The organism is Acrocarpospora sp. B8E8, assembly GCF_039871605.1.
Lineage (GTDB): Bacteria > Actinomycetota > Actinomycetes > Streptosporangiales > Streptosporangiaceae > Acrocarpospora > Acrocarpospora macrocephala.
Window position 1 is genome coordinate 229062 of record NZ_JBDPLV010000001.1, and the last position, 111490, is coordinate 340551.

At 68.1% G+C, this 111490-nt stretch carries 117 protein-coding genes and 2 pseudogenes (2 of these 119 only partly in view); 82 read left to right on the plus strand and 37 right to left on the minus strand.

Annotated features, from left to right (window positions below; genetic code table 11):
- Positions 1-344 carry the start of an S-adenosylmethionine:tRNA ribosyltransferase-isomerase gene (locus ABGB08_RS00995; RefSeq protein ID WP_347584774.1) on the minus strand. The gene continues 655 nt to the left of window position 1, outside the view, so only the first 344 of its 999 coding nucleotides appear in the window; the start codon lies at positions 342-344; its stop codon lies beyond the left edge, outside the window.
- Complete coding sequence (locus tag ABGB08_RS01000) at positions 341-1003, minus strand: SDR family NAD(P)-dependent oxidoreductase (protein ID WP_347584781.1); 663 nt, start codon at positions 1001-1003, stop codon at positions 341-343. The genes ABGB08_RS00995 and ABGB08_RS01000 overlap by 4 nt, the downstream gene beginning before the upstream one ends.
- A gap of 144 nt (positions 1004-1147) precedes the next feature.
- Here ABGB08_RS01000 and ABGB08_RS01005 point away from each other — a divergent pair, with 144 nt between their 5' ends.
- From ABGB08_RS01005 to ABGB08_RS01015, 3 genes are all read left to right on the plus strand, one after another.
- Positions 1148-2287, plus strand: coding sequence for a GAF domain-containing sensor histidine kinase (locus ABGB08_RS01005; protein ID WP_347584789.1), 1140 nt, complete (start codon positions 1148-1150; stop codon positions 2285-2287).
- Positions 2284-2919 (plus strand): response regulator transcription factor, encoded by a 636-nt coding sequence (locus ABGB08_RS01010; RefSeq protein WP_347584796.1) that lies wholly within the window; start codon positions 2284-2286, stop codon positions 2917-2919. Before ABGB08_RS01005 ends, ABGB08_RS01010 begins: the two co-directional genes overlap by 4 nt.
- 124 nt (positions 2920-3043) lie before the next feature.
- The gene (locus ABGB08_RS01015; protein WP_347584803.1) at positions 3044-3409 is read left to right on the plus strand and encodes an HEXXH motif-containing putative peptide modification protein; all 366 of its coding nucleotides are present in this window, start codon (positions 3044-3046) and stop codon (positions 3407-3409) included.
- A gap of 166 nt (positions 3410-3575) precedes the next feature.
- Here the strand turns inward: ABGB08_RS01015 and ABGB08_RS01020 are convergent, their stop codons facing one another.
- Complete coding sequence (locus ABGB08_RS01020; RefSeq protein WP_347584810.1) at positions 3576-4253, minus strand: hypothetical protein; 678 nt, start codon at positions 4251-4253, stop codon at positions 3576-3578.
- Positions 4254-4387: 134 nt separating this feature from the next.
- Between ABGB08_RS01020 and ABGB08_RS01025 the strand changes: the two genes are divergently transcribed.
- Positions 4388-6772: a protein kinase gene (locus ABGB08_RS01025; RefSeq protein WP_347584817.1), complete on the plus strand. Its 2385-nt coding sequence runs from the start codon at positions 4388-4390 to the stop codon at positions 6770-6772.
- Positions 6773-7052: 280 nt separating this feature from the next.
- Here ABGB08_RS01025 and ABGB08_RS01030 read toward each other — a convergent pair whose 3' ends face one another.
- Positions 7053-7850 carry a hypothetical protein gene (locus tag ABGB08_RS01030; RefSeq protein WP_347584820.1) on the minus strand — a complete coding sequence of 266 codons (798 nt, stop codon included), beginning with the start codon at positions 7848-7850 and terminating at the stop codon, positions 7053-7055.
- 70 nt (positions 7851-7920) lie between these two features.
- Here ABGB08_RS01030 and ABGB08_RS01035 point away from each other — a divergent pair, with 70 nt between their 5' ends.
- Together ABGB08_RS01035 and ABGB08_RS01040 are read left to right on the plus strand one after the other, a co-directional pair.
- Positions 7921-8709, plus strand: a complete 789-nt coding sequence (locus ABGB08_RS01035; protein WP_155353860.1) for an ABC transporter ATP-binding protein — start codon at positions 7921-7923, stop codon at positions 8707-8709.
- Between the two features lie 74 nt (positions 8710-8783).
- The gene (locus ABGB08_RS01040) at positions 8784-9755 is read left to right on the plus strand and encodes an SPFH domain-containing protein (RefSeq protein ID WP_347584823.1); all 972 of its coding nucleotides are present in this window, start codon (positions 8784-8786) and stop codon (positions 9753-9755) included.
- On the opposite strand, the gene ABGB08_RS01045 is transcribed toward ABGB08_RS01040, so the two are convergent.
- The 6 genes from ABGB08_RS01045 to ABGB08_RS01070 form a co-directional block, all read right to left on the minus strand.
- Positions 9752-9988 (minus strand): hypothetical protein, encoded by a 237-nt coding sequence (locus ABGB08_RS01045; protein ID WP_155353858.1) that lies wholly within the window; start codon positions 9986-9988, stop codon positions 9752-9754. The genes ABGB08_RS01040 and ABGB08_RS01045 overlap by 4 nt on opposite strands.
- 40 nt (positions 9989-10028) lie before the next feature.
- The gene (locus ABGB08_RS01050; protein WP_347584826.1) at positions 10029-10784 is read right to left on the minus strand and encodes a sulfite exporter TauE/SafE family protein; all 756 of its coding nucleotides are present in this window, start codon (positions 10782-10784) and stop codon (positions 10029-10031) included.
- A gap of 69 nt (positions 10785-10853) precedes the next feature.
- Positions 10854-11684, minus strand: coding sequence for a DUF2231 domain-containing protein (locus ABGB08_RS01055; protein ID WP_347584828.1), 831 nt, complete (start codon positions 11682-11684; stop codon positions 10854-10856).
- A gap of 116 nt (positions 11685-11800) precedes the next feature.
- The gene (locus ABGB08_RS01060) at positions 11801-12403 is read right to left on the minus strand and encodes an HD domain-containing protein (protein WP_347584830.1); all 603 of its coding nucleotides are present in this window, start codon (positions 12401-12403) and stop codon (positions 11801-11803) included.
- A gap of 51 nt (positions 12404-12454) precedes the next feature.
- Positions 12455-14587, minus strand: coding sequence for a molybdopterin-dependent oxidoreductase (locus tag ABGB08_RS01065; protein WP_347584832.1), 2133 nt, complete (start codon positions 14585-14587; stop codon positions 12455-12457).
- Between the two features lie 137 nt (positions 14588-14724).
- Positions 14725-14946, minus strand: coding sequence for a hypothetical protein (locus ABGB08_RS01070; protein WP_155353853.1), 222 nt, complete (start codon positions 14944-14946; stop codon positions 14725-14727).
- A gap of 349 nt (positions 14947-15295) precedes the next feature.
- Between ABGB08_RS01070 and ABGB08_RS01075 the strand changes: the two genes are divergently transcribed.
- The 7 genes from ABGB08_RS01075 to ABGB08_RS01105 all read left to right on the plus strand — a co-directional run bounded on the left by ABGB08_RS01075 (position 15296) and on the right by ABGB08_RS01105 (position 21124).
- Positions 15296-16159, plus strand: a complete 864-nt coding sequence (locus ABGB08_RS01075) for a helix-turn-helix transcriptional regulator (protein WP_347584837.1) — start codon at positions 15296-15298, stop codon at positions 16157-16159.
- A 35-nt stretch (positions 16160-16194) separates the two neighbouring features.
- Entirely contained in the window at positions 16195-16389 is a 195-nt protein-coding gene (locus tag ABGB08_RS01080; RefSeq protein ID WP_347584843.1) for a DUF397 domain-containing protein, read from the plus strand.
- A gap of 264 nt (positions 16390-16653) precedes the next feature.
- Positions 16654-16857: a DUF397 domain-containing protein gene (locus tag ABGB08_RS01085; protein WP_347584850.1), complete on the plus strand. Its 204-nt coding sequence runs from the start codon at positions 16654-16656 to the stop codon at positions 16855-16857.
- Positions 16858-17020: 163 nt separating this feature from the next.
- On the plus strand, positions 17021-18088 hold the full coding sequence (locus tag ABGB08_RS01090; protein WP_347584870.1) for a CapA family protein: 1068 nt from the start codon (positions 17021-17023) through the stop codon (positions 18086-18088).
- 67 nt (positions 18089-18155) lie between these two features.
- Positions 18156-19451, plus strand: a complete 1296-nt coding sequence (locus ABGB08_RS01095) for a DUF2252 domain-containing protein (protein WP_347584877.1) — start codon at positions 18156-18158, stop codon at positions 19449-19451.
- Positions 19452-19521: 70 nt separating this feature from the next.
- Entirely contained in the window at positions 19522-20175 is a 654-nt protein-coding gene (locus tag ABGB08_RS01100) for a TetR family transcriptional regulator (RefSeq protein WP_347584885.1), read from the plus strand.
- Between the two features lie 415 nt (positions 20176-20590).
- Entirely contained in the window at positions 20591-21124 is a 534-nt protein-coding gene (locus ABGB08_RS01105; protein WP_246268176.1) for a tetratricopeptide repeat protein, read from the plus strand.
- 57 nt (positions 21125-21181) lie between these two features.
- Here ABGB08_RS01105 and ABGB08_RS01110 read toward each other — a convergent pair whose 3' ends face one another.
- The 7 genes and pseudogenes from ABGB08_RS01110 to ABGB08_RS01140 all read right to left on the minus strand — a co-directional run bounded on the left by ABGB08_RS01110 (position 21182) and on the right by ABGB08_RS01140 (position 29658).
- Positions 21182-21937: a hypothetical protein gene (locus tag ABGB08_RS01110; protein WP_347584898.1), complete on the minus strand. Its 756-nt coding sequence runs from the start codon at positions 21935-21937 to the stop codon at positions 21182-21184.
- A gap of 165 nt (positions 21938-22102) precedes the next feature.
- The gene (clpB, locus tag ABGB08_RS01115; RefSeq protein WP_347584905.1) at positions 22103-24787 is read right to left on the minus strand and encodes an ATP-dependent chaperone ClpB; all 2685 of its coding nucleotides are present in this window, start codon (positions 24785-24787) and stop codon (positions 22103-22105) included.
- Positions 24788-24915: 128 nt separating this feature from the next.
- Positions 24916-25167 (minus strand): annotated as a pseudogene (locus tag ABGB08_RS01120) (helix-turn-helix transcriptional regulator); the annotation flags it as partial.
- A gap of 3 nt (positions 25168-25170) precedes the next feature.
- Entirely contained in the window at positions 25171-26340 is a 1170-nt protein-coding gene (gene dnaJ, locus ABGB08_RS01125) for a molecular chaperone DnaJ (RefSeq protein ID WP_347584912.1), read from the minus strand.
- A gap of 80 nt (positions 26341-26420) precedes the next feature.
- On the minus strand, positions 26421-27074 hold the full coding sequence (grpE, locus tag ABGB08_RS01130) for a nucleotide exchange factor GrpE (RefSeq protein WP_155353845.1): 654 nt from the start codon (positions 27072-27074) through the stop codon (positions 26421-26423).
- On the minus strand, positions 27071-28951 hold the full coding sequence (gene dnaK / locus ABGB08_RS01135; RefSeq protein ID WP_155353844.1) for a molecular chaperone DnaK: 1881 nt from the start codon (positions 28949-28951) through the stop codon (positions 27071-27073). Before dnaK ends, grpE begins: the two co-directional genes overlap by 4 nt.
- A gap of 362 nt (positions 28952-29313) precedes the next feature.
- Entirely contained in the window at positions 29314-29658 is a 345-nt protein-coding gene (locus ABGB08_RS01140) for a hypothetical protein (protein WP_347584940.1), read from the minus strand.
- A 209-nt stretch (positions 29659-29867) separates the two neighbouring features.
- Between ABGB08_RS01140 and ABGB08_RS01145 the strand changes: the two genes are divergently transcribed.
- A complete protein-coding gene (locus ABGB08_RS01145; RefSeq protein ID WP_347584947.1) occupies positions 29868-30389 on the plus strand; it encodes a zinc ribbon domain-containing protein in 522 nt (173 codons plus the stop codon).
- A gap of 34 nt (positions 30390-30423) precedes the next feature.
- Here ABGB08_RS01145 and ABGB08_RS01150 read toward each other — a convergent pair whose 3' ends face one another.
- Together ABGB08_RS01150 and ABGB08_RS01155 are read right to left on the minus strand one after the other, a co-directional pair.
- Positions 30424-30810, minus strand: coding sequence for a hypothetical protein (locus ABGB08_RS01150; RefSeq protein ID WP_347584955.1), 387 nt, complete (start codon positions 30808-30810; stop codon positions 30424-30426).
- Entirely contained in the window at positions 30807-31172 is a 366-nt protein-coding gene (locus ABGB08_RS01155) for a hypothetical protein (protein WP_347584962.1), read from the minus strand. Before ABGB08_RS01155 ends, ABGB08_RS01150 begins: the two co-directional genes overlap by 4 nt.
- Before the next feature lie 140 nt (positions 31173-31312).
- On the opposite strand from ABGB08_RS01155, the gene ABGB08_RS01160 reads away from it, so the two are divergent.
- The 13 genes from ABGB08_RS01160 (at position 31313) to ABGB08_RS01220 (ending at position 42790) form a co-directional block, all read left to right on the plus strand.
- On the plus strand, positions 31313-32041 hold the full coding sequence (locus ABGB08_RS01160; protein ID WP_347584969.1) for an ABC transporter ATP-binding protein: 729 nt from the start codon (positions 31313-31315) through the stop codon (positions 32039-32041).
- On the plus strand, positions 32038-32772 hold the full coding sequence (locus ABGB08_RS01165) for an ABC transporter permease (RefSeq protein WP_347584976.1): 735 nt from the start codon (positions 32038-32040) through the stop codon (positions 32770-32772). Before ABGB08_RS01160 ends, ABGB08_RS01165 begins: the two co-directional genes overlap by 4 nt.
- 126 nt (positions 32773-32898) lie before the next feature.
- The gene (gene proC, locus ABGB08_RS01170) at positions 32899-33642 is read left to right on the plus strand and encodes a pyrroline-5-carboxylate reductase (protein ID WP_347584996.1); all 744 of its coding nucleotides are present in this window, start codon (positions 32899-32901) and stop codon (positions 33640-33642) included.
- A 77-nt stretch (positions 33643-33719) separates the two neighbouring features.
- Positions 33720-34928, plus strand: coding sequence for an MFS transporter (locus ABGB08_RS01175; RefSeq protein WP_347585015.1), 1209 nt, complete (start codon positions 33720-33722; stop codon positions 34926-34928).
- Between the two features lie 22 nt (positions 34929-34950).
- The gene (locus ABGB08_RS01180; protein WP_347585022.1) at positions 34951-36309 is read left to right on the plus strand and encodes an efflux RND transporter periplasmic adaptor subunit; all 1359 of its coding nucleotides are present in this window, start codon (positions 34951-34953) and stop codon (positions 36307-36309) included.
- A complete protein-coding gene (locus ABGB08_RS01185) occupies positions 36306-36995 on the plus strand; it encodes an ABC transporter ATP-binding protein (RefSeq protein WP_347585040.1) in 690 nt (229 codons plus the stop codon). The genes ABGB08_RS01180 and ABGB08_RS01185 overlap by 4 nt, the downstream gene beginning before the upstream one ends.
- Complete coding sequence (locus tag ABGB08_RS01190) at positions 36992-38176, plus strand: ABC transporter permease (RefSeq protein ID WP_347585047.1); 1185 nt, start codon at positions 36992-36994, stop codon at positions 38174-38176. The genes ABGB08_RS01185 and ABGB08_RS01190 overlap by 4 nt, the downstream gene beginning before the upstream one ends.
- Positions 38177-38198: 22 nt before the next feature.
- Complete coding sequence (locus ABGB08_RS01195; RefSeq protein WP_347585053.1) at positions 38199-39362, plus strand: acetoin utilization protein AcuC; 1164 nt, start codon at positions 38199-38201, stop codon at positions 39360-39362.
- Complete coding sequence (locus ABGB08_RS01200; protein ID WP_347585059.1) at positions 39359-40141, plus strand: phosphatase; 783 nt, start codon at positions 39359-39361, stop codon at positions 40139-40141. Before ABGB08_RS01195 ends, ABGB08_RS01200 begins: the two co-directional genes overlap by 4 nt.
- 302 nt (positions 40142-40443) lie before the next feature.
- Positions 40444-40647 (plus strand): helix-turn-helix domain-containing protein, encoded by a 204-nt coding sequence (locus ABGB08_RS01205; protein ID WP_030456159.1) that lies wholly within the window; start codon positions 40444-40446, stop codon positions 40645-40647.
- A 155-nt stretch (positions 40648-40802) separates the two neighbouring features.
- Positions 40803-40901 carry an AURKAIP1/COX24 domain-containing protein gene (locus ABGB08_RS01210; protein WP_018654693.1) on the plus strand — a complete coding sequence of 33 codons (99 nt, stop codon included), beginning with the start codon at positions 40803-40805 and terminating at the stop codon, positions 40899-40901.
- A 66-nt stretch (positions 40902-40967) separates the two neighbouring features.
- On the plus strand, positions 40968-41993 hold the full coding sequence (locus tag ABGB08_RS01215; protein WP_347585068.1) for an NAD-dependent epimerase/dehydratase family protein: 1026 nt from the start codon (positions 40968-40970) through the stop codon (positions 41991-41993).
- The gene (locus ABGB08_RS01220) at positions 41990-42790 is read left to right on the plus strand and encodes a lysophospholipid acyltransferase family protein (protein ID WP_347585070.1); all 801 of its coding nucleotides are present in this window, start codon (positions 41990-41992) and stop codon (positions 42788-42790) included. The genes ABGB08_RS01215 and ABGB08_RS01220 overlap by 4 nt, the downstream gene beginning before the upstream one ends.
- Here ABGB08_RS01220 and ABGB08_RS01225 read toward each other — a convergent pair.
- The 3 genes from ABGB08_RS01225 to ABGB08_RS01235 all read right to left on the minus strand — a co-directional run bounded on the left by ABGB08_RS01225 (position 42787) and on the right by ABGB08_RS01235 (position 45197).
- The gene (locus tag ABGB08_RS01225) at positions 42787-43596 is read right to left on the minus strand and encodes an HAD-IB family hydrolase (RefSeq protein ID WP_347585816.1); all 810 of its coding nucleotides are present in this window, start codon (positions 43594-43596) and stop codon (positions 42787-42789) included. The genes ABGB08_RS01220 and ABGB08_RS01225 overlap by 4 nt on opposite strands.
- 168 nt (positions 43597-43764) lie before the next feature.
- Positions 43765-44448, minus strand: coding sequence for a DUF5667 domain-containing protein (locus ABGB08_RS01230; protein WP_347585076.1), 684 nt, complete (start codon positions 44446-44448; stop codon positions 43765-43767).
- 98 nt (positions 44449-44546) lie between these two features.
- Positions 44547-45197 (minus strand): sigma-70 family RNA polymerase sigma factor, encoded by a 651-nt coding sequence (locus tag ABGB08_RS01235; RefSeq protein ID WP_155350371.1) that lies wholly within the window; start codon positions 45195-45197, stop codon positions 44547-44549.
- A gap of 272 nt (positions 45198-45469) precedes the next feature.
- On the opposite strand from ABGB08_RS01235, the gene ABGB08_RS01240 reads away from it, so the two are divergent.
- Positions 45470-46867: an antibiotic biosynthesis monooxygenase gene (locus ABGB08_RS01240; protein ID WP_347585087.1), complete on the plus strand. Its 1398-nt coding sequence runs from the start codon at positions 45470-45472 to the stop codon at positions 46865-46867.
- Here ABGB08_RS01240 and ABGB08_RS01245 read toward each other — a convergent pair.
- Positions 46864-47100: a glutaredoxin family protein gene (locus tag ABGB08_RS01245; RefSeq protein ID WP_347585093.1), complete on the minus strand. Its 237-nt coding sequence runs from the start codon at positions 47098-47100 to the stop codon at positions 46864-46866. The genes ABGB08_RS01240 and ABGB08_RS01245 overlap by 4 nt on opposite strands.
- Before the next feature lie 161 nt (positions 47101-47261).
- Between ABGB08_RS01245 and ABGB08_RS01250 the strand changes: the two genes are divergently transcribed.
- The 12 genes from ABGB08_RS01250 (at position 47262) to ABGB08_RS01305 (ending at position 59760) form a co-directional block, all read left to right on the plus strand.
- Entirely contained in the window at positions 47262-47957 is a 696-nt protein-coding gene (locus ABGB08_RS01250) for a redox-sensing transcriptional repressor Rex (protein WP_155350368.1), read from the plus strand.
- On the plus strand, positions 47954-49255 hold the full coding sequence (locus ABGB08_RS01255) for a glutamyl-tRNA reductase (RefSeq protein WP_347585103.1): 1302 nt from the start codon (positions 47954-47956) through the stop codon (positions 49253-49255). Before ABGB08_RS01250 ends, ABGB08_RS01255 begins: the two co-directional genes overlap by 4 nt.
- Positions 49252-50151 carry a hydroxymethylbilane synthase gene (hemC, locus tag ABGB08_RS01260; protein WP_347585109.1) on the plus strand — a complete coding sequence of 300 codons (900 nt, stop codon included), beginning with the start codon at positions 49252-49254 and terminating at the stop codon, positions 50149-50151. The genes ABGB08_RS01255 and hemC overlap by 4 nt, the downstream gene beginning before the upstream one ends.
- 20 nt (positions 50152-50171) lie before the next feature.
- Positions 50172-51686, plus strand: coding sequence for a uroporphyrinogen-III synthase (locus ABGB08_RS01265; RefSeq protein WP_347585114.1), 1515 nt, complete (start codon positions 50172-50174; stop codon positions 51684-51686).
- A 16-nt stretch (positions 51687-51702) separates the two neighbouring features.
- A complete protein-coding gene (gene hemB / locus ABGB08_RS01270) occupies positions 51703-52692 on the plus strand; it encodes a porphobilinogen synthase (protein ID WP_347585119.1) in 990 nt (329 codons plus the stop codon).
- Positions 52693-52894: 202 nt separating this feature from the next.
- Positions 52895-53530, plus strand: a complete 636-nt coding sequence (locus tag ABGB08_RS01275) for a bifunctional DNA primase/polymerase (protein WP_347585125.1) — start codon at positions 52895-52897, stop codon at positions 53528-53530.
- A 4-nt stretch (positions 53531-53534) separates the two neighbouring features.
- Complete coding sequence (hemL, locus tag ABGB08_RS01280) at positions 53535-54857, plus strand: glutamate-1-semialdehyde 2,1-aminomutase (RefSeq protein WP_347585131.1); 1323 nt, start codon at positions 53535-53537, stop codon at positions 54855-54857.
- Between the two features lie 281 nt (positions 54858-55138).
- Positions 55139-56077 (plus strand): LysR family transcriptional regulator, encoded by a 939-nt coding sequence (locus ABGB08_RS01285; RefSeq protein ID WP_155353823.1) that lies wholly within the window; start codon positions 55139-55141, stop codon positions 56075-56077.
- Between the two features lie 20 nt (positions 56078-56097).
- Positions 56098-56733, plus strand: coding sequence for a histidine phosphatase family protein (locus ABGB08_RS01290; RefSeq protein WP_347585142.1), 636 nt, complete (start codon positions 56098-56100; stop codon positions 56731-56733).
- Between the two features lie 219 nt (positions 56734-56952).
- Positions 56953-57522, plus strand: a complete 570-nt coding sequence (locus ABGB08_RS01295) for a TlpA disulfide reductase family protein (RefSeq protein ID WP_155353822.1) — start codon at positions 56953-56955, stop codon at positions 57520-57522.
- On the plus strand, positions 57509-58237 hold the full coding sequence (locus tag ABGB08_RS01300; protein ID WP_347585151.1) for a cytochrome c biogenesis protein CcdA: 729 nt from the start codon (positions 57509-57511) through the stop codon (positions 58235-58237). Before ABGB08_RS01295 ends, ABGB08_RS01300 begins: the two co-directional genes overlap by 14 nt.
- Positions 58237-59760, plus strand: a complete 1524-nt coding sequence (locus tag ABGB08_RS01305) for a cytochrome c biogenesis protein ResB (protein ID WP_347585157.1) — start codon at positions 58237-58239, stop codon at positions 59758-59760. The genes ABGB08_RS01300 and ABGB08_RS01305 overlap by 1 nt, the downstream gene beginning before the upstream one ends.
- 27 nt (positions 59761-59787) lie before the next feature.
- On the opposite strand, the pseudogene ABGB08_RS01310 reads toward ABGB08_RS01305, so the two are convergent.
- Positions 59788-60982: pseudogene (locus tag ABGB08_RS01310) on the minus strand (RNA-guided endonuclease TnpB family protein); the annotation flags it as partial.
- Positions 60983-61136: 154 nt separating this feature from the next.
- On the opposite strand from ABGB08_RS01310, the gene ccsB reads away from it, so the two are divergent.
- Positions 61137-62099, plus strand: coding sequence for a c-type cytochrome biogenesis protein CcsB (gene ccsB / locus ABGB08_RS01315; protein WP_347585162.1), 963 nt, complete (start codon positions 61137-61139; stop codon positions 62097-62099).
- A gap of 99 nt (positions 62100-62198) precedes the next feature.
- Here the strand turns inward: ccsB and ABGB08_RS01320 are convergent, their stop codons facing one another.
- Positions 62199-62486: a PLDc N-terminal domain-containing protein gene (locus ABGB08_RS01320; RefSeq protein ID WP_347585167.1), complete on the minus strand. Its 288-nt coding sequence runs from the start codon at positions 62484-62486 to the stop codon at positions 62199-62201.
- 288 nt (positions 62487-62774) lie between these two features.
- Between ABGB08_RS01320 and ABGB08_RS01325 the strand changes: the two genes are divergently transcribed.
- Positions 62775-63485, plus strand: coding sequence for a hypothetical protein (locus ABGB08_RS01325; protein WP_246268168.1), 711 nt, complete (start codon positions 62775-62777; stop codon positions 63483-63485).
- Positions 63486-63496: 11 nt separating this feature from the next.
- Positions 63497-63733 carry a hypothetical protein gene (locus tag ABGB08_RS01330; RefSeq protein ID WP_155353817.1) on the plus strand — a complete coding sequence of 79 codons (237 nt, stop codon included), beginning with the start codon at positions 63497-63499 and terminating at the stop codon, positions 63731-63733.
- Between the two features lie 421 nt (positions 63734-64154).
- On the opposite strand, the gene ABGB08_RS01335 is transcribed toward ABGB08_RS01330, so the two are convergent.
- Complete coding sequence (locus ABGB08_RS01335; protein WP_347585179.1) at positions 64155-64376, minus strand: BldC family transcriptional regulator; 222 nt, start codon at positions 64374-64376, stop codon at positions 64155-64157.
- A 258-nt stretch (positions 64377-64634) separates the two neighbouring features.
- Between ABGB08_RS01335 and ABGB08_RS01340 the strand changes: the two genes are divergently transcribed.
- Positions 64635-64841, plus strand: coding sequence for a DUF4229 domain-containing protein (locus tag ABGB08_RS01340; protein WP_155353811.1), 207 nt, complete (start codon positions 64635-64637; stop codon positions 64839-64841).
- Here ABGB08_RS01340 and ABGB08_RS01345 read toward each other — a convergent pair.
- Both ABGB08_RS01345 and ABGB08_RS01350 read right to left on the minus strand, forming a co-directional pair.
- Entirely contained in the window at positions 64838-66028 is a 1191-nt protein-coding gene (locus tag ABGB08_RS01345) for a hypothetical protein (RefSeq protein ID WP_347585189.1), read from the minus strand. The two genes, ABGB08_RS01340 and ABGB08_RS01345, sit on opposite strands and share 4 nt — an antisense overlap.
- Before the next feature lie 758 nt (positions 66029-66786).
- Positions 66787-67785 carry a helix-turn-helix transcriptional regulator gene (locus tag ABGB08_RS01350; RefSeq protein WP_347585194.1) on the minus strand — a complete coding sequence of 333 codons (999 nt, stop codon included), beginning with the start codon at positions 67783-67785 and terminating at the stop codon, positions 66787-66789.
- Positions 67786-67875: 90 nt separating this feature from the next.
- Between ABGB08_RS01350 and ABGB08_RS01355 the strand changes: the two genes are divergently transcribed.
- The 9 genes from ABGB08_RS01355 (at position 67876) to ABGB08_RS01395 (ending at position 74107) form a co-directional block, all read left to right on the plus strand.
- Entirely contained in the window at positions 67876-68814 is a 939-nt protein-coding gene (locus tag ABGB08_RS01355; protein WP_347585200.1) for an SAM-dependent methyltransferase, read from the plus strand.
- On the plus strand, positions 68811-69236 hold the full coding sequence (locus tag ABGB08_RS01360) for a hypothetical protein (RefSeq protein WP_347585205.1): 426 nt from the start codon (positions 68811-68813) through the stop codon (positions 69234-69236). Before ABGB08_RS01355 ends, ABGB08_RS01360 begins: the two co-directional genes overlap by 4 nt.
- Before the next feature lie 59 nt (positions 69237-69295).
- Positions 69296-69907 carry a hypothetical protein gene (locus ABGB08_RS01365; RefSeq protein ID WP_347585209.1) on the plus strand — a complete coding sequence of 204 codons (612 nt, stop codon included), beginning with the start codon at positions 69296-69298 and terminating at the stop codon, positions 69905-69907.
- Positions 69904-70287, plus strand: coding sequence for a hypothetical protein (locus tag ABGB08_RS01370; protein ID WP_347585214.1), 384 nt, complete (start codon positions 69904-69906; stop codon positions 70285-70287). Before ABGB08_RS01365 ends, ABGB08_RS01370 begins: the two co-directional genes overlap by 4 nt.
- A gap of 276 nt (positions 70288-70563) precedes the next feature.
- The gene (locus tag ABGB08_RS01375) at positions 70564-71097 is read left to right on the plus strand and encodes a hypothetical protein (RefSeq protein WP_347585218.1); all 534 of its coding nucleotides are present in this window, start codon (positions 70564-70566) and stop codon (positions 71095-71097) included.
- Positions 71098-71394: 297 nt separating this feature from the next.
- Positions 71395-71577, plus strand: a complete 183-nt coding sequence (locus tag ABGB08_RS01380; protein WP_347585222.1) for a helix-turn-helix domain-containing protein — start codon at positions 71395-71397, stop codon at positions 71575-71577.
- Positions 71577-72173 carry a GntR family transcriptional regulator gene (locus tag ABGB08_RS01385; RefSeq protein ID WP_347585226.1) on the plus strand — a complete coding sequence of 199 codons (597 nt, stop codon included), beginning with the start codon at positions 71577-71579 and terminating at the stop codon, positions 72171-72173. The genes ABGB08_RS01380 and ABGB08_RS01385 overlap by 1 nt, the downstream gene beginning before the upstream one ends.
- 91 nt (positions 72174-72264) lie before the next feature.
- The gene (locus ABGB08_RS01390) at positions 72265-73209 is read left to right on the plus strand and encodes a hypothetical protein (protein ID WP_347585231.1); all 945 of its coding nucleotides are present in this window, start codon (positions 72265-72267) and stop codon (positions 73207-73209) included.
- Between the two features lies 1 nt (position 73210).
- Positions 73211-74107 carry a GntR family transcriptional regulator gene (locus ABGB08_RS01395; protein WP_347585235.1) on the plus strand — a complete coding sequence of 299 codons (897 nt, stop codon included), beginning with the start codon at positions 73211-73213 and terminating at the stop codon, positions 74105-74107.
- Positions 74108-74236: 129 nt separating this feature from the next.
- Here ABGB08_RS01395 and ABGB08_RS01400 read toward each other — a convergent pair whose 3' ends face one another.
- From ABGB08_RS01400 to ABGB08_RS01410, 3 genes are all read right to left on the minus strand, one after another.
- On the minus strand, positions 74237-74842 hold the full coding sequence (locus tag ABGB08_RS01400) for a hypothetical protein (protein WP_347585240.1): 606 nt from the start codon (positions 74840-74842) through the stop codon (positions 74237-74239).
- Positions 74843-75112: 270 nt separating this feature from the next.
- Positions 75113-75748 carry a hypothetical protein gene (locus tag ABGB08_RS01405; protein ID WP_347585244.1) on the minus strand — a complete coding sequence of 212 codons (636 nt, stop codon included), beginning with the start codon at positions 75746-75748 and terminating at the stop codon, positions 75113-75115.
- A gap of 71 nt (positions 75749-75819) precedes the next feature.
- The gene (locus ABGB08_RS01410; RefSeq protein ID WP_347585248.1) at positions 75820-76368 is read right to left on the minus strand and encodes a hypothetical protein; all 549 of its coding nucleotides are present in this window, start codon (positions 76366-76368) and stop codon (positions 75820-75822) included.
- Between the two features lie 708 nt (positions 76369-77076).
- On the opposite strand from ABGB08_RS01410, the gene ABGB08_RS01415 reads away from it, so the two are divergent.
- The 5 genes from ABGB08_RS01415 to ABGB08_RS01435 all read left to right on the plus strand — a co-directional run bounded on the left by ABGB08_RS01415 (position 77077) and on the right by ABGB08_RS01435 (position 81847).
- Complete coding sequence (locus tag ABGB08_RS01415) at positions 77077-77496, plus strand: plasmid replication, integration and excision activator (protein ID WP_347585252.1); 420 nt, start codon at positions 77077-77079, stop codon at positions 77494-77496.
- Positions 77497-77872: 376 nt separating this feature from the next.
- Positions 77873-79258 (plus strand): FtsK/SpoIIIE domain-containing protein, encoded by a 1386-nt coding sequence (locus ABGB08_RS01420; RefSeq protein WP_347585255.1) that lies wholly within the window; start codon positions 77873-77875, stop codon positions 79256-79258.
- Complete coding sequence (locus ABGB08_RS01425; RefSeq protein WP_347585258.1) at positions 79255-79560, plus strand: hypothetical protein; 306 nt, start codon at positions 79255-79257, stop codon at positions 79558-79560. Before ABGB08_RS01420 ends, ABGB08_RS01425 begins: the two co-directional genes overlap by 4 nt.
- Positions 79557-81464, plus strand: coding sequence for a replication initiator (locus ABGB08_RS01430; RefSeq protein WP_347585262.1), 1908 nt, complete (start codon positions 79557-79559; stop codon positions 81462-81464). The genes ABGB08_RS01425 and ABGB08_RS01430 overlap by 4 nt, the downstream gene beginning before the upstream one ends.
- A 122-nt stretch (positions 81465-81586) precedes the next feature.
- On the plus strand, positions 81587-81847 hold the full coding sequence (locus tag ABGB08_RS01435; RefSeq protein WP_347585265.1) for a hypothetical protein: 261 nt from the start codon (positions 81587-81589) through the stop codon (positions 81845-81847).
- A gap of 73 nt (positions 81848-81920) precedes the next feature.
- On the opposite strand, the gene ABGB08_RS01440 is transcribed toward ABGB08_RS01435, so the two are convergent.
- Positions 81921-83441 (minus strand): recombinase family protein, encoded by a 1521-nt coding sequence (locus tag ABGB08_RS01440; protein ID WP_347585269.1) that lies wholly within the window; start codon positions 83439-83441, stop codon positions 81921-81923.
- A gap of 132 nt (positions 83442-83573) precedes the next feature.
- Here ABGB08_RS01440 and ABGB08_RS01445 point away from each other — a divergent pair, with 132 nt between their 5' ends.
- The 20 genes from ABGB08_RS01445 (at position 83574) to ABGB08_RS01540 (ending at position 103749) form a co-directional block, all read left to right on the plus strand.
- On the plus strand, positions 83574-84290 hold the full coding sequence (locus tag ABGB08_RS01445; protein WP_347585272.1) for a demethylmenaquinone methyltransferase: 717 nt from the start codon (positions 83574-83576) through the stop codon (positions 84288-84290).
- 314 nt (positions 84291-84604) lie between these two features.
- Positions 84605-85468 carry a helix-turn-helix transcriptional regulator gene (locus tag ABGB08_RS01450; protein WP_347585275.1) on the plus strand — a complete coding sequence of 288 codons (864 nt, stop codon included), beginning with the start codon at positions 84605-84607 and terminating at the stop codon, positions 85466-85468.
- 109 nt (positions 85469-85577) lie between these two features.
- Positions 85578-85817, plus strand: coding sequence for a DUF397 domain-containing protein (locus ABGB08_RS01455; protein WP_155353807.1), 240 nt, complete (start codon positions 85578-85580; stop codon positions 85815-85817).
- A 101-nt stretch (positions 85818-85918) separates the two neighbouring features.
- On the plus strand, positions 85919-86140 hold the full coding sequence (locus ABGB08_RS01460; protein WP_347585280.1) for a DUF397 domain-containing protein: 222 nt from the start codon (positions 85919-85921) through the stop codon (positions 86138-86140).
- 219 nt (positions 86141-86359) lie between these two features.
- On the plus strand, positions 86360-87628 hold the full coding sequence (locus ABGB08_RS01465) for a geranylgeranyl reductase family protein (RefSeq protein ID WP_347585283.1): 1269 nt from the start codon (positions 86360-86362) through the stop codon (positions 87626-87628).
- A 52-nt stretch (positions 87629-87680) separates the two neighbouring features.
- On the plus strand, positions 87681-88040 hold the full coding sequence (locus ABGB08_RS01470) for an NADH-quinone oxidoreductase subunit A (RefSeq protein ID WP_155350670.1): 360 nt from the start codon (positions 87681-87683) through the stop codon (positions 88038-88040).
- Between the two features lie 6 nt (positions 88041-88046).
- Positions 88047-88592 (plus strand): NADH-quinone oxidoreductase subunit B family protein, encoded by a 546-nt coding sequence (locus ABGB08_RS01475; protein ID WP_347585289.1) that lies wholly within the window; start codon positions 88047-88049, stop codon positions 88590-88592.
- A gap of 1 nt (position 88593) precedes the next feature.
- The gene (locus ABGB08_RS01480; RefSeq protein WP_347585292.1) at positions 88594-89247 is read left to right on the plus strand and encodes an NADH-quinone oxidoreductase subunit C; all 654 of its coding nucleotides are present in this window, start codon (positions 88594-88596) and stop codon (positions 89245-89247) included.
- Positions 89244-90569, plus strand: a complete 1326-nt coding sequence (locus ABGB08_RS01485; protein WP_155353803.1) for an NADH-quinone oxidoreductase subunit D — start codon at positions 89244-89246, stop codon at positions 90567-90569. The genes ABGB08_RS01480 and ABGB08_RS01485 overlap by 4 nt, the downstream gene beginning before the upstream one ends.
- A complete protein-coding gene (nuoE, locus tag ABGB08_RS01490; RefSeq protein ID WP_155353802.1) occupies positions 90566-91219 on the plus strand; it encodes an NADH-quinone oxidoreductase subunit NuoE in 654 nt (217 codons plus the stop codon). The genes ABGB08_RS01485 and nuoE overlap by 4 nt, the downstream gene beginning before the upstream one ends.
- A complete protein-coding gene (nuoF, locus tag ABGB08_RS01495; protein WP_347585298.1) occupies positions 91216-92502 on the plus strand; it encodes an NADH-quinone oxidoreductase subunit NuoF in 1287 nt (428 codons plus the stop codon). Before nuoE ends, nuoF begins: the two co-directional genes overlap by 4 nt.
- Before the next feature lie 38 nt (positions 92503-92540).
- Positions 92541-94907, plus strand: coding sequence for an NADH-quinone oxidoreductase subunit G (locus ABGB08_RS01500; protein WP_347585818.1), 2367 nt, complete (start codon positions 92541-92543; stop codon positions 94905-94907).
- On the plus strand, positions 94904-96250 hold the full coding sequence (gene nuoH, locus ABGB08_RS01505) for an NADH-quinone oxidoreductase subunit NuoH (RefSeq protein ID WP_347585301.1): 1347 nt from the start codon (positions 94904-94906) through the stop codon (positions 96248-96250). The genes ABGB08_RS01500 and nuoH overlap by 4 nt, the downstream gene beginning before the upstream one ends.
- Positions 96243-96761: an NADH-quinone oxidoreductase subunit NuoI gene (gene nuoI / locus ABGB08_RS01510; RefSeq protein WP_155353798.1), complete on the plus strand. Its 519-nt coding sequence runs from the start codon at positions 96243-96245 to the stop codon at positions 96759-96761. The genes nuoH and nuoI overlap by 8 nt, the downstream gene beginning before the upstream one ends.
- Positions 96754-97500, plus strand: coding sequence for an NADH-quinone oxidoreductase subunit J (locus tag ABGB08_RS01515; RefSeq protein WP_347585306.1), 747 nt, complete (start codon positions 96754-96756; stop codon positions 97498-97500). The genes nuoI and ABGB08_RS01515 overlap by 8 nt, the downstream gene beginning before the upstream one ends.
- On the plus strand, positions 97497-97793 hold the full coding sequence (nuoK, locus tag ABGB08_RS01520) for an NADH-quinone oxidoreductase subunit NuoK (RefSeq protein WP_155350660.1): 297 nt from the start codon (positions 97497-97499) through the stop codon (positions 97791-97793). Before ABGB08_RS01515 ends, nuoK begins: the two co-directional genes overlap by 4 nt.
- A gap of 66 nt (positions 97794-97859) precedes the next feature.
- Entirely contained in the window at positions 97860-99704 is a 1845-nt protein-coding gene (gene nuoL / locus ABGB08_RS01525) for an NADH-quinone oxidoreductase subunit L (protein ID WP_347585820.1), read from the plus strand.
- Entirely contained in the window at positions 99704-101203 is a 1500-nt protein-coding gene (locus tag ABGB08_RS01530) for an NADH-quinone oxidoreductase subunit M (RefSeq protein WP_347585310.1), read from the plus strand. Before nuoL ends, ABGB08_RS01530 begins: the two co-directional genes overlap by 1 nt.
- Positions 101200-102741, plus strand: coding sequence for an NADH-quinone oxidoreductase subunit NuoN (nuoN, locus tag ABGB08_RS01535; RefSeq protein WP_347585313.1), 1542 nt, complete (start codon positions 101200-101202; stop codon positions 102739-102741). Before ABGB08_RS01530 ends, nuoN begins: the two co-directional genes overlap by 4 nt.
- Positions 102742-102753: 12 nt before the next feature.
- Positions 102754-103749: a polyprenyl synthetase family protein gene (locus ABGB08_RS01540; RefSeq protein WP_347585316.1), complete on the plus strand. Its 996-nt coding sequence runs from the start codon at positions 102754-102756 to the stop codon at positions 103747-103749.
- Positions 103750-103851: 102 nt separating this feature from the next.
- Here ABGB08_RS01540 and rarD read toward each other — a convergent pair whose 3' ends face one another.
- Entirely contained in the window at positions 103852-104787 is a 936-nt protein-coding gene (gene rarD / locus ABGB08_RS01545; protein ID WP_347585320.1) for an EamA family transporter RarD, read from the minus strand.
- Between the two features lie 131 nt (positions 104788-104918).
- Between rarD and msrA the strand changes: the two genes are divergently transcribed.
- Positions 104919-105581 carry a peptide-methionine (S)-S-oxide reductase MsrA gene (gene msrA, locus ABGB08_RS01550; RefSeq protein ID WP_347585324.1) on the plus strand — a complete coding sequence of 221 codons (663 nt, stop codon included), beginning with the start codon at positions 104919-104921 and terminating at the stop codon, positions 105579-105581.
- A gap of 220 nt (positions 105582-105801) precedes the next feature.
- Here msrA and ABGB08_RS01555 read toward each other — a convergent pair whose 3' ends face one another.
- On the minus strand, positions 105802-106110 hold the full coding sequence (locus tag ABGB08_RS01555; protein WP_347585327.1) for a hypothetical protein: 309 nt from the start codon (positions 106108-106110) through the stop codon (positions 105802-105804).
- 1215 nt (positions 106111-107325) lie between these two features.
- Here ABGB08_RS01555 and ABGB08_RS01560 point away from each other — a divergent pair.
- Positions 107326-107679 carry a type II toxin-antitoxin system RelE/ParE family toxin gene (locus ABGB08_RS01560; protein WP_347585331.1) on the plus strand — a complete coding sequence of 118 codons (354 nt, stop codon included), beginning with the start codon at positions 107326-107328 and terminating at the stop codon, positions 107677-107679.
- The gene (locus ABGB08_RS01565) at positions 107676-107975 is read left to right on the plus strand and encodes a helix-turn-helix transcriptional regulator (protein WP_347585334.1); all 300 of its coding nucleotides are present in this window, start codon (positions 107676-107678) and stop codon (positions 107973-107975) included. Before ABGB08_RS01560 ends, ABGB08_RS01565 begins: the two co-directional genes overlap by 4 nt.
- A 187-nt stretch (positions 107976-108162) precedes the next feature.
- On the opposite strand, the gene ABGB08_RS01570 is transcribed toward ABGB08_RS01565, so the two are convergent.
- Complete coding sequence (locus tag ABGB08_RS01570) at positions 108163-109245, minus strand: hypothetical protein (protein ID WP_347585337.1); 1083 nt, start codon at positions 109243-109245, stop codon at positions 108163-108165.
- 153 nt (positions 109246-109398) lie between these two features.
- On the opposite strand from ABGB08_RS01570, the gene ABGB08_RS01575 reads away from it, so the two are divergent.
- Complete coding sequence (locus ABGB08_RS01575) at positions 109399-110037, plus strand: maleylpyruvate isomerase N-terminal domain-containing protein (protein WP_347585341.1); 639 nt, start codon at positions 109399-109401, stop codon at positions 110035-110037.
- Positions 110038-110217: 180 nt separating this feature from the next.
- Here ABGB08_RS01575 and ABGB08_RS01580 read toward each other — a convergent pair whose 3' ends face one another.
- Both ABGB08_RS01580 and ABGB08_RS01585 read right to left on the minus strand, forming a co-directional pair.
- Positions 110218-111096, minus strand: coding sequence for an SDR family NAD(P)-dependent oxidoreductase (locus ABGB08_RS01580; RefSeq protein WP_347585344.1), 879 nt, complete (start codon positions 111094-111096; stop codon positions 110218-110220).
- 73 nt (positions 111097-111169) lie between these two features.
- Positions 111170-111490: the 3' portion of a helix-turn-helix domain-containing protein gene (locus tag ABGB08_RS01585; protein WP_347585348.1), read on the minus strand. The gene runs 258 nt beyond the window's last position; the window shows 321 of its 579 coding nt (coding positions 259-579); its start codon lies off the right edge, out of view; its stop codon occupies positions 111170-111172.

A 111490-nucleotide genomic window follows, 5' to 3' on the forward strand; every position in this document is an offset into this window, starting at 1 on the left:
CCGGGCAGGGGCAGCCACTCGCCGGGTGCGCCGCCCGCGTAGGGTTCGGTGGCGGTAGGCGTACGGCGGCGCAGTTCCACCAGCCACTCGCCGGACGGGAGTTCGGTCGAGAAGTGCACGGCCAGCCGGTCCAGCCGGACCGCGGCCGGGAGCGTCGCGGAGTTGTTGACCACCAGCAGGTCGCCCGGGCCGAGGACCGACGGCAGGTCGGTGAACTTGTGGTGGGTGATCTCGCCGGTGTTCCGGCGGGAGACCATCAGGCGGACCGCGTCCCTCGCCAGGCCGCGCGCCTCCGGCGGTTCGTGCGCCTCCCGGATCGGCGGGAGCGCGAAATCGAGGCTCATGCCAGCTCTCCCCGGGTGAACCGGCCGCTGGCCGGACGCCGGGCGAGCAGGCTGAGCAGCGCCGGCGCGACCATGTCCGGCGGGTCCGCCTGCGCCGCCTCGTCCGCGCCGATCGCGTCGGCGAGCATCCGGGTCCGCATCTCGCCCGGATCCACCCACCAGACCGCGACCTCCGGCTCCTCGGCGGCCAGCACGTGCGACAGCTGCTCCAGCGCCGCCTTCGTCGCGCCGTAACCGCCCCAGCCCTCATACGCCTCGACGGCCGCGTCCGAGGAGATGTTGATGATCGCGCCCTGCCGTTTCCGCAGCGCGGGCAGCGTGGCCTGGATCAACCCCAGCGGCGCCAGCACGTTCGACTCCAGCAGCGCGCGCAGCCCGTCCACCGGAAGCTCGGCGAGCGCTGGCAACGGCACAGGCCCGAGCCCGCTGGCGTTGTTCACCAGCAGATCCAGTTCTGGTACGGCTTGCGCCAACCGCTCCCGATGCTCCGGATCCGTGACATCGCCGGGGATGGCGGTCGCGCCCAGTTCGGTGGCGGCGGCGTGTAGATCGGCCGTGCCGCGGGCGGTCAGCGTGAGCGACCAGCCGTCGGCGGCCAGCGCCCGGGCGAGTGCGAGGCCGAGCCCGCGGGACGCGCCGGTGATCAGTGCGTGCTTCATGTGCAGACCTCTCCGTTGGTGGGCTTCTCACGCTAGGAATGCGGGGGCTTGCCCACATCGGGCGGAAGGCCCGCCGGGGGCGGGCTCATCGGCCTAGGCCATCGGGCCGAACGGAATGTCGGTGGGGCGGCCTAGGGTGAAGTCGTGGCGGTTGTGGATTCGGGTGAGCGGGACGCGGTGTTGCATGCCGTGAGTTCGGCCGTGCTCGCGGTGACCCGGCATCTGTCGGCCCGGGAGGTGCTTCAGGTGATCGTCCGGTCGGCCAGCCGGCTGCTGGACGCGCGATACGCGGCGCTCGGGGTGCCCGACGATCAGGGGGCGTTCGCGCAGTTCGTCGCCGAGGGCATCTCCGATGAGCAGTGGGAGGCCATCGGGCCGACGCCCCGGCAGCATGGCATGCTCGGGGCAATGCTCCGCGAGGGATCTCCGGTGCGGTTGCCCGATCTGCGGCGAGATCCGCGATTCGAGTGGTGGCCGAAGGCGCATCCGGTGCTGAAGGACTTTCTCGGGGTGCCGATCCTGGACGGGGATCAGGTGCTCGGCATCATCTTTCTCGCCAACAAGCGCAGCCCTGGCGGTTTTACCGCAGCCGACGAGGAGCTGCTCACGCTGTTCGCCGCGCACGCCGCGATCGCTCTGATCAACGCTCGGCTGTATGAGCGGAGTCGCGAGCTCACCGTCATCGAGGAACGCACCCGGATGGCCAGGGAGTTGCACGACGCCGTCACCCAGAAGCTGTTCTCGCTGCGGCTGACCGCGCGGGCGGCCGCCGCGCTGCTGGCCTCCGATCCGGCCAGGGCGGCGCGGGAGCTCGACCAGGTGCAGCGCCTGGCCGGGGAGGCGCTCGCCGAACTCCGGACCGTCATCGTGGAGCTGCGGCCCGCCGAACTGGATCGGCACGGCCTGGTGGAGACCCTGCGCAAACATGTCGCGTTGCTGGATCGGCTGCATCCGGTGGAGCTCTCGTTCGCCCTGGAGGGCGAACCTCCGGGCGAGCTGCCCCCGGCGGCCGAGGTCGCCGTGCTCCGGGTCGCCCAGGAGGCCCTGCACAACGCGCTCCGCCACGCCGAATCCTGCGTGATCACCGTCACGCTGACCCAAGCCGGCTCCCGGCTCACCCTGGAGATCGCCGACGACGGCAAAGGCTTCGACCTGGTCGACGCGGAATCCCGCGGCCTCGGTCTCGCCTCCATGCGGGACCGCGCCGAATCCGCGTGCGGCTCCCTCGACATCACCCCGAACCCTCAGGGCGGTACGGCGGTGCGTTTGGTGGTCCCGATATGAGCGAACCCATCCGCGTGCTGATCGCCGACGACCATCCGATCGTGCGCCAGGGACTGCGCACGTTCCTGGAAGTCCAGGGCGACATCGAGGTGGTCGGCGAAGCCGCGGACGGCGACGAGGCGGTGGCCCTAGCCGCTTCGCTCGATCCCGACGTGCTCCTGCTCGACCTGAAGATGCCCGGCCTGAGCGGTCTCGGCGCGCTGACCGAGCTGGCCGCCAGGGACCTGAAAGTCCGCGCGATCATCCTCACCTCGGTCAGCGACCGCGCCGACGTCGCCCCCGCCATGCGCGCCGGAGCCGCTGGCTTCCTCTACAAGGACGTGGACCCCGCCGCCCTGATCAGCGCCATCCGCGCCGTCCACGGCGGCCAGGTCCTCCTGGCCCCCGAAGCCGCCGACGCCATGCTCGACGGCCCCAATCCCAAACAAGCCACCACACCGATCCTGCTGACCGAACGCGAACGGGAGGTCCTCGCCCTCATCGCCGCGGGCCGCTCCAACCGCGAGATCGCCCGCGAACTCCTCGTCGCCGAGAAGACCGTCAAAACCCACGTCTCCAACGTCCTGATGAAACTCGGCGTCCAAGACAGAACCCAGGCCGCGCTCTACGCGGTACGACACGGCCTGGCCTAACGGGGTCTGCTCGGGCGCTACTCGCCGTTATCCGGCGTCGGCTATGTCCGTGCTAGCCCTCGCCGTCCCGGCGCCAAAATGGCCGAACCACTACGGCCCGGCCATTGGAGCACCTTGGTGGCTTGTGCGGCGTCTATCCGGCACCGGTGACGTCCTGAAGGACCACCATCCGTGGTACGCCGAGGAGGTGCTCGGGGGAGTGACCACTTTCGTCCCCCTGTCCCGCCCGGCAGGCAGGCCGACGAGTGCCACGTCACGCTATGCTTTCGGCGCCTTCGCGGGCTCGCTCCCGCCGAACGGCCGGATGCTGGCCTCGCTGCTGTCCCACGAGGTCCAGCACTCGAAGCTCTGGGCCCTCCTCGATCTCCTTCCGTTCACCGCGCGGGCTGCTCTCGCCGTCGGCGGTGCCAAAGATGGCCGGACCATTGCGGCCCGGCCATTGGAGCACCTTGGTGGCTTGTGCGGCGTTACGGGCATGGGGGCTTGTTAGTGCTCTCTATGCTCCAGCCGCTGGAGCGTAGGTCAGCGATCCCAGGGCTTCTGTGCGTATGAGCGGCAATCCCTGGGGCCAGAGCAGTCTGTTCTCGCGGTCAGGGCGCCATGCTCGCTGAGTCGCCGGATGCCGCGGCTCCGGGCCGGAGTGAGGGCGGTGTGGGTCAGGTGCCCTTTTTGCGGTTGCGGTCGGGGGTGCGGTTGGGGGTGGGCTTGGGGGGCGGGGGGATGTAGACGCGGGAGCCGGGGGCGATGATTTTGGTTTTGACGGTTCTGGTGGTGATCCAGCCGTCGATGCCCAGTTCTTTGAGCTGGCTCTTGTCGAGGTTCTCCGCGCCGGTGGGGACGTCGTAGGTGATGGCGCCGAGCTTGGTGGTGAGTGTGCCGCGGGTGCCCTTGAGGAGGGTGATCTGGATGGTCAGCCAGGTGGTGTCGGTCTGGCCCTCGGCGGGGTTGGGGTAGAGGATCGGCGGGGGCCAGCACCAGAATTCGCGGCCTTCCCAGAAGCATTCGGTGCCTTTGGGGCCGCCCCATTTGAGGGTGGTGACGATGCCCTTGGGGAGGATGCCGCCGATGTAGTAGTAGTCGGCGCTGTGGGGGCCGACGTTGGTGATCTGGAAGCTGTAGGTGACCTTGCCCCCGGCTTTGACCTTCTTCGGGTAGGTCACGTGGTGGATCTTGAAGTTCGCGTAGGGGGCGCGTTTGGCGGCCTTCGCCGGGAGAGCCGTGGCGGTAGTCGCGGTGGTCGGCGTGGTGATCTTCGCGGCGGCGGCGGGCGGTGCGGTCAGCGCAAGCGGAACTAAGACAGTGAGCCCTGCGAGCATGCCAGAAGTGCGGCGCATGGAGTCTCCGTTGGATGAGTCATGGTAATCCCCGTATATCCGATGATTATCACTTTGGAATGAGGATGGCGATCTTCTCTCACTAGAATCCGGGTCGTAAATTTCGTGATTCGGGATGATGGGGGATGCCCGACGTGGCGCAGAGACAACCACTCCGTCCCGATGATCCGGTGTCGCTCGGGGGCTACCGCCTGGTCGGGCGGCTGGGCGAGGGCGCGCAGGGCGTGGTGTACGCGGGCACCGGCCCCGATGGCGCCAATGTGGCGATCAAGCTGCTCCGGGCGCGGATCGGGGAGCAGGCGGTGGATGATGCCGACGGGTTCCTGCGGGAGGTGGCGGCCGCCCGGCGGGTCGCGCAGTTCTGCACTGCCCGGGTGATCGGCGCGCATATGGATGGCGATCATCCGTACATCGTGAGCGAGCTGGTCGATGGCGTGTCGTTGCAGCGGATCGTGCACGACGAGGGTCCCCGCCGGGACGGCGCGTTATATCGGCTGGCGGTGGGGACGATCACCGCGCTGGCCGCCATCCATCGGGCGGGGATCGTGCACCGTGACTTCAAGCCGAGCAACGTGCTGCTGGGTCCTGACGGGCCCCGGGTGATCGATTTTGGGATCTCGCGGGCGTTGGACTCCTCGGTGACGTTGTCCAGTGGGGTGGTGGGGACGCCGGCGTACATGTCGCCCGAGCAGATCGGCGCGCAGCGGGTCGGGCCGCCGTCCGACCTGTTCAGCTGGGCGGTCACGATGATTTTCGCGGCGACGGGGCGGCCCGCGTTCGGGTTCGACAGCCTGCCCGCCGTGATCTACCGGGTGATCAACGAGGAGCCTGACGTCTCCCAGTTGCCGGATCGGCTGCGCCCGCTTGTTCAGTCGTGCCTGGCCAAACGTCCGGAGGACCGGCCGACCGCGGCCGAGGCGCTGTTCATTCTGCTGGACCAGCAGGGCGCCGACACCGACGACCTCGAACGCTCGATGACGGCGGGCCTACAGGTCGCCGCGACACCAGCCAACCCGTTCGCCCCGCCTTCACATGACGCCGCGCCGGTTAATCCGTTCGTCTCGCCATCACATGACGCTGCACCGGTTAATCCGTTCGTCTCGCCATCACATGACGCTGCACCGGTCAATCCGTTCGTCTCGCCGTCGCATGATGCGGCGTCGATCAACCCGTCTGCTGCGGCGCCGGTCAATCCGTTCGCTTCGCCGTCGCTTGATGCGGCGCGGCCGAACGCGTTCGCCTCGCCGTCGTACGACCCGGAGTCTGAGCAGTCGGTCACGGTGAACCATCGGTTGCCGGATCCGGTGTTCTTTCCCGACACCGATGTGCCGCGCCGGGGAAGGCGGGCGGGGCTGGTTGGCGGTGGGCTCGCCGTCGTGCTGGCGCTGGCCGCCACCGCTCTGTTCGTCGTTCCCGCCACGTTCTCCGGCGAGGAGGAGGATCCCCAGGCGGTGGCTCAAGTCACCTCCTCCGCCGTTCCCCTCCCGCCGTCGAGCGTCGCGTCGCCGTTGCCGTTGCCGTCGCCGAGCCCGACGCCGGTGGTCACGCCGCCCCCGGCCCTGGGCAAGCCGATCGGCAAACCGCTGTCCGGCCATCGCGGCGCGGTCTATTCCGTGGCCGCCGCGACGGTGGGCGACACCCATGTCCTGGTCTCCACTGGCCTGGACCGTCAGGTACGCCTCTGGAACGCCGAGAAGCGCACATCCATCGGCAAACCCATGACCGGCCACTCCGACGAGGTGTACGCGGTGGCCGTCGCCAACGTCAGCGGTCGCGCGCTGGCGGTTACCGGCAGCAGGGACGGCACCGTCCGGGTCTGGGACCTGAAGAAGCGCAAGGCGCTCGGCAGTCCGATGCGCGGGCACTCCGACGCCGTGTACGCGGTGGCCGTGGGCAAGGTAGGGGATAAATGGGTCGCGGTCTCCGGCGGCGCCGACGGCCGGATCCGGATGTGGGACCTGAAGAAACGCAAATCCCTCGGCCGTGCCATCGCCGCACACCGGAACGTGATCAACTGGCTGACGCTGGGCAAGCGGGACGGCAAGACCGTCATCATCTCGGCCAGCGAGGACCGCACGCTCCGGGTCTGGAACGCCTCCACCCGCAAACGCGTCAACACCACGTTCCGGGCCCACAAGAAGCCGGTCTACTCGGTCACGACCGGCGTGCTCGACGGCCGTGACGTGGTCATATCCGGCGGCGAGGACAACAAGATCAGAATCTGGGACCCCAAGTCCGGGAAAGCCATCGGCAAGACACTCACCGGCCACAAGAACAACGTCTACTCCCTGGCCTTCGGCGAGGTGAACAACCACCCCATCCTGGTCTCCGGAAGCACCGACGGAACAATCCGCCTCTGGGACCTGGAAACCTTCAAGGCCCTCGGCAAACCAGTCAAAGCCCACAAGGGCGGCGTCCTCTCCGTCGACCTAGTCGAACTCGACGACAAACCCGCAATCGTCTCCGCAGGCAAAGACCGCCGCCTGAAACTCTGGCAAATCAAGGAATTCTCCCCCTGACGACCCACGGTCCATGCACCACTCTCCGCCTCGTCTGCGGCTTCGCCTTGGTTGCCGTGGGGCTCTCACCCGCCCACCCTTCTTTGCGGGCTCCGCCCGCCCCTGCGCTCCGCCCGCCCCTGCGCTCCGCCCGCCCCTGCGCTCCGCCCGCCCCTGCGCTCCGCGGGCCCTGCGGCTTCGCCTTGATTGCCGTGGGGCTCCTACCTCACCCGCCCTCTTGCGGGCTCCGCCCGCCCCCGGCGCTGCAACTGCTCCGGGCGTTTCAAGGTCGGCCTGCGCTTCAAGGTGTTCTGAGTTCCACGATTGCGTGATGGGCGGCGATTCTCGCTCGGCGTACGGCGCGGTCGAGGTCGCGGAGGGCCTCGTTGCGGGTGGTGAGTTGGCTGGAGGTGAGGCCGCGTTCCTCGGCGAGGCGGAGGGCGAGGGAGAGGCGGGCGGCCAGGGCGCCCAGGCGGTGGGCCCGGCCGGGGTAGCCGGGGGCGAGGGCCTCGTCGGCGGCGTCGAGGGAGGGGAAACCTTGGGCGGGGCCGTCTATGCCGATCAGGGCGTCGGTTGCGGAGCGCATGGTGAGGGTCAGGGCGCGTTCGGCTTCGGCTAGTTGTGGCACGTCGGCGTCGGTGGTCGCGGCGGGCATGGTCGCCCACCGTACGCCCGAATAGGAGGAGCCGCGGCGGTCTTCGGCGGGCACCAGGCCGAGTCGCTTGCCGTCCAGTACGGCGATCGCCGCCTGCTCGGCCGCCACCGCCGAGCGGGTGAACGCGGGCGGCCCGGTCAGCCCCAGCGGATCTCCGGGCGCGGGCAGCGCCAGCCGGAACGAGGTCAATCCTTCGCCGCGCAGCTCTGCCAGGAAGCCGCGCAGCGGCACGTCGGCCAGCTCGGCGGCGGGCGCGGAAACCTCGGCGGGCAAGGGCGAACCGGCCGCCTCGGTGGTGGGGGTGGCGTCCACGGGCACGGCCACGAGTTGCGGGCCCGCGGCGTGTTCGACCCGGTCCACGGCCTCGTCAAGACCGATGTGCCCGGTCAGCCAGGCGTTGCCCCAGGCGACAAGGGTGGCGGAGATCGGTGAATCGGTGCGCACCCAGTCCACGATATGCGCTCGTCCTGCAATAGGTTTTGTCTGAGCGTGTTGGAACGGGAGGGGGACTGTCGTGGGCGGTCAGGTGCTTCGGCTGCAGGACGTGGCCGTCCGGAGGGACGGTGCGACGCTCTTGGGCGGCATCGAATGGACCGTGCGCGAGGACGAACGTTGGGTGGTGATCGGCCCCAACGGCGCGGGCAAAACCACGTTGCTGCAGGTCGCCGCCGCGTTGTTGTTCCCCACCGAAGGCTCGGTGGAGATCCTCGGCGAGCGCCTCGGCCAGACCGACGTCTTCGAGTTGCGGCCCAGAATCGGGTTGGCCAGCTCGGCGCTGGCCGAACGGGTGCCACCCGAGGAGAAGGTCATCGACCTGGTCATCACCGCGTCGTACGCGATTCTCGGCCGCTGGAACGAGGAGTACGACTCCAACGACGTGACCCGCGCGGTCGAATTAATCGATCAACTCGGCTGCGCGCACCTGATCCGGCGGCGGTTCGGCACGTTGTCCGAGGGCGAGCGCAAACGGGTGCAGATCGCTCGAGCCCTCATGCCCGACCCGGAGTTGCTGCTGCTGGACGAGCCCGCCGCGGGGCTTGACGTGGCCGCCCGGGAGGATCTGGTGCGGCGGCTGTCCGCGCTGGCCCTGGACGCGAAGTCGCCGACCATGGTGCTGGTCACGCACCACGTCGAGGAGGTGCCGGCCGGGTTCACCCACGTGATGCTGCTGCGGCATGGATCGGTGGTCGCGCAGGGGCCGCTGGAGCAGGTGATGAACTCCGACAATCTGTCCAAGACGTTCGGCGTGCCGCTCAGCCTGGACCGTGGCGACAACGGCCGGTGGTACGCGCGCCCGTTCTGATATGTGGTCTTAATCCACGCGTATCGGCAAAACCAAATAGCATTCCAGCCGGGGTCAAAGACTGGAGTGAGAGCATGGTTGAGCTCATCGCCGCCCTGATCGTTGTTGGTGTCGCGGGATTTGCCCTGGCCAGAACGATCAGAATCGTGCCGCAGGCCACCTCCAGGATCGTGGAGCGTTTCGGTCGCTACCACCGGACCCTCAACGCGGGTCTGAACATCGTGGTGCCGTTCATCGACCGGATCAAGGTCGAGGTCGATCTCCGCGAGCAGGTGGTGACGTTCCCGCCGCAGCCGGTGATCACCTCGGACAACCTGGTCGTCTCCATCGACACGGTCATCTACTTCCAGGTCACCGACCCGAAAGCGGCCACGTACGAGATCGCGAGCTTCATTGTCGCGGTGGAGCAGCTGACCGTGACGACGCTGCGGAACGTGGTCGGCGGGATGGATCTGGAGCGCACGCTCACCTCGCGCGAGGAGATCAACACCGAGCTGCGCGGGGTGCTGGACGACGCGACCGGCAAATGGGGCATCCGCGTCAACCGGGTCGAGCTCAAGGCGATCGATCCGCCTGCCTCCATCCAGGATTCAATGGAGAAGCAGATGCGCGCCGACCGTGACAAACGCGCCGCCATCCTCACCGCGGAAGGCAACAAGCAGTCCGCCATCCTCACCGCGCAGGGCGAGCGCGAAGCCGCCGTCCTCAAGGCCCGCGGCGAAGCCGAAGCCGCCGTCCTCCGCGCCCAGGCCGAAGCCGAAGCCAAGGCCATGCGCGCCAAGGGCGAGGCCGACGCCATCGCCATGGTCTTCAAAGCCATCCACGAGGGCGCGCCCGACGACCGCCTCCTCGCCTACCAGTACCTCAAAACCCTCCCCGAAATCGCCAAGGGCGACGCCAACAAACTCTGGATCGTCCCCTCCGAAATGGGCCGCGCCCTCGAAAACCTGGGCGGCCTCTTCGGCCCTCCGCGGGATGCGGTCGAACCTCCGCGGGACGCGGTCAACCCCCGGCAGGACGGTCAGATCGACCGTCCTTCTTCCTAGGTTCCGAGGGGAGTGGGACCGCCGTCCACCGGGTGCTCGACGAGGGCGAGGATGCGGTTGGACATGAAGCGGGCGGTGCGGACGGGGGTGCCGTTTCGGGTTACTTCGCTTACTTCGACGATGCTGCGGCCGGTGGTTACCTCGACGCGGCGGCCGGCTTTGGTCGCGACGACCTCGTAGGTGCGCGGGGTGCCTCCGGCGTCGATGACGATTTCTACTCGATCCCCTTTCACACCCTTGTCATACCCACATTCGAGCATTTGTACGCATTTTTCAGGATGTCAGGAGTTTGACGATGGCCGTGACGCCGACGATGACGATCACGGCGCGCAGGAGGGGAGCAGGGAGTTTCCGGCCGACCCGGGCACCGATGAATCCGCCCAGCGCGGATCCAACCGCGATCAAGGCCACCGCCGTCCAGTCGACCTGAGCGATCACCACGAACAGCACTGCCGCCGACGTGTTGACCAGCAGTGAGAGCAGATTCTTGGCCGCGTTGACCCGCTGCAACCCTTCATCGAGGAAGACTCCCAGCAGCCCGATCAGCACAACCCCCTGCGCCGCCCCGAAATATCCCCCATACATCCCCGCTCCGAACACCCCCAGCCACAACCACGGCCCTCCATGCGGATGCGCGTGCGGCCGCCGCTCAGCCAGCCACACATTGAGTTTCGGCTGCGCCACCACCAGCACACACGCCACCGCGATCAACACCGGCACGATCACCTGGAACGCCTGCTCCGGCAACCACAGCAGCAGCAACCCCCCGACCAGCGCCCCTAGCACCGACCCGATGCCCAACCGCAGCAACCGCTCCAGCTGCCCCCGCAACTCGGCCCGATACCCGAGCACGCTGGTAATCCCGCCCGGAACCAGCCCAATGTTGTTGGACACATTCGCCACAACCGGCGGATACCCCACCGCCAGCAACGTCGGAAACGTAATCAACGACCCCGACCCGACCACGGCATTGATCCCCCCGGCTCCAACCCCCGCCGCGAAAACCGCGACCGCTTCCAGCGGCGTCACCAAGATCTCCTCAACCTGGCGAGCGATTTTGTGGCAGACCGATAGGACCAGGATCGAGGTATACGCCTTCTAGACACAGACCTGGACTATGCCATCCTCACTGAGGCGGGTTTGCAGGCAGGGTTGGGGAGCGGTGGCGGGGCCGTGGACTACGGAGCCGTCGGTGAGGCGGAAAACGCTGCCGTGCCACGGGCAGATGATGCAGGGAGTGCCGTTCTCGACGGCGATGCGGCCCTGATGGAGCGGGCCGGCCAGGTGGGAGCAGCCGTCGGCGAGGATCGTGACGGTTTCGCCCAGGCGGAGGACGAAAAGATCGATGTAGCCGAGGCGGCGGATGACGGGGCGGCCATGCGGGAGCTCGCGCAGGGTACACAGGTCGTGCCAGCCGGTCGGGACCAGATGGGTGACCGATTCGGCGTGGTTGGCTCCGGCGGCTTGGCGATGCGCCAGGTGCCCGCCGAGATATCCGGCCAGGCTCGCGGCCCCGAGCCCCAGAAAGGACAGGGTCCGGCCGGTTCGGGTGCGGCCGGTGAGCCGCATGAGGAGCGAGGTGGTGTAGAGACTGAGCGCGGTCACATTGGCCACCGCGTGGACGAAGCCGACCCGCTGTTGTTCCCGATGCAGGGACGACCAGTCGGTGATCCCGGCCGCCGCCGTGGGCAGCGCGGCCACCAGCCCCGTCGCCAGGAGCACCCGAGCCGCCCGTGGATCGGCCGAGGTCAGGTCGAGCACGGCGGTCCCCGCCAGGGACCCCAGCGTGAACGTGGCCAGCGACGGATGAACCGGATGCCCGATCGGCACCCCGTGCAGCACGTCCCGCAACCGCCCCGGCCGGATCCTGGCTCGTACGGCTTTCGCCAGCACCCGTATCGGCGGATCAAGCCGATTACTGTGCTCCAACCGGTCCAAGGTCTCCCCAGGCGGAGCGATGAAAAGGTTTGCCCGGCGCGGTTCAGTCGATTTATCCATCGATTTCACCCCCTGACCGACCTACCCCCGCCTCAGGAAGGCGAACATCAGGGCGCCAGGTGCCCCCGCGCCACAGAAGTCTCCACCAGCGCCACCGCGAACGCTCCCAGCGTCGCCGACCCATCCGCGATGATCGCGACCTTCTCCCGCACCTGCCGCGCCGTCACCTTGTACAACGCCCAGGTGCCGCCCTCATTGTGATGATTGGCCATGATCGGAGCCAGCCGATCGAGCGCCTTCGCGAACCGCGCCTCCGGGGTCTCGCGCGCCTCGAACTCATCCCACAACGCCCGGAACTCCGTGGCCTGATCCTCCGGCAGCAGCCCGAAGATACGATCCGCCGCCGCCCGCTCGGCCGCCTCCTGCGCCTCCACCGCCACCACGTCGTAGATGAACGTGTCCCCGGCGTCGATCTCCACGATGTCGTGCACGAGCAGCATCCGTACCACCCGGTCCAGATTCACCCCGGGCTCGGCATGCTCGGCCATGACCAACGCCAGCATTCCGAGATGCCAGGAATGCTCGGCGTCGTTCTCCCGCCGGGAGCCGTCGATGAGCAGGTTGCGCCGCAGGACGCGTTTCAGCTTGTCGATCTCCAGAATGAACTGGATCTGGCCCGACAGGCGGTCCTCGTGATGCGCGGTGGTCACCTGCGCAAGCCTAATCGGACGTGATCACCCTTAGCGGCCGAGTTGGCAAGATCATCGTATCGCCAAGCTCACCGGAACCCCGTTGAACACGGCATTCCCGGACAACGGGTCGATCACGTCCTCGTCCGTGAGCACGTTGACGCTCACCCCCGCGTTCTTGGCCGCGACCGCCTGCGCGCTGCCCTCGTGCCCCCAGCCGTGCGGCAGGCTCACCACCCCCGGCATGATCGTGTCAGTCGGCTCCAGCGGCACGGTCAGCTCGCCCTTCGCCGACCGCACCACCGCCTCCCGCCCAAGCCCCAGCCGCTCCACATCCACCGGATTGATCTGCAACGTGCACTGATTGCTCCCGCCCACCAGCGGCCCCACGTTGTGCAGCCAGCTGTTGTTGGACCGCAAATGCCGCCGCCCAATCAGCAGAAATTCCGGTATTTCCGCAGAAAGCCGCGCGCGGAGCCGGACCAGATCGGCCATGATCCCCTCCGGGGCCAGCTCGATCATGCCGGAAGCCGTCGCCAGGTTGCCCGGAAGCCGGGGCTCCAGCGGGCCGAGATCGATCCCGTGCGGGTGCTCGCGGAGCTTGCGCAAGGACAGGTCACCGCCCCCGGACCACTCGCCGTACGGGCCCAGCCGCAGCATCGCGTCCAGCCGCAGTTCCGCCCCCGACGAGCCGTCCAGCGCGGCGCGCCGTTCCGGGGAGTCGCCGAGCAAACCGTTCAGGATGAGCTCGTCCAGCAGCGCCGGATCCGCGTCCGCACCCTGCCCGGACGCGATCATCGCCAGCCGGGCCAGGATCTCGGTCTCCGCCGGCGCGCCGTCCAGGGGCAGCGCCGCAGGCGAATACCTGACGTAGTTGCGCACCGCGAACCCCAGCAGCGCGAAGTCGAAATGCCCAGAGTTGAGAATCCGCGGCGGCGGCAGGATCACATGCGCGTGCCGCGTGGTCTCGTTCAGGTACGGATCCACGCTCACCATGAACTCAAGCCCCCGGAACGCCCGATCCAGCCGAGCCCCGTTGGGCGCCGAAAGCACCGGATTCCCGGCAATCGTGATCAGCGCCCTGACCTGCCCCTCGCCCGGCGTCTCGATCTCGTCGGCCAGCGTCGCCACCGGCAACTCGCCGTTGGCCTCCGGCAGCCCGCGCACCCTGCTGTGCCACCGCCCCGTCCGGTACGGCTTGCGCCGCGCGGCCCGTTCGGTAGCCGGCCGAGCGAACATGGCCCCACCAGGCCGATCCAGGTTGCCGGTCAGCACGTTGAGCACGTCCACCAGCCACTGGGTGATCGTCCCGAATTCGGCCGTACAGGTGCCAAGGCGGGCGTACACGGCGGCGCTCGGGGCGGCGGCGAGCTCACGCGCCAGCCGTACGATCACGGCGGCGGGCACCCCGCACGCCCGCGCGGCGAGCTCGGCGGGGAAGTCCCGGAGCGCGGCCTCCACCTCGGCCAGGCCGTTGACCGGCGTATCCACCGTGACCAGACCCTCGGCGAACAGCGTGTGGGCGATGCCCGCCAGCAGGTACGCATCCGTGCCGGGCAGCACGAAGACGTGCTCGTCGGCCAGGTCGGCGGTGCGGGTCCGGCGCGGGTCGACGACGACCAGGCGCCCGCCGCGCTTCCTGATCGCCTTCAGGCGGCCAGGGAAGTCGGGCGCGGTGCAGAGCGAGCCGTTGGACTCCAGCGGGTTGGCGCCCAGCATGAGCAGGTACGCCGTGCGGTCCAGGTCGGGCACCGGGATGGCCAGCGGGTCGCCGAACATCAGGCCGCAGGAGACGTGCTTGGGCATCTGGTCGGCGGTGCTGGCGGAGAAGACGGCGCGGGTGCCGAGGCTGCGGGCGACCGCCGAGCCGTACAGCGCGCCGGCCATCGTGTGTGCGCTCGGATTCCCCAGGTAGATGGCCCGGGCGGGGCCGGGTACGGCGGTCAGGCCGCGTTCGACGGCGGCGAACGCTTCCGGCCAGGAGACCTCGCGCCACTGGTCACCGTCCCGGACGAGCGGGGCGCGCAGGCGGTCGGGGTCCTCGTCGAGGCGGCCGAGCGAGGCGCCTTTGGGGCAGATGAATCCCCGGCTGAAGGGGTCCTCCCGGTCGCCGCGCACATCGGTGACATGTCCGGCATCGTCGAGGGTGATCTTCAGGCCGCACACGGCCTCGCAGAGCGGACAGGTTCGATAAACGATGCTCATGTGCGCTCCTGAGGGGAATGGCGGAAGCCCCAGAACCGAATATAGCTCTGTTCTGGGGCCTCCTGGCGCCCTGACGCCCCCGCGGACCGCCAAGGCGCCCTTCTGAACCCTTTCCAGCGGGGAGGCGCGGAAACGGCTCAGCTCATCAGGGCCATTCGGCCGGCCTCTTCTACTTCCTGCACGAGGTCGAAGCGGGGGTCGCGGTACTGCCGGGCGCCGAAGCCGGCCCGCGTTATGGTCCATTCCAGCTCGTAGGCCCAGCGGTCCTGGTCCGCGCAGAGCCGCCGGTCCGCACCGTCAAGAAGCAGTATGAGCTGGGCCTTGCATAGCAAGAGGGCGTTGGTACCGTGGAAGTGCATAGGAGACTCCTTTTCGGTGGCTTCGACTGGAGCTCTCAGGCCGGGTCGTCGGTGGCAGCCTTCGACCCGGCCTTTTCCTTGCTTCGTCGCAAGGACATCTACGGGGTTGGGGAACGGCGCCTTTGCCGGATAGCGGAGCCCAGGCCGGACGATCATCGGCAGGCTCGGTGATCTTCGATGTTCCTTCCTGTTTCGATGGTCGCTCAGAACAGATTCCACTGCAAGACATGACGAAACAAATCCCGAGGAATACAGTGCAAGAACGTATGCAATTTGCATACGATGCAGGGAGGGCTCCTCCGATAGGAGCCCTCCAGCCTGGCGCGAGCAGTAGGGGACGGTGGTGGGGATGGCAGACGTCGAAGCACCCACGCCGCGCCGCCGACGGCTCGGTCAAGAGTTACGCCGACTCCGCGAAACCACCAGGTTCACCGGTGAAGAAGCGGCCCGGCAGTTGGGCTGGTCCGCCGCGAAGGTGAGTCGTATCGAGACCGCCAGGACACTCCCCAGTGAGGACGACATCACCGCCCTGCTCAACCTGTACGGGGCGGATGGCGTGGTCTTAGGGGATGTACTCAAAATCCGTAAGGACGCCGCCCAAAAAGGCTGGTGGGAGAAACATGGCGCTGCCCTTGACCAGGGCTTGATCGCATATATAGGGCTTGAGGCAGAAGCAATTGAGATGCGCAACTGGGAACCCCACGTGGTGCCCGGCCTCCTCCAGACCGAGGACTACGCCCGGGCGCTGCTGGGGAACGTGATCCAGCCGATCAATCAGATTCCGCCGGCGTTTCTGCACAGCCGGGTCGAGGCGCGCCTGCAGCGCCAGCACCGAGTGCTTTACGCCGAGGAGCCCCTGAGCCTGATGGCCATCTTCGATGGGTCCGTGCTCCAGCGCATGGTGGGCGACAAGGCCGTGATGCGGAGGCAACTCCAGCATCTGGACGAGGTCGCCGACCGGGAGAACGTGGAGATGCGGATCATCACCCAGTCGACTCAGTTGCCGATGACCACAGGTCCCTTTGTCCACTTCAAGTTTCGCGACTTCCCTGACACGGCGTGCCTGGAAGATCTCACGGGCACCCGTTTCCTCGAAGACGCGACAGCTGTCTTTCTGTACGAACGAGCCTTCGATTACCTCATGAAGGTGGCTCTCAGCGAGCCCACCTCGCGGCGTCTCATCCGGGACACGATGGCGTACTGGCAGGCCTAGGGCCGGCGAAGGCGCGGAGATGGATATAGCAAGGTATGAGCACGAACGATGTGGTGTGGAAGAAGAGCTCGTGGAGCTCTAACGGGAACTGCGTGGAGGTCGCCCGGCTGGACGGCGGGCACGTCGCGGTCCGGGACAGCAAGGACAGGGATGGGAACACCCTGGTTTTCACTCCCGGGGAATGGACCGCGTTCGTCCAGGGCGTGAAGGGCTCTGAATTCGACTTGTAGCAGCAAACGGCCCCGACGCGCTTGCACCGGAGCCGTCTCAGATGAGCACCAGGACCGGCCCCACTCCTGCCAAGAAATCAAGCCGGTCTGTCCTGATATGCCGATTTTTGCTAGATCATTCTTCTGACGATCATGTTTATACACCATGGGGAGGCTGGGCACGCTCCGGAACGCGATTGATGGTATTTAGGTTAGGTTTGTAACCTTGTGATATCCCTCGCACGCCTTTATCCTTATGGTAGCTTCGACGAAAAGGGGTGGGCAGTGCTGGATTCCGACCTGTCCAAGGCCGACTGGCGTAAAAGTCGCCACAGCGCCAATGGGAACTGCGTTGAGGTGGCCCGGCTGGGTCTCACGCACGTGGGTATCAGGGACAGCAACGACCGGAGCGGGGCGACTCTCGTCGTGACTGTGGAAGATTGGCGGGCTCTGTCCGCCGGGATCAAGGACGGAGAGTTCGATTTCTGAGGGCCCGTGAGGGCCCTTACGTATGAAGGGCCCGCGTCCCCGGGAGGGGACGCAGGCCTTTGCGAAATCATGACGCTAAGCTGAATCATTCAAATAAATGAATATTTCCAGTGTGGTGCGGGGAGCTGCCTGGAAGGCCGTCCGAGATGGCATGCTCAGGGGCGTGAAGAGCAATTTGGTGGCCGTCCTCGTCTTTGCCGTGCTTGCGATGGGATGCAGTGCGGCCGAGGGGGAGCCGGTCTCCGAGTCGGTGGATGAGCCCGAGGCCACGGCCACGGTGCCGTCGAAACCGGTGCGCCAGCCGTACACGATCGCGTTCGGGGGGGACGTGCACTTCGAGGGGGTGCTGCGGACCCGGCTCAATGCCAATCCGCGGACCGCGCTCGGGCCGATCGCGAAGGTGCTCAGGCGGGCCGACCTGGCCATGGTCAACCTGGAGACGGCGGTGACCACGGGTGGCACGCCCGCGCCCGGCAAGCAGTACACGTTCCGGACACCGCCCAGCGCGTTCACGGCGTTGAAGGCGGCCGGGGTGGATGTCGCCTCGATGGCGAACAACCACGGCATGGACTACATGGACACCGGGTTGCAGGATTCGCTGGCGGCGATCAAGCGCACCGAGTATCCGATCGTGGGGATCGGGAAGAACGCGGCGGAGGCGTACCGGCCGTGGCGGACCACGGTGAACGGGAACCGGGTCGCGATCATCGGGGCGACGCAGGTGCTGGACGCCGAGTTCATCTCGGCCTGGACGGCCACCAGCACGAAGGGCGGGCTCGCATCGGCGAAGGAGGAGGGGCGGTTGTTACAGGCGGTCCGGAACGCGCGCAAGAACTCCGACACGGTGATCGTGCACCTGCACTGGGGGACCGAGCTGCAGAAATGCCCCAACGACGCGCAGCGCGCGCTGGCGCCGAAGCTGGTCGAGGCGGGCGCCGACGTGATCGTGGGCGGGCACGCGCACATCCTGCTGGGCGCCGGCTACCTCGACAAGAGCTACGTGAGCTACGGGCTCGGCAACTTCGTGTTCTACAACTGGGGGCCGGAAACCGGGCAGACCGGGGTGCTCACCCTGACCATCAACGGCCGCCGGGTGCTGAAAGATCAGTGGACTCCCGCGCGGATCAACGGAGGGGTGCCCGTGCCGGTCACCGGGTCCGCGGGCAAGCAGGCGACCGCGAACTGGCGGGCTCTACGCTCCTGTACGGGCCTGACAGCGAAACCGTCCTAACTGGAGTCACCAGAATTTCCCCGACCTGTCATGGTGCAAGACGCGGCTGCGGCATTAACGTCCACTCATGACGCAGCGGTCTCAGTACATTCTCGACGTTCTCCTGGCCGAGTTCGGAGACTCGATCGCCCGGGAACCGGCGGCCTTCCAGCGGAAGTTCCGGAAGATGGCGGCCACGCCGTTCGCGTTCTATCGCGGCAGCGCGTGCCTGTTCTACGCGGATCTGTCCGCTGAGCTGGCCGACGACTCCTATCTCGACGATCTCACCCGCCGCGTCTGGATCCACGGCGACCTGCACGCCGAGAACTTCGGCACGTACATGAACGCCTCCGGGGTGCTGGTGTTCAACGTCAACGACTTCGACGAGGCGTATGTCGGGCCGTACACGTGGGATTTGAAGAGGTTCGTGGCGAGTGTCGCCTTGATCGGGTACGCCAAGGCGCTCTCCGATGAGGTGATCACCAGGTTGGTGGGGGATTTCGCGCATTCCTACCTGGGGGAACTGCTCGGGATCGCGCACGGCGGGGACGACGCGATCGGGTCGCTCACGCTGGACACCACCGCCGGGGTGCTGCACCGGGTGCTGCAGACCGCGCGGCTGAACACCCGGGTGTCGATGCTCGACCTGGAGACCACGATCGACAACTTCGAGCGCCGGTTCACGATCACCGAGAGCCGGCTGCCGGTGGACGCGATCACCCGCGGCACGGTGATCGAGGCGTTCCAGGACTATCTGGGCACGCTGCCCGCGCCGCTCAACCCGGTCGAGCACGTGATCAAGGATGTGGCGCTGCGCAAGGGCATCGGGATCGGGTCGGCGGGGCTGCCGTCCTACAACCTGCTGCTCGAAGGGCACACGCAGGCGCTGGAGAACGACGTGATCCTGTACATGAAGCAGGCGCAGGTCCCGGCGGTGGCGCGCTACATCGCCGACGAGAAGGTGCACGGATATTTCCGGCATCAGGGGCATCGCACGGCGGAGTCGCAGCGGGCGTTGCAGGCCTACGCCGATCCGTGGCTTGGCTACACGGTGCTCAACGGGGTCGGGCAGCTGGTCGCTGAGGTGTCGCCGTACTCGGCGGATCTGGACTGGAGCGACGTCAACGAGCCGGGAGACCTGTCGTCGGTGGTGCGCGACCTCGGGCGGGCGGTCGCGCGCATGCACTCGGTCGCCGACGACGAGTCCAGCCACGACCTGGTCGACTTCTCCACCGAGGAGGCGATCGCGGGCGTGGTCAACGGCGACCACGACGGGTTCGTCGCGATGCTCGTGGATTTCGCCCACGCCTACGGCGCGCGAGCCCGCCAGGATCACCAGCTTTTCGTGGACCTGTTCCGCAACGGGCGTTTCCCGGGGCTGTAAGCAGTACGTGAAATGGGGAACTAGCCGATAAAGACCTGACCATGCTCGGAAGAACGGGCAAAATGGGGGAGTGTCCAGCCAGCCACTTGACGACTTCGACGACCTGGAACCCTCCTCGTTACGCCGTCGGCCCACGCAGCGCCGCAGCGCGCGACGCGTCGAGCGCATGCTCGACGCGTGCGCCTCACTCCTGGACGAAGTCGGCTACGAATCGTTGTCGACCACCCGCATCGCCGAACGCGCCGGGGTCGCGATCGGCTCGGTCTACCAGTTCTTCCCCGACAAACGCGCGATCAGCCAGGCCCTGACCCGGCGCAACGTGGAGCTGTTCGTATCCCGGGTCGGCCGCCGGTTCATGTCAGAAGATTTCGACGGATGGTGGGGCGCGGTCGACACCATCATCGACGAGTACGTCGACATGCACCGAACCGTGCCCGGCTTCCGCTCCCTGCACTTCAGCGACGCGGTCGACCTCAACCTGCTCGACTCGGTCTCCGACAGCAACACGGTGATCGCCGGACGCCTGCGCGGCATGCTCCTCGAGGAGTACGGCATGGCCGACAGCGAACGCATCGACCTGGCGGTCCTGGTCGCCGTGGAAGCGGGGGACGCGGTGCTCAAGCTCGCGTTCCGCCGCGACCCCAACGGCGCCCCCGAGATCATCGCTCAGGCCAAAGAGCTGATCCGCAGCTATCTCTCCCGGCAACTCCGGGAACGCCCATGAAATATCCCGCGATGGCGGGATCGGATGGTTCCGGGGAGTTCGTGGGTCTCGCCACGCCCGGCTTGTGAATTCGTGGTCCTTGAATCCTCGGCCCCTGGATGGTGGGCTCGTCGAGCTGGGCGCGCAACCGGGCCAGTTCCCTCTTCGTCTGGTCATAGGCCTCGAACTTTGCGGAAGCGTACCCCGCGAACCCCGGCAGTGCCACGGACAGCACGGCCGCACACAGGAGCGTAAAGGTCGTCTGCTTGGATTTCGCCACCGCAGCCCCCTCGCCCTCGACGCACCTCAGGCGAGGGAAATATGCCCGTCCGGCTCACCAGCAGACGCGGCTGAACTGATCCTGGACCAATCGTGGACAGACGAATGCCTGCCGTTGTCCAGTCAAAGACCCCCCTCTCTAGATAGCCTCATCCCTGTGGCACATGTGACGCGGGAGCAGCTTGATCGTCTGCTCGAACAGGCACTCCTTCTCGACGACCACGGTGCCCTCGCCCGTCAGCTGGACGTGCTCGCCCAGTCGTACGAGACCGGCGAGGTGTCGAGGGCGGCGATCCTCGTCCTGGCGGCGGAGGAGTGGCGGCAGTCGGGCCAACCGGCGGCCGCGCTCGACCGGTTCCAGCAGGCGGCCGACGACGGCGGTGAGGCGCCGGTGGACCCGCGCGCGGGCATCGCCGACACCCTCTTCGAACTGGAACGTCCCGACGAGGCGGTCGACATGATCGCCACCATCAGAACGGCCGGCTGGACTCCCGCGACCGCCCTCACCATCGCCGAGACCCTCGCCGCGTACGGTGACCTCAACGGCGCGCACGAATGGGCCACCGACGGCGTGGACGCCTGCCCGCCCGGCCTGCTCCGCGAGGCCCTGCTCCGCACCCGCTACCGCATCCGCATCGACCTCGGCCTCCCCGAAGACGACCTCGACGCCCTGCTCGACGTCTCCCGCTGACGCGAAAGAAGGGGCCGCGCGGATGCGCGGCCCCTTCTCGTGGTCCCTGGTGGCGGCTCAGGGAACCAGGGTGTCGCCCAGGAGGCTCTTGGCGATCTTGGTGACCGTGCCGGGGGCGTCCGGCAGGGCCTTCGGCAGCAGCGACGCCGCGGGCAGCAGCTCGTCGTCGGGTACGGCGGGAACCGCCGGAACAGCGGGAGCCTCCGGCAGCCCGGACGTGGCCGGGATCCCGGCGGCCACCCCGCTCAGCTCGCTGGGCATGCTCTTGGCGAGCACCAGATTGGGCGCGGGCGACTTCGGCTTCCCCGGGAGCGGCGGCACGCCCGGCAGCTCTGGCAGCGTGACCAGCGAGCTCGCGTCCCGCAGCCCCGGCACGTCCGGAAGACCTGGCTTCCCCTCCAGCCCCGGCAGCGTGACCCGGCCGGAACCGGCCGCCACGCCCGCCGCGTCGGCCACGCTGAGCACCCCCGACGCCGCCGACAGGCCCGGCAGCCCGGCGATGGAGGCCAGCCGGTAGCCCGCCCGCGAACGCGGATCCACGTCGCACGGCAGCACGGTGAACACGCCGGTGCGGCCCACGGCCACCAGCGCCGTGCCGACGGCGGCCCGGCCGTTCCGCCCGGCCACCGCTCCGGTCGTCGCCGTGACCTTGTTGGCGACCTTGTTGGCTAGCCCGACCACGGCCGCCCGGGCGCAGCTGTCGGCCGCCCCCGGATGTACCCGAACCTGAGCCTGGGCTTGGGCGGCCCAGGCGACTCCCACGACGGTGACCGCCGCCAGCACGGCACCGCACCGCCCGATGTTGCGTGACACGCATGTCCCCCTGTTCGCTTACGGTAGTCCGACAAGCGCCGAACGTAGCCCGCGGTCCCAGGGGGAGATGCCCGCTTGCCCCAAGCGTGGCGAGAACCTTACGCGGCTGTATTCATGGCCGATCCCCCGGAGCGCCCGCGTCTTCGGGCACAGGCGCGGCCGTGTTCATGGCCGCGCCTCCGGCACGGCGGGCTTGGCCGCGCCTGCGTCTTCCCTCGTCTCTCCGGTCGCTGCGCTCCCTGCGTTCCTCAGTCCAGACACAGGCGCGGCCAAGCCGGCGGGTCGGACCACCAAGCTGTCCGCGCCTTCGTCCAGGTCGACGATGACCTCCTCGCCGTCCCTGACCTGCCCGGCCAGCAGCTCCTTGGCCAGCTGGTCGCCGATGGCCGACTGCACCAGCCGCCGGAGCGGGCGCGCGCCGTACATCGGGTCGTAGCCGGTCAGCGAGAGCCAGTCCCGCGCGGCCCTAGTCACGGTCAGCGTGAGCCGCCGGGCGGCCAGCCGCCGGGCCAGGTGCTCCACCTGCAGGTCCACGATCTGGGACAGCTCCTCGGAGCCGAGCGCGTCGAACAGGATCACGTCGTCGAGCCGGTTCAGGAACTCCGGCTTGAACGCGGTCCGCACGGCCCCCATCACGGCCTCCCGCTTGGCCCCGTTCTCCAGCTGCGGATCCACCAGGAACTGCGACCCGATGTTCGAGGTCAGGATGAGGATGGTGTTCCGGAAGTCGACCGTGCGCCCCTGCCCGTCCGTCAGCCGCCCGTCGTCGAGCACCTGCAGCAGGATGTCGAAGACCTCCGGATGCGCCTTCTCCACCTCATCCAGCAGCACCACCGTGTACGGCCGCCGCCGCACTGCCTCGGTCAGCTGCCCGCCCTCCTCATACCCGACATATCCGGGCGGCGCCCCGACCAGCCGGGCCACGCTGTGCTTCTCGCTGTACTCGCTCATGTCGATGCGGGTCATCGCCCGCTCGTCGTCGAACAGGAAGTCGGCCAGCGCCTTGGCCAGTTCGGTCTTGCCGACGCCGGTCGGGCCGAGGAACAGGAACGAGCCGGTCGGCCGGTCGGGGTCGGAGACGCCCGCTCTGGCTCGCCGTACCGCGTCGGAGACGGCCTGGACGGCGGCGCGCTGGCCGATCAGGCGCTTGCCCAGCTCCTCCTCCATCCGGAGCAGCTTGGCGGTCTCGCCTTCCAGCAGCCGCCCGGCGGGGATGCCGGTCCAGGCGGAGATGACCTCGGCGATGTCGTCGGGGCCGACCTCCTCCTTGACCATGGTCTGCTCGCGCTGCGCCGCGTGGGTGGCCTCGGCCAGCTCCTTCTCCAGCCGGGGCACCTCGCCGTACATGAGCCGGGCGGCTTCCTCGAACTTGCCGTCCCGCTGGGCCCGCTCGGCCGTGCTGCGGCTGTCGTCGAGCTGCTTCTTCAGGTCGCCGACCCGGTTGAGCCCGGCCTTCTCCTGCTCCCACCGCCCGACCAGGCCGTTCAGGTCCTCCTGCCGGTTGGCCAGCTCCTCGCGCAACTTCTCCAGGCGCTGCAGGCTGGCCTCGTCGGTCTCCTTGGCGAGAGCGAGCTCCTCCATCTTCATCCGGTCCACCACGCGCTGCAGCGCGTCGATCTCGACTGGCCGGGAGTCGATCTCCATGCGCAGCCGGCTGGCCGCCTCGTCCACCAGGTCGATGGCCTTGTCCGGCAGGAAGCGCGCGGTGATGTAGCGGTCGGACAGGGTGGCGGCGGCGACCAGCGCGCCATCGGAGATCTGCACCTGGTGGTGGGCCTCGTAGCGGCCCTTCAACCCGCGCAGGATGGCGATCGTGTCCTCCGCGCTGGGCTCGCCCACATAGACCTGCTGGAACCGCCGCTCCAGCGCCGGGTCCTTCTCGATGCGCTCGCGGTATTCGTCCAGGGTCGTCGCGCCGATCATGCGCAGCTCGCCGCGGGCCAGCATCGGCTTGAGCATGTTGCCCGCGTCCATCGCGCCCTCGGCCGCGCCCGCCCCGACCATGGTGTGCAGCTCGTCGATGAACGTGACGATCTGCCCGTCGCTCTCCTTGATCTCGTTCAGCACGGCCTTCAGCCGCTCCTCGAACTCGCCCCGGTATTTCGCGCCCGCCACCATCGCGCCCAGGTCCAGCGAGACCAGGCGCTTGTTGCGCAGGCTCTCCGGCACGTCGCCCGCGACCATCCGCTGGGCCAGGCCCTCCACCACGGCGGTCTTGCCCACCCCCGGCTCGCCGATCAGCACCGGGTTGTTCTTGGTACGGCGGCTGAGCACCTGCACCACCCGGCGGATCTCGGCGTCCCGGCCGATCACCGGGTCGAGCTTGCCGTTCCTGGCCCGCTCGGTCAGATCGACGCCGTACTTCTCCAGGGCCTGGTAGGTGTCCTCGGGGGTCTCGCTGGTCACCCGGGCGTGGCCGCGCACCTTCTCGAACGCGTCGAGCAGCGCGCTTGAGGTGGCGCCCTGGGCCTTCAGCAGGTCGGCGACCGCTCCGCCGTCGGTGGCCAGGCCGACCAGCAGATGCTCGGTCGAGACGTAGTCGTCCTCCAGTTGCTTGGCCCGCTGCGCGGCCGTGTTGAGCACCGTCAGCAGCTGCCGCGAAGTGGCGGGCGCGGCCACCGTCGCCCCCTGCGCCTTCGGCAGCCCGGCCAGCAGGTGCTCGGCCTGGGTGCGCAACACCTTCCAGTCCGCGCCCACGGCCTCCAGCAGCGGCACGGCCGTGCCCCCGGTCTGCGCCAGTAACGTGGTCACCAAGTGCGCGGGCGAAATTTCGGGATTTCCCTCCGCCGCCGCGCGGCGCATCGCCCCCGCGAGGGCTTCCTGACTCTTCTGTGTGAGCTTGTAGTCCATTGTCGTGGCCCCCAGTACAAGAAAAGAGAGAGTTAGGCGGGGGGAAGCTGGTAGCGGATCAGCGCCCTGATCATCGTGAGCTCGCTGCGCAGCCGGGACAGCTCGTCCCGCTGGCGCAGGTTCTCGGTTTCGAGCTCCAGGATCCGCTTGATCCCGGCGAGGTTGATGCCCTCCTCCTGGGAGAGGCGCTGCACCTCGCGCAGCAGGATGATGTCCCGGGTCGAGTAGAGGCGGCCACGCCCGGCCGTGCGGCCGGGGCTGACCAGCCCGAGGCGGTCATACTGCCGGAGCGTCTGCGGGTGCAGACCCGACAGCTGGGCCGCCACCGAGATCACGTAGACGGGCGTTTCATCGGACAGGTCGAAGAAATTGGCGTCCATCGGCTACTCGCTTCTGGCCTGCTTGATCAGTTCCTCGCGTAGGTCCACACCCTCGGTCGCGTCGCGGAACTCCTCCAGCGCCGCCCTGGCCTTGTCGTTCAGGTGCTCCGGCACGGTCACCTGGACGGAGACGAGCAGGTCGCCCTTGGTGCCGTCCTTGCGGGCCGCGCCGCGGCCGCGGACCCGGAAGGTGCGGCCGTTCGGCGTGCTCTCCGGGATGCGGAGCGTGACCGGCATGCCGCGCAGCGTCGGGACCTTGATCTCGGCACCCAGCGCGGCCTCCGGGAACGTCACCGGAACCGACACGGTCAGGTTCTCGCCGCTGCGGCCGAACACCGGGTGCGGCTGCACGTGCACCACCACGTAGAGGTCTCCGGCGGGGCCGCCGTTCTCGCCGGGCGCGCCCTTGGCCTTGAGCTTGATCCGCTGGCCGTCGCTCACCCCGGCGGGCACCCGGGCCTGGATGTTCCTGGTGCTCTTGCCCCGCCCGCTGCCGTCGCAGACCGGGCACGGGTCGTCCACCAGCAGGCCCCGGCCGCGGCAGTCGCGGCACGGCTCGGAGAAGGCGAAGTTGCCCAGGTTGCGGCTGGCCGCCCCGGTGCCCTCGCAGGTCGGGCAGACCCGCGGCGTGGTGCCCGCCTTGGCCCCCGTGCCCGCGCAGGCCGCGCAGGCCGAGGAGCTGGTCAGCCGGAGCGAGACGGTCGCGCCGTCCACCGCCTCGGCGAACGACAGCGTCACCTCGGACTCGATGTCCTGGCCGCGCCTGGCCCGGCCGGCCGAGCTGGGGCGCTGGCTGCCGCCCCGGTTGAAGATGCCGCCGAACAGGTCGCCGATGCGGTCGCCCGCGCCCTGCTGGCCGCTGCCCCCGAACAGGTCGCCGAAGTCGAAGCCGCCCCGGCCGCCGCCCTGGTTGCGGGCGAAGCCGCCCAGGCCGGAGCCGAACAGCGTGCGGGCCTCGTCATACTCCTTGCGGCGTTTGGTGTCCGACAGCACGTCGTAGGCCTCGGAGACCTCCTTGAACTTCTCCTCGGTCTCGGTGTTGCCCTTGTTCGCGTCCGGGTGATACTGCCGGGCGAGCTTGCGGTAGGCCTTCTTGATGTCGTCGGGGGTCGCGGTCTTGGGCACACCAAGGACGGCGTAGTAGTCCTTCTCCAGGTAGTCCTTGGTGCTCATCTACCGCTTCCTCCGGTTGTGCTGCCGCATATGTGATCGGGTCCCCTCCCGGCGTGCGGGAGGGGGCTCCCGGGGGATTGTCAGTCTTTTTCCGGCTCGTCGTCGAGCAGGTCTCCACCGGTGACGACCTCGTCCGCCGGCACGTCCGCGGCGGCCGGCGGGGTGGTGACCTCGCCGCCCTCCTCCGGCTCGGCCACGGCCACCCGCGCGGGGCGCAGGATCCGCTCGCCGATCCGGTATCCGGGCTGGAGGATCTCCACGCAGGTCGGCTCGGTCACCTCGGGGGAGTAGCTGTGGATCAGCGCCTCGTGCACGGTCGGGTCGAACGGGTCGCCCTTCACACCGAAGGTGGTCAGGCCCAGCTTGCCGACGGCGGCCTCCAGCGACTCGCTCACCTTGGCGAAACCGCCGGTGAGCTCGCCGTGGTCGCGGGCCCGGCCGATGTCGTCGAGCACCGGCAGCAGCTCGGTCAGCGCGCTGGCCACCGCGTGCTCCCGGACGACGGTCCTGTCCCGCTCGACGCGCTTGCGATAGTTGGCGTATTCGGCCTGCAGCCGCTGCAGGTCGGCCGTGCGTTCCGCGAGCATCTCCGCGGCCACTCCGCCAAGCGCGGCGGTGTCGGCGGGGGAGGTCTCCTCGGGCGCGGTCTCCCGCGCCTCCAGGGTCTCCGGGTCGATCTTGCGGTTGTCGCGGATCACCGGCTCCTGCTCGGAACCGTTCTCGCGCGGTGTCACTTGGCGCCGCCCTCCCGCTTCGGTTCGTCGTCGACGATCTCGGCGTCCACGACATCCTCGTCGGCCTTGGCCTGCTGCTCACCGCCGGGGTTGCCCCCCGGGTTGCCGCCCTCGGCGCCGGACGCGGCGGCGGACTGGGCGTAGATCGCCGAGCCCATCTTCTGGCTGACCGTGGCCAGCTTCTCCGCGGCGGCCCGGATGGCAGGCGTGTCGGTGCCCTCCAGGGTCTTCTTCAGCTCGGCCAGCGCGTCGTTGACCTCGGTCTTGATGTCGGCCGGGACCTTGTCGTCGTTCTCCCGGAGGAACTTGTCGGTCTGGTAGGCCAGCGAGTCGGCGTTGTTGCGGACCTCGGCCTCCTCCCGGCGGTTCTTGTCCTCCTCGGCGTAGGACTCCGCCTCCCGCATCATGCGGTCGATGTCGTCCTTGGCCAGCGCGGAGCCGCCGGTGATGGTCATCGTCTGCTCCTTGCCGGTGCCCAGGTCCTTGGCACCGACGTTGACGATGCCGTTGGCGTCGATGTCGAAGGTGACCTCGATCTGCGGGATGCCGCGCGGTGCCGGGGCGATGCCGGTCAGCTCGAAGGTGGCCAGCTTCTTGTTGTACGCCGCGATCTCGCGCTCGCCCTGGTAGACCTGGATCTGCACGGACGGCTGGTTGTCCTCGGCGGTGGTGAACACCTCCGAGCGCTTGGTCGGGATCGTGGTGTTCCGCTCGATGATCTTGGTGAAGATGCCGCCCTTGGTCTCGATGCCCAGCGACAGCGGGGTCACGTCCAGCAGCAGGACGTCCTTGACCTCGCCCTTGAGCACGCCGGCCTGGAGCGCGGCGCCGATCGCGACGACCTCGTCCGGGTTGACGCCCTTGTTGGGCTCCTTGCCGCCGGTCAGCTCCTTGACCAGGTCGCTGACGGCCGGCATCCGGGTGGAACCGCCCACCAGCACCACGTGGGCGATGTCGGCGACCTTGATGCCCGCGTCCTTGATGACCTGGTGGAACGGGCCCTTGCAGCGCTCGAGCAGGTCGGCGGTGATGCGCTGGAACTCGGCGCGGGTCAGCTTCTCCTCAAGGTGCAGCGGACCCTCGGCCGAGGCGGTGATGTAGGGCAGGTTGATCGAGGTCTCGGTCTGCGAGGAGAGCTCGATCTTGGCCTTCTCGGCCGCCTCGCGGAGCCGCTGGGTGGCCATCTTGTCCTTGGACAGGTCCACGCCGTGTGCGTTCTTGAACCGGGTCACCAGCTCGTCCACGACCCGCTGGTCCCAGTCGTCGCCGCCCAGGTGGTTGTCACCCGAGGTGGCCTTGACCTCGACGAAGCCGTGCCCGTCCTCGGAGCCGACGTCCAGCAGGGACACGTCGAAGGTGCCGCCGCCGAGGTCGAAGACGAGGATGGTCTGGTCCTGGTCCTTGTCGAGCCCGTAGGCCAAAGCGGCCGAGGTAGGCTCGTTGATGATGCGCAGGACGTTGAGGCCCGCGATGGTGCCGGCTTCCTTGGTGGCCTGGCGCTGCGCGTCGTTGAAGTAGGCCGGGACGGTGATCACCGCGTCGGTGATCTTCTCGCCCAGGTAGGCCTCCGCGTCCTGCTTGAGCTTCTGCAGCACGAAGGCGCTGATCTGCTGGGGTGTGAACTTCTTGCCGTCGATCTCGACCGACCAGTTGGTGCCGATCTCGCGCTTGACCGACCGGATGGTCCGGTCGACGTTGGTCACGGCCTGGCGTTTGGCCACCTCGCCGACCAGCACTTCACCGTTCTTGGCGAAGGCCACCACGGACGGCGTGGTCCGCGAGCCTTGGGCGTTCGCGATGACGGTGGGCTCACCGCCCTCAAGGATCGAGACGACGGAGTTGGTCGTCCCCAGGTCGATACCTACCGCACGTGCCATGAGTACGTCCTTGTAGTCAAAGTTGAGTCAGACAGACTCAATATTGGGATGGGCTTCCCGCCCTTGTCAAGCGCGGGGCTGTCAAACAGCTTGAGTCTAATACGCTCAACCCTTGAGCCGCGCGAAAAGTTCTCAAACCCCCACATGCCGACGGCGGCCAAGCCGCCGTGCCGCAGACGCGGCCATGGACACGGCCGCGCCTGCGTCCGGTCGGAAACAGAGGCCGTTGGGTAGGCGCGCGAGGGTAACCCTGGCACCCGGTGGGTGTGGTGGAGCCGAGCGGTGATGCGAGAAGGTGGTGGTCGAGTCACCTCTGCAGGTTCAGCGGTTGAGGTGGGAGGATCCACCCTTCAAGCCACGCCTCAGGCCGGGGCGGTATGGATCGGGACCAGGGTGACCTTCCTGCCGGGGCTGAGCCGTTCCAGGTCGCGGATCTTGTTGCGGGTCTGGCTTTCGGGGCTGAGTGTGTCGTAGCGGTCGGCGCCCAGATCATGGAAACGCAGCGTGGGATCGGCTATGAGTCGGTAGGCGATCTCCAGGATGGCCCGACCGATGGCGATCATCCTTCTTGCCGCGCCTGCGGCGGATCCGCCGGTAGCGTCCCCCAGGAACGTGCCGGTGGTCTTGGCGCAGGCCATCGCGGCGGTGACCAGCGCGGCGCGTAACCAGTAACCGGAGGACGCTCCGGCCCCCAGGCTGGGGAGCAATCCGGTCCCCAGCGTAGAGGAGCAGGGAAAGGCGATTCGTCGTCAAGGCGATTCGTCGTCTGCTCCGACAGCGGCGAGAGCGACCTCCAACAGGTAAAGGATCTCGGCGTTGATGGACCGCCGGTCCTTAGCCGCTTTCGCGACAAGGCGTTGGTGAATGTCGTCAGGAAGTCGCAGAGCGAAACGAATCATGATGCTATAGTGACATCATGGCGACATCAAAGGACGGTGACGAGGCCGGGCGCGCCCGGTACGGCTACCGGCTCCGCGTGTCGTCCACCGCGCTCTCCAAGCTGCTCGGCGAGTGGGACCGGTGCCGCTGGGTGTGGAACCAGTGCGTCGCCGAATCCCGTGCCGCGCACAAGGCGAAGCAGGAGTGCGGTCCGGCCCGGCTCGACAAGATGCTGACCGGTCGGCGTGCCGAGCACCAGTGGCTGCCCGACGCGGCGATCGGAGCCACCAAGACCGCGCTGGTGGAGATGGCGCGCAAGCACGGGCGCACGGTGCATCTGGTCCACCCCGCGCACACCACCATGGACTGCGGACACTGCGGGGCGAGAACCAAGCACGCACTGCCGCTGTCGGAACGCAAATACACCTGTACCGCGTGCGGAGCCGTCTCCTCCAGGGACAAGAACTCCGCCCGTGTGATGCTTGTCCGGGCTGGTCTGGCCCCGGCTGGTGTTGATCGTGTAAGACCCGGCCGTCCGCAGGGCGACCGGGCAGCGTGAGCCAGTGCTCCCCCTCGTCCACGAGGGGGAGCAGTCAATTGGCGCCGTCGACCACCTTGCGCTTGCCCAGCGGAGCCTTGAGCTTGACCAGTGTGGTCTTCTTGACCGCGATCGCGATGCAGAAGCCGTTGTCCTTCACCGAGCCCTCATACAGGGTGACGGTGACCTTCTTGCGCGTCTCCTTGACCTTGACGTGGTCCAGCGCGTAGCACTCCTGCGGCCCGGACCACCAGGTCACCTTGAGGTACTTGCCCTTCTTGTACGGCTTCGCCGACGTCCACTTGACCTTGTGCGGGTTGATCGTCCCCCGCTGCGGTTTCACGATGGGGTCGGCCACCATGGCCTGGGCCGGGAGAGCCCCCGCGCCCACGCTCAGCGTGAGCGCCGCCGCGAGGGCCACGGCTACCCGTCGGATGGTCATTTCGCACCGTCCACGATCTTCCGGTCGCCGACCGGTTCGGAGAGCTTGACGATCGTCTTCTTCTCGATGGCGATCTCGATGCAGATCGCGTCCTTGTCGGTGGTGCCTTCCCAGAGCGTGACGGTCACCTCGGTGGCGGAATACGTCACGTCCACGCGGTCAAGGCTGTTGCAGGGTTCCACGCCCGACATCCAGAAGATCTCCAGGCCGTCGGCCACGGGCTTGACCTCGGTCCACGGGATCTTGCGGGGGTTGATGGTGTTCCCCACGGCGACGGCCATGGAAGGGCCGGTGTTCGGGACGCCAGAACTCGCCGGCGTGCTGACCGGCTGTTCCGGGTTGACCGGTTGGCCAGTGGTCACAGAGGTCCCCTCTCCACACGCGACCGCTGTAAGCAGGAGCGCGATCAGCCAGATCCGTCTCATGTCCCTATGACGGCCGAGTCCCGGCGCGGGTTCATCAAACCATTGACTCTGGTATGGCCCAGGGTTAAATTCACCGCATGATGAATTTAGCTCAGCCTGCGATCTCCGTACGAGATCTGCGGGTCACCCGAGGCGGCCACGAGGTGCTGCACGGGGTTTCGTTCGAGGTGCCGCGAGGCCAGGTAACCGGCCTGCTCGGCCCGAGCGGTTGCGGCAAGACGACGCTGATCCGGTCGATCGTCGGCGTGCAGGTCGTCGCCGGGGGCGAGGTCACCGTGCTCGGCGCGCCCGCCGGAAGCCCGAACCTGCGCCGCACGATCGGCTACTCCACCCAGAATCCCGCCATATATCGGGACCTGTCGGTGCAGGAGAACCTGCGCTACTTCGCCGCCGTGCTCGGCGCGCCCAGGAACGACGTGGATCGGGTGCTGGCGGAGGTCGGTCTCACCGAACAGCGCCGCCAGCTCGGCGGCACGCTGTCCGGCGGGCAGCTCAGCCGGGCCAGCCTGGCGGTCTCCCTGCTCGGCAGCCCGGACCTGCTGCTCCTGGACGAGCCGACCGTCGGCCTCGACCCGGTGCTCCGCAAGGAGCTGTGGACGCTGTTCCAGGGCCTGGCCGACCGGGGCGTCACCCTGGTCGTGTCCAGCCATGTGATGGACGAGGCGGCCCGCTGCCAGCGGCTGCTCGTCATGCGCGACGGGGAGATCCTCGCCGACGACAGCCCGGAGGCGCTGCGCAGCCGGACCAGGACGACGGATCTGGAAGAGGCGTTCCTGCGCCTGATCGAGGAGAGGCTGGCGGCATGAACGCGACGATCACCCTGGCCACCGCCCGCCGGATCATGAGCCAGCTCCGCAACGACCGCCGCACGGTGGCGCTGATGGTGCTGGTGCCGACACTGGTCATGGTGCTGCTCTACTACGTGATGGACGACGAGCGGTCGTTCACCGCCTGGGCGCCCGTGCTGCTGTGCGTGTTCCCCTTCCTGGTGATGTTCCTGGTCACCTCCATCAGCACGCTCCGGGAGCGCACGTCGGGCACGCTGGAACGGTTGATGGCCTCCCCGCTCAAGCAGCTCGACCTGCTGCTCGGCTACGGCCTGGCGTTCGGTGTCATGGCCTGCCTGCAGGTGGCGCTGGCGCTGTCGGTCTCGCTCACCTGGCTGGGCATGGAGCTGGCCGGGGCGCTCTGGCCGCTGATCCTGGTGGCGCTGCTCAACGCGCTGCTGGGCACCGCGCTCGGCCTGCTGTGCAGCGCGTTCGCCCGGACCGAGTTCCAGGCCGTGCAGTTCATGCCGGTGGTCATGATCCCGCAGATCCTGCTCGGCGGCATCCTGGTCCCGCGCGACCAGATGGCCACCGTGCTGGAGTGGATCTCCAACGTGCTGCCCATGTCGTACGCGATCGAGGCTATGAAACTGGCGGTCATGGGCGCGGACCTGAACGGCGACTTCTGGCGCGACGTGATCGTGGTCGTCGGGTCGATCCTGCTCGCGCTCGGCCTGGGCGCGGCCACCCTGCGCCGCAGGACGCCGTAAACTGCCGCCGTCCCGCATTAACCAGAAACCCGTCCCATAGACAGCCGCATAGCCGCCGACCAGGCGACTCACCGCCGCGGCCGTCCAGATCACGACTTTCTAATTAATAACAACGAGGTGTACGGCATGATCGCGATTCTCGGAACCGGAAAGATGGGCGAGGCCCTGCTGTCCGGTCTCGTCCGCGCCGAGGCCCTGCAGGAGCGGTACGGCGTGCGCGTGGTCGGCAACGCCGAGGCCGCCAAGACCGCCGACACCCTGATCCTGGCGGTCAAACCCCAGGACATGGCCACCCTGCTCGCCGAGATCGCCCCCTACGTGCCCGCCGACCGGCTGGTCATCTCGGTGGCGGCGGGCATCACCACCGCGTTCGTGGAGTCCCGCCTGGGCGCGTCCGTCCCGGTGGTGCGGGTGATGTCCAACACGCCGGTGCTGGTGGACGAGGCGATGAGCGTGATCTCGGCGGGCGCGCACGCGGCCGAGGAGCACATGAAGCAGACCGAGGCGCTGCTGAGCCCGGTGGGCAAGGTGCTGCGCATCCCGGAGTCCCAGCAGGACGCGGCGACCGCGCTGTCCGGCAGCGGGCCGGCGTACTTCTTCTATCTGGTCGAGGCGATGGTGGACGCGGGCATCCTGCTCGGCATGCCGCGGGCGGCCGCGCTCGACATGGTGACCCAGTCGATCGTAGGTGCGGCGATCATGCTCAGGGATTCCGGGGAGCATCCGGTGATCCTGCGCGAGGCCGTCACGTCCCCGGGTGGCACGACGATTTCGGCGATCGCCGAGCTGGAGCGGCACCGGGTGCGGGCCGCGTTCCTGGACGCCATCGAGGCGGCCAGGGACCGCAGCCGCCAGCTCGCCTCCGGATAATCAGCTAGCCAACCTGCCCCGACGTAGGGAATCATAAAGAACCTTTCCTGTATTTCGGGTATTCGGGGCGGGTCGGGGTGACGGTCGTCGTAGCGCGTCGTGCGCTGTGGTCGCGGGATTTTTCTCTCTATTTCGTGGCGCGGTCGGTCGCGCTCATGGGCGACGCGATGTTGCCCATCGCCGTGACACTCGGCGTTTTACGGCTCTACGGCCCGGTCGGCGTGGGCATCGTGCTCGCCGCGTGGATGGCCGCTTTCGGGGGGCTCGTCCTGTTCGGTGGCGTGTTCGCCGACTGGTTCACCGCCAGGAAGATGATGATCGGTGCCGACCTGCTGCGGGTCGTCACCCACCTCGTCATCGCGTTCGCCTTCTTCGCCGGACGCCCCGCGCTGTGGCTGCTGATCGTCATGTCCGCGCTCAGCGGCCTCGGCGCCGCCTTGTTCCAGCCCGGCGTGAACAGCATGATCCCGCAGATCGCCGACGACCCGCAGCGGGCCAACGCGATCCTGCGGGTGGCCGACGCCATCGCCCGCCTGGTCGGCCCCGGCCTGGCGGGCGCGATCGTGCTGCTCGGCGGCGCCGGGGTCGTCTACGCGGTGAACGCGGGCACCTTCGCGATCAGCGCGGCCTGCCTGCTCGCCCTGCGCGTGCGCCTGGCGCCCGTCACCGGCAGCAAACTGATCAAGGACCTGCGTGCGGGCTGGCGGGAGTTCCGCTCCCGCACCTGGATGTGGTCGGTGATCCTGGTCTGGTCGGTGTACGGCATCACGCTGTTCGGCCCGAGCTGGCCCCTGGGCGCCGAACTGGTCACCAAGAGCCTCGGCGAGAGCGCGTTCGTGATCGGGGTCACCGGGGAAGGCGTCGGCAGCATCCTCGGCGGCCTGATCGCCATGCGGTACCGCCCGTCCAGGCCGCTGTTCTCCGGCGCTGTCGGGATGATCGCGTTCATGGCGATGCCGCTGGTCATCGCGTTGCGGCTGCCGTTGCCGTACATCGTGTCGGCGATGATCCTGGCTGGGGCGGCCTGGGCGTTCTGGTCGGTGATGTGGGCGACCAGCGTGCAGACGCAGGTGCCGGGGGAGGTGCTCAACCGGATCACCGCCTACGAGGTGGCGGGTTCGGTGCTGAGCATTCCGATCGGGCAGGCGCTGGCACCGGTGGTGGGGGCGCGGGTGGGTGCCGACAACGTGCTGCTGGTCGGCTGCGTGACGGGGTTGCTGGGCATTGTCGTGCTGCTCGCGACCCCTGCCGTACGAAACCTGAGAGCTGTCACAAAGGCCGAGTAAGCATCACATTACGATGGGTCGAGTGACGATTCGTCGCGGCATCCCCCCGCTTCTCATCCTGACCTTCCTGCTCACCGGTTGCACCGGCGACGAGCCCCCGAACGTCCAGATCGCGCAGGTGACCAGGGCGTCGGTGAGCGAGGTCGTGGAGGCCCCGGGAATCGTCGGCGCGCGGGCGACCGCCACTCTCACCTCGCCGGCCGCCGGAACGGTCGGCAAGCTCTACGTGAGTGACGGCGACACGGTGAAGAAGGGCCAGATCCTGGCCAAGATCACCTCCAAGCAGGCCCGCGACCAGCTGGACCAGGCCCGCAAGGCCGATGCCCAGGCGGCCAAGAGCGTCTCCTCCGGCGGACCTGCTCCGGCGATCCAGCTGCCGAAGCTGGAGCTCTCCGGCAAGCTCGACGCGAAGGTACGGCGCACCTTCGCGAAGGCCCGTACCTCCGCCAAGAAGATCGAGGACCCCGTGATCCGGGAGCAGCTGCTCAGCGCCCTGGACGCCGCGGAAGCCCAGCACGACGCCCTCGGCGAGCTCGTGGACGGCCTCAACACCTCGGTCAACCGGTCGCTCTCCCAGGTGACCGGCCAGCTCGGCGCGGGCCTCGGCGGCCTGACCGAGTCGATGAGCTCGCTGCAGGCCGCGTCCAGAACCCAGACCAAGGCGGCGGTGAAAACGGCCAAATCCACCGTGGACGCGCTGACCATCAAAGCCCCCTTCGGCGGCGTGGTCACCCTTGGCGGAGCCGGTTCCGGCGGCGCTCAGCCTGACCTCAGCGCGCTGCTTCCTGCGGGCATGGCCCTGCCCTCCAGCGGTTCCACCGGCCGATCGGCGGGCGTGATCGCCACCGGCGTCCCCGTCGCCGCCGGCGACGCGATCGTGACAATCACCGATATTTCCAAACTCAGCCTCGCCGCCGACGTGGACGAAACCGACGTCCTGCTCGTCACGGACGGCACCGAGGCCACCGTCGAGTTCGACGCCGTCCCCGGCGCCACCTACGCCGCCCGCGTCACCGGCGTCGGCGTCACCCCGAAGGAGGGCGCCACCGGCGGCGTCAGCTACCCGGTCCGCCTCTCCCTCGGCGACGGCCTGTACGACGACGGCAGCGAAGCCCCCGCCCCCAAACCCGGCATGAGCGCCGTCATCCGCCTCACCGTCCGCGACTCCCCCGACACGGTCGCCGTGCCCGCCTCCGCGATCGTCTCCAGCGGCCGGGAGAGCACGGTCTGGCTGGTACGCGACGGCAAAGCCCAGCGCAGAACCGTCAAACTGGGCGCCCAGGGCGACACCATGGTGGAGATCCTCACCGGCCTCCAGGTCGGCGACCGGATTGTGGTCAAGGGCGCCGACACCGTACGCGAAGGACAGGAGCTCGGGTGACCCCGGCCTTCGAGGCGGTCGCCCTGACCCGCTCCTACCAGCTGGAAGGCGTCTCGGTGGAGGCGCTCAGAGGCGTCGACCTGACCGTCGGCCCCGGTGAGTTCGCCGCGATCATTGGGCCCTCTGGTTCCGGCAAATCCACCCTCATGCACCTGCTCGGCTGCCTGGACCGCCCCACCTCCGGCACCCTCCGGGTGGGCGGCGTCGACGTCGCCACGCTGACCGACACCGAACTGGCCGAGTTACGCAACCAGACCATCGGCTTCGTCTTCCAGTCCTTCCACCTGCTGGCCAGAACCTCGGCCCTGGACAACGTGGCCCTCCCGCTCGTCTACCGCGGTGTCCCCCGCGCCGAACGCCGGACCCGGGCCAGAGCCGCCCTGGAAGCCGTCGGCCTGTCGCACCGGCTCGCCCACCGCCCCGCCCAGATGTCCGGCGGCGAGCAGCAACGGGTCGCCATCGCCCGCGCCCTGGTCGGCGACCCGAAGGTGGTGCTCGCCGACGAGCCGACCGGCAACCTGGACTCCCGCAACGGCGCCGAGGTGATGAACCTGCTGCAACGCCTCAACGCCGACAGCGGCGTGGCGGTCATCCTGGTCACCCACGAACCCGAGGTCGCGGGCCGGGCCCGCCGCCAGATCCACGTCAGGGATGGCGTCATCGAGCTCGACTCGGGATCGTCGTGAGAACCGCGGAAGCGCTCCGGATGGCGCTGGAAGCCCTGCGCGTCAACCGGCTCCGCAGCTCGCTGACCATGCTGGGCGTGATCATCGGCGTGGCCGCCGTGGTGGTCCTGGTCGCCATCGGCACCGGCGCCAAGAACGCGATCGAACAGGAGATCGCCGGACTCGGCAGCAACATCATCCTGGTCGTGCCCGGCCAGCTGAACTTCGCCGCCGCCCCCACCCAGAGCCGCCTGGACCTCACCGACGTCGCCTACGTGCGCCGGGTGGTCGGCGACGAGTCCCGGGTGACCGTCTCCGTGCAGTCCGGCGAGACGATCAGGGTCGGCCGGGACGAGGCGTTCGTGACCGTGCTCGGCACCGACCAGTTCCTGCCCAACATCTTCGACCGGCCGTTGCGGCGCGGCAGATACCTCACCGAGACCGACGTGGACACCCGCCGCCGGGTGGTGATCCTCGGCTCCGAGGTGGCCGCCCGGCTGTTCGGCGACGTCGATCCGGTCGGCCGCCAGGCCACCATCTCCGGCGTGCGGTTCCGGGTCATCGGCGTCTACGAGAAGGTCGGCGCGACCTTCGGGGTGGCCCGCGACCAGGAGGTGCACGTGCCGGTCACCACCGCGCAGCGCCTGATCGGGGTGGCCAGGATCAACGGCATCGCGGTCGGCGCGTCCGGACCCGACGAGATCGAGCCGCTCCAGCGCAAGGTGGTGGACGCGCTGGTCCAGCGCTACCCGGGCGAGAAGTTCTCGGCCGTCACCCAGACCCAGCTGCTGGGCACCATCGGCACCGTGCTCGGCATGCTGACCGGCGTGCTGGCCGCCATCGCGGGCATCTCGCTGCTGGTCGGCGGGGTCGGCGTCTCCAACATCATGCTGGTCAGCGTGCGCGAGCGGACCAAGGAGATCGGGCTGCGCAAGGCGCTGGGGGCGCGGCAGCGCGACATCCTCGGCCAGTTCCTGATCGAGGCCGTGCTGCTGACCACCATCGGCGGGGTGATCGGCATCCTGCTCGGGGTCGGCGGGGCGCTGCTGATCGCAGCCGTGTCGCCGGTTCCGGCCGCGATCACTTGGTGGTCGATCTCGCTCGCGTTCGGCGTGTCGGTCGGGGTCGGGGTGTTCTTCGGGGTGGCCCCGGCGCGGCGGGCGGGCAAGCTCGATCCGGTGGTGGCGCTGCGGGCCGAATGAGGTGATGCGGTAATTTCATGGCATGAGCGACGCGGTGCGGGTGGTTTGGGATGACGCGCTGACGTCGTACGACTTCGGGCCACAGCATCCACTCGCGCCGGTCCGGGTCGAGCTCACCATGGCGCTGGCCCGCGAGCTCGGCGTGCTGGACGCGGTGGAGCTGGTCGGATGCGCCCCCGCCGAGGACGACGAGCTCGGCCTGGTGCACGAGCGCCATTACATCGACGCGGTCAAGCGGGTCTCCAAGACCGGCAGGCCCGACCTGAACGCCGGGCTCGGCACGCCGGACAATCCCGCCTTCGTGGGCGTGCACGAGGCCTCCGCGCTCGTCGCCGGGGCCACGCTGGCCGCCACCAGGGCCGTCTGGTTGGGGGAAACCGAGCACGCGATCAACGTGGCGGGCGGGCTGCATCACGCGATGCCCGCGCGCGCGAGCGGATTCTGCGTCTACAACGATCCGGGGCTCGCGATCGCGTGGCTGCTGGAGCAGGGGGCGTCGAAGGTCGCGTACGTGGATGTGGACGTGCACCACGGCGACGGGGTGCAGGCGATGTTCTACGACGACCCCCGGGTGCTGACGATCAGCCTGCACGAGTCGCCGCGCACGCTCTTTCCGGGCACCGGATATCCGGAGGAGACCGGAATCGCGGGCACCGCGGTGAATGTGGCGCTTCCGGCGGGCTGCGGTGATCAGGGGTGGCTGCGGGCTTTTCACGCCGTGGTGCCGCCGCTGCTGCGGGAGTTCGACGCGCAGATCCTGGTGAGCCAGCAGGGGTGCGACAGCCATGCGCTGGATCCGCTGGCCAATCTGATGCTGAGCCTGGACGGGCAGCGCACGGCGTACCAGGAGCTGCACAAGCTCGCGCACGAGACGGCCGGCGGGCGGTGGGTGGCGACCGGGGGCGGCGGCTACGAGCTGGTCCAGGTGGTTCCCCGGGCCTGGACCCATCTGATCGCCGAGGCCGCCGGAGTGCCGGTGGACCCCGAGACGCGGACGCCGGACGAGTGGCGCGCGTTCGTGCGGCAGCGGACCGGCGAGGTCCCGCCGCTCACGATGACCGACGGCCGAAATCCGGAATATCGTGATATCGCTCAGGGTTTCGACCCGGCGGACCCCATCGACCGCGCCATCATGGCCACCCGGAACGCGGTCTTCCCCCTCCACGGTCTGGACCCGATGCCATGACGAAAGCCCCCACGCGCGACGAACTGATCGAACAGCTCGTCCGCACCCAAGTCGCCGGGGACGTGGCGACCCCCCGGGACAACAATCTCGACCACTACCGCTCGCTGGCCGTCGGGGACCCGCACTACCTGCTCGGGCTCACCTTCGAGAGCACCTGGAGCTACCGGGACGTGCTGGCGCTGATGGCCAAGTCGGCCGGGGTGATCGCCGACCCGGAACATCGCTACGGCCAGGACACCATTGACCCCGAGCGCACGGTCGCCGCCACCGAGGCCATGGGCGACTCCATCGCGGCCGCCCTGAGCCGGCCGGGCAGCCGGTTCACCCTGGCCACCGGGCACCCCACCGGCATCATGGTCATCCACCTGGCCCTGGCCCGGTTTCTGGCCGCGCACGGCGCCACCCTGGTCACCCCGGCCGAGGGCTGGACGTACCAGCCGGGCTCGTACGGCCGCCGCAGGCGGATCAGGTACATCGAGGACGTCGCCCTGCTCGACGACGGCGGCGCGCTGGTGCACACCCACGACGCAGCCCCGATGCGGGCGATGCTGGCCGAGGAGCGGCCGGACTTCGTGATCGCCGACCACGGCTGGGCCGGGGCGGCCGGCGAGGCCGGAATTGAGACGGTGGCCTTCGCGGACAGTAACGATCCCGGCCTCTTCGTCGGGGAGGCAGAGGGGAAAATCGCGGTGACTGTGCCGCTTGATGACAATGTGCTCCCCAGATATTACGGTCCGTTGACCCGCTACCTGCTGGCTTGGATCACCGCTGGGCTTTAGGACCTCCCTTTTGGGGTATTTCGCGCCCGCTTTTGCACCAGTGTGTCGACCGGTTGCCAACTTTTTTGTGGGCCTGGGCGACTCTAATGTGAGAGAAGTTGGTCCGTTCCAAGATCTTGGCGAGGGGCACGGTCCGGCTGCTGGCCAGCGATTTTCCCGGTTTCGGCGGCACGAGCCCCCGAGGACTGATGAAATGGGGGGTTTGCCTTCTCGGGGTCGCGACTTACGCTGACGGCAGTACACGTGCGTGAGCAATGGCACCAGTGGGGATAACCCGTAAACACGTGCGGAAGAGGCGTCCGATGGGTGCAGGCGAAAGACCTCTCAGCGAGGTGAAGTTCCTGACGGTGGCTGAAGTGGCCACGGTCATGCGGGTGTCCAAGATGACGGTGTACCGGCTCGTGCACTCGGGTGAGTTGCCGGCCATCAGGGTAGGCCGATCCTTCAGAGTGCCCGAACAGGCAGTCCACGACTATCTGAGGGATGCTTTCATCGAGGCTGGATGAAGTAACCAAGCGGCGGAACCAACGCTCACCAGGCAATGGTTCATTAGTGGCTCAATGGGATCCCCCCGGGGGAGCGATCGACGGTCGATCGCCGGTAGTCTGTTGAGCCGGTGTGCGAGCGCGCACCGGCTCGGCAACCGACTCCTGGGGGTCCCGTGGGCTCTGTCATCAAGAAGCGTCGTAAGCGCATGGCGAAGAAGAAGCACCGCAAGCTGCTGAAGAAGACGCGCATCCAGCGCAGAAACAAGAAGTAACCGACGGAGCCGCTCGCCCGTGGTCAGATATGGGCGAGCGACCGTGCACCATCCTGCGAGGCGGCAATGACCCACACCGTGCTGGTCACAGGGGTCGGCCGACACATCGGCGCCCGCGTGGCGGCCGTGCTCGCAGCCGACCCGGGCATCCGGGTCATCGGAGTCGATACGGTGCCGCCGACGTCGCCTGAGCGTGAAGGGCGGGATGGCGGCGCCCAACTCCGTGATTCGCTGGAGTTCGTCCACGTCGATCTGCGCAGCCCGGATATCACCCGGGTGATCGCCGCGTGCGACATCGACACCGTTGTGCACATGAGCCTGCTCAGCGGACCGGCCCTGAGCCGGTCGGCCATGAAAGAGCACAACGTCATCGGCACCCTGCAGCTGCTGGCCGCCTGCCAGCGGTCGGACACGGTGCGCCGGGTCGTGGTGCGTTCCAGCACGGTCGTGTACGGCTCCTCGCCGCTGGATCCGGCGGTCTTCACCGAGAGCAGCGAGCCCGCCGAGCCGCCCACGTCCGGGTACGGCAAGGACACGGTCGAGGTGGAAGGCTTCGTGCGCGGGTTCGCCCGGCGGCGTCCGGATGTGGCCGTGACGACCTTGCGGTTCGCCAACCTGATGGGTCCGGGGGTGGATTCGCCGCTGACCCGGTTCTTCACCCAGCCGGTGCTGCCGACCGTGCTCGGCTTCGATCCCCGGCTGCAGTTCATCCACGAGGACGACGCGGTCGAGGTGTTGCGCAGGACCGCCACCGAGGATCATCCCGGCACGTTCAACGCGGCCGGCGACGGAGTGCTGCTGCTGTCACAGTGCGTGCGGCGGGCGGGGCGGCCCACGCTGCCGGTGCCCGGTCCCGCGTTCCGGCTCCTCGGCGAGCTGGCCCGGGGGCTCGACCAGGTGGACTACTCGCCCGAGCAGGTGGCGCTGATGAGTCACGGGCGGGCGGTGGACTCCTCCCGCCTGGTCGCCGAGCTCGGCTGGACCTTCGCCTACGACACGGCCGCCGCCTACGCCGACTTCCTGCGCTCCCGTGGACTGACCAGCAATCTGCCGCTTGCCGTGGTGGACGCGCTCGCGGGTCTGGTCCGGTGAAAGATCTGCTCGCGTTCGTCCGGCGGCGGGTTTCGGGCGACTACGAGGTGGACGAGTTCGGCTACGACCCCGAACTCACCGACACCGTCCTGCTGGAGCTCCTCCGCCCGCTCTACCGGCACTGGTTCCGGGTGGAGACCTCCGGCCTCGACCACGTGCCCGCCGACGGCGCGCTGATCGTCGCCAACCACTCCGGCACGCTTCCCCTGGACGCGCTCATGCTCCAGGTCTGCCTTCACGACGAAGCCCACCGCGCCGTACGGCTCCTGGCCGCCGACCTCGTCTACCGCCTGCCGACCCTGAGCCACTTGTCCAGAAAGGCAGGCCACACCCTGGCCTGCCCCGAAGACGCCGACCGCCTGCTCCGCAAGGGCGAACTCGTCGGCGTCTTCCCGGAAGGCTTCAAAGGCGTCGGCAAACCCTTCACCCACCGCTACCGCCTGCAACGCTTCGGCCGGGGCGGCTTCGTGTCCACCGCCATGCGCGCCGGCGTCCCCATCGTCCCCTGCGCGATCGTCGGCGCCGAGGAGATCTACCCGAAGATCGGCGACTTCACCCTGCTCGCCCGCATGCTCGGCCTCCCCTACCTGCCGATGACCCCGTTCTTCCCCTGGCTGGGAGCCTTCGGCCTGATCCCGCTCCCCTCCAAATGGCTGATCGAGTTCGGCGAACCCATCAAAACCACCCCCAGCGACGCCGACGACCCCATGACCGTCTTCAACCTCACCGACCAGGTACGCGAAACCCTCCAACACCAACTAGACGCCCTACGCGTGCGCCGTGGTTCCGTGTTCTAGTGGGTTCTGTAGTGCTTGCGGAGGGCTATCCCGGCGGCGACGCCGCCTGCCACTGCGCCCGCGGCGGCGGCTACGGGGAGGCCGATCATGGTGGCTTTGCGGCCGGTGCGGAAGTCCTTGATGGCCCAGCCCTGGGCTTTGGCGTGGTCGCGGAGTTCTGAGTCGGGGTTGATGGCGTAGGGGTGGCCGACGATGGAGAGCATGGGGAGGTCGTTGGCGGAGTCGCTGTAGGCGGAGCAGCGGGTCAGGTCGAGGCCTTCCTGGCGGGCCAGGGCGCGGACGGCGTCGGCTTTGGCGGGGCCGTGCAGGAGGTCGCCGACGAGGCGGCCGGTGTAGGCGCCGGAGTCGGTTTCGGCGACCGTGCCGAGGGCGCCGGTGAGGCCGAGGCGGCGGGCGATCACCTGGGCCAGCTCCACGGGGGTGGCGGTGACCAGCCAGACGCGCTGGCCGGCGTCCAGGTGGGCCTGGGCGAGGGCGCGGGCGCCCGACCAGATGCGGTCGGCCATCACCTCGTCGTAGATCTCCTCGCCGAGGCGGACCACTTCCTCCACCTTGAGGCCCGCGACGAAGGCGAGCGCCATCTCCTTGGCCTTGGCCACGTGCTCCGGGTTCTCGTCACCCCTGACCCGGAACATCGCCTGCCCGAACGCGAAACGCACCAGATCGCGGGTGGTGAACAGGCCACGGGAGGCCAGCCCCCGGGCGAAATGGTAGATCGACGCGCCACGGATCATCGTGTTGTCCACGTCGAAGAACGCCGCAGCCGCGAGGTCAGGTTCGACGGGCGGGGCCGCCGCGGGTGCCATCGCGCCCGCCGCCTCGGCCGCGATCTCCGCCGGGTCCTGCCGTCTCAGTAGCCGCTTCATAGCCCATCAGCTTAACCGCCGAGACGGACGAGATCGGGTACGCACTGTTAGCGGCGTATGACGGTTCGGTATTGATGGGAAAGTCGTGATCTGGACAGCCGCAGCGGGTTAGTAGCCGCCGACCGTGTATCCGTCGATGAAGACCAGATACTCGTTGGCCCGCTCCCGGTTCTCCTCGTCCAGCTTGGGGAGCATGACCTCGACGCGATTGCGCTGCTCGCGCGCGAACGTCCGTACCTTCGCCTGGGCTCTGGCGTCGGCTTTGGCGCGCGGCTTGACCCGGTTGAGGGCGGCCCGGGTGGTGGTGTCCATGTCCTGCAGCGTCTCTTTGAGTAACTCCTTGCGGTTGGGCGTGGTGGCCGCCTGTAAGAGCGCCGCCGCCTCCCCGGCCCGCGCCTTGGCCGCCGTCATCTGCCGGTCGGCCAGGTCGGCGTCGCTGGTGGTCAGCGTCAGCAGGGTCGACTCGGCCGCTCGCTTGAGCGGGTAGAGCAGGTCGCCGGGGACGGCCGAGTAGGTCACCATGGCGGTGACCACCGTGGCCACGATCATCGCGCTCAGCCCGGCCCACGGCCGCAGCCGGATCCAGCCCGGCACTGCCGGAATCGACGGGCGGTCGTGCGGTGGCTGCCCGGCCGGTACACGCTCGCTCTGGTGGGTTCTGAGCAGCTCGTCCCGCAGCCGGGCGCGGAACTCGGCCCGCGGGCCGCTGCCCAGCCGGTGGCCGAAGTCGCCGAGGCGGGACACCACGTCGGCCGAGAAGCGACCGGCGCGCCACCGACGCCACCACCCCATGAACGCTCCCGCGTTTCGTCAGCCCCGGAAAACCCGGATGATCCCCGCCCTGCCTCCTGCCCAACGACGCGCAGGCGGCCTAGGTTACGGCACGTGTCTTAACCGAGATCCTTGGGCAGCGCCCGGGCCAGTGCCTTGATGGCGCGGAACTGCAACGCCTTGATCGCCCCGGCTTTCTTGCCCATCACGAGCGCGGTCTCGGCCAGCGACATGCCGTACAGGAAGCGGAGGATGACGCATTCCTGCTGCTCCGGGCCGAGTTGCTGGACGGCGCGCATCACGTGCTCGTTCACCATGTTGGTGACGACGGCGTTCTCGGGGATGTGCGGCCCGTCGAGCGGGGTGTCGAGGACCTCCGCCGTGGAGACTTCTAAGCGGTTTCGGCCTGATTTGAAATGGTCGGTCACCAGATTCCGGGCGATCGTCACGAGCCACGCGCCGAAGTCCCGGCCTTGCCAGGTGAAGTCGGCGATGCCGCGCAGCGCGCGCAGGAAGGTGTCGCTGGTCAGGTCCTCGGCTAACGGGTGCGATCCGACCCGGAAGAAGACGTAGCGGTAGACAAGCTCCACGTAACGGTCGTAGAGCATGCCGAACGCTTCGGTGTCGCCGGTCTTGGCGCGCAAGACCAGCGTGCGCATCTCGTCGTGTTCCGGCGAGAGCGTGATCGTGCTTGGCTCGATGGGCGCGGTCTGCACCGCTCCAGCGGAAGCCGGAGGAGCGATCCCGGCGAACGGCCACGTGTTCGGCATCCGGATATCCCATGCGGGGAAGGGGAAGTCGGCGTGCTTGCACACTCTAGAAATCAACGCGGCTTATGTCCATCGTGCCGGAGGTCCGGTTTGGCACAGGGGCGAAGCGCCTATGGGCAACCTCCGCGCCGTAGGTCATATGTCCCGGCTTGACCGCGCCTGTGTCTGGACTGAGGAACGCAGGTCGCGAAGCGGCCGGAGTGACGAGGGAAGACACAGGCTGAAGGCGGTCAAGCCCGCCGCGCCGGAGGCGCGGCCATAATAAGGACACCATGGAAGTTCTAGTCGCTGTCATCGCCTTCGCCGGAGCCCTGCTGGCCGCCATCACCACGGGCGCCCTGATCGGGCGGTTGCGGGAGGAGGCGTCCGGGTGGCTGACCGCCTGGATCATCACGACCTTCTCGCTCTGCCTGGCCCTCGGCGCGGTCGGGGTCGGGCACCTGCTTGGGTTCGCGCCGCTGACCTTCCGGATCTACCAGATCGGCGGGGCGCTGCTGGCGCCGCTCTGGCTGGCCATCGGGCTGATCCAGCTGCTGGCGGAGAAGCGTTCGGCCCAGTTCTCCGGCTGGGCGCTCGGCGTGGGCCTCACCCTCATCGGTGGCGTCATCATGCTGATCGACCCGGTGGTGGCTCCGGAGGACTTCACGAAAGAGCTGCCGATCGGGAACACGTTCTGGGACCTCTGGCCGGAGCAGCTGCTGCGCGTCGTGCATGTCGTGATCCTGCTGATCCTGCTGATCTCGCTGATGGTGGCGGTGGTGCGCTGGCGCGGCGGGGACGACTACGACGCCGACAACATGAACGCCACCGTAGTGCTGGCCCCGACCGGAATGGCCCTGGTGGGCGCGTTCCTGTTCCCCGTGCCCGGCCCGTTCGTGGCCGCCCTGCTGGGCGGCCTGTCCGGCGCGATCTGGTACGCGGTGGCCCGGCCACTCGCCCCGTACGAGGACGAGGAGGACGAACCCGCACCACCCCCAAGCCCCCCGCCCCAGCAGGACTGGCAGGGGTACGGCCGCCGGCAAGAACCCGAGCCGGAGCTCCCGCCGCTGCGCTCCGGCCTCGGCGACCTGGTGGCCGAATACCGCGCGGGCGAGACCGGCGAGGTCGACTACGCGGCCAGGATGCAGACCGGCGGCTTCGGCGCCCCGGTCGGCCCCAGCGGCCCCGACGCGTTCGGCGGCCCGATGACGGGCACGATGATGCCCGCCGATCGCTTCGGCGGCGGCACCCCCGAGTACGGCATGCCCGCCCCCCAGCCCGCCGTCCCCGAATACAACATGCCGGCCACCGGCGTCGTCTACGCGGGCGCGGCCTCGATCGGCGCGACCGCCAAGCCGTCCCCGAATATCTACGGCATCCTGACGGTCTTCACCCTCCTGGACGGCTCCGGCGAGGCGTTCGACAAGCTGGCCGAGGAGACCGTCGAAGCGGTCCAGGCGGCCGAGCCGGACACCCTGGTCTTCGTCTGCCATGGCGTGAAGTCGGCCCCGCTGCAGCGCATCGTCTACGAGCTCTACCGGGACGAGGTGGCCTTCTCCGAGCACCAGCGGCAGCCGCACATGGAACGCTTCGCCACCGAACGCCAGGTGCTGGTGCTGGCGACCAACGTCATCGAGCTGAGCGTGAACGCGGCGAAGGTGGTGCCGCTGCCTTCGGCGTTCCGGATCTAGGTGAGCGCGGCGCGCAGCCGGGCCTCGTCGACCCGCCAGAAGTCGTGCTGCACCCCGTCGATCAGCGTCACCGGGATCATCTCGCCGTATTTCTCCAGGTCTTCGGCGGAGGCGGTGATGTCACGTTCCTCCCACGGCACGCCCAGTTCCCCGGCCACCCGGGCGATGATCGCGCGGGCGTCCGCGCAGAGGTGGCAGCCGGGCTTGCCGTACAGCGTGATCGAATGAGCCATGCGTTCCACAGTACGGGGGGCGAATTGGAGACCGGCCCCTCCGGCTGGCACAGTGATTGAGCACGGACGGATAAGCCTCGACTTTGTGCATGGCTTCACAAAGGCACTAACCTGGGGTTTGTTCTCAACATCCGTCTCATTCCCCCCGGGAGCTCCGGCTAGTGATCCGCCGTATTCCGCAAGCTCGTGAGCGCGGCATCCCCGACGCGACCGTCGCGCGGCTGCCGCTCTACCTGCGTGCCCTGAACGGCCTGGCCGAGCGCGGCACCGCGACCGTGAGCTCGGAGGATCTGGCCCTGGCCGCGGGCGTGAACTCCGCCAAACTCCGCAAGGACCTCTCCCACCTGGGGTCGTACGGCACCCGCGGCGTCGGCTACGACGTGCAGTACCTGATCTACCAGATCTCCCGCGAGCTCGGCCTCACCCAGGACTGGGCGGTGGCCATCGTGGGCGTCGGCAACCTGGGCCGGGCGCTGGCCAACTACGGCGGCTTCGTGTCCAGAGGATTCCGGGTGGCCGGGCTGCTGGACGCCGACCCCGCCGTGGTCGGGGACCACATCGCGGGCCTGACGGTGGAACATTCCGACGGCCTGGAGGCCGTCATCCGCAAGCGCGGCGTGTCGATCGTGGTGATCGCCACCCCCGCGACGGCGGCGCAGCAGGTCTGCGACCGGGTCATCGCCGCCGGTGTCACGAGTATCTTGAACTTCGCCCCCGTCGTGCTCACGGTGCCTGACGGTGTCGATGTCCGTAAGGTCGATCTATCCATTGAACTGCAGATCCTCGCGTTTCATGAGCAGCGCAAGGTGAGTGGGGGGCCCATGATGGCCGAGGACTGGGCCGGGGAGGCCGGATGACCATGCTCATCGTCGGGCTCAGCCACCGGACCGCTCCGGTGGCTCTGCTGGAGCGTGTGACCGTCTCGGGTGACGCGCTGCTGAAGCTGCTGCACGACGTGCGCCAGGACGAGCACGTGTCGGAGGCCATGGTCGTCTCCACCTGCAACCGGGTCGAGCTCTACGCCGACGTGGACAAGTTCCACGGCGGCGTCACCGCGCTGACCGACCTGCTGGCCGCCCATTCGGACGTGCCGCAGGAGCAGCTGACCCGGCACCTCTACGTGCACTACGAGGAGCGCGCGGTCCACCACCTGTTCTCGGTCGCCTGCGGCCTGGACTCCATGGTCGTCGGCGAGGGCCAGATCCTCGGCCAGATCAGGTCGGCGCTGCGGACCGCCCAGCACGAGGGCAGCGTCGGCCCCACGCTGAACGAGCTGGTCCAGCACGCGCTGCGGGCGGGCAAGCGCGCGCACAGCGAGACCGGCATCGACCGCGCCGGAGCCTCCCTGGTCGGGGTGGGCCTGGACCTGGCCGGGCGGGTGCTCGGCCCGATCAAGGGCCGCCGCGCCCTGGTCGTCGGCGCGGGCTCGATGAGCGCCCTGTCCGCCGCCACCCTGGCCCGCGCGGGCGTCACCAACATCGTCATCGCCAACCGCACCTACGAGCGCGCCGTACGGCTCGCCGAGACGGTCGGCGGCCGGGCGGTCGAACTCACCGAAGTGACCGCCGAGCTGGCCCAGGCCGACCTGGTGGTCTCCTGCGTCGGGGCGGGCAATCGCGCGATCACCACGGACATGGTGCTGGCGGCGATGGCGGGCCGTTCGCGACCCCTGTTCTTGCTTGACCTGGCGCTGCCGCACGACGTGGACCCGGGCGTGCGCACGTTCCCCGGCGTCACCCTGGTCGACCTGGACTCCATGCAGCAGGCCGGGATCGGCGGCGACGGCGGGCGCGGGGCCGAGATCGAGGCGGTCCGGGCGATCGTCGTAGAAGAGGTCGCCGCCTACCTGGACCAGACCCGCGCGGCCCGGGTCACGCCGACGGTGATCGCGCTGCGCAGCCGGGCGGCGGCCGTGGTCGAGGCCGAGATGGGCCGGTTGACGGCGCGAGTGCCCGAACTCGATGGCAAGCTGAAAGACGAGGTCGCGCACATGGTCAGGCGCGTGGTGGACAAACTCCTCCATGAGCCGACTGTGCGTGTCAAGCAGCTCGCGGCGTCCCCGGCAGGCGATCATTATGCCGAGGCGCTCCGCGAACTGTTCAATCTGGACCCGAAGGCGCCGGGCGCCGTATCCAGGATGGAGCTCGAACAGTGAAGCTGAGGCTGGGCACCCGCAAGAGCCTGATGGCGACCACGCAGTCGCAGCAGGTGGCGGACCGCCTGACCGCGCTTACCGGCAGGGCGGTTGAGCTCGTCGGCATCACCACCCTGGGCGACGTGAGCAAGGCGCAGCTCAGCCAGCTCGGCGGCACCGGCGTGTTCGTCAGCGAGCTGCGCACCCACCTGATCGAGGGCGACATCGACTTCGCCGTGCACTCGCTCAAGGACCTGCCCACCGCCGCGGACCCGCAGATCACCATCGCGGCCATCCCGCTCCGCGACGACCCCAGGGACGCCCTGGTGGGCGCGGTCAAGCTGGCCGACCTGGCGCCAGGGGCCAGGGTCGGCACCGGCTCGCCGCGCCGGATCGCCCAGCTGCGCGCGCTCCGCGCCGACCTGGAATACGTGCCGATTCGCGGCAACGCCGACACCAGGATCGGCAAGGTCACCGCCGGCGAGCTGGACGGGGTGGTGCTGGCCGCCGCCGGGCTCGCCCGCCTGGGCCGCGACGGCGAGATCGCCCAGCTGTTCGACACCGACGAGATGCTGCCCGCCCCCGGGCAGGGCGCGCTCGCGGTGGAGTGCCTGACCGGGCGCCCCGACCTGGTCGAGCTGCTGTCCGTGCTCGACGACGCCAGGACCAGGGCCGCCGTCACCGCCGAGCGGGCGGTGCTGGCCGCCCTGGAGGCGGGCTGCTCCGCGCCGGTGGGCGCGTATGCGGCAGATGACGGGCACACGTTGAATTTGACCGCCACCGTCGTCGCGATCGACGGCGCGCGAGCGGTCCGCAAGTCCGCCTCCGGACCCCGGATGGCAGCCATGGACCTCGGGCGCGAGCTCGCGGTCGCCATGATCGCGCAAGGGGCCGGCACGTTGATGGGGGCCCATTGAGCAATACCGAATCTGGATTCGTGGCATTTGTCGGAGCTGGGCCCGGCGACGAGAACCTGCTCACACTTCGCGGCGCCGACCTCCTGTCGCGCGCCGATGTCGTCGTGCTGGACCAGGAGGCGTACGGCGCGATGCTGCGCCACTGCCCGCCCAACGTGATCGTGATGACGGAGGGCTTCATCGCCGCGGCCAAGGCGGGCAAGCGGGTCGTCCGGGTCTGCCACGGCGATCCCTCGCTGTTCTCCTCGGTCGCCGAGGAGGTCGCGGCCTGCGCCAAGGCCGAGGTGGAGTTCGAGATCGTGCCCGGCGTGCCGCCCGCGACCGCGGTGCTCACCTACGCCGGCATCCCGGCCGCCTCGGCGGTGCCGGAGTTCCGGATCGTGGACGCCACGCAGGTCACCGACTGGTCGCCGCATGCCGCCTGCCAGGGCACCCTGGTGATCTACAACGGTCTCGCCGAGGCGGTCCCGATCGCCAAGGCGCTCATCGCCGGCGGCAAGCCCGACCACACGCCGGTCGCGGTGACCAGCGACGGCACCACCACCGAGCAGTACACCGTGGTCTCCTCGCTGGGGCGGCTCGGCCCCGACCTGAAGCACGCCGGGATGACCGAGCCCGCGGTCGTCGTGGTCGGCGACGCGGTCGGCCAGCGGGACAAGCTCTCCTGGTTCGAGACCCGGGCGCTGTTCGGCTGGCGGGTGCTGGTGCCGCGCACCAAGGAGCAGGCGGCCGGGCTGTCCGAGCAGCTCCGCTCGTACGGCGCGGTGCCCGAGGAGGTGCCCACCATCTCGGTGGAACCCCCGCGGACTCCGCAGCAGATGGACCGCGCCATCAAGGGCCTGGTCACCGGACGCTACGAGTGGGTGGCCTTCACCAGCGCCAACGCCGTCAAGGCGGTCCGCGAGAAGTTCGAGGAATACGGCCTGGACGCGCGCGCCTTCGCCGGGCTGAAGGTGGCCGCCGTGGGCGACGCCACCGCGCGGGCCCTGGTCGAGTTCGGGGTCCGGCCGGATCTGATGCCGACCGGCGAGCAGTCCTCGGAAGGCCTGCTGGCCGAGTGGCCGCCGTACGACTCGATGCTGGACCCGATCAACCGGGTGCTGCTGCCGCGCGCCGACATCGCCACCGAGACGCTGGTGGCCGGGCTGACCGAGCTCGGCTGGGAGTGCGACGACGTGACCGCCTACCGCACGGTCCGGGCCGCGCCGCCGCCGGCGCCGATCCGGGAGGCGATCAAGAGCGGCGGGTTCGACGCTGTACTTTTCACGTCTTCTTCGACCGTGCGGAATCTGGTGGGGATCGCCGGGAAACCGCATAACGTCACTGTTATCGCGGTCATCGGCCCGCAGACCGCCAAAACGGCGGAGGAGTTCGGGCTGCGGGTGGACGTGATGGCCGACAAACCTTCGGCTTCGGCTCTCGCGGCGGCGCTGGCGGAGTACGGTGCGAAGCAGCGCCAGGCGGCCGTCTCCGCGGGCGAGGTTCCGCGTCGCCCGTCACAGACGCGCAGGGGTGCCCGTCGCCGGGCCAAATAAACATGGGGTGAGGGGAATGACCGCTGAGTTTCCGGTCGCTAGACCGCGCCGGTTGCGCCGGACCGCGCCGCTGCGCCGCATGGTGGCCGGGACCCGGCTGCATCCGGCCGAGCTGATCCTGCCGCTCTTCGTCAAGGAGGGCATCGCCGAGCCGAACCCGGTCGGGTCGATGCCCGGCGTGCTGCAGCACACGCGCGACTCGCTCCGCAAGGCCGCTCACGAGGCCGCCGAGGCGGGTGTCGGCGGGCTCATCCTGTTCGGCATCCCGCTGCACAAGGACGGCCGGGGTTCGGCCGCCGACGACCCGGACGGCATCGTGCAACTCGCCCTGGCCGACCTGGCTGCTGAGGTGGGCGACGCGCTGGTGCTGATGTCGGACACCTGCCTGGATGAGTACACCGACCACGGCCACTGCGGGCTGCTCACCGCGACCGGCGAGGTCGACAACGACGCCACGCTGGAGCGTTATGCCGCCGCCGCCGTCGCGCAGGCGCGGGCGGGCTCGCACGTGATCGCGCCGAGCGGCATGATGGACGGCCAGGTCGCGGCGATCCGGGCGGCGCTGGACACCGAAGGGTTCGCGGAGATTCCGATCCTGGCCTACTCGGCGAAGTTCGCGTCCGGGTTCTATGGCCCGTTCCGGGAGGCGGCCGAGTGCGCGCCGCAGTTCGGCGACCGGAACGCGTACCAGCAGGATCCGGCCGGGCCGGTCGGGGAGGCGCTGCGGGAGGTCCGGCTGGACCTGGACGAGGGCGCGGACGCGGTCATGGTGAAGCCCGCGCTGGCCTACCTGGACATCCTGCGGCAGGTCCGCGACATGGTGGACGTGCCCGTGGCCGCCTACCAGGTGAGCGGGGAGTACGCGATGGTGGAGGCCGCCGCCGCGAATGGCTGGATCGACCGAGATCGAGTGATCATGGAATCGCTGATCGCCATCCGGCGGGCCGGTGCTGATCTGATCCTCACCTACTGGGCCACGGAAATCGCGCGCCGCTTGGCCTATTAACTAGAAAGTCGTGATCTGGACAGCTGCAGCGGTCAGTCGCCTGGTCGGCGGCTACGCGGCTGTCTATGGGACGGGTTTCTGGTTAATCCGGGCCATATGCGGGGGTCGCCCTGCGAAGGTCATTTGGTAACAGGCATTATCGAGTGCAACACCAGCCACCCGTGTGGTTGTTGTTTTCCGTCGGGAATCGGGGAGGGGCACCATGGTGGGGGTACCGCTGGCTCGGAGATCGAGGCGGCGCGCGCACCGGACGCCGCGCCCCATCACCTCGGTGCTGCACTACGCCGCGCTCGGCTGGGCCAGCTGTCTGGGGGCGCACCCGCTCCGCGAGGGCGGGCGCGCCTGCTCGTGCGATCGGATCGGCTGTCCCGATCCCGGCATGCATCCGCTGTCGCCCGCCTGGCAGATGCAGGCCACGCTGGACACCGCCCAGCTCACCCGCTGGTGGGGGCAGAACCCCGAGGCGAACGTGATCCTGCCCACCGGCCGGGTATTCGACGTGTTCGACGTCCCCGCCGCCGCCGGGATCACCGCGCTGGCGGCCATGGACGCCGCCGGTTTCGCCACTGGCCCGGTCGCCGCGAACGGCGACCGGGTTCTTTTTTATGTGGCTACCCGAGGTGCGCCCGACGACGAGGACGAGTGGTGGTCCTGCCATCTCGACTACGGCCCCGAGACGATCGACTCCTCACCTGGGCTGCGCTGGCACTGCCGCGACAGCTACGTGCTCGCGCCGCCGTCGACGCTTCCCGGCGGCTCGGTGGTGACCTGGCTGCGCCCGCCGGACGGGCGTCCGCTGCCCGATCCCCTGCGCGTGCTCGACCTGATTGCCGACTAATCTCGTGGGCGTGGAATTTACCCAGCAATCCGCGAAACTGTTCGCCCGGGCCAAGGAGCTCGTGCCCGGCGGGGTGAACTCCCCGGTTCGCGCCTTCGGGGCGGTGGGCGGGACACCGAGGTTCATGGCCTCCGGGCAGGGGCCGTACCTCACGGATGTGGACGGCAACCAGTATGTGGACCTGGTCTGCTCGTGGGGGCCGATGATTCTCGGCCACCGGCATCCCGCTGTGGTGCAGGCCGTCTCCGACGCGCTCGCCCACGGCCTCTCCTACGGCACCGCCACCGAGGGCGAGGTGCTGCTCGCCGAGGAGATCGTCAACCGGATGAGCCCGGCCGTGGAGAAGGTGCGGCTGGTCAGCTCCGGCACCGAGGCCACCATGAGCGCGGTACGGCTCGCGCGCGGCTTCACCGGCCGATCGAAAATCATCAAGTTCGCCGGGTGTTACCACGGGCACGTGGACGCGCTGCTGGCTTCGGCGGGTTCCGGTGTCGTCACCTTCGGCCTGCCGGACACCCCGGGCGTGACGGGCGCGTCGGCGGCGGACACGATCGTGTTGCCGTACAACGACGTGCCGGCGGTGGAGGAGGCGTTCGCGGCCGCCGAGATCGCGTGCGTGATCACTGAGGCGTGCCCGGCGAACATGGGTGTCGTCCCGCCGCTTGACGGCTTCAACCGGCGGCTGCGCGAGCTGTGCACCGAGCATGGCGCGCTGCTCATCGTGGACGAGGTGCTGACCGGCTTCCGGGTGACCGCCTCCGGCTGGTACGGCCTCGACTCCGTGGACGCCGACCTGATGACCTTCGGCAAGGTGATGGGCGGCGGCCTCCCGGCGGCGGCCTTCGGCGGCCGGGCCGACGTGATGGCTTACCTCGCTCCGGAGGGCCCGGTCTACCAGGCGGGCACGCTGTCGGGAAACCCGCTCGCGTGCGCCGCCGGACTGGCCACGCTCATCGCCTGCGACGCCGACGTCTACGACCGGATCGACGCCTCGGCCCTGATCATCGGTCGCGCGGCCTCGGACGCGCTGGCCGCCGCGGGGGTGCCGCATCGGCTCCAGCGCGCCGGAAACCTCTTCTCCATTTTCTTCACCGATCAGCCGGTGACGGACTTCGCGTCGGCGAAGACCCAGAACACGGCGGCCTACACGGCGTTCTTCCACTCGATGTTGGATCAGGGCGTCTACCTGCCACCGTCCGCGTACGAGGCGTGGTTCCTCTCCGCCGCGCACGACGACGACGCACTGACTCGGATCGCCGAAGCCCTACCGGCCGCCGCAAGGGCAGCAGCAGTGACATTGGCCGCGCCTCCGGCACGGCGGGCTTGACCGCCCTGGGAGCCTGTGTCTTCCCTCGTCAACTCCGGCCGCTTCGCGACCTGCGTTCCTCAGTCCAGACACAGGCGCGGTCAAGCCATTCAGGTTGAGCGACTCAGCTTCTTGGAGCGGGACTGACGGGCCTGACGGGCCAGGGTCTCCAGGTAGGAGAGCTCGGCGGGGCGGGTGGTCTTCGTGAAGACGTTGTTTAGGATTCTCATGTCTTCATTTTCCAGTGCTTAACAGTTGAGCACAAGCGAGATTTTCTTAGGTGCATGGTTTAGACTAGCTACATGTTGGACTTGCACCGGTTGAAGGCTCTGCACGCGGTCGCGACCTACGGTTCGGTGGGGGCGGCGGCGGAAGCGTTGATGGTGACCCCGTCCGCCATCTCCCAGCAACTCGCCAAGTTGGAGCGGGAGACCGGCGCCGTGCTGGTCGAGCGCAACGGGCGCGGGGTCAAGCTGACCGACGCCGCCGGGCTGCTGGCCGACCACGCCGAGAAGATCCTCGCGCTGGTGGAGACCGCCGAGGCGGACTTCGAAGCATTGCGCGGCGCGGTCGTCGGCAGGCTGTCCATGGCGGCCTTCCCGACCGCCGCGCGCGGCATCATGCCGAACGCGCTCACCCTGCTCAAGGATCGGCACCCGGACCTGGACCTGCTCGTCTACGAGCGCGAGCCGGACCGCATGGTGCGCGAGGTCACCCGGGGCGAGATCGACCTGGCCGTGGTGCAGGACTGGGTCAACCGGCCGATCGCCATCCCGGACGGTCTGTCCCGGGCCGCGCTGCTCGAGGACGTGGCCGATGTCGCCGTGCCGGCCGATCACCCGCTGGCCGACCAGCGCGAGGTGGCCCTGGCCGACCTGCCCGGCGATCAGTGGATCATCTCCTCGCCGGGGACGGTCTGCCACGACTTCCTGATGTTCCTGATCCGGTCGTCGGAGAAGGAGCCCCAGGTGGTGTGCTACGCCGATGAGTATCCGTCGCAGATGGCCATGGTCGCGGCCGGGCACGGCTATGCGCTCATCCCGCGGCTGGGCCGGGGCGCGGTGCCCGATGAAGTGCGGATGGTCCCGATCCTGCCCCGGCCGATTCGCCGTGTTTACGCGCTGTGGCGGACCGACGCGGCCCGCCGTCCCGCGATCCGGGCGGCCGTGGAGGCGTTGCGCACCGCGTGTGCTCCGCTGGCGCTCGAGCCGGGCGCGGCGAGTCAGAGCACGCCGGTTTAGCGCAGTAGGCTGGCGCCACCATGACTGAGACCACCGTTGTTCATCTGCTGCGCCACGGTGAGGTGTATAACCCCGCGGGCGTCCTCTACGGCAGACTGCCGGGATATCACTTGTCGGACAACGGCCGGGCGATGGCCGATATGGTGGCGAAGTCCATCGCGGGGCGGGACATTGTGGCGGTCTGGAGTTCGCCGATGGAGCGCGCCCAGGAGACGGCCGCGCCGTCCGCGGAGGCCCTGGGCGGGCTTGCGGTCGTCCTGGACGATCGGTTGATCGAGGCGACGAACGTCTTCGAGGGCAAGCGGCTGGCGGGCGCGGTATTCAAGGATCCGCGCAACTTCTGGCACATCAGGGATCCGCGGCGGCCTTCCTGGGGGGAGGCGTATCTGGACGTGGTGGCCCGGATGAAGTCCGTCATCGACTCCGCGAAGGCGGCGGTGCGCGGGCACGAGATCCTGATGGTCAGCCACCAGATGCCGATCTGGATCATCCGGCTGGCGGCGGAGAACCGGCGGCTCTGGCATGACCCGCGGCGGCGTCAATGTTCGCTGGCCAGCCTGACGAGTTTTACCTTCGAAGACGACAGATTGGTCACGGTTGGCTATACCGAACCAGCTGCCATTCTTCTCAAGGGCAATCCCATCGCCGGTTCGTAGCCACTCCCGGCTCGGCCGCGCCTGTGTCTGGACTGAGGAACGCAGGGGAGCGAAGCGACCCGGAGTGACGAGGGAAGACACAGGCTGAAGGCGGCCGAGCCCGCCGTGCCGGAGGCGCGGCCATAGACACAGCGCCCGAGCCCCCGTGCCGGAGGCGCGGGCATGACGCAGTAGAGTGACGTTGCTCTACTGGCCGTAGTACTAGGAGATCGTTCTCCGATGCCCATCAAACCTCTCGTCTTCGTGCTTGCCATCCTTGTGCTGGCGGGCTGTGCGGGTTCGCAGAGTTCGGGGCAGCCGGAGTCCGGGGATACGCGATTTATCCCCGGTGACGGAAAAATCCAGATCTTTGAGCCGGGGGAGCGGAAGGCCGCGCCTGCGGTTGAAGGGCAGTCGCTGGATGGGTCGACTGCGGGGATGGCCAAGGGCAAAGTCGTCGTGCTGAACTTCTGGGCGTCCTGGTGTGCGCCCTGCCGGGCTGAGGGGCCGATCCTGAAAGATGTCGCCGCCCGTACCAAATCGGGGGGTGTGGAGTTCCTCGGGGTGAACTTCAAGGATCAGAAGACGGCCGCGCTCGCCTATGACCGGGCCATGGAGCCGGGGTATCCGAGCATTCACGACCAGCAGGGGCAGGTGCTGCTCGGGTTCCAGGGGACCGTGCCGCCCGCCGCGATCCCGTCCACGCTGATCATCGACAGGAACGGGAAGATCGCCGCGCGGGCTCTCGGCGCGGTCAAGTACCAGGCGTTGCTCGACGCCGTCACCAAGGTCAACAGTGAATCTCGCTGAGACGGTCGCCTCCGGCTCGCTGCTGATCGCGCTGCCGATCGCGTTGCTGGCCGGTCTCGTCTCGTTCCTCTCGCCGTGCGTGCTGCCGCTGGTGCCGGGCTATTTGTCGTACGTCACGGGCATGAGCGCCGACCCGCGCCGGCGCACGCTCGTGCTCGGCAGCGGGCTCTTCGTGCTCGGATTCGCCCTGGTCTTCGTGCTCGGCGGCGCGCTCTTCGGCGGCCTCGGCGCGGCGCTCCTCGGTAACGCCCAGGTCATCACGAAAGTCCTGGGCGCGCTCACGATCGTGCTCGGGCTCGCGTTCCTCGGCCTCATCCCCGGGTTGCAGCGCGATTTCCGCTTCCACAAGCTCCCCGCCGCCGGGCTGGCGGGCGCGCCGCTGCTCGGCGTCGTCTTCGGCCTCGGCTGGACGCCGTGCATCGGCCCCACCCTGGCCGTCGTGCTGACCCTCTCCGTCGACCAGGGCAGCGCCGCCCGTGGCGCGCTCCTGGCCTTTGGGTACGCCCTGGGCCTGGGCTTGCCGTTCATCCTCGCCGGGCTCGCCTACCGCAGGGCGTTGCACACCTTCCGGGCGGTTCGCCGCCATTCCCAACTCATCACCCGGGTCGGCGGCGCGATGCTGGTGGCCGTGGGGCTGCTGCTCGTCACCGGCCTGTGGGGTGAGCTCATCGCGGGCCTGCAGGGCTGGGTGGGCGGATTCGAGCCGGTGATCTGATGACGCTGACCGACGAAGAACAGAAGGAAGTCACCAAGCCCGTGGGTCTTGGGGTGGTCGGCTGGTTGCGCTGGGGCTGGCGCACGCTCACCTCGATGCGGACCGCGCTCATCCTGCTGTTCCTGTTCGCGCTCGCCTCGGTGCCCGGTTCGGTCTTCCCGCAACGCAACGTCGATGCCAGCCTCGTGGCGCGCTACTACGCGAACGACCCCGTCAAGGCCGAATGGCTGGACCGGTTCTGGCTGTTCGACGTGTTCCGCTCGCCCTGGTTCGCGGCCATCTACCTGCTGCTGTTCCTGTCGCTGGTCGGCTGCGTGCTGCCGCGCACGCTCGCCCACCTCAAGGAGATCCGCCGCAAACCCCCGGCCGCGCCGCGCAACCTGCTCCGCCTGCCGTACCACGACGAGTTCACGGCGGACCTCACGATCGCCGAAGCCGCGGCCACGCTCAAGAAGCGGCGCTTCCGGGTCGAAACCGGACCCGACTGGGTGGCGGCCGAGAAAGGTCACCTCCGGGAGACCGGCAACCTGGTCTTCCACGTCGCGCTGCTGGTCCTGCTGATCGCGGTGGGCGCCGGCGGGCTGTACGGCTACAAGGGCAACGTCCTGGTGGTCGAAGGCGACGGCTTCGCCAACACCGTCGCGGCCTACGACCGTTATGTCCCCGGTGCTTCCGTCTCGGCAGAGTCGCTGGAACCGTTCTCGTTCAAGCTCACCGACTTCCAGGCCACCTATATCGGGCCAGGACACGAGAAGGTGGGCCAGCCGCTCACGTTCTCCGCCACGCTGAGCGTCAAGGACGCCCCCAGCGCGGCCGAGCGGGTGGTCGACCTGCGCGTCAACGAGCCGCTGGACGTCAACGGCACGCTGACCTACCTGATCGGCCACGGCTACGCGCCCGTCTTCAAGGTGACCGACGGGCAGGGGCAGGTGGCATACGAGGGACCGGTGCCGTGCCTGACCTCCAACACCTCGACGTACGAATCCGAGTGCGTCATCAAGGTGCCGGACGCGCGGCCGCAGCAACTGGCCTTCCTGGGGCGGTTCCTGCCGTCCACGCTTCCGGTCGGGGAGGAGTGGATCTCGGTCTTCCCCGGGGCCGCGAACCCGACCGTGCAGGTCTGGCCGTTCGCGGGCGACCTCGGTCTGGACTCCGGCGAGCCGCAGTCGGTCTACGACCTGAGCGCGCACAAGAACCTCAAACCGCTGGGCACGATGACCGTGCAGCCGCGCCCGCTGGCCGTCGGCGAGGCCCTCGACCTGCCGGGCGGCGCCGGGAAGATCGAGTTCACCGGCGTCAAGGAGTGGATCTCCTTGCAGACCACGTACGACCCCGGGCGGATGCCCGCGCTGATGGCCTCCATCGCCGCCGTCCTGGGCCTGGTGTTCTCGCTGACCATCCGCCGCCGCCGGGTCTGGGTCCGGATGAAGGACGGAAGGGTCACGGTGGGAGGATTGTCTCTCACCGAGAATTTCACCGACGAGTTCGCCGAGATCGTCGCCTCGTTCAGGAGTCTCGGTTGACGCCCCCCTCCCTGAAGGGAGGGGATTCTCACGGCTCGCGCCGTGAGACTTCCTGTTTCATCGCCGACTGCCCGCCCGGAGAACTCCGTTGAGGTCTTACACCAGCTCCGCAGGCCGCGACCGCCCGTCCGGCGGCCAGAAGGTTCTTCGCCGCGTTCACGTCCCGGTCGTGGGCCGTGCCGCAGCCACACGTCCAGACACGGACGTTCAGCGGCATCTTGTCCCGCAAGGCGCCGCAGGCAGAGCACAGTTTGGAGGAGGGGAACCACCGGTCGACGGCGATCACCTCGCGCCCGTACCAGGCGGCCTTGTACTCCAGCATGCTCCGGAACTCCGACCACGCCGCATCACTGATGGCGCGGGCGAGCTTCCGGTTCTTGACCATGTTGCGCACGGTCAGGTCCTCGATCACGAGCGTTTGGTTTTCACGCACGAGTCGAGTGGTCAGCTTGTGCAGGGTGTCACGGCGGCGGTCGGTGATCCGGGCGTGGATCTTGGCGACCTCGCGCCGGGCTTTGGCCCGGTTCGCCCCGTCACCCTTGGCCTTCTTCGCCAGGCGGCGCTGGGCCTTGGCGAGGGCGGCACGGTCGCGGCGTTCATGCCTCGGGTTGGCGATCTTCTCGCCGGTCGAGAGGGTCAGGAGATGGCCCAGCCCGACGTCGATACCGACCGCCGTGTCCGTGGCCGGGAGAGGCTTGATGCCCGGGTCCTCGCACAGCAGGGAGACGAACCAGCGTCCCGCCGCGTCCCGCGACACGGTCACCGTCGAAGGGCTCGCACCCTCCGGGAGAGGGCGGGACCACACGATGGTCAGCGGCTCGCGCATCTTGGCGAGTGTGAGCTTGCCGTCCCGGAACCGGAACGCGCTGGTGGTGTACTCGGCGGACTTCCGCGACTTCTTCCGCGACTTGAAGCGCGGGTACTTGGCCCGTTTGCCGAAGAAGTGGGTGAACGCGACTTGCAGGTGCCGCAGCGCTTGCTGGAGCGGGACCGAGGAGACCTCGTTGAGGTAGGCCAGTTCCCCGCTCTTCTTCCACGCCGTCAGCATGGCCGAGGTCTGGTTGTAGTTGACCCGCTCCTGCCGGGTCCACGCCTCGGTCCGGGCGGCGAGCGCCATGTTGTAGACCTTCCGCACGCATCCGAACGTGCGCGACAGCTCGGCTGCCTGCGCGTCGGTCGGGTAGAAGCGGTACTTGAACGCCCGCTTCACGTGAGTGGTTATGGCTCACAAACTATCACACCAGCTTGTGACTATCTGTGGGTATCGCGCGGGTGCACGCCGATCCGCCCTGGCGGCGAATCGGCTTTCCCTGCCCTGCTCCGCAGGATTCCGATTCCTCCTCGGCCTGAAGGCCGGGTCTCCTCGGAGGTTCCCGATGACCGCTGACACACTGGCCACCCTGAGCGACCAGCTCATCCTGGCCGCCATCCTCCTCTACCTGGCCGCCATGGTCGGGTACGCCCTTGAGCTGGCCTTCGCCACCCGACCGGCACAGGTCAGAGAGCTCAACGTAAAAGAGCTCAACGTAAAAGAGCTCGTCGCCATCGACGGCAGCACCGTGACCGAGACCCAGGCGTTTATCACTCAGGCGAGCGAGCCGGTCGCTTGGGCGATGCGCGCCGGGCGGATCGCGGTCGGCTTGACCTGGGTCGGCTGGGCCGCCAACGTGACCGCCACGCTGACCCGGGGGCTCGCGGTCGAACGGTGGCCGTGGGGCAACATGTACGAGTTCGTGGTGGCGATGATCCTCGCCGCCGTGACCGTGTACCTGTTCATGCAACTGCGTTACCCGGTCCGGTTCCTGGGCGCGTTCGTGAGCGTGATCGCCGCGGTCGGGCTCGGGTTCAGCGTCCGGGTGCTGTACACGCAGGCGGGTCCTGTGGTTCCGGCGCTGGACTCGTACTGGGTGGCCATTCACGTGACCGCCGCCATCGCCGCCAGCGGGCTGTTCACCGTGGGCGGGGTGGCCGCCGCGCTCTACCTGTTCCGCGGCTCCCGGGGCGAGGGCCGGTCCCGGCTGCCCGCCCTCGCCGACCTGGAGCGGATCGCGCACCGGGTGATCGTGATCGGCTTCCCGATCTGGACGTTCGCTGTCATCTCCGGCGCGCTCTGGGCCGACAAGGCGTGGGGACGCTACTGGAACTGGGACCCCAAAGAGGTCTGGGCGTTCATCACCTGGGTGGCGTACGCGGCCTACCTGCACGCCCGGGCCACCGCCGGATGGAAGGGCAAGGCCGCCCTGATCGTCTCCCTGGTGGCCTTCGGCTGCCTGCTGTTCAACCTGGTCGGCGTGAACATCTTCTTCGGCGGCCTGCACTCCTACGCCGACGTGAACTAAGGGCTCACCCGGCAATAGACCCGCTGTCTACTGGCCATGTGTATCCAACTGACCTGGACATATCGCCCTGGGTCAAGCGGGTTTATTCGCAGGCGGGCCCTAATCTTCGTCCCTGAGCCGCCGCTCCAGATTCCGCAGGAACTCCGGGTCGTCGTCCGGCCCGCGCGGAGCCGGGGGCGGCTCCTCGGCCTGTTCCGGTACGGCGGGCCCCAGCGGTGGCCGCCCCGCCAGCAGCCAGAGCAAACCGCCAATGGCGGGCAGGGCCGTAATGAGCACCCACATGCCTTTCGGCAGGCCCCGAATGAATTCGGCCGGGGTCGTGATCACGTCGAAGAGGCAGTAGAGCCAGAAGGCCAGCAACGCCAGGCCGACTATCACGTTCGCCATGTCCACACGGTAAACGATGCGAGCTGGTGATCGTGTTTTCATCGCGATAGCCGTACATCATTAGGGATGACTCTCGCGAAACGGCATCGTACGGTAGTGCGGTACAAGCACCTTCCCGACACAGAGAGAGGTGCGATGGCGCAGCAGGGCGATAGAGGCCGCCACCGGCGAGGGACTCGGTGGTGGCAGCGGGGCCAGGTGGGGGCCACCTATGCGTCGCCTTACCGTGGGGTGGAGACCGCTGAACAGCGGCCTGAGATGCACCCAGAGATGCATGTTGAGCGCAGGATGGCGGTGACCGCCCCCGTGGTGGACCGGCCGCAGTACACCTGGCGCGACTTCGAGCTGGACGACCAGCCGGCCAGGGCCACGCCGCATCGGCCCGACCGGCCGGACACGAGGGATGGGAGGCGGCACTGCGGGGCGCTGGAACGTGTCATTTACCGCCAGTGGGACGGCCAGGACGGGCCACCGTCGCCGGACGCCGTACGGGCGGTGGACAGCCTGGCGCGGTTACCCGACCGGCTCAAGGATCTGCTGGCCGACGGTCTGGACGGGATCTACATCGGCCGGGGCGGGGTGCCGGATCTTGACGACATGGGGTATCTGCGGGGTGCGCCGTTGCCGTCGGGGCGGGCGACGTGGGACATCTGCGCCGGCGCGTACGGCGATCGCAAGATCGTTGTGGGGGATCGGCCATCTCCGACACCCGATGTGATGATGCACGAAGTCGGGCATGCGCTGGACGATGTGGACGCCCGTCCGGGAGAGTGGGTTTCGGACTCACCAGAGTTCGCCGCACTCTACGAGGAATGCCGACCGTTACTCGCCTCGGCCTTCCACAAACAACCAGGCACGCTCGGTCGCAAGGAGTTCTTCGCCGACGCGTTCGCGGCCATCGCGTCGCGGCAGCGTCCCGCCCTGGTGGACATGCTCGGCGGAAACACCCGGACCGCATTGAACGTCATGCTCTTCTTCAACAGGCGCTACGGAATCTAGGTGGTCTAGCAATGTTCGTGATCCGGCTCGCTGACGGGACACTGCGCGTGCCGCAGTCGTTGACCAGCGATGACGGGCGCCTGATCGGCAACGCGTACGTCGAGATCGCGCCAGGCGAGCCGGACTACGACCAATGGCTCCCCGAATCCATCACCGAGGAAGAGGAAGCCCTCCGCCGCCGCCGCTGGCAGGAGGAGAACGACGCTTTGGAACAGGAGTTCCTCGCGTACAAATCCGAACTGGAATGAACGTGGCTGTCGTTGCTGGGCGCCACGGCGTTGGCGGGGCGGGCGGAGGTTCCTCGCGTACAGATCCGAACTGAAGCAAACGTTTCGTGGCTGTCGCTGGTGAGGGCCACGGCGTTGGCCGCCGGAGGCTCCTCGCGTACAACCCGAACTGAAGCAAACGCTCCGTGGGTGTCGTTGTGGGGCCACGGCGTCGGCGGGGGCGGGCGGAGCCCGAGAGGAAACAAAGGGCTGGGTGGGTGGGAGATCCACTCTGGCATCGGCCGCAGCCCGAGGGGTGTCGGTTGAGGCCGAGCGCCAGTGGCCCAAGGGGGTGGAGGATCCACTCGCGCAAAGTAACCCGGTGACCCTGCGGCTCCGGGAGGCGCAGGATCACCAACAGCTGGTCATGTGATGCAGGGTGCTGCTCATGGTGCAGTGGTGCTCAGACTCGCGGGGAGTCGCCGTTCGGCCGGTCGGCCGTCAGGACTTCCTCTCCGCGAAGGAGGGCGTGTACTTCCGACTCGCGGAATCGCCGATGCCCTCCGGGGGTACGGATGCTGCTGATTCGCCCCGCCGCGGCCCAGCGTGTCACGGTCTTCGGGTCGACCCGGAAGAGGGCGGCAACCTCTCCAGGGGTCAGCAGTCGCTCGCTGCTACTCTCCACAATCTCTCCCCCTCGCATCCCGCGTCCTGCAGCGGGCGGACAGGTAACCAGTGTGCCGAGCGAAGCCTGATTTATCCGTGGTTTTCGGAGAAGATCACGGGTTGTTACCGGCTCAGTGCCCGATTGTTATATGATAGAGCCTCTTTGGGGCGCTCATGGGTGTTTCTTTACGAAAGCGCCGTGATGAGAACCCTAGCAGTGCTCGCGACTGATGCGAAGAGAGTCCGCGATACGTGAGAGTGACGTAACCTCGACGCTGTGCGCGCGGTTCTCGTTTACACCCTCTCCCGCCTGGGCTTGTTCGCCGTTGCCTTGGGCGTGCTCTATCTCCTCGGCCTGCGCACTTACGCGCTGCTGGCCGTGGCGTTCTTGGTCAGCGGGCTGGCCAGTTACGTTCTGCTGTCAAAGCAACGTGACGAGGTCAGCACACTGATCAGTGCGAGGCGCCGCCCACCCGAGGGCTAGGGCATCGGGAACATTCCGATGCGGGCATGGTACTCACGTCCGAGCTGTGTCGTGTCGCTTCCGACCAAAAGCCCCTTCTTTACCGGGAGAAACGCTTTCACCCCGATTCCCCGAGCCCGAGTCGGATTCCAGTCGAGTGCCTTCCCAGTCATCGGATGGATGGCGCCGATACCCTCCCGGGACACCGCGCCCTTACCTGCGGTGTCAGAGCCGAACGGGTTGTCCAACCAGCGCTGATGCCCTCCGACATAGACCGCGGCCCCGGTCACGGCCACGGAGTACAACGAGTCCCCACCCGTGTGATTCACCCAGGTAGGTCGGATCTTGTCCCCTTTCGCATAAGTCTCAAATCGGGCCGCTGTGTCGCAGAGTTTTCGGGTACGCGGAGCGGGTCCTCCAGTGGTGACAACCACGAAATATGACCCGTCGGGCGAAAGATCCAATCCTCGGACGTATGACGGGAAGGCCGCCGAGCACTCGGGCGCGTACGCGTCGGTGTGCCAGTCCGCCACGCGCCCGGTGGCCAGGTCGATTACGCCCAGTTGCGGCCGGGGGAGGCCGTCGAGCGTGGTGAACGACCCGTCCAGGACGAGCCGATCATGGCTGACCGCCATGGCAGTGATTTTCGTCTCACCGCCGCCGGGAGTGACCGTGAAGGACCGGTCCACCGCGCCGGTGTTCGCGTCCAGCCGGGCCAGGGCGGTCCTGGCCGTCCGGGCGATCTGGGTGAAGTTCCCGCCCACGTAGAGGTGCTTGCCGCGCCGTACCAGACTGGAGATCTCGGCGCCGTAGGCGGTGGCGGTGAAGGAGCGCACGGCCGAGCCGTCGGCGAGGCGCAGCCGGACCAGGCCGCGGGTGAACGAGCCGCCCGCGTAGATCGTTCCATCGGCGCCGGGGGCCAGCGTGAACACCGGCCCGTCCATCCGGGGCACGAAGCGCGGATCGATCCTGCCCGTGCTCAGGCTGAAGGCGAACAGGTTCTGGCGCGTCAGCTCAGCCCGGCTCCCGGCGTTCCTGACCGTGCTGAACTGCCCGCCCACGATCACCGTGTCGCCGACCTGGGCGAACGCGTTGACGATGCCGTCGAGCACGTGCGGGGTGCGCCCCACCGGATTCGGCGAGACCACCTGGGGCTGCTTGATCCCGGCCTGGGCTGGACCGACCGGGATCACCAGCGCCGCGGACATGAATATCGCGATCAAATTTCTGGCACGCATTCCCCAAGTCTTAGCACACGTAATGTAATCGCTAGTTCACGTTCTGCAATACTGGCAACCCCTTCGGCTTGGCCGCGCCTGTGTCTGGACAGTCAGACTTTCATAAAGGTGCTATAACACTTTTGGGGCCTTGAGCTGGGGGTTTGCCGGGCTTGGCCGCCGAACCGATCACGGCGGGCAAGGCGCACGGTGGCGTGTGTGGCAACCGTCAGCCATGGGCGTTCACCCGGCAACGGCGCGCGGCTTGATGCTTGTGGCACATTCCTGCCTGCTCCCGCTAGCCGCCTGGGTCCGGGGCCTTTCAGGCGGGTTCCGTCAAGCGCGGCTTCGCGTGTACCTTCGCCGGTGACCTTCCACCGTTCGTGGTTGTCCTGCCTGCACAGCCGTGCTTGATGGGTTCCGTCTGACCCCGGATAATCGGGCGGCGGGTGCAGGGGTACGGCGAGATCCATCGTGCTGGGATGGGATGCGGAGCGAAGCGGAGCGGGGGGTCAGTCAGTGCGGTGCGATCCAACCGGGCACGGTTGATAATCCGAGAGCGCAATCAGCGGAGACTGCGGTTGGTACTGGTTTGCTGCCGTCCTTGACGGGTTCGCTGCCTGACCCCGGATATCGGGCAGCAGGTGCAGGCGTACGGCGAGTAACCCCTCGCCACCAACCAAACAAACCTGCACCCACTCCCGGAAGCTAACTTCTTTGGGACTTATCGTCCTCCGCCGTAGCTAGCATCAAAGATCGAGCAATCGAACACTAATGTTCTTGCTCGCCCAGGGCTCGGGAATTACTGCCTCGTGGGCTAGCCGTTCCATCCATCGGATTTGATCGACGAAGTAATTGTGGGCCGACGTTTCCCCACCGAATGTGATGATCGGCCCCTGCGTGCCGCGCTTGCCGTGTCCGTATAGCATGACTCGGCATACGTCGTCGATCTCTTCTATGGCGAACGAGCATGGGAAGTTATAGAGAAACACCTTTAGCTGAGGGTACTTCTGCATCGACTTGTGGAGCGGTCGCAGAATTTCGCGTATATACCTGTCGGGATCCTCCATAGCCGCCTCAGCTGGTTCGATGCGGTAGCGATCGCGGCGGGATTCGCAAGTTGGATCCATCACGAAAATCTGGATGGGAATCCCTTGCGTGGCCTTCTGTCCAAAGAGGGTGAGGATGGAATCGCGGCCATAGAAATTGCGCGTCAGGCCGAACATGTTGATGCGCTTCCGTGCCTCTGTGATCCTGCGGATAAGGTCACTCTCTGACGCCTCGCTGGTGTATGGATATGCGTCGATGATTCCGACACGTTGAAGGTGATTGGTGTCCGCCATACTATGATCAACTCCAAACCCCAATCGGTCGGGGCGTGTCCGATAAAGGCGGCATAGGAATTCGATCCGCTCGTCGCTTGGACGTCTCTCGTCATGCTCCCATCGGCAGATGGTGGCCTGATCGATGCCGGGAGGGGCCAGCCCGGCAGATCGGTAGAGGGCGTCAAGTCGCGCGCTTACCTCGCCTCTCGTCCACCCGTTAGCGAAGCGCCATGCTTCGAGGGGCTTGACCTCGGGCATCCTCCGCAGAATCCGATCAACGGTCTCTTCTGCGGCCAAGCCCAGGCGCAGGGACTCGTGCAGTAGGGCTTTTGCCTCCCGATCAATCGATCGCCTTCGTTCTAGTGTGACCTTTGGCATTTGCCGCTCCACGTCATAGGTATTGACGACAAGCGCGGTACTCATTGCCGCGCAGTCGCATTGTCCCGGTTGCCGCCTAACGGCAATCTCAAAGGAAGGACGGCCACAAGTCAATCACTGCGAACGGTGCGATCCATGGAGCATGCAAGCACAGGTGGTCAGGCGTTGCCAGGCATACCGCTGGACATCGAGGCGTTGAGCCGCCGTCGTGATCGGGCTGGGCGTGTCTCCGCGATTACGGCGCGGACGACGCCGCGTTCGGTTGATCCGGGTGTTGCGGTGCCTGAGCCGCCAGTTCTTCCGGGTGATATGGACCCGAAAACGCCGAATGTGGCGCGTATGTACGATTACTACCTTGGTGGGAAGGATAATTTCGCTACTGACCGCGAGTGTGCGGATGAGGTGATTCGGCGGGTACCTCAGGCTCGGGAGATTGCGTGGGCTAACCGCCGGTTCCTGGGGCGGGCGGTCCGGTTCCTGGCCGATGAGCTGGGTATCGACCAGTTCGTTGATGTCGGGGCGGGGTTGCCGACTCGGGAAAACGTTCATCAAGTGGCACAACGGGTCAATCCCGACGCCAGGGTGGTTTACGTCGATAACGACCCTGTGGTGCAGGCGCATGCGCAAGCCCTGTTGGCGACCGATGACCAGACCCGCGCCATTACCGGGGATGTGCGCGACCCGCGCGGCATCCTGGCCGATGAGCGGTTACGGGGTCTGCTGGATCTGGAGCGGCCGGTAGGTCTCCTGCTCGTTGCGGTCCTGCATTTCATCACCCCTGAGGAGAACCCCTACGAGTCGGTCACGGAGCTGCTGGCGGCTCTGCCGCGTGGGTCTGCTCTGGTGATCTCGCACGTGGAGCGGGATGAGTCGCTGGCCGGGGCGGTGACCGCCTATAGGCGGGCGTCCTCGCCTGCGGTGTTGCGCTCGGTTGCTGAGGTGGCGCGGTTCTTCGGCGGGTTGGACGTGGTGGAGCCGGGGGTGGTGCGGGTCCGGGATTGGCGGCCGGATGATCTGGTGCTGCGCTTCGATCCGGATGTTCCGATCCTGGGCGCGGTGGGGGTGAAGCGGTGAGGCGGGCGGCACCGGGTGCGGTGCTGGTGGAGGGCGAGTCTCCGCTACCGGGACAGGGGCGGGCGGAGGTTGCCGCGCCGGAGCTTGATGTGCGGGTGGAGGATGCGGCGCTGGCGGAGGTGCGGCGGCTGCTGCGCGGGCGGGGGATCCGGACTCGGTACGTGGCGGATCTGGTCCTCAGCCTTTCGGCAACTCGGCCGGACTGGTGGGCGGGGAAGCCGGGAACGGCGGCGCGGCTGTCGGAGCGTGCCCCGGTCTTGGAGGCGTGGCGGGAGGGCCGGGTGGTGGCCACGGTCACGCATGATCCGGATGTCGGTTACCGGGTGGTCGTGCGGCACGAGGGCGGGGAGACGACCGCGATCACGGGTTCGGCGGACGGGGTGGCGTTGGTGATCCCGGGGTTTCGGCGGGTGGGCCGGTGACGGGGCCGGTGGAGCCCGGGGCTGCGGCTCCTCGGGCTCCTCGGTCCTCGGTTCGTGTGGTGGGCGGGCTGCGGGTGCCGTATGTGCTGGCCTTCTCCGGGGAGTTGGTGAGTACGCCCGTTCGGTTCTGCGCTGTCAAGCCGGGGGGCGGGCTGCGGTTGTCGTATCCGATTCCCCAAAAGGGGGATTGGAGTTACGGGGTGTTGCGGGCGCGGGCGGCGCGTCACCGGCGCGGTGAGGTGCTGTGGCGGAAGGTGAACCCGGTCCGGCAGTGGAATTGCATGCGGGCGATCTGGTGTCAGGTGTGCGGCAGGGATGCGCGGGATCCGGATTCGGGGCGGATGTCGTGGATCATCACGCCGACCGCGTTCCGGCCGGTGGCGTGGCTGCCTGAGGCGGGAGACACCAACCAGCCCGCGACCTGTCAGGGGTGTGTGCCGGAGGCGTTGGAGATGTGCCCGCGTCTGGGTGTCGGCGCGCGGGTGGTGTCGGTCGGGGAGGCGGAGCCGGTAGCGGTGCTGGCGGATGTGTTCCAGCCCGGACGGGGAGGTGCGGCGATTCTTTCCCGTCACAACGTGTATGTGGGGCTGGATGAGTTCGCGTTGCATCCGCGTGTGCTGGCGACCCAGCTGGTTGTCAGGCTTCATGACATCAGGGAGGCGGCGCTGTGAGCGGGACGGACCAGGCCGTGACGGCTTCTGCGGCTGGCACCGATGAGGATGCTCTGAGGTGCCTGGAGGCCGTGCTGCTGTCGTTCGGTATGGGGACGGCTTACGTGGCCGCGATGCCGGGGGCGGGCGTGGGTGGGGCGGCGTGCGCGGCTTTGAGGGTGTTCGGCTCGGCGGGGGTGGAGGTGGCGTCCGTGGTGATCGCGCCTCGGGCGCGGACGTTTCTGGTGTCGCTGGCCCGGAGCGGGGACGACGGGGGCGACGGGGGCGACGGGGATACGGCGCGGCTGTTGCCGTTCCGGACTGCCCTGGAGGCGGCGGCGATGATCTGCCCGTACCGGGAGCGTTCTGCCGTGCCCGGCTCGACGACCGGTAGCAGATAAGGGTGAGACGGCCCCCGGCGTATGCCTCCCCTCCCTGGCTCCCCCGTGCCTGGTGAGAGTTCCGCGTGTTTACGCCCGTTTTCGCGCGGGATGCGAGGTTGCCGGGGGTGCGTGGCGGAGCGGGTTTGGATGCGCGAGGTGTTTCGCGTTCCCCGTTCCGCCACGCGTGAAGCTTCCGGCCTGCGGGCCGGGGTGGCGGCCGATGGCCGCTGAAATCACCGGAGCGTGGCCGGGTCCGACTGGCCACCGGCAGAACCGACAGAGAGGAACCGAACCATGACCGTAGCTGTTCTGACTCCTGAACAGGCAGAGCTGGCGGCGCGGGTTGACGCGTTGGACCTGGAACCGATCGCGTACAAGCTCATGCATCCCGAGCCTGGCCGGGTCGGGGTGACGCTGGCTCAAGCCGATCAGCTCATTGGCGCGTATCGGCTCTTCTTGAAGTTGTGCGGCTGGTATCCGCGCGAGTCCATCGTGCCGTCCACGGCGGTGGATGAGGCATGGCACACCCACATCCTCGATACGGCCAAGTACGCGCAGGACTGCGAGGAGGTGTTTGGGTACTTCCTGCACCACTTCCCCTACCTGGGTCTGCGAGGGGCCGACGATGAGGCCCTGTCGCGGGCCAGTTCCGCGCGCTCGGGGGAATTGTTCCGCCTCCACTTCGGGACCGACGAGGGCGTGGGTCTCATGCCGGTCGGTGGCGGTCCGTGCGACGAGGGGAACGGGACCCAGTGCACCGACCATTGCCGGAATGCGCATTCGCTGGCGGCGCGTCCGCGTCCCGACCGTCGCCCGGTCCTGGCCTGAATCCTCGCAACGGCGGGTGGCTTCCCGGTGCGGTGAGGGCTTCGGGAGGTCGGCTCTGAGTCCGCGTTGGCGGTAGGGGCTGTCGTCTGGCGGCGGGGGTGTCGGGGACCCTCGTCGCCGTTCGGCATCGAGATATCGAGTTGACGACGAGAAGCACGGGAGGAACGGAGTGGTGGTGTGTGTTGGCGGGCTGGCGCTGGTGCGGGGCTGGCGGGTGGTGCGGGGGCTCGGGTGGTGAGGCGTCGGGCGCGTCGGCGTAAGTCGGGGCCGAAGGTTCGTCTCCGGGTCGGCATGGTGGTGTTGAAGAGGCGTTACGCGGCGGGTGCGTCGTTGCGGGAGCTGGCGGCGCTGGCGGGGGTCTCCTACTCCACGATGCGTGCCAGGTTTCTTGATGCGGGGGTGCGGTTGCGTCCGCGTGGCCCGTCCGGCATCCGGGTGCGGGCGGCCCGGAGTGGCCGGGGTCGGGATGGCGATGGCTGATGCCTGCCAAGGGCACGTGGTCGGGGCGGGCGAAGTTCCGGGATATCGCGGACCTGGTTGAGGCGGAGATCAGGCGTGAGGGTCTGGTGGCCGGGGATGGGCTGCCCAGTCTTGGGGAGCTGAGGCGGGCTTACGGGATCGCGGAGTCTACGGCGTGCCGGGTGCTTGCGGAGCTGCGCGAGCGGGGGGTGGCTTTCCGGTTGGGCTGGCGGGGGCATTTCGTGTGGGGGGAGGAGTTGCCGATCCCTTGTGATGCGATGCCGTTGCCTGTGCGGATAGCTGTTGAGCTGGCGTCTCGGCTGCGGGCGGGGCGTTACCGCAGAGGTCTGCCCGCGTATGGGCGGCTGCGGGAGGAGTTTGCGGCGTCGCGGCCTACCGTGAGCGCGGCCTTGAGGGTTTTGCGGGATGGGGGGTGGCTGCCTGGGGGGCGGTCTCTGCTGCCGGTCGCGGCGGAGCGCTGGCCTGCTGAGGCGCAGTGGGTTGCGTTCGTGCGCGGGTTGTGCCCGTACCCGGTCAGGTCGGTGCGTAAGCGGTGGCGGCGGCGTTCGGGTGTGGCGGTCTGGTCGGCGGGGGCTGTCCCGGCGGGACGGTCGTAGGTCGGCCATATCGGGGTTTGACAAGTCGGGAAGGTCCTGCGGCGGTTGCTGGCCTGGGCCGTGACAGAGGAATTGGAGAGGTGAGGCACCGATGGGTGGAAGTGAGCGGGTACGGGTGGCTGAGGCGGGTCAACCGGGTTCGGGGGCGGCGGGTTCGGCGGCGGCGGGTGTGCGGTTGGGGGTGTTCTATGACGGCGGCTGGTACAGCGGTCTGTGGCATTTCCTGGCTGAGCATTCGCAGTGGCGGGCCAAGCTGAACTTCTTCGGGGTGCACGGGATGCTGCGCTGGCACCTGCATGGGGTCTCGCGGGTGCCGGTGGAGGCCATCACGGTGGTGGAGGCCCATTACATGCTGGGCCGTCCGGGTCCGGACGGGATGGACTACCGGGGGCGGGCGGCGGGGCCGCTGTGGGATCTGGTGTTGAAGCGGTCGGGGATCACCCGCCACGACGCGAAGATGACCACGGTCGGCGAGCGCGACGCCGATGATCGGCTGAACAGGCTGGTCGCCGAGCGGGCGCGTAAAGGGAAGTTGGACGTGGTGGCGCTGGTGAGCGGGGACAGCTGCCACCTGTCGCTGATCCGCCGTCTCCAGCGGGACGGCGTCAAGGTGATCGTGCCGACCATCTATCAGGAGTACCCGGGAGACTACGGGGAGCGGGAGCTGATCTACACCGCTCCGGGGCTGGGGCGGGCGGCGGACTATGCGCCGGACTGGATGACGCTGATCGCGGGGACCCTGGCCGATCGGTCCTACCGGCTGGCCTACCCCTTCGAAGAAACAGCGGCGGGACAGGCCGTGGGGGATGGCCGGGATCGGGACGGGTGGCGGCACGGCACGGTCAACCAGTGGGAGGGCGGGCGCGGGTTCGGGTTTGTGACCGACACCCGAGGCGTGCACTGGTATGTGGAGGCGCGGGCGTTCCGGGGGGATGCTGACGGGCTGGCGGTGGGCTGCCCGGTGCGGTTTAGGGGTCAGACGAGCGTGGAGCGGGGGCGGAAATATCCGCAGATCTTCCGCGCGGAGCCGTGCTGAGATGGCGGGCGCGGGCGTGGAGAGGCGGGCAGGACTGACGGGGAGCGAGGATCTGGGCAGGCCGGGGCGGGCGGCGGAGATCCGCCATGACAGCGTGATACCGATCTATGTGCAGGTGGCCGATGTCCTGGCGAAGGAAATCGTGGGTGAGGGCATCCCGCCTGGTTCCAAGCTCCTTAGTGTGAAACAGCTGCAACGGGAGTTCGGGATCGCGGGGATGACCGCGTGGCGGGTGCACCGGGAATTGTGTGAGCGTGGGTTGGTTCATGCCGTTTCCGGGAGCGGCACCTTCGTCGGCCCGGCGTCGGCGGTGCGGGGTGAGCGTGCCAGGGGCAGCGCCGATGTGCCGGGGGAGGCGAAACCGGTCCGGCGGGGCGGGGCGGGGGTGGTCTATGTGCGGGTCGCGGAGGTCATCGCGGGGCGGATAGAGCGGGAGGAGCTGGGGCCGGGTGAGAGGGTCCCGAGTGAGGCGGCGTTGCAGCGCGAGTTCGGGATCGCGCAGATGACCGCGCGGAGGGTGCACCGGGAGTTATGTGAGCGTGGATTGGCCCATACCGTTTCCGGGGGAGGCGGGGGCACGTTCGTCGGCCGGAAGGGGACGCCGCGTCCGGAGTCTGAGGTGCCGATGTTCGAGCGGATCGCTGGTGAGCTGGCGGCTGAGATCCGGGCGGGCGTGATCGGGCCGGGAGAGCGGTTGCCGGGCGCGCGTGTCCTGGTGGCGGTCAGGGGCGTGAGCCTGGACACGATTCGGATGGCGCTTGCCGTGCTGCGTGGGGAGGGGTGGGTGGTTACGGTGCCGTGCCGGGGGACGTTCGTGGCGGATCGGTCGGGATGGCCCAAGCCGCGTGAGGACGGGGACGGGCGTGCTGCCGGTCGGGGTTTGGAGCCGGACCGGTAGGAGGGGCGGGTGCCGGTGCGGAGCGGTGGGCCGGTTACATGCCGTAGGCACCCCGGAGGGGCGACCGTGAGGGAGTGTTGCCGGCGCATCGCGGGCCGCGCATGTGATCTGTGCGGGCCGGAGTACGGCCTAGTCAGCGTAGGCGGGGTGGGTGTCGGCAAGCTCCTCCCGCATCGCGGGCCACGCGGCAATCGTGACGGCCACGATGACGGCGAGCAGGAGCCAGAATCCCGCGTTGGGGTGGGCGTGGATGTTCTGGGCCTGGATCGCCATGGCTGCGTTGGCGGCCAGTGCGGCGGGGCCGGTGATGAGGAGGCACGCGGGCGGGACCTGGCTGGGCAGGGAGCCGGTGATCAGGGCGAGCAGTGCGCAGAGCAGGCCCAAGACGAGCGCGGCTTGAGGTCCGGGCGCGAGGGTGTCGGCTATGTCGAAGATGGCCAGATCGACGGTGCTGTTAACGGTGGTCGCGTTGATGGTGCTCGCGGTGGTGTCGGCCACGGGCCATGAGGGCCAGCTGAGATCCACGGGTGCCGGGGCGGGGGCGGTGAGGAGGGGGCGGGCTTGCAGGAATATGACGGCGATGGCGAGGGGGATGAACCACCGGCCTCGGGAGGGGTAGGACTGCCGCTTGGGGATCATGCGGGACACGGGGGTCTCCTGTCGCTGTGCCGGGTGGGTGGCGCGGCCGGTGGGTTGGGGTGGGGTTGGCGGCGTGGTGTACGTCATGTTTTTCACGTACGGGTCCACGTACGGATTCCCGTTCCGCTCCCTCCCGTCTTCCTCCTCTTCTTGGTCGGGTGCCGGGGCCTGCTGCTCTGGTTTTGGGACGGCGGGGATTGCGGTGGGTGCCGCTGAGGGCCGGACGTTCCTTGGAGCAGCGGAGGGAGCGAAGCCCCGGAGCTTCCATGTCCGGTGCGAACGGTATCCGCCGCACCCGTTGTCTCCCCTGCATGGTCCTGGCCCGATCTCTTCGGCTGTCCACTCGCGTAACCCTGCACGGCACGCTCATGGGGTGTCCGAGTGAGTGACTGTGGCGGGTGGCTGCGGGACGGCGGGCGCGGGGTCGTGCGCGGTGCCGTTCGCGGGGTGGTGCGGGGTGCGGGGTGATGCGGTGTCCCACGGCTGTTTGAACGCGTCGTGGGCGCGGACGGGGGCCTCGTCGGGGTGCCAGGTGGGGCGGGTGTGGAAGATCGGGTTCAGGGTGCCGCGCCGGTAGGCGGGGATGGCGGCCATGGTGGTCAGGGCCATGAACAGGGGCAGGAGGAAAGCGCCGTGGAGGTCGCGCGCGTACAGGCCGTCAGCGGCGTTGACCATGGCGCGGAGGATTCCCAGGGAGATCAGTGAGGCGGGGCCGGTGATGATGATCAGCAGCGGCCACACGTTGCTGCGCTGGTTGGCGGTGGCCATGGCCAGCAGTCCGGTTGCGCCGGTGAATGCGATCACCAGGGCGGCGGCGAGGCTGAGGGACGGGATGTTGAGCAGTTGGAGCGCGAGCAGGTCGCGGGGGCCGTCGGGGCCGGGGACTTGGATCATGGGGGCGGCCAGATGGATCCAGCCGATGACGCACGAGAGGGTGACGAACTGCCCGGCGCGCTGGTAGTAGTGCAGTCGGTCGGTGTCGGTGGTGTGGTAGTCGGGCATGCGGGTTTGCCTCCGGGGTGGGCTGGGGCTGGTCTGGGTCGTGTCGGGCTGCGGCGCTGCGGTCGTGGTCGTCACAGGATCCGTGGGTTGTGATCTCGGTAGGTGTCGGGCTGGTGTCCGGGCGGGGTGCCGGTGTGCGGCGGGGCTTCGTCGGTGCCTTCGTCGTGGTCCCATGACTCTTCGCGCCATCGCCGGTTGGGCATGGGGATGTCGCCCCTGAGGAAGGCGGGGACGGCCACGATGATGTTGGCCAGCAGGGCGACGGGCAGGAAGTAGGCGGCGTATCCGGGGGTGGCGTGCAGCTGGTTGACGGCGGTGATGACGGTCACCAGCAGGGCGGTGAGGGCGGCGGGTGCGGTGATGATGATGAGCAGGGGCGGGAGGCGGCTGGGTGAGCGGCCGGTGAGGAAGGCGAGGATGCTGGTTGCCCACAGGAGCGCTCGCGCCCAGCTCGGCCAGCCCGCGATGGGGATGGAGCCGAATTCCACGAAGGCGATCTCGTCGCCCCCGGGGGTGTGGAGGACGGGGGCGGCCCAGACGATGAGGATGGCGAGCCCGAGCCAGCTCCACCATCCGTCCCTGCGCAGAGTCGTGTAGCTGGTCGTGATCAGGTCGCCCATGGGTCCTCCGCTGGGGTGGTAGTTGATCTTGGTGGGGTCCTGCGGCGCCCCTTGTTGATCTTGGTGTCTGGCCCCGTGCGAACTGCGGGCGGCTGCCGCTCCCGCCGGGACCGGCCGTCAGGCCGCATGCCCGGCGGGGAGGGCGGCGTTTTGCCGCCCGTGCGGGCCGCGTAGCGGGCCGCCTTGATACCTATGAGAACAATTCGGCAAGCGAGTTGCGGCGAGTCAAGTCATCTGTCAAGGGCTGACTCGACTGTCAGACTCCGAGCCATGACAGGGCCGGTGATTGTGAGGCAGGATGGATGTCAAGCGGGATTCCCGCTGCAACGCCCGGGGTGTGGGATGGCCGACGTTGGGGCGCAACAGAGGCGTCCCGCACCTTGGGAGACGGACGTGAGACGGCAGGGCCGGATGGCGGGCCGGTGCCGGACGGTGATGAGCCGCGATGGAAGGAAAGGGGCGAGAAGTGGGCCTTTATGCCCTGCGTTCCCTTATGGGCCTCGGTGCACGTTTCGCACGCGGGGCCGTTTTGGCGTGCGCGGAAGAATAGCAGTGAGTTTCGCGGTTCGGGAACCCTGAATCCATGCCTGCTCGTTATATCTGGAACCTCTACCGCCACTGAATCGTTTACCGGTTGAAAGCTCGCCATGTCAGAGCACGTCATGACAGTCAGGGCGAGTCGGGTCCGATTCGAGGAGGTGGTGCCGCTTGAGTATCAGGGGTCCGATCCCCGTGCAGCACGCGTTTGTGTTTCCCGCTGGGGCGTACCTGAGCGGGGAGGTGTCGGCGGTGCTGGACTTTGAGGCCAGTACCAAGGATCGTCCGGTCCAGTCGCGGGACAAGGTCACCGGTGAGCCGTTGTGGGCCGTGGCGGTCACCAACGGAAGCGCCGATGTGAAGGCGGCGGACAAGACGGTCAGTGTCAAGATCGTGTCGGCGGTCGCGCCGGAGGTTCCTCCGGTTCCGCCTGCGATGGCGGCCCTGGGGCTGCCGTTCATCCCCGTCGAGTTCGTTGATCTTACGGTGACGCCGTATGTGAACTCGGCCAACAGCAGGTTGGCGTATTCCTTCCGGGCGCGTGGCTTCCGCGCGGCTGGGGTGGGCAAGTCTGAGGTGAGCAAGACGTAGGTCTGCTCGGGGACCTTGAGGGGTCTCCTCGGCCCGGCGCGTTAGCCGGGTCTGGTGCAGCTGGTGAGCTGCCGAATTCACACATCACGCCCGCGTCCTTCACTCGTCTCCCCGAGTGGGTACACGCGCGGTCCTGTCGCGCCTGGTCGGCCCTGAGGGTCGGCGTCGGCGTCGGGGCCTGCGTCATGGCCTGATCCCCAATTCGAGGCGGGGGGCCTGCCGGTAGTCCGGTCGGTCCCCTTCCTCGGCACGCCCGATACCCGGGCGTGTGCCGCTGCGGTTGCTGGCGGCGGGGGTCGGGCGGGTCATTCCCGATCAATGGAAGGGGTGATGTCTCGTGCTGCGCAAACTTCCTGGTTCAGAGGTTGTCGGGGTGGTGTCCACGCGTCCGGACACTGCTGTTGTCTTTGCTCCCACGGTCGTCCGGACTCCGGCGATTGTCACGCTCACGGTGTGGGTGTGGCGGCTGCTGGCGGGGCTGGTTCGGCTGGTGTGGCGGCATCCGGTCGCCTGCCTGCTGGTCTCGGCGACGGGTGCGGGTGTGTATGTTCTCGGGGTTCAGCGGACGGCGGCGGCCTGGCTGGCGGTGTGGTTCGCGCTGGCGGCGTGGGCGTTGTGGCGTCGCGCCGCCTTCCTGCGCTGGGTCGGCTATCCGGTCCTGGCCTGGGCTCGCTGGCTGGGCCTCTACCGGCGTAAGTGGCGGGGCGTGATGGCCATCTCGGGCCTGGCGGGCTCCCTGCGGGGCCGTCTGTTCCTGCCGGACCTGGTCAAGGTCCGTTGTGACGGCCGGTCCGACACGGTGATGGTGCGGATGCTGTCGGGTCAGGCGGTGGAGGACTTCACCGACCGGTCGGCCAACCTCGCGCACGGGTTCGGCGCTGTTCGGGTGCGGGTGACCTGCCCGCGTCCGGGCTGGGTCTGCCTGGTCTTCCCGCGTGGGGATGTGCTGGCGGCGGTGCTCGGGGCGCGGCCGATTCCGGCGCTGGCCTCGGTCGGGCCGGTGGAGATCGGTCTTGCTGAGGACGGGTCGGTGTTCCGGCTCCAGGTCCACGGCACTCACATTCTGATCGCGGGCAGCACGGGGGCGGGTAAAGGCTCGTGGTTGTGGGGGATCGTGCGCGGGCTGCTCCCGGCTCGTGCGGCGGGGATCGTCCAGTTGTGGGGCTTGGACTCCAAGCGCATGGAGTTGTCGTTTGGGCGGGAGCTGTTCACCGAGTACGCCGCGACGCCGGAGCAGTGCGCGGAGTTGCTGGAGCGGGCGGTGCGGCTGATGCAGGAGCGGGCCGACCGGTACGCGGGGGTGCGGCGGAGTCACGTCCCCACGACGGCTGATCCGTTCGTCCTGGTTGTGGTTGATGAGGTGGCGTTCCTGACCGCCTACCAGCCCGATCGGGGCTTGAAAGCGCGGATTGGGGCGGCGCTGGCCACGCTCACCACGCAGGGGCGTGCGGTCGGCGTCGGGGTCGTGGCCACGCTTCAAGATCCCCGCAAGGAGGTTCTGTCCATCCGGAACCTGTTCCCCGACAAGATCGCTCTGCGGCTGGACGAGCCGGGTCAGGTGGACATGGTTCTTGGGGATGGGGCTCGGGATCGGGGCGCGCTGGCTGATCAGATCGCGCGTGATCCGGACGACCCGAGCGTGGGGGCGGGTGAGGGGTTCGTCCGGTTGGAGAACAGCCCTGAGCCGGTGCGGGTGCGTGCGGGCTTCGTCTCCGACCTCGACATCCGCGAGATGGTCGGCCGGTTCGGGGGGCGCTCATGAACGTGTCGGTCGTGCTGTATGGGCTGGTCTGCCCGGCGTGCCAAGAGCGGGACACGCTGTGGCGTGACCTGCTGACCGGGATCGTGGAGTGCCGGGAGTGCGGGGACCGGGCGGACTCTGCGGATTCGGTGGGGTCGGCGGATTCGGTGGGGTCGGACCTGGAGGACGGCGACGCCTTCGACGGCTTCGACGTGTACGCGGTGCTGGGTGAGCGGGGGCCGGACGGCGAGGACGGGGAGGAGTACGACCGCTGGCGTAACCCGGGGGCCTGGGATGAGGGCGACGGCTGGAGGGCGGTTTGAGTCGTCTTCTGCGTCTGGTCCGCGCGGCGGGGCTTCTGGATCGGGCGGCGGCCGAGCAGGTGGCGGTGGCGAACGGGGTGTGTGTGCATCCGCTGGTGATGCGGCGGATGGATGTGCAGACGGGGCGTAGTGACCTGGTGCATCTGCCGTGCGGGTCGTCCCGGGAGTCGTGGTGTCGGCCGTGTGCCAAGCGGTATCGGCAGGTCCGGATGGCTCAGTGCCGGGAGGGGTGGCACCTGGAGGCCGAACCGGTGTCTCCGGCTGGCGGGGCTGGGGGCGGGGCGGCTGCCGGGTCTGCGGATGAGCTGGGGTCGGCCGCTGGCGTCGGCGCTGACGGCACTGACGGCACTGACGGCACTGACGGTGCTGGGGTCGGGGCTGGTGGGGAGTCGTGTGATCCCGATGCGATGTCGGATGAGCAGTACGGGGCTTATCTGCGGGATCTGCGGGTTCAGGCGTTGGGCTGGCGGGCGGATGCGGTGGCGGCGGGTGCGCCGACTGATGATCTGGATGCGGCGATTGCTGATCTGGATGAGGAGATCCGGGCGGCGGGCCTGCCGGAGGAAGGCGACGGAGACGGCGACGGGGACGGCGGGGAGAGCGGCGGAGACGGGGAGAGCGGCGGGGGCGGGCAAGGGGGGTCGCGTCGGGCGCGTTCAACCCGTCGTCGGCAGGATGCGCCCGACCTGCCCAAGCGGCGGATGTCGGCGGAGACGCTGGGGCGGGTGTTCCGGTCGCCGGACGGGAAGGCGTTCCGGCCGTCGATGTTCCTGACGCTCACGTTGCCGTCCTACGGGCGGGTCAAGGACGGCGCGCCGGTGGATCCGGGCCGGTATGACTACATCTCGGCCGCGCGTGACGCGTTGCACTTCGGCAAGCTGGTGGATCGGTTCGTGCAGAACCTTCGCCGGGTGGCGGGGTTCTCGGTCCAGTACTTCGCGGTGGTGGAGTACCAGCACCGGAAGGCTCCGCATCTGCACATGGCGATTCGGGGGACGTTACCCCGCGCTGACCTGCGGCGGGTGGTGGCGGCTACCTACCACCAAGTGTGGTGGCCTTTGGTGGCTGAGGTCCGCTACGACGGTGATGAGCTGCTGGTGTGGCAGGACGGGGCGGGGTATGTGGATGCGGTCACGGGTGAGGTGCTGCCCACCTGGGATGAGGCCCTGGATGCGCTGGGCGCTGATCCGGATGCGGTGCCGCTGCATGTGGTGCGGTTCGGCAAGCAGCTGGACATGCAAGGCGTGCTTGCCGGGACCAGGGATGCCGACCAGTGCATTCGCTATCTGGCGAAGTATCTCGGCAAGAGCCTCGGGGAGGGTGCCGGGGCCGAGATCCCGGCTGCCGGGCCGGATGATTCGGCAACCGAGGCGGCGGGGCCGGTGGACGGGTCGGGGGCCGATGATCCCGGGGTGGCGGCGAGGCGGGCTCACGCGCGTGCTCTGCTGGCGGCCCTGCGGTTCGAGCCGTGTACGCCGGAGTGCGCGAACTGGCTCCGCTATGGGGTGCAGCCGCGTCACGCCAGGGCGGGGCTGGTTGCGGGGTGGTGCCGGGGCAAGGCGCACCGGCCTGACTGTCTCGGCTATGGGGGGCGGCGGGTGCTGGTGTCGCGGCGCTGGTCGGGCAAGACGATGGGGCAGCACAAGGCGGACCGTCGCGTGTGGGTGATGACCGCGCTCGGGATCGAGGAGAAAGACGACGGCGGCGGGGGCCGGTGTCTGTGGCGGCCGGTGCGGGCTGATGATCCGGGTCTAGATCCGATCGGGGTCAGGTTGTTGCGGGAGGTAGCGCGGCGTCAGCGGTGGCGGGCGGAGCTGGCGGCGGCGGGATTGGGTGCGGGGCTGGCTCCCCCGGGTGATTCGGCAATCGGGGCCGGTGGGGCGGCCGGTGGGAGTGGCCGGTGACTGCTGGGGGTGGCGGGTCGGCGGTTCGGAGATCGGGGAAGCGTCGCCGTCTTAGCTGGCGTCCCGAAGGGTCCTCTTCTGGTTCTGCTTGTGGTGCTGAGTCGGGTGGTGCGGCGGCCAGCGTGCGGGCGGCGTCCGGCCACGACGGCGGCCCGGGTGGGCGGGCGGGATGCGGGGAGCGCGACCAGGGTGAGCGTCCCGGTGTTGATCTTGCTGGGGGGCCTGAGGGTTCGTCGGCGCGTGGGCGGCTGGGGAGTGACGTCGGTGGGGACGCGCCGGAAGATCCCGCGCTGGCGGCGTATATCCGCTTGGTGGTGGATGCGTGCCCGGTGTTGAGTGATGAGCAGGCGGAGCGGCTGGCGGCGCTGCTGGGCTACCGGTAGCGGCTCACGCGGCAAACCCCCCGTCTGTGGTGGCGGCGGGGGGTTGTGCTGGCGGGCGGAGGTGCGGGGCGGGTCAGGCGGCCTGGCTTTCGCGTTTCCAGGTCATGCGCTCGGCTGCCGGTGCACGCCGCTTGGGGGGTGCGGGGGTGATGCGGACCTGTCCCAGCCATGGCGGGGAGAGCAGGATCGCGGCGGCCTTGCGGCGGGCTTCCACGGGGGCCTCCTTCCACCGTTTGGCCACATCCGCTCCCGGCTCGATGAAGTGGGCGAGTTCGGAGGGGATGGTGAGTGCCCGATGACGGGCCTCGATTTCGTCTACCTTGATCTTGAGGTCTTCCCGCAACTGGGCCAATGCCAGGGCCTCCGCCACGGTGGTGGTCCGCTGGTTGTTGGCCTTCAGCAGTTCCGCCCGGTGCTCGGCTAGCTCGGCCCTGACGGCGCGGACTTGGGCGGAGTCGATGCGGCGGGAAAGCTTGCGGTGGACGTCCGGCCGTGACAGGTAGGCCACGATGACGCGATCCAGCACGGCGTCAACGGCGGCCTTCTTGATCCGCACGCATCCCTTCTCCTGACAGTAATAGTCGGTGTAGCCGTTGCGTTCGGTGACGCCCATCGGGCCGCCGCACTCGTCACAGCGCAGCGTGCGCGTGTAGGCGTGCATCACGCTGCTGGGGCGGGGCTTGACCAACTGGTGGCCTGGCTCGGACAGGATCCGCTGAACCTCCCACCAGGTCTCCCGATCCACCAGGGGTTCCCACGTGCCTTCGATGAGTTCGCCCCTGTAATCCCGGTAGGCGGTGTAGACGGCTTTGACGGCCATGTCCCGCAGATGGGGGGCGGTGAACGGGTTGCCCTTGCCGTTGACGTAGCCAAGCTCGGCGAAATCGCGAGTGATCCGCCGGAAGCTCACGCCCTTGCGGAGCCGCGTGAACAGCTGCTTGATCACCTCGGCCTTGCCGGGGTCGGCTTCCCAGGTGATCAGGCGGCCGGTCCGCTCGTCGTAGACGGGCCGTAGCCCGTAGGGGCACAGACCGTGCGGGCGGCCCTGGGCGGCGCTGGCGGCCATGTCACGCCCGATCCGCCCGGCAATCTTCGCTGATTCGTATTCGCTGTCGTTGGCGTCGTCGATGAGGCTGCGGCGGTCGCGGGCGTTGCGCGGGTCGTAGGTGCGACCGTGCGTGGTCACATGGACCAAGATCCCCCGAGCTTCCAGTACGTCAAGCAGGGTCACCCACTCGATGACCCTGCGCGAACCTCGGGAGTTCTCCCACAGCACCAGGACATCCGCGCCGAACTGACCGGTCCGTAGATCCTCCATCAGGCGCTCGAACTCGTCGCGGACATCGGTGGAGAAGCGAGAGGCGGAGACGGCGCGCTTCTCCCGGTAGGGGTCGTCAAGCAGCGTGATCCCGTGCCGCGCGCATGATGGCTGGTTCTCGTCATGCTGCTGCGCGGGCGACTTCATCTTTCCGGATTTATCCTTGGAAACCCGGAGGTACTCACGGCCGGTAAGCGGTGCCTCAGCCTCCCGGCCGGTGAGCGTTACCGCAGCGAGGAGGCCGGTTTGCGGGGGAAGCGCTCGTTTTGAGGTCATACTTTATGGTACTTCTAAGAAGGTGCTTCGACTGAGGAACGCAGGTCGCGGAGCGGCCGGAGTGACGAGGGAAGACGCAGGCTGAAGGCGGCCAAGCCCGCCGTGCCGGAGGCGCGGCCATATCATCGCCTCATGACGCGCGCATCCCTGGACAAGCAGCCGCACGAGGTCGCCGCGATGTTCGATCGCACCGCGCGGCGCTACGACCTGGTCAACGACGTGCTCTCGCTCGGCCAGGACAGGCTCTGGCGCAAGGCCACCGCCCGCGCGGTGGACGCGGGGCCCGGCGAGGTCGTGCTGGATCTGGCGGCCGGCACCGGCACCTCCACCGACGCGTTCACCAGGCTCGGCGCGCGCGCGATCGCCTGCGACTTCTCCCTCGGCATGCTCCGCACCGGTGTCCGCAAGCACGGCGGTTCCGGTCTCTCCGGCGGCGGCGTCAGTTTCGTCGGCGGTGACGCGCTGCGACTGCCGTTCGCGGACGGCGCCTTCGACGCGGTGACGATCTCCTTCGGCCTGCGCAACGTGTCCGACACCCACCAGGCGCTGGCCGAACTCCTCCGGGTGACCCGCCCGGGCGGCCGCCTGGTGATCTGCGAGTTCTCCCGCCCGCCGGTCAAAGCCTTCGACGTGGTCTACACGCAGTACCTGATGCGCCTGCTCCCGCATGTCGCCCGCGCGGTCAGCTCCAACCCCGACTCCTACGAATACCTCGCGGAATCCATCCGCGACTGGTACGACCAGGCGGAGTTGTCGCAGGTCATCCAGACCTCAGGCTGGCGCCGGGTGGCCTGGCGGAATCTGAGCCTGGGCATCGTGGCCCTGCACCGGGCGGTCAAAGCCGCCTGAACCCCGGATCGCGGTAGCGTCGCCGAAAGACTCGCGAGTGGTCGACACCCCATCCCCGGTACATCGCGAATTCATCCGGCTCCACCCATAGCCGATATTCGAGCGTCGCCAACAGGCGTCGAACCTGTTCCATCTACCCCGCCCCCAGTTCCCCTTTCGGGACTACCCTCAGAATGCGCTGGCGGGATACGCGGTGCAATTCCCGATGGGAACACATTCGGGATGCGGCAGGATACCGGTTTCGGCCTTGAAAGCCACGTTAAGCTGGGATATTTACCCGTATTATGGGTGGGTTTGCTGGAGGGAGATGGTCGGTGACGCCGGAACTCAGCCCGACTGTCTGTCGGCGTCGGCTGGCTGTGGAACTGCGCCGGTTACGTGAGGCGGTGGGGCTCAGCGGCGTGCAGGTCGCGGACCAGCTCAAGTGGTCGACCTCCAAGATCAGCCGATTGGAGAACGGCCAGATCCTGCCGCGCGAGCGGGACGTGCGCACGCTGCTCACCCACTACCGGATCGGCTCCACCATGAGCCAGTTCCTGCTGGGACTGGCCGCTCGCGCCGAGAGCAAGGGCTGGTGGGACGCCTACGCGGACACGCTGCCCGAGTCGTACGTGACCTATGTCGGCCTGGAGACCGCCGCCGAGGAGATGCTGACCTGGCAGTCCCGCGGCATCCCCGGCCTGCTCCAGACCGTCGAGTACGCGCGCGCCCTCAACAGCACGGAGACCTTCACCCGCCTCTCGCCCGGCGAGGTCGAACGCCGCACCCAGGTCCGGGTGCGCCGCCAGGCCCTGGTCACCGAGCAGGTGCTGCGGGTCAGCGCGGTCGTGGACGAGTCCGCCCTGCTGCGCCGCTTCGGCTCCGAGGACGTGATGCGCGACCAGCTCCAGCACCTGTACGCGCTGGCCGAACTCCCCAACGTCTCGGTCCGGATCCTGGCCCTGGACGGCCCGCACCCGATCGACTCCGACAGCTTCGTGATCCTGAAATTTCCAGAAGTCAATGGGTTCGGGCCGCTGTATGACGACGTGGTCTACCTGGAGAGCGTCGCCGGTGGCACGTTTCAAGAGGACGAGGCCACCACCTACCGGTTCCGCCTGCTTCTCGATCATCTCCGGGACGCCTCCCTGAGCGAGGAGGAGTCGATGACCCTCATTGCCGCGCGGGCTGAGATGTAGGCGCTTGTGCCAGTAGTGCGCTGTAAGGGTGCTTTGTAAACCTCTGCCGTATTTCTGGGCCTAAGAACCCGGGTATACCCACCCAGGTTTCCGGGCAAAGGATGCGGCAATGGCGGCTGCCAGTGGCAAGCGGATCGATTGGCGTAGGAGCACCTTCAGTGGTGTGAACGGGGAATGCGTGGAGGTCGCGGTGGTCGACGACACCGTCGCGGTCCGCGATTCCAAGCACCCATCCTGCGCGCCCCTGCTCTTCACGCCCGGCGAGTGGGTGGCATTCCTCGGCGGGGTACGCGCCGGTGAATTTGACCTGGCGAATTGGGAACGCTCCGAACAGGATTACCAGGAGTGACTGACAGAACCCCCTGAAATAGGGGATCATGGGTGCCCCGTCGTACCAACCGCACGCCCTGTCCCTCGGGTCACGGGCGCCTTCATAATTGGAGAACGTTCATGCCGTCGCCGCATGACTGGGTCAAGAGCAGCTTCAGCAGTGTCAGCGGTGAATGTGTGGAGGTGCGCATGGGCGACCGCGTCGGCATGCGCGATTCAAAAAACCCGTCCGGCACGGTGCTCGACTTCCCCCGCGAGGTCTGGGAAGACTTCATCGGAGCGATCAAGTCCGACAGTGTCATTGGCCGAGCCTCCGGCTCAGCGGGCTTGTCCGCTCCTTAGCCCGTGTCTTCCCTCGTCTCTCCGGCCGCTTCGCGACCTGCGTTCCTCAGTCCAGAAACGGGCGCGGACAAGCCAGTTACCGGCGAGTAGCAACCTACCCCCTGACAAAGCGGCACGGGGACGGACTAGACTGCGGCCGACAAGTTTGTGAAGAGGTTCACAAAGGAACGAAGGCCCCAACCGTCCCGGCCTTCGTTCCTAGGACAGGACAGGTCCCCCGTGAGCGAGTCAGGCCCCGCGACACAGCGGGTGGCGGCGGACGCCGACGTTATCGTCGTTGGCGCCGGCCCTGCCGGGTCGACGACTGCGTACTATCTGGCGCAGTCCGGCCTGTCGGTCCTGTTGCTGGAGAAGACCAGGTTCCCGCGCGAGAAGGTGTGCGGGGACGGTCTCACCCCGCGCGCGGTGAAAGAGCTGCTGGCCATGGGCGTCGACATCGGCGCCCCTGGCTGGGTCAGGAACAAGGGCCTGCGGGTCGTCGGCGGTGGCCGCAGCTTCGAGCTGGACTGGCCCGAGCTGCAGAGCTTCCCGGACTTCGGCCTGGTCAGGACCCGGCAGGACTTCGACCAGATTCTGGCCGACAACGCGGTCAAGGGCGGCGTGACCCTGCTGGAGGGCGTCAACGTCGCCGGTCCCGTGCTGGACGAGCGCAGCGGCCACGTGGTCGGCGTGCGCGCCCAGAACGGCGAGGTGTACCGGTCCCGGCTGGTGGTGGCCGCCGACGGCAACTCCACCCGGCTCTCCCTCGCCATGGGCCTGCACAAGCGCGCGGACCGCCCGATGGGCGTGGCCGTCAGGACGTACTACACCAGCCCCCGGCACGACGACGACTACCTGGAGATCTGGCTCGAACTCTGGGACGGCGACCGCCTGCTGCCCGGCTACGGCTGGATCTTCGGAGTGGGCGACGGCACCGCCAACGTCGGGCTCGGCCTGCTCAACACCAGTGAATCTTTCAAGAACATCGACTACCGCGACCTGGTCCGCCGCTGGGTCCGCCACATGCCCCCGGACTGGGGTTTCACCGAGGAGAACCGGACCACGCCGATCCGCGGCGCGGCGCTGCCGATGGCCTTCAACCGGCAGCCGCACTACACCCGTGGCCTGGTCCTGGTCGGCGACTCCGGCGGCATGATCAACCCCTTCAACGGCGAGGGCATCGCGTACGCCATGGAGACCGGCCGGATCGCGGCCGACACCATCGCGACGGCGCTGGCCCGGCCCACCCCCGCCCAGCGCGAGCGCACCCTGCGCGCCTACCCGGGGATACTCAAAGACGCGTACGGCGGATACTTCACCCTCGGTCGCCTGTTCGTGGAGGCGATCGGCAAACCGGGGGTGATGGGCTTCATCACCCGGCATACGCTGCCGCACCCGGGCCTGATGCGGTTCGCCATGAAGTTACTCGCGAACCTCACCGACCCCAGGAGCGGCGACGCATCCGACCGGATCATCAACGCCCTGTCCAAAGTCACTCCGCCGGCATGACTATCGTGAAACTGAACCTGATGATCTCTATCACCGAGAGGACGCCTTAGCGATGGAGCTCTACGCGCCCATCCTGGTGCTCGCGGTCCTCGCGGCGGGATTCGCCGTCTTCTCCGTGAGCATCGCCCCCTTCACCGGGCCCAAGCGGTGGAACCGCGCCAAGCTGGACGCCTACGAGTGCGGCATCGAGCCCACTCCGCAGCCGGTCGGCGGCGGTCGTTTCCCGCTGAAATACATGATCACCGCGATGCTCTTCATCGTCTTCGACATCGAGATCATCTTCCTCTATCCGTGGGCGGTGGCCTTCGACCAGCTCGGCGTCTTCGGGCTGGTGGAGATGGTGCTGTTCATCGTCACCGTGCTCGTGGCGTACGCCTACGTGTGGCGCCGCCGCGGCCTGGATTGGGACTAGATAGCCATGGGTCTTGAAGAGAAACTCCCCAGCGGTTTCGCGCTGACCACGGTCGAGCAGGTGGCCGGGTGGGCGCGCAAGAACTCGGTGTGGCCGGCCACGTTCGGCCTGGCCTGCTGCGCCATCGAGCTGATGTCCACCGGCGGCCCGACCCACGACCTGGCCAGGTTCGGCATGGAACGCGCCTCGGCCTCGCCCCGCCAGGCCGACCTGATGATCGTGGCCGGGCGGCTGTCCCAGAAGATGGCCCCCGTGCTGCGCCAGATCTACGACCAGATGGCCGAGCCCAAGTGGGTCATCTCGATGGGGGTCTGCGCGTCCACTGGCGGAATGTTCAACAACTACGCCATCGTGCAGGGCGTGGATCACGTCGTGCCCGTCGACATCTACCTGCCCGGCTGCCCGCCGCGCCCGGAGATGCTGATCGACGCCATCGTCAAGCTGCACGACAAGATCCAGAACACCAAGTTCGGCGCGCACCGCGAGAAGCAGGTGCAGGAGCTCGAACTCCAGGCGCTGCGGAGCCTGCCGCTGATCGACCAGGGGGTGTGAGATGAGCGACAACCTGCCTGAAGTTCCCCAGGAACCGGTCGCGCGCACCGGCATGTTCGGCGTCTCCGGCACCGGCGACACCTCCGGCTACGGGGGCCTGGTGGTCCGCCGCGCGCCGCAGCTGTCCACCCCCCGCCCGTACGGCGGCTACTTCGACGAACTCGTCGACGCCCTCCCGGAGGGCACGGTCGGGCGCGTGGTCGTCGATCGCGGCGAGCTGACCCTGCACATCGCCAGGGAACGCCTGGTCGAGACCATGAAGAAGCTGCGCGACGACGCGGCGCTGCGGTTCGAGCTCTCGCTCGGCGTCTCCGGCGTGCACTACCCGGAGGAGAGCGGCGCGGAACTGCGCGCGGTCTACCACCTGGCCTCGATCACCCACAACCGCCGGGTCAGGATCGAGGTCTCCGCGCCCGACACCGACCGGCACATCCCGTCCACAGTCTCGGTCTACCCGACCCACGACTGGCACGAGCGCGAGACCTACGACTTCTTTGGCATCATCTTCGACGGGCACCCGGCGCTCACCCGCATCGAGATGCCCGACGACTGGGAGGGCCACCCCCAGCGCAAGGACTACCCGCTCGGCGGCATCCCGGTCGAGTATCGCGGCGCGGAGATCCCGGCGCCCGACCAGAGGAGGTCGTACGCGTGACAACCCATGCAACCGAAGCGGCCGAGGGCAAGGTCTACGACGTCGCCGGCCAGGACTGGGACCAGCTCGTCGACACCGTGCTGGAGTCCGACGAGGAGCGGCTGGTCATCAACATGGGCCCGCAGCACCCGTCCACGCACGGTGTGCTCCGCCTGGTCCTGACGCTGGACGGGGAGACGGTCACCGAGGCCCGCACGGTCATCGGCTACCTGCACACCGGCATCGAGAAGAACATCGAGTTCCGGACCTGGACCCAGGGCGTGACGTTCGTCACCCGGATGGACTACCTGTCCCCGATCTTCAACGAGACCGCGTACTGCCTGGCCGTGGAGAAGCTGCTCGGCATCACCGAGCGCATCCCGGCCAGGGCCGAGGCCATCCGGGTCATGATGATGGAGCTCACCCGGATCTCCTCGCACATGGTCGCGATCGGCACCTTCGGCATGGAGCTGGGCGCGACCACGCCGTTCCTGTTCGGCGTGCGCGAGCGCGAGATGGTGCTGGACGTGATGGAGTACATCACCGGCCTGCGGATGAACATGGCCTACGTCCGCCCCGGCGGGGTCAGCGTGGACCTGCCCGCGGGAGCTCTCGACAAGGTCGGCGAGCTGCTCAAGGTGATGCCGCAGCGGCTCAAGGACATGCGCAAGCTGCTGGACGCCAACCCGGTCTACCTGCGCCGCACCAAGGACGTGGCCTACCTGGACCTGACCGGCTGCATGGCGCTGGGCATCACCGGGCCGATCCTGCGGGCCGCCGGGCTGCCGTGGGACCTGCGCAAGTCGCAGCCGTACTGCGGGTACGAGACCTACGACTTCGACGTGCCGATCGAGCAGTCCTGCGACGTGTACGGCCGCTACCTGGTCCGGGTCGCCGAGATGGAAGAATCGCTCAAGATCATCGAGCAGTGCCTGGAGCGCCTGGCCGGGCCGCTCAAGGCCGGTCCGGTGATGATCGAGGACAAGAAGATCGGCTGGCCCGCGCAGCTGGCGCTGGGCCCCGACGGCCTGGGGAACTCGCCGAACCACATCGCGCACATCATGAGCAGTTCGATGGAAGCGCTGATCCACCACTTCAAGCTGGTGACCGAGGGCTTCCGGGTGCCGGCCGGGCAGGTCTACTCCGCCGTCGAGTCGCCGCGCGGCGAGCTCGGCGCGCACGTGGTCAGCGACGGCGGCACCCGCCCCTACCGCGTGCACTTCCGGGACCCGTCCTTCACCCACCTGCAGGCCGTCCCGGCCATGTGCGAGGGCGGCATGATCGCCGACGTGATCTCGGCGGTCGCTTCGATCGACCCCGTTATGGGAGGTGTGGACCGGTGACCTACTCGCCCGAGGTCCGCGAGCGTCTGGAGACCGACGCCAAGGAGATCATCGGCCGCTACCCGAAGGCGCGGTCGGCGCTGCTGCCGCTGCTGCACCTGGTGCAGGCCGAGGACGGCTACGTCTCCGACGACGGTCACGAGTTCTGCGCGGAGATGCTCGGCCTGTCCAAGGCCGAGGTGGTCGGCGTCTCGACGTTTTACACGATGTACAAGCGCAAGCCGGCCGGGGAGTTCCACGTCGGGGTGTGCATCAACACGCTCTGCGCGGTGATGGGCGGCGACCAGATCTGGTCGGAGCTCACCGAGCACATGGGCATCGGCGCCGACGAGACCACGGCCGACGGCAAGGTCTCGCTGGAGCGGATCGAGTGCAACGCGGCCTGCGACTTCGCGCCGGTGATGATGGTCAACTGGGAGTTCTTCGACAACCAGACCCCGGCGTCGGCCAAGCAGCTGGTGGACGACCTGCGGGACGGCAAGGACATCACGCCGACCCGCGGCCCGAAGAAGCTCTGCTCGTTCAAGGACGCCTCGCGCATCCTCGCCGGGATCCCCGACGGCCTCGCCGGTGACGGCCCCGCGGCCGCCGGTCCGTCGCTGGAGGGCCTGCGGATCGCCAAGGCCAACGGCTGGGAGGCTCCCAAGTGACGACGCTCACCCCGATCCTGACCAAGAACTGGGACCTGCCGAACTCCTTCACCCTGGAGGGGTACGGCGACTACTCGGCGGCCAAGAAGGCGCTGGGCATGGCCCCGGACACGATCATCCAGGCGGTCAAGGACTCCGGCCTGCGGGGTCGTGGCGGCGCGGGCTTCCCCACCGGCATGAAGTGGGGATTTATCCCACAAAATGACGGCAAGCCGCATTACCTGGTGGTGAATGCCGACGAATCTGAGCCGGGGACCTGCAAGGACATCCCGCTCATGATGGCCAACCCGCATGCGCTGGTCGAGGGCATCATCATCACGGCGTACGCGATCCGGGCCAACCACGCGTTCATCTACGTGCGCGGTGAGGTTCTGCACGTGATCCGGCGGTTGCACGCGGCGGTGCGGGAGGCGTACGAGAAGGGGTTCCTGGGGACGGGGATCATGGGGTCCGGGTTCGACCTGGAGCTCGTGGTGCACTCCGGGGCAGGGGCGTACATCTGCGGGGAAGAGACCGCGCTGCTGGACTCGCTGGAAGGGTTCCGCGGCCAGCCCAGGCTCAAGCCGCCGTTCCCGGCGGTGGCGGGTCTCTACGCGGCCCCGACGGTCATCAACAACGTCGAGTCCATCGCCTCGGTGCCGTCCATCATCGCCAACGGCGCGGACTGGTTCGCGGGGATGGGCACCGAGAAGTCCAAGGGCTTCGGCATCTTCTCGCTGAGCGGCCACGTGACCAGACCGGGGCAGTACGAGGCCCCGCTCGGCATCACGCTGCGGGAACTGCTCGACATGGCGGGCGGAATTCGCGAAGGGCACCGGCTCAAGTTCTGGACCCCCGGCGGTTCGTCCACGCCGATCTTCACCGAGGAGCACCTGGACGTGCCGCTCGACTTCGAGTCGGTCGGCGCGAAGGGCTCCATGCTCGGCACCCGGGCGCTGCAGATCTTTGACGAGACGACCTGCGTGCTCCGGGCGACGCTGCGCTGGACCGAGTTCTACGCGCACGAGTCCTGCGGCAAGTGCACCCCCTGCCGGGAGGGCACCTACTGGCTGAAGCAGGTGCTCAAGCGGCTGGAGGCTGGCCAGGGCGGCGAAGAGGATCTCGCTACCATCATCGACATCGCGGACAACATCCTTGGGCGCTCATTTTGCGCGTTGGGTGATGGCGCGACGAGTCCGATTTACTCGTCGGTCAAGTACTTCCGCGATGAATACCTGAAGCACTTCGAGATCGGCGGATGTCCGTTCGATCCCGCACTGTCCACTGTGTGGGGGCCCAAGTGACCATCCAAGCAACACAGCCCGAGCTGGCGGCCGTGGACATGGTGACCCTCACCATCGACGGCTTCCAGGTCAGCGTTCCCAAGGGCACAATGATCATTCGGGCGGCCGAGCTGCTGGGGATCCAGATCCCCCGGTTCTGCGACCATCCGCTGCTCGACCCGGCGGCCAACTGCCGCCAGTGCCTGGTGGACATCACCGACGCGGGCAACGGCCGGGGCTTCCCCAAGCCGCAGCCGTCCTGCGCCATCGAGGTGGCCGAGGGCATGGTCGTGCAGAGCCAGCTCACCTCGCCGGTCGCCGAGAAGGCGCAGCGCGGCGTGATGGAGATGCTGTTGCTCAACCACCCGCTGGACTGCCCGGTCTGCGACAAGGGCGGCGAATGCCCGCTGCAGAACCAGGCCATGTCCAACGGGCAGGGCGAATCCCGCTTCCAGGAGCAGAAGCGCACCTTCCCCAAGCCGATCCCGCTCTCCACCGAGGTGCTGCTGGACCGGGAACGCTGCGTGCAGTGCGCCCGCTGCCTGCGCTTCTCCGACCAGATCGCCGGTGACCCGTTCATCGAGTTCTTCGAGCGCGGCGCCAAGGAGCAGGTCGCGGTCGCCGAGGGCGAGCCGTTCCAGTCCTACTTCTCGGGCAACACCATTCAGATCTGCCCCGTGGGAGCGCTCACCGGCGCGGCCTACCGGTTCCAGTCGCGGCCGTTCGACCTGGTCTCCACGCCGAGCGCGTGCGAGCACTGCGCGTCCGGCTGCTCGCTGCGCACCGACCACCGCCGCGGCAAGGTCACCCGCCGCCTGGCCGGGGAGGACCAGCAGGTCAACGAGGAGTGGAACTGCGACAAGGGCCGGTGGGCGTTCACCTACGCCACCGAGCCGGACCGGCTGCGCACCCCGCTGGTCCGCAACGCCGACGGCGTGCTCGTCCCGGCCTCCTGGCCGGAGGCCCTGTCGGTGGCCGCCGCCGGTCTGGCCGGTCGCCGCGCGGGCGTGCTGGTCGGCGGCCGGGTCACGGTCGAGGACGCGTACGCCTACAGCAAGTTCGCCCGGGTCGCCCTCGGCACCAACGACATCGACTTCCGGGCCAGGCCGCACTCCGCCGAGGAAGCCGAGTTCCTGGCCCACGCGGTGGCCGGGAAGGGCATCGAGATCTCCTACGCCGACCTGGAGAGCGCGCCCGCCGTGCTGCTGGCCGGGTTCGAGCCGGAGGAGGAGTCGCCGATCGTCTTCCTGCGGCTCAGGAAGGCACACGAGAAGAAGGGGCTGCGCGTGTACGCGCTGGCCCCCTTCGCCACGCCCGGCCTGGTCAAGATGGGCGGCACCCTGATCAGGACCGTCCCCGGCGAAGAGGCCGAGGTGATCGGCGAGCTGACCAACAGCGGCGGCACGATCCCCGAAGGCGCGATCATCCTGGCCGGCGAGCGGCTCGCCGGAACCCGGGGCGCGCTGTCGGCGCTGCTCCGGCTGGCCCGCTCGACCAGCGCCAGGATCGCCTGGGTGCCCCGGCGCGCGGGCGAGCGCGGCGCGCTCGAAGCGGGCGCGCTGCCCAACCTGCTGCCGATAGGGCGCCCGGTCGGCGACGCCAACGCCCGCGCCGAGGTGGCCAGGGCCTGGAACGTCACGTCGCTCCCGGAAACCCCTGGACGCGACACCTCCGGCATCCTGCAGGCCGCCCTCGACGAGCAGCTGGACGCGCTGGTCGTCGCGGGCGTCGACCCCGACGACCTGCCCGACCCCGACCTCGCGCTGCGGGCCCTGGAGAACACCCCGTTCATCGTCAGCCTGGAGATCCGGGCCAGCGCGGTCACCGACCGCGCCGACGTGGTGCTCCCGGTGGCCGCGGTCGCCGAGAAGGACGGGACGTTCGTGGACTGGGAGGGGCGCGGGCGCTCCTTCGAGGCCGCCGTCCCCCAGCCCGGCGGGATGAGCGACCTGCGGGCCATCGTCGCGCTGGCCGACCACATGGACGTGCACCTGGCCCTGCCCGACGTCGCCGCGGTCCGCCGCGAGCTGGGCGGGCTCGGCGCCTGGAAGGGCTCCCGCCAGGCCGCGCCGATCGTGACCGGCGGGTCCGGCGCGGTGCCGCAGGCCGGGCAGGCGGTGCTGGCCACCTGGCGGCTGCTGCTCGACGACGGGAAACTCCAGGACGGCGAGCCGTACCTGGCGGGCACCGCCCGCGAGGCGGTCGCGCTGCTGTCGGAGGCCACCGCCGCCGAGATCGGCGCCCAGGACAAGGTCACGGTCAACGGCGTGACGCTGCCGGTGCGCGTCGCCGACCTGCCGGACCGGGTGGTCTGGGTGCCCGCGAACTCGGGCGGTGTCTCGGCCACCCGCGACCTGCGGGCCGCGGCCGGGGACCTCGTCACCCTTAACGTCGTCACCATCATCGGCCAACAGGAGCGGCCATGACCTTCCTAGTAAGCCCGGCGCCGACCAGCCCCGGGCCCACGCTGGCGGACTTCGGCCACGATCCCCTGTGGATCAGCATCATCAAGGCCGTGTTCATCTTCGTCTTCCTCATGCTCGGCGTGCTGTTCGGCGTGTGGACCGAGCGCAAGCTCATCGCGCGCATGCAGCACCGCTACGGCCCCAACCGGGCGGGCAAGTTCGGCCTGCTGCAGTCCGTCGCCGACGGCCTGAAGATGGGGCTGAAGGAAGACATCATGCCGCGCAAGGTCGACAAGCTGCTCTACTTCCTGGCCCCGGTGATCATCGCGGTGCCGGCCTTCCTGGCGTTCTCCGTCATCCCGTTCGGTCCGGTCGTGTCCATGTTCGGGGAGAAGACGCCGCTGCAGCTGACCGACCTGCCGGTGGCGGTGCTGCTCATCCTGGCCATGGCCTCGATCGGGGTGTACGGGATCGTGCTCGCCGGGTGGGCGTCGCGCTCGCCGTACGCGATCCTGGGCGGGTTGCGGTCCAGCGCGCAGGTGGTGTCGTACGAGATCGCGATGGGCCTGTCCTTCGTGGCCGTCTTCCTCTACGCGGGCACGCTCTCCACCTCGGAGATCGTCGCCAAGCAGGCCGACGGCAGCACGTTCGACCTCGGCGGCGTCAGCATCCCGCTGCCGTCCTGGTATGCGATCCTGCTGCTCCCGTCCTTCCTGATCTACGCGCTGACCATGCTCGGCGAGACCAACCGGGTCCCGTTCGACCTGCCGGAAGGCGAGGGCGAGCTGGTCGGCGGCTTCCACACCGAGTACTCCTCCTCGCTGAAGTTCGCCATGTTCATGCTGGCCGAATACGTGAACGTGTTCGTCGTCTCCGGCGTCGCGACCACGCTGTTCCTCGGCGGCTGGCGGGCCCCCTGGCCGATCTCGCTGTGGGACGGCGCCAACGTCGGCTGGTGGCCGATGCTCTGGTTCTTCATCAAGATGGTGCTGATCTTCTGCTTCTTCATCTGGGTCCGCGCCTCGCTGCCCCGGGTCCGCTACGACCAGCTGATGCACTTCGGCTGGAAGGTCCTGATCCCGCTGAACCTGGCCTGGATCCTCGCGGTCGCCAGCTTCCGCGCGCTGCGGGTGGACAACAGCCCGCTGGTGATCACGGTGATGGCGGTCGTGGTGGTGGGCGCGATGATCGTCTACTTCCGGTTCGACACCGTGCTGCAGCGGCGGCGCGAGGAGCGGGCCGCGCAGGTGGAAGAGGAGTTCGAGCGCCTCCGCGACCGGCCGGAAGCCGGCGGCTTCCCGGTGCCGGCCCTGGATCTGCCGCATTACCACGGGGCTAATCGCAAGGAGGTCCCCAGTGTCTAAGTTCTTCGACTTCCTGAATCCGGTCAAAGGGTTCGGCGTCACCTTCCATCACGCCTTCAAGAAGCCGATCACGGTCAACTACCCGGAGGAGAAGCGCCCCACGGCGCCCCGCTTCCACGGGCGGCACCAGCTCAACCGCTGGCCGGACGGCCTGGAGAAGTGCATCGGCTGCGAGCTGTGCGCCTGGGCCTGCCCGGCCGACGCCATCTTCGTGGAGGGCGGCGACAACACCGACGAGGAACGCTACTCGCCGGGCGAGCGGTATGGCCGGACCTACCAGATCAACTACCTGCGGTGCATCCTGTGCGGCCTGTGCATCGAGGCGTGCCCGACCCGGGCGCTCACGATGACCAACGAGTACGAGCTGGCCGACACCACCCGCGAGTCGCTCATCTACACCAAGGAGATGCTGCTCGCTCCGCTGATGGCCGGCATGGAGCAGCCGCCGCATCCGATGCGCCTCGGGGAGACCGAAGAGGACTACTACCGGTTGGGACGCGACAATGGGTGAGACGGTCACGTTCTGGGTGCTGGCGGTGGTCTCCGTCGCCGCCGCGCTCGGGCTCGTCTTCAGCCGCAAGGCGGTCTACTCCGCGCTGATGCTCGGCGTGGTGATGCTCTCGCTGGCGGTGCTCTACGCGGTGCAGGACGCGCCGTTCCTGGCGGCGGTGCAGATCATCGTCTACACCGGCGCGGTCATGATGCTGTTCCTGTTCGTGCTCATGCTGGTCGGCGTGGACTCCTCGGACTCGCTGGTGGAGACCCTGCGCGGCCAGCGCTTCTGGGCCTTCATCGCCGGCCTCGGCTTCGCCGCGCTGCTCGCGCTGGGCTTCGGCAACGTGGTCTTCGCCGCGCCGAAGGGCCTGACCGCGGTCAACCAGGTCGGCAACGTGCCCTCCATCGCCGAGTCCATCTTCACGCGGTACGTCTTCGCGTTCGAGGTCACCTCGGCGCTGCTGATCACGGCGGCGCTGGGGGCGATGGTGCTCGCGCACCGGGAGCGCGCCGAGCCGAAGGCCACCCAGAAGGACCTGTCCCGCGCCCGGTTCGCGGCGTTCGGCGAGACCGGCGCCAACCCGGCCCCGCTGCCGGGCCCCGGCACGTACGCCCGGCACAACGCCATCGACATGCCCGCGCTGCTCCCCGACGGCACGATCTCCAAACTGTCGGTCAACCGGCACCTCACGCGGCACACGGAGGAGCCCGAGGCCCCCGTCGCGGAGATCACGGAAGGGGAGAACTCCAAGTGACCACCCATTACCTGGTCCTGTCCGCGCTGCTGTTCGCGATCGGCGGCATCGGCGTGCTCACCCGGCGCAACGCCATCGTGGTCTTCATGTGCGTGGAACTCATGCTCAACGCCTGCAACCTGGCGTTCGTCACCTTCGCCCGCCAGCACGGGAACATCGAGGGCCAGGTCATCGCCTTTTTCGTGATGATCGTGGCGGCCGCCGAGGTCGTCGTGGGGCTGGCCATCATCGTGACGATCTTCCGAACCCGCAGGTCCGCGTCCGTCGACGACGCCAGCCTGCTGAAGCACTAAGAGGTGACCGTGGAACCCGCTGAGATCCTCTCGAACCCGGGCGGTGTGATCGGGGTCGGCTGGCTCATGATCGCGCTGCCGCTGCTCGGGGCCGCGGTCCTGCTGCTGGGCGGTCGCCGTACCAACAAGTTCGGCCACTACTTCGGCGTGCTGATGGTGCTGGCGTCGTTCGTGGTGGCGGTGCTGGCGTTCGTCCAGATCCTGGGGTTCGCGCCCGGGGAGCGCCGCCGCGGCGTGTCCCTGTATGAGTTCATCCCCGGCGTGGCCGACATGGGGCTGCTGATCGACCCGCTGTCGATCTCGTTCGCGTTGCTGATCACCGGGGTCGGCGCGCTGATCCACATTTACTCGATCGGCTACATGTCGCACGACCTGGACCGGCGCAGGTTCTTCGGTTACCTGAACCTGTTCGTGGCGGCCATGCTGCTGCTCGTGCTGGCCGACAACTACGTCGCGCTGTTCGTCGGGTGGGAGGGCGTCGGCCTGGCGTCGTACCTGCTGATCGGGTTCTGGCAGTTCAAGCCGACTGCGGCGACGGCGGCCAAGAAGGCCTTCGTGGTGAACCGGGTCGGCGACTTCGGCCTGCTCATCGCGATCTTCATCATCTTCACCTCGTTCGGTTCCGTCGCCTTCGGCGAGGTCTTCGCCAAGGCCGGTGGGGCCTCGGAGGGCACGCTCACCGCGATCGGGCTGCTGCTCCTGCTCGGCGCGTGCGGCAAGTCGGCTCAGCTGCCCCTGCAGTCCTGGTTGCTGGACGCGATGGAGGGCCCGACTCCGGTCTCCGCCCTCATCCACGCCGCCACCATGGTCACCGCGGGCGTCTACCTGGTGGTCCGCTCCGGCGCGGCCTTCTTCCCGGGCGACGGCACGGCCTCCCTGGTCGTGACCATCGTCGGCGTGGCCACGCTGCTCGCCGGTGCGATCATCGGTACCGCCAAGGACGACATCAAGAAGGCCCTCGCCGGGTCCACGATGTCGCAGATCGGCTACATGATGCTCGCCGCGGGTCTGGGCCCGGTCGGCTACGCCTTCGCCATCGCGCACCTGATCACGCACGGCTTCTTCAAGGCCAACCTGTTCCTCGGCGCCGGCTCGGTCATGCACGGCATGAACGACCAGGTCGACATGCGCAAGTACGGCGGCCTCCGCACCTTCATGCCGATCACCTTCTACACCTTCGTGATCGGCTATCTGGCGATCATCGGGTTCCCGCTGCTGTCCGGCTACTTCACCAAGGACGGCATCATCGAGACCGCGATGGAGCACAACGCGATCCTCGGCTGGCTGGCCGTCGTCGGCGCCGGCATCACCGGCTTCTACATGTCCCGGGTGGTCTTCATGACCTTCTTCGGGGAGCGACGCTGGGACGAGGGCGTCGAGCCGCACGAGTCCCCGGCCGTGATGACCTGGCCGCTGATCCTGCTCGCCATCGGCTCGGCCGGGCTGGGCGCCTTCCTGATCATGGGCAACCGTTTCATGATCTTCCTGGGTCCGGCGGTGGGCCGGCCTGACGAGCTGCCCGCGTTCCACGCGTTCGCCCCGGTCGGCCTGGCCACCCTCGCGTTGGTCGCGGCCGGCGCCGGCTACGCCTGGCTCAAGTACGGCCGCCAGGAGGTCCCCGCCCTCGCCCCGCGCGGCTCGTTCCTCACCACCTTCGCCCGCCGCGACCTGTACGGCGACGCCCTCAACGAGGCGCTGTTCATGCGTCCCGGCCAGTGGCTGACCCGGCTCGCCGTCTGGTTCGACAACCGCGGCGTGGACGGCCTGGTGAACGGCCTGGCGGCGACCATCGGCGGCTCGTCAGGGCGGTTGCGGCGGATCCAGACCGGTTACGTCCGCTCGTACGCGCTGTCCATTTTCGTCGGCGCCGCCATCCTGGCCGGTGCCTGGTTCGTCGTAGGGACCTTGTGATGCCCTGGCTCTCCATATTGATGGGCGTGTCCGCGCTGGGTGCGCTGGGCGTGGCGTTCGTCAAGAACGACAAGCTCGCCAAGCAGGCCACCCTCGCGGTGTCGCTGGTCGTGATGGTGCTCACCATCGTCATGACCGTGCAGTTCAGCCCGAACGGCGACCGCTTCCAGTTCGCCGAGACCTACGACTGGATCCCCGCCTTCGGCGTGCACTACGCGGTCGCCGTGGACGGGGTCGCGCTGGTGCTGATCCTGCTGTCGGCCATCCTGGTGCCGATCGTGGTGCTGGCCTCCTGGCATGACGCCGAGGCGGGCAAGCGGTCGGTCCGGACGTACTTCGCACTGCTGCTGGTGCTGGAAGCGATGATGATCGGCGTCTTCGCGGCGACCGACGTCTTCCTCTTCTACGTGTTCTTCGAAGCCATGCTGATCCCGATGTACTTCATGATCGGGTCGTATGGCGGGGCGCAGCGGTCGTACGCGGCGGTCAAGTTCCTGCTCTACTCGCTGTTCGGCGGCCTGCTGATGCTGGTGGCGGTGATCGCGCTCTACGTGATCGCCGGCAAGGGCACCTTCCTGTTCCCCGAGCTGATCGGCGCGATCACGGACCCGACCACGCAGAAGTGGCTGTTCCTCGGCTTCTTCATCGCCTTCGCGATCAAGGCGCCGCTGTGGCCGTTCCACACCTGGCTCCCCGACGCGGCCGCGCAGGCCCCGGCGGGCGCGGCGGTCCTGCTGGTCGGCGTGCTGGACAAGGTCGGCACCTACGGCATGCTGCGCTTCTGCCTCGAGCTCTTCCCCGAGGCCTCGAAGTGGGCGACTCCGGTCGTGATCGCGCTGGCCGTGATCGGCATCGTGTACGGGGCCATCGTGGCCATCGGGCAGACCGATATCAAGCGGCTCATCGCGTACACCTCGATCTCGCACTTCGGCTTCATCGCGATGGGCGTCTTCGCGATGACCCAGAACGGCGCCGCCGGGTCTGCCCTCTACATGGTCAACCACGGCTTCGCCACCGGCGCGCTGTTCCTCATCGCCGGGTTCCTGATCTACCGGCGCGGTTCGGCGTTCATCTCCGACTACGGCGGCGTGCAGAAGGTCGCGCCCATCCTGGCGGGCACCTTCCTGGTGGCCGGGCTCTCCGGCCTCTCGCTGCCCGGGCTCAGCCCGTTCGTCAGCGAGTTCATGGTGCTGCTGGGCACCTACGAGGTCTACGCCGTGCCGGCCATCATCGGCGCCACCGGCGTGGTGCTGGCCGCGATCTACATCCTGTGGATGTACCAGCGGACCATGAACGGCCCGACCGCGGAGTCCGTCCAGGGCATGGCGGATCTGAACATCAGGGAACGCTGGGTGGTCGGCCCGCTGGTCGCCCTCATCATCGTGCTCGGCTTCTTCCCCAAGCCGCTGCTCGACGTCATCAACCCGTCGGTCAAGGAGACGATCCACAACGTCTCGGTGACCGCCCCGGCCTCGGCCGTCGCCAAGGAGGGCCAGTGAACGCTCCCACTATCGAGTACCTCCAGCTCGCGCCGCTGCTGACCGTCTTCGGCGCGGCCATCCTGGGCGTGCTCGTGGAGGCGTTCGCCCCGCGCTACCTGCGCCGGGCGATGCACATCCCGATCACCCTGCTCTCCCTGGCGGGCGCGTTCGCGCTCGTCATCGTGCAGACGGTCAAGGGCGTGCCGACCGAGCCGTCGGCCATGGGCGCGGTCGCCGTGGACGGCCCCACCCTGTTCATCTGGGGCACCATCCTGGTGCTGGCCTTCGTCAGCCTGCTGCTCCTCAACGACGAGGACCACTTCGTCCCCGCCGCCGCGGCCGTGCCCGGCTCCGCCGAGGAGGAGCGCGCCCTCATCGAGGGCAACGTGCACACCGAGGTCTACCCGCTGGCCCTGTTCGCCATCGGCGGCATGCTCCTGTTCCCGGCCTCGAACGACCTGCTCATCATGTTCGTCGCCCTGGAGGTCATGTCCCTCCCGCTCTACCTGCTCTGCGGCCTGGCCCGCCGTCGCCGCCTCCTGTCCCAGGAGTCGGCGATGAAATACTTCCTGCTCGGCGCCTTCTCCTCGGCCTTCTTCCTGTACGGCACCGCCCTGCTGTACGGCTTCGCCGGCTCGGTCGACCTGGCGAAGATCGGCACCGCGCTCGGCACGGTCGGCGGCCAGGACGCCCTGCTCTACACCGGCGCCGCCCTGCTCGGCGTCGGCCTGCTCTTCAAGATCGGCGCAGCCCCCTTCCAGTCCTGGAAGCCCGACGTCTACCAGGGCGCTCCCACCCCGGTCACCGCCCTGATGGCCTCCGGCACCCTGGTCGCCGCCTTCGGCGCGCTGCTGCGGGTGTTCTGGATCGCCCTGGGCAACCTGGACTGGGACTGGAGCGGGATCATGTGGGGGGTGGCCATCCTGACGATGGTCGCCGGCGCGATCCTGGCCATCACGCAGACCGACATCAAGCGCATGCTGGCCTACTCCTCGATCGCGCACGCCGGCTTCCTGTTGGTGGGTGTGGTCGCCATCACGGCCGACCCCAAGCAGAACGCGCTCGCGCTCAGCGCGATCCTGTTCTACCTGGCCGTCTACGGCATCACCACGATCGGCGCGTTCGCCATCGTGACCATGGTCCGCGACGCGGGCGGTGAGGCCTGGCATCTGTCCCGCTGGGCGGGGCTGGGCAAGCGTTCGCCCAAGCTGGCCGGGCTGTTCGCCTTCTTCCTGCTGGCCTTCGCCGGGATCCCGCTCACCAGCGGCTTCTTCGGCAAGTACGCGGTGTTCCAGGCGGCTGTCTCCGGCGGCGCGCTGCCGCTCGTGGTGGTCGGCGTGGTCTCCTCGGCCATCGCCGCGTTCTTCTACGTCCGGGTCATCGTCCTGATGTTCTTCAGCGACCCCGCCCCCGACGGCCCCTCGGTGGTCCTGCCCTCCTGGGGCACCGCGAGCGTCGTCGGCTTCGCCGCGTTGGCTACCGTAGTGCTGGGGGTCTTCCCGCAGCCTGTCCTTGACCTCGCTCAGTCGGCCGCGGGCTCGTTGTTCGTTCATTAAGGAGCTTTATCCATGGCCGCGCCGCCCGTTGTTGATCTGCCTGTTGTGGACGAGCGGCTGGCCGAGGATCTGGCCACCGGTCTGGCCGCGGTGGAGCGCTTACTGCGGACTTGTGTGGAGAGCGAGGACGCCTTCGTCACGGAGGCGTCCAAGCATCTCATCGAGGCCGGGGGCAAGCGGTTCCGGGCCATGCTGGTGCTGCTCGCCGCCCAGTTCGGCGAACCCGCGTCCGAGGGGGTCGTGCCTGGGGCGGTGGTGATGGAGCTCACCCATCTGGCGACGCTTTATCACGATGACGTGATGGATGAGGCCGCCGTGCGCCGGGGTTCGGCTTCGGCCAACGCACGGTGGAACAACACCGTCGCCATCCTCACCGGGGACTATTTGTTCGCGCAGGCGGCCGACCTCCTCGCCGATCTGGGTCCTGAGGCCGTGCGCATCCAGGCCAGGACCTTCTCCCGGCTGGTTCGCGGCCAGATCAGGGAGACCATCGGCCCGGCTTCCGGCGCCGATCCCATCGCCCATTACCTGAGCGTTCTCGCCGACAAGACCGGCTCCCTGATCGCCACGTCGGGCCGTTTCGGGGCGCTGCTGTCGGGCGCCTCCGAGGATGTCATCACCCGGGTGACCGCCGCCTGCGAGGCCATCGGGGTGGCCTGGCAGCTCGGCGACGACCTGATCGACGTGGCCTCCGACACGCTTGGCTCCGGCAAGACGCCGGGGACCGATTTGCGGGAGGGGATTCGCACCCTGCCTGTGTTGTACGCCCTGGGCTCGACCTCGCCCGCGGAAGCCCGGCTGCGGGCGCTGATCTCCGCTCCCGTGGCCGAGTCCGACGTGGATGAGGCGCTGTTACTGCTGCGCGACAGCGAAGCTCTCAAGCAGGCACGGGCGGAACTGCTGCGCTGGGCGGATCGCGGCAAGTCGGAGCTGGAGGGCTTGCCCGACATCCCGGCTAGAACCGCCCTGATGAACCTGTGCGACTACGTGGTCGAACGCTCCGGCTGACGGGCGGCTTGGCCGTCTCACCGGTCTCCTGGGTTCTCACCGGCGTGGCTGTTTTGTAGGTGGGCAGGTCGCCCAGACCCGGCGTAGGTATGTGACCCCCCACTAGCCGCCGCGTGCTGCCAAGGCCGTTTCCGGGAGGTCCTCTTCGTCGTCGGCCTCGGTTGCGGCACGCGGGGAAGCCAGCCCGTTGCGCAGGCTGTCCCAGGTGAAGACGCACAGCGCCAGCCAGACGACCAGGAATCCCGCCCAGCGGCTGGCGGGCATCGATTCGTGGGCGATCAGCACGCCGAGGAGGAACTGGAGCACGGGCGCGATGTACTGCAGGATGCCGACGATGCTCATCGGGATCCGGATCGCCGCCGCCGTGAACGCCAGCAGCGGCACTGCTGTGATGATGCCTCCCCCCACGAGCAGCAGGGCGTGCCCGGTGCCTTGCGTCCCGAAGGTGTTCTCCTCGCCCAGCAGCGCCAGGTAGGCGAGCGCGGGGACCAGCAGGACCACGGTCTCCACCGTCAGGCTCTCCGCCGCGCCCACGTTGGCGGTCTTCTTCAGCAGGCCGTACAGGCCGAAGGTGAAGGCCAGGGTCAGCGCGATCCAGGGCAGGCGGCCGTACGCCACGGTCAGGATGATCACCGCGAGGCTGCCCAGCCCGACGGCCACCCACTGCCAGCGGCGCAGCCGTTCCCGGAACACGACCACGCCGAACAGGATGTTGACCAGCGGGCTGATGAAGTATCCGAGCGCGCTCTCCACCACATGTCCGGTGTTGACCGCGAAGATGTATGTTCCCCAGTTGCCGGAGATCAGCACGGCCGCCAGGGTGAGCAGGCCCAGCTGGCGTTTCGTCAGTTGCCGGATCCACGTCCAGTGCCGCCGTACCAGAAGGACCGCGACCACCGCCACGAGCGACCACACCATACGATGCGCCAGGATCTCCACCGCCGAGGACGGCTTCAGCAGCGGCCAGTAGAGCGGAAAGAGCCCCCACATGGCATAGGCCGCAACCCCATACCAAAGACCCCGACGTGTTTCAGGCATGTGCCCCAGTTTGACTGCTTACGACCTTTACCACAAATAAGCAAACCTCCTATGACTCTTAAGCACTGCTAACCCATGGAACAAACCGCCGGGTGCCACGGTTTCCCCGATAGGACCTAAGGAGGACCCCAATGGGCTGGATCTTCGGCACCAACAAGATCACCATGATCACCCCCCAGGACGCACTCCCCGGCCGCTCCACCAGCATGCCGGTAGCACCCCGCCACCTGGTCCTGGACGCCCCCCTGGCACCCCCGTATCCCCCAGGCTCCGAAATAGCCGACTTCGGCCTCGGCTGCTTCTGGGGCGCCGAACGCAAGTTCTGGCAGACCCCCGGCGTCATCACCACCGCCGTCGGCTACCAGGGCGGCTACACACCCAACCCCACCTACGAAGAGGTCTGCTCCGGCCACACAGGCCACACCGAAGCCGTCCGCGTCGTCTACGACCCCACCCGCATCTCCTACGAGGAACTCCTCAAAGTCTTCTGGGAATCCCACGACCCCACCCAGGGCATGCGCCAGGGCAACGACGTCGGCACCCAGTACCGCTCCGCCATCTACACCCACACCCCCGCCCAGGAAAAGTCCGCCCAAGCCTCCAAGGACGCCTACCAATCCGTCCTCACCAACGCGGGCTACAACACCATCACCACCGAAATAGCCCCCGCCCCCGAGTTCTACTACGCCGAGAACTACCACCAGCAGTACCTGGAAAAGAACCCCAACGGCTACTGCGGCATCGGCGGCACCGGAGTCTCGTGTCCGATCGGTCTGCCGTCCGGTGAGGCGTGACCTGCTAGAACGTCGTTAGGTTGGCCCGTGATCGCTCGGCTTGTCCCGGGCTGGATCGCGGGCCTTCGCTGTGTGTCAATCTTCGGTCGATGCTTTCCACCGGGCTCTAGATTCCGTAGTCGATGTTGCCGCGGACATCAGCTGTACGCCTTCCGGTAGCAAGCTGATCCGGAGCGCAGGGCCGCCAAGACCCGAGCACAGGAAGCGGCGCGGCGGCCCTCTATTCGTGCTGAATGTAAAACTTCTCCACACTATCCACGATGAAATATCTGGGATCGTCACCGCGGTCTTTCATGTCTATCATTTCGATCACTTGAGCAGTTGTTAGAAAGATTATCACTTTCTTTTCTTCGGAATAAATTGTATTCCGACAGCGGTGTGCGGCATCGTTGGGGATTTTGTTGCAGCACATAATCGCCAACTTTCCCATGGAATCCTTTAGGTAATTCCGAGTTTGATTCGTTTCATCCTTGCCTATATCTTGCTGGTCGTAGTTCTTAAATTCTACAAGAATCAGCTTGGCGCTCAAATCGTGACGGAGTAGACCCCAAGCTGAACTCGTGTCTGTAATTCGGTTGGGAAAATATGGCGTCACGTCGATCCACCCCAGAGTATGATCGCGCTTGCACATGGGGTTCTGCGAGTGGCGGAACAAAGAGATACCGCAATGCTGCTAACGCAGCATCCTCATAATCCCTCCATCCAGCCATCCCCGGAGTGCAACCCCTGATCCTGCGTCGCAGCTCGGCGCCCGTAACATCGTCTCCCGAACTCACAAGACGCTCCGAGGGGGAGTGAAATAGTCGCTAATTAGATCTGGGAATGCAAGCAGATGGTTCTTAAGACGAAGGCCATCCATTACGTGGACAGACATACCCTTGTCATTCAGTTGCTGTAGCGCATTAGAGGCAACGCTTGTCAGTTGTCCGCTCGTCACAAGTAGGGCGCTTTCCGGCCCGAGGCTAGCGCTTCTTCTGTCGCAATGATCGCTCTCTGCTGATGAGGGCGAAGCAATGCACTAAAGGGCAAGTCTCGAAGTGCATCTAGACGCCCGGCATCCAACGGTGCTGTGCTCTGCTGGCCTATCTTGGGTTCCATCGCGTTCATGCGGTCAGCGTAGTTCAGTTCGGATATATCGTCTCGCAGAAGAGCGCTACCTATCACGCTCCGTCCCTAGCTGAAGCGTGGGCGTGTACAAAGCGGTGCCTGTTGATGGCCGTGCCCGCGCGTGGGCGGTGCTGGCCGCGACCGGCCGAAGAGTCGCAGCGCGGTCCGCAACCGCCCGACGCGCGCCGGACCGCCGCAGGCGGGGCCGGCTTTGATTACGTACAGATGGTGGCTGTGGATCTGTGTTGCCGCGTGGGATGTCCTGCTTGGCTTGAGACGTCCTGGTGTCGTCCCCGCATGTGGTGGTCCTGGTTGTTACTCGCTCGCATCCTCTTTGTGGTGCCTTACAGAGAGGAGCATGAGGAGGGAGACGATCATGCGACGAAGGGAGCAGGCAAGAGGGCGTTGCCGGGTGAGTAGGGCGGCGGTTCCTGCTCGGTGGCGGAGGTGACTGAAGGACCGTGAGCTAGGGTGGCGGCTTCTCGGGCGGCTCAGAGGAAGCGGTCGTCCAGTCGCTGACATGCTTGACCGACTGTGGTGTGCCCGCAGCGCGAACTCTGGGCCCACAGCTGACGTCGAAGCGTCACCTTCATCAAACGGAAGACCCTGCCGGACGAGCCTATATAGCATCAGTGCTATGGCCTGGGGTACTGTTGAGCTGGAACCCGAAGTTCGCGAGTGGCTGGAGAAGCTTCCTTCGGAGTCGTTTGCGCGGGCGGCCTTCTATGTCGATCTACTGGCGGCGGAAGGTCCCCTGCTGAGCGAGCCGTACACGAAGCAACTTGACGGCAAGCTGCGGGAACTCCGATTCCATCTTGACGAACATGCGATGCGGATCACCTATTGGATCGCTTCTGGGCGGCGGATCATGCTCTTAACGGTGTTTCACAAGAGTCGGATGCGCGAGACTCGCGAAGTCGAGCGCGCCCGCCGAGCCCTGCGTCGCTGCATCGAACAGGCGCACAGTCTCGACGAGGAGGAGCCAGCATGAGTGAGCGATCCGACTGGCGGGAACTCAGAGATCGTCGAATGACCGAACCGGGCGCCGCTGAGGCTTATGAAGCCGCACGCTTGGCTTACGAGCTCGGCAAGACGGTCCGGGTGATGCGCGAGGCGCGAGGCTGGAGCCAGAGCGACCTCGCCAGCAGGGCTGATATGACCCAGTCGGCAGTGGCCCGCTTCGAAGCAGGTGGGACTATTCCGACACTTCCGGTCCTTGAGCGCCTGGCACATGCCCTAGATGCGCATGTCGAGGTCCGCCTGACACCCCGGGTTCCGGCCGCTTGAACCTCCTGTTCCGCAGAACTTGGATCGGTTACTTGGAAGCCGCACCCCATACGACGATCCTGAGTCCCGTACCCGTAGGTACGGGCGTGGCTTGCCCGGCGGGTCTGCCGTCCGGCGAGGCGTAGACCCGCGGAGCTAACTCGATCCTGGCCCTTGATTGCCCGATCTTGAGCCCTCGCTCAGTTGGTCAGAGGGTGCGCCAGAACGAGCCGTTGGCCGAGGGGTCGTCGGGGTCGCCCTGCGGCACCGTGAAGCCTGCTCCCCACACCGTCGCCGTCCCTGGTCTGCGGGCAATCGAGAACAGTACGGCGTCGGTGCGGGCCTTCCGTGGGAGCGGGGTGTCCGTCCAAGCCGAACCTTTGACGTGCCACAGGGTGGAGTTCCAGTGGCTCTGCACGACCCATACGCCGCCCTTGCCGTCGGGCTCCACCTCTGTGTACGGCTGTGCGTTGGCGGTGCCGATCGAGGTGGCCCAGGAACTGCCGTTCCAGTGCATCACTAGAGTGCGGCTGAAGTTCACATCGTCGCCCTCGTCGTTGGCCCCTTCCCAGGTGACGCCGCCGACGGCCCACACGTTGCGCGGGCCCAGCACCGCGATGTCGTTGATGGCCGCGACGGCGTCAGGAGCGGGGAATTTGAGCGCGGGCGTGGGCACCAGTGCCCAGGACTTGCCGTTCCACCGCATGACTGCGGGACGGTTGCCTTTGGTCCCGGCTGCCCAAACGTCACCGGCCTTGTACGCGTCGACGGCGCTGGCGCGGCCAGGCAGCTGGATGCTCTTCCACGAGGATCCGTTCCAGTGCCTCGCCGAGGCTGCGGACCCGGCGACCGCCCAGATGTCCTTCGCGTTCGTTCCGTCGGCGTCGCTTGCCGAGAAGCCACCGCCGAGTGAGGTGCTGGTCCACGCCCGGCCGTTCCAGCGCGCGGCCTTGTCGTTGCCGAAGACCCACACGTTCCTGTTGGAGATGGCTGTCACGGCGTTCAGCTCATACGGGGGGCTGTTCGGGATCGCTTTCCACGACCCGCCGTCGAACCACTGAACCAGACCCCGCTGCTTCCCGTTCACAACCCGGTGACCAGCCGCCCACACCGACCCGTTGCCCAAGACCGTCACATCGTTGAGGACGTCATCCCCGGGCAGCGTGTTTACCCTGGTCAACTTCCACACCGGCGCGGCCCTCTCGACCTGGTGAGCCACACCGGTCGCCGCCATGGCCGGTGTGCACGCCAGCCCGAGCACACTCATCCCTGAGACGAATACGCTGCGCATGATTCGCTCCCTCCGTTCACTCCTATGACGCCTGGTGGAGAGGCTTCGTTCACAGAGAGACGTGCCGGCGAATGATGATGCCGCCCGTCGCTAACCCGCTCGTGGCATAGGGTTTCTGGGGGCAGAGGTCGTATTCGACCTGGAGGTTCGGGGATGGCCCAGATCAGAGACCTCTACCTCACGGCAGCGGCGTCCGCGGCCGAACTGATCGCGACCCCTCAGGTGGCCAGTTCGTGGCATGAGCCGAGCGCGTTGGCCAAACTCAGCGTCCAGGGTCTCGCCGGTCATCTGGCCGGGCAGATCTTCTTCATACCCAAGGTGCTCGCTGAGCCGGCGCCTGCCGAGGAAATCATCTCGATCCACGAGTACTACGCACGAGTGAGCTGGATCGGATCAGATCTCGACGATCCGTTTAACGCGCTTATCCGCACCAGCGGTGAAGAGGACGCGAAAGACGGCCCTGCGGCCCTCGCGGCCCAGGTGCACGCCACTGTCCAGGAGTTGCGCACCGTGCTCCCGGCCGCGCCGTCGCGGCCGGTGCGACGCCCTACCTGGGGAGCGTGGTCGATCAGCCTGGACGACTTCGTGACGAGTCGCCTGCTGGAGGTGGTCATCCACAGTGACGATCTGGCCCACAGTGTGGGCGTGCCGACGCCGGAACTGCCCGCCGAGGCCATCGAGACTGTCGTGGACCTGCTGACCCGAATCGCGCTGCGCCGGCACGGCGCGACCAATGTCCTACGAGCACTCAGTCGCGCCGAACGCGCCCCCGCCTCGATCTCCGCGCTGTAGCTCGTTCGGCGATCTTGCGCAGCTTGGCCGCTGGCAATGCCGCGGGCCCGGCGGCTCTGACTCGATAAGTACGGGAATCGGCAAGGGCGGTGACGTCCTTCGTGTTCGGGAAAACCGGACCTCCGTTGTGAGCGGATAGTGGCTATTTCCTGAGCTGTCTGGGGCTGACCTGCCAGGGCTTCAATGCAGCGCTTGGGTAAGGGGCGCCAACTGTCGGCTGAGTTTGAGGACGGCCTGGACCGTTTGTGGGTTGAGGCTGGGGCGGAAGGGTGTGGTGGGTTGGGCGTTGGGGCCGATGACTAGGCCGGTTTGGTTGTTGAGTGAGGGGTCGGTTGCGGCGAGGAGTGAGGGGCGGGCGGCTACTGAGGCGGGGCCGGAGGTGGCGCGTTCGAAGGTTCGGCGGACTAGGGGCCAGAGCAGGCGTAGGGCGGGGGAGACGATCTTGGGGGAGCGCATGGTGCCGTTGGTCATGGTGGTGGCGGCGCCGCCGGGGTCGGCTGCGAAGACCGAGATGCCGGTGCCGCGTAGTCGTTCGGCCAGGTCCAGGGTGTAGGCGAGGTTGGCGAGCTTTGCCCGGCCGTACCAGTGGAAGCCGTAGTAGCCGCCCGGTGGTTCGACGGCGTCGAAGGTGCGCTTGGCGACGCGGACCGAGCCGGAGGTGACGTTCACGATCCGGCTTGGGCTTCCGGCGCGGAGCGGTTCCAGCAGGAGTTCGGTGAGTAGGTATGGGGAGAGGTGGTTGACGGCGAAGGTCGCTTCGATCCGGTCGGGTGTCTGTTGCCGGTCCGCGAACATTGCCCCGACGTTGTTGACGAGAACGTTCAGTGGTCCGTCCGCCGCCAGTTGGGCCGCCAGGGCTCGTACGGCGTCGAGCGATGCGAGGTCGGCCGTCACGAAGCTCGCCTCCGCTCCCGTAGCGCCGATCCGCTCGACCGCATGGGCGCCGCGCTCGGCGTTCCGGCCGACCACGGTAACGGCGTAACCGGCCGCTGCCAGGCCTATCGCGGTTTCCAGGCCGATTCCCCCGGTTCCTCCCGTCACCACCGCCCGTTGGCTCATGGCTTCGTCCTCCTTAAGTGGATAACTATCCGATTCGCTGCTCGTACCGTATCACAATCGGATAGTTATCCGATTAGCGTGGGGGGCGCAGGCCCTCGAGGAGGACGTCGAGGTAGAGCTCGGCGTATTTGGGGTTTCCGTCGCCGGAGCGGACCGCGTGCTCGACGCCGCAGAGCAGGCGGCGGACGTCGTCGGCTTCGATGCCATGGCGGATGGCGCCAGCGTGGCGGGCGCGATCAAGCAGGTCCGCGACGGCGCGGTCGAGTTCGGCCTTCATCGCCGAGGTTCGCGCGTCGGCGTCGCTGGCGGATTCCAGCACTGCCGCGAAACCGGCATCGTCCAGCGCGCGTGCGAGGGCGAAACGCAGCAAGCGGTGCAGACCTGTGAGGGCGTT

Coding starts and splice junctions, on each gene's coding strand:
- ABGB08_RS01000 (WP_347584781.1), bottom strand. CDS start 1,003: ATGAAGCACGCACTGATCACCGGCGCGTCCCGCGGGCTCGGCCTCGCA.
- ABGB08_RS01010 (WP_347584796.1), top strand. CDS start 2,284: ATGAGCGAACCCATCCGCGTGCTGATCGCCGACGACCATCCGATCGTG.
- ABGB08_RS01020 (WP_347584810.1), bottom strand. CDS start 4,253: ATGCGCCGCACTTCTGGCATGCTCGCAGGGCTCACTGTCTTAGTTCCG.
- ABGB08_RS01040 (WP_347584823.1), top strand. CDS start 8,784: ATGGTTGAGCTCATCGCCGCCCTGATCGTTGTTGGTGTCGCGGGATTT.
- ABGB08_RS01065 (WP_347584832.1), bottom strand. CDS start 14,587: ATGAGCATCGTTTATCGAACCTGTCCGCTCTGCGAGGCCGTGTGCGGC.
- ABGB08_RS01070 (WP_155353853.1), bottom strand. CDS start 14,946: ATGCACTTCCACGGTACCAACGCCCTCTTGCTATGCAAGGCCCAGCTC.
- ABGB08_RS01075 (WP_347584837.1), top strand. CDS start 15,296: ATGGCAGACGTCGAAGCACCCACGCCGCGCCGCCGACGGCTCGGTCAA.
- ABGB08_RS01080 (WP_347584843.1), top strand. CDS start 16,195: ATGAGCACGAACGATGTGGTGTGGAAGAAGAGCTCGTGGAGCTCTAAC.
- ABGB08_RS01095 (WP_347584877.1), top strand. CDS start 18,156: ATGACGCAGCGGTCTCAGTACATTCTCGACGTTCTCCTGGCCGAGTTC.
- clpB (WP_347584905.1), bottom strand. CDS start 24,787: ATGGACTACAAGCTCACACAGAAGAGTCAGGAAGCCCTCGCGGGGGCG.
- dnaJ (WP_347584912.1), bottom strand. CDS start 26,340: ATGAGCACCAAGGACTACCTGGAGAAGGACTACTACGCCGTCCTTGGT.
- dnaK (WP_155353844.1), bottom strand. CDS start 28,951: ATGGCACGTGCGGTAGGTATCGACCTGGGGACGACCAACTCCGTCGTC.
- ABGB08_RS01145 (WP_347584947.1), top strand. CDS start 29,868: ATGGCGACATCAAAGGACGGTGACGAGGCCGGGCGCGCCCGGTACGGC.
- ABGB08_RS01150 (WP_347584955.1), bottom strand. CDS start 30,810: ATGACCATCCGACGGGTAGCCGTGGCCCTCGCGGCGGCGCTCACGCTG.
- ABGB08_RS01160 (WP_347584969.1), top strand. CDS start 31,313: ATGATGAATTTAGCTCAGCCTGCGATCTCCGTACGAGATCTGCGGGTC.
- ABGB08_RS01165 (WP_347584976.1), top strand. CDS start 32,038: ATGAACGCGACGATCACCCTGGCCACCGCCCGCCGGATCATGAGCCAG.
- proC (WP_347584996.1), top strand. CDS start 32,899: ATGATCGCGATTCTCGGAACCGGAAAGATGGGCGAGGCCCTGCTGTCC.
- ABGB08_RS01195 (WP_347585053.1), top strand. CDS start 38,199: ATGAGCGACGCGGTGCGGGTGGTTTGGGATGACGCGCTGACGTCGTAC.
- ABGB08_RS01200 (WP_347585059.1), top strand. CDS start 39,359: ATGACGAAAGCCCCCACGCGCGACGAACTGATCGAACAGCTCGTCCGC.
- ABGB08_RS01205 (WP_030456159.1), top strand. CDS start 40,444: ATGGGTGCAGGCGAAAGACCTCTCAGCGAGGTGAAGTTCCTGACGGTG.
- ABGB08_RS01215 (WP_347585068.1), top strand. CDS start 40,968: ATGACCCACACCGTGCTGGTCACAGGGGTCGGCCGACACATCGGCGCC.
- ABGB08_RS01225 (WP_347585816.1), bottom strand. CDS start 43,596: ATGGCACCCGCGGCGGCCCCGCCCGTCGAACCTGACCTCGCGGCTGCG.
- ABGB08_RS01230 (WP_347585076.1), bottom strand. CDS start 44,448: ATGGGGTGGTGGCGTCGGTGGCGCGCCGGTCGCTTCTCGGCCGACGTG.
- ABGB08_RS01235 (WP_155350371.1), bottom strand. CDS start 45,197: ATGCCGAACACGTGGCCGTTCGCCGGGATCGCTCCTCCGGCTTCCGCT.
- ABGB08_RS01240 (WP_347585087.1), top strand. CDS start 45,470: ATGGAAGTTCTAGTCGCTGTCATCGCCTTCGCCGGAGCCCTGCTGGCC.
- ABGB08_RS01245 (WP_347585093.1), bottom strand. CDS start 47,100: ATGGCTCATTCGATCACGCTGTACGGCAAGCCCGGCTGCCACCTCTGC.
- ABGB08_RS01255 (WP_347585103.1), top strand. CDS start 47,954: ATGACCATGCTCATCGTCGGGCTCAGCCACCGGACCGCTCCGGTGGCT.
- hemB (WP_347585119.1), top strand. CDS start 51,703: ATGACCGCTGAGTTTCCGGTCGCTAGACCGCGCCGGTTGCGCCGGACC.
- ABGB08_RS01275 (WP_347585125.1), top strand. CDS start 52,895: ATGGTGGGGGTACCGCTGGCTCGGAGATCGAGGCGGCGCGCGCACCGG.
- ABGB08_RS01285 (WP_155353823.1), top strand. CDS start 55,139: ATGTTGGACTTGCACCGGTTGAAGGCTCTGCACGCGGTCGCGACCTAC.
- ABGB08_RS01290 (WP_347585142.1), top strand. CDS start 56,098: ATGACTGAGACCACCGTTGTTCATCTGCTGCGCCACGGTGAGGTGTAT.
- ABGB08_RS01295 (WP_155353822.1), top strand. CDS start 56,953: ATGCCCATCAAACCTCTCGTCTTCGTGCTTGCCATCCTTGTGCTGGCG.
- ABGB08_RS01305 (WP_347585157.1), top strand. CDS start 58,237: ATGACGCTGACCGACGAAGAACAGAAGGAAGTCACCAAGCCCGTGGGT.
- ccsB (WP_347585162.1), top strand. CDS start 61,137: ATGACCGCTGACACACTGGCCACCCTGAGCGACCAGCTCATCCTGGCC.
- ABGB08_RS01320 (WP_347585167.1), bottom strand. CDS start 62,486: ATGGCGAACGTGATAGTCGGCCTGGCGTTGCTGGCCTTCTGGCTCTAC.
- ABGB08_RS01325 (WP_246268168.1), top strand. CDS start 62,775: ATGGCGGTGACCGCCCCCGTGGTGGACCGGCCGCAGTACACCTGGCGC.
- ABGB08_RS01330 (WP_155353817.1), top strand. CDS start 63,497: ATGTTCGTGATCCGGCTCGCTGACGGGACACTGCGCGTGCCGCAGTCG.
- ABGB08_RS01345 (WP_347585189.1), bottom strand. CDS start 66,028: ATGTCCGCGGCGCTGGTGATCCCGGTCGGTCCAGCCCAGGCCGGGATC.
- ABGB08_RS01350 (WP_347585194.1), bottom strand. CDS start 67,785: ATGAGTACCGCGCTTGTCGTCAATACCTATGACGTGGAGCGGCAAATG.
- ABGB08_RS01355 (WP_347585200.1), top strand. CDS start 67,876: ATGGAGCATGCAAGCACAGGTGGTCAGGCGTTGCCAGGCATACCGCTG.
- ABGB08_RS01375 (WP_347585218.1), top strand. CDS start 70,564: ATGACCGTAGCTGTTCTGACTCCTGAACAGGCAGAGCTGGCGGCGCGG.
- ABGB08_RS01385 (WP_347585226.1), top strand. CDS start 71,577: ATGCCTGCCAAGGGCACGTGGTCGGGGCGGGCGAAGTTCCGGGATATC.
- ABGB08_RS01390 (WP_347585231.1), top strand. CDS start 72,265: ATGGGTGGAAGTGAGCGGGTACGGGTGGCTGAGGCGGGTCAACCGGGT.
- ABGB08_RS01395 (WP_347585235.1), top strand. CDS start 73,211: ATGGCGGGCGCGGGCGTGGAGAGGCGGGCAGGACTGACGGGGAGCGAG.
- ABGB08_RS01405 (WP_347585244.1), bottom strand. CDS start 75,748: ATGCCCGACTACCACACCACCGACACCGACCGACTGCACTACTACCAG.
- ABGB08_RS01410 (WP_347585248.1), bottom strand. CDS start 76,368: ATGGGCGACCTGATCACGACCAGCTACACGACTCTGCGCAGGGACGGA.
- ABGB08_RS01425 (WP_347585258.1), top strand. CDS start 79,255: ATGAACGTGTCGGTCGTGCTGTATGGGCTGGTCTGCCCGGCGTGCCAA.
- ABGB08_RS01440 (WP_347585269.1), bottom strand. CDS start 83,441: ATGACCTCAAAACGAGCGCTTCCCCCGCAAACCGGCCTCCTCGCTGCG.
- ABGB08_RS01445 (WP_347585272.1), top strand. CDS start 83,574: ATGACGCGCGCATCCCTGGACAAGCAGCCGCACGAGGTCGCCGCGATG.
- ABGB08_RS01455 (WP_155353807.1), top strand. CDS start 85,578: ATGGCGGCTGCCAGTGGCAAGCGGATCGATTGGCGTAGGAGCACCTTC.
- ABGB08_RS01460 (WP_347585280.1), top strand. CDS start 85,919: ATGCCGTCGCCGCATGACTGGGTCAAGAGCAGCTTCAGCAGTGTCAGC.
- ABGB08_RS01470 (WP_155350670.1), top strand. CDS start 87,681: ATGGAGCTCTACGCGCCCATCCTGGTGCTCGCGGTCCTCGCGGCGGGA.
- ABGB08_RS01475 (WP_347585289.1), top strand. CDS start 88,047: ATGGGTCTTGAAGAGAAACTCCCCAGCGGTTTCGCGCTGACCACGGTC.
- ABGB08_RS01480 (WP_347585292.1), top strand. CDS start 88,594: ATGAGCGACAACCTGCCTGAAGTTCCCCAGGAACCGGTCGCGCGCACC.
- ABGB08_RS01500 (WP_347585818.1), top strand. CDS start 92,541: ATGGTGACCCTCACCATCGACGGCTTCCAGGTCAGCGTTCCCAAGGGC.
- nuoH (WP_347585301.1), top strand. CDS start 94,904: ATGACCTTCCTAGTAAGCCCGGCGCCGACCAGCCCCGGGCCCACGCTG.
- ABGB08_RS01515 (WP_347585306.1), top strand. CDS start 96,754: ATGGGTGAGACGGTCACGTTCTGGGTGCTGGCGGTGGTCTCCGTCGCC.
- nuoL (WP_347585820.1), top strand. CDS start 97,860: ATGATCGCGCTGCCGCTGCTCGGGGCCGCGGTCCTGCTGCTGGGCGGT.
- ABGB08_RS01530 (WP_347585310.1), top strand. CDS start 99,704: ATGCCCTGGCTCTCCATATTGATGGGCGTGTCCGCGCTGGGTGCGCTG.
- ABGB08_RS01540 (WP_347585316.1), top strand. CDS start 102,754: ATGGCCGCGCCGCCCGTTGTTGATCTGCCTGTTGTGGACGAGCGGCTG.
- rarD (WP_347585320.1), bottom strand. CDS start 104,787: ATGCCTGAAACACGTCGGGGTCTTTGGTATGGGGTTGCGGCCTATGCC.
- msrA (WP_347585324.1), top strand. CDS start 104,919: ATGGGCTGGATCTTCGGCACCAACAAGATCACCATGATCACCCCCCAG.
- ABGB08_RS01560 (WP_347585331.1), top strand. CDS start 107,326: ATGGCCTGGGGTACTGTTGAGCTGGAACCCGAAGTTCGCGAGTGGCTG.
- ABGB08_RS01565 (WP_347585334.1), top strand. CDS start 107,676: ATGAGTGAGCGATCCGACTGGCGGGAACTCAGAGATCGTCGAATGACC.
- ABGB08_RS01570 (WP_347585337.1), bottom strand. CDS start 109,245: ATGCGCAGCGTATTCGTCTCAGGGATGAGTGTGCTCGGGCTGGCGTGC.
- ABGB08_RS01575 (WP_347585341.1), top strand. CDS start 109,399: ATGGCCCAGATCAGAGACCTCTACCTCACGGCAGCGGCGTCCGCGGCC.
- ABGB08_RS01580 (WP_347585344.1), bottom strand. CDS start 111,096: ATGAGCCAACGGGCGGTGGTGACGGGAGGAACCGGGGGAATCGGCCTG.